This window comes from Streptomyces sp. NBC_00258, assembly GCF_036182465.1.
Lineage (GTDB): Bacteria > Actinomycetota > Actinomycetes > Streptomycetales > Streptomycetaceae > Streptomyces.
Genome location: NZ_CP108081.1, coordinates 2,463,239 through 2,578,581, shown reverse-complemented (window position 1 = coordinate 2,578,581; position 115,343 = coordinate 2,463,239). Strand labels below are relative to the sequence as shown.

The window sequence follows — 115,343 nt, the reverse complement described above, 5'->3', positions numbered from 1 at the left end:
GCTTCGGCCACGGAGGAGGGGTCGGCACCGCCGAAGTACGGGGTGGATCGGGACACCTGGACACGGGTCCCCTTGCGCAGCAGGAGGAAGACCTCCCGGGCGTCGCCGAGGTACGCCCAGGGGAAGGTGCGCGCGTCGGTGCCTATGAGCCGGAAGACCTCCAGGGCCTCGTGGTGGCGCTCGCAGCGGATCAGCGCGAGGGCGAGATGGTTGCGGAACCCCGCGGCCTGCCGGTCGCCCGGCCCGTAGGCGGCGGAGAGTTCGAGACCCGCCTCGACGACGGCCTCGATACGGGACCAGGCGACCGGCCCCCGGCCGATCCCCGCGTCGTGCTCCAGGGCGTACTCGGTGACCGCCTGCAGGGGCAGACCGCGCAGCAACGAACCCTTGGGCGCCGCGGCGGCGGCCGACTCCGCGAAGTCGAACATCTCGGCATGCGAGCCGTACCACTTCTGCGCCAGGTACTGCACCGCACGGGTGTGCAGGCCGAGGTCGTGCGGGTCGCCGTCCCTGCCTCGCGCCAGATACTCGTCGAACACCTCGCGGGGCGCGCCGAGCCCCATGGCATGGCCGATGAGGATCCGCCAGGGAACGGGGTCGCCCGGGTTCAGGTCGGCGGCCGTCCGCAGGACCGGCGTGGCGTCGCTCAGGACGGTGCGGAACGCCTGGAACTGCTCCTGTGAAACATGGCGGGCGCGTGCCGCCGTACGGATCTGCCAGGCGCGGTCGATCTCCAGTTCGGCGAGTACCAGGGCCAGATCGGGGTCGCCGGGCCGTGCCCGGTTCCAGTCGTCCAGCCACCCGTGGTGGTGCAGTGCCAGCTCGGCGAGGCCGGCGCTGAACCGGCCGCGCCGGTACCAGTCCCCGGCGGAGCGAGTCTCTGCCAGAAGGGTCGCGGCCGGCTCCCACATCCCGGACCTGGCGGCGGAGAGCACGGCATGGAGCGCGTCGTCAGGAGCGTCCAACTCCACCGCGCCGTCCTCGGGGAGCCCTTCACCGGTGGTCGCGAAATGACGGAGCATCCGAGGCAGTGCCAGTACGCCCGGCAAGTTGGCCACAGGCGGTCCTTCCCCCCGGCGGCCCGGGGGCCGCGCACATGTGATCGTCGACGATGTGGACGCACCCTACCGACCGCCCGAGCGCCGCATGTGGCCGGACGAACGGTCCGGGCCAGGACGCGGGTTCGGCGACGGCCGGGAGACACGGAGCGGCGCCCGGACTCACGAGCCCGGGCGCCGCTCTCTCGGTGGTGCGTCAGACCTAGCCGAACACGATGCCGTACGCCTTCGTGCCCGTGCGGTTGTCGTAGACGACATCGCCGGTGGACTTCTTCCAGATCCTGATGCGGTACGTGTCGGGGGAGTCGGTGATGGTGATGCGGAAGGTGTATCCGGCGGTGCCGTTGACCGTGCCCGAGCCCTGGTACTGGGCTTCGGAGCGGGTGACGACGAGCCAGTCCGAGCCGGTGGAACGGAACTTCACCTTGCCGGCCGCGTAGTCGAAGGTCGCGTTGCCGCTGGGCACCGTGTCCTTCGCCTTCTTGTACGCGGCACCGAAGGAGAAGCCCGCAAGACCGGTCAGCGAGGGCTTCGCCGGGTACGCGCCCGCCGGGGAGGCAATGACTCCGACGCCGGCGATCGGACCGGCCCCGCGGTCGTAGACGACCAGTTCGGGCAGCTGGGTGCTGTCCTTGCCGCCGTCGTCGTCGGTGACGGTGATCACCGGACGGTGGATGCCCGCCTTCTTGTACGTGTGTGTGGCCGAGCAGCCCGCGCTCGTGACGGTGCCCGTGGACGGCTCGGTGCCGTCCTTCCAGTCGACCTTGCACGTCTGGGTGTCGTCGGACCCCAGGTCGGTGAACAGGGCCTTGACAGCCGCGCTCTTGCCGACGGACACCGCCGAGGCGGGCCCCGTCGCCGACGTGATCACTGGCGCCGCGTTGTCCACGGTCACGGTGAGCGTGTCGCTGCTTCGGCCTCCGGTCAGTGTCACCTCGTACGTGCCGTCGTCGGCGCAGGTGACCGAGGTGAGGACGGCCTCGGGGTCGGCGAAGGTGCAGGGTGCTCCGTCCTCGACCGTCCACCGTGGCTTGCCCGCGCCGGAGATCGTGCCGGTGACCGGGATCGCGCTCCCTTCGGTGCCCATCGCGTCAGGACCCGCCCGGACGATGGTCACCGGGTCGATGCTCGACAGCGTCGGGACGACCTTCTCGATCAGCCCGTCGGCGTCGAACTCCAGCTTGTCGATGGTGGTTTCGCGGTTCGTGCCGTCACCGCCGGGGATGGCGAATCGGTGGTAGGCGATGTACCAGTCGTCGGTGTTCGGCACCTTGACCACCGAGTGGTGGCCGGGGCCCTTGATGCCCAGGGACAGGTCCTTCTCCAGGATCACGCCCCGCTTGGTCCAGGGACCAGTGGGCGAGGAGCCGGTCGCGTAGGCGACGCGGTAGTTCTCGTCCCGGGTGTCGTTCTCCGACCACATGAAGTAGTAGGTGCCCTTGCGCTTGATGACGAAGGTGCCCTCGTTGTAGCCGCTGGGAGTCATGTCGGTGACCTTCGACGCGTCGAAGGAGACCATGTCGTCGTTCAGCGGGACGGCGTACGCCCTGCCGTTGCCCCAGTACAGATACGGCGTGCCGTCGTCGTCGGTGAACACCGCCGGGTCGATCATCTGGCCCGGGTACTGGCCCGCCTTCAGCAGCGGCTTGCCCAGCGCGTCCTTGAACGGGCCCGTGGGCGAGTCGGACACCGCGACACCGATGTTCGCGTCGGCGCAGAAGTAGAAGTAGTACTTGCCGTTCCGCTCCTCGATCGCCGGCGCCCAGGCCCTGCTGTCGGCCCAGCTGACGTCCGGCCCCAGGTCGAGGATGACGCCGTGGTCCTTCCAGTGGACCAGGTCCTTGGAGGAGTACGCCTTGAACTGTGTGCCGCTCCAGCCGGGGAAGCCGTCGGTGGTCGGGTAGATGTAGAAGGTGTCGCCGAACCTCGTGATGTTCGGGTCGGCGTTGAGGCCCGGCAGCACCGGGCTCTTCATCTCCAGCGCCCTGACCGTCCAGGTGCGCTTCTTGCCGTCCGAGCCGGTCACCTCGTACTTCACCGGCTCGGTGAAGTCGTGCAGCGAGCCCGAGGCGGGACTGATGGTCGCGCCGTGGGCGAGGCCGAACTCCGGTGCCAGGGCGGTGACATCACTGCCCTCGGCCAGCGGGAGGGTGACCTTGCTGTCCGCGTCGTCGATGATCGCGTCGACCTTGAGCGCGGGGTGTGACGCCGTGGCGATCCCCGTGGTGTTCCCGCTCAGCTCCAGGACCTCGGTGGGCGACAGCGCCCGGTTGTAGATCCGGAAGTCGTCGACCTCGCCGCCGAAGTACGGGTCGGGGGAGTACATGGACCTGCCGATGTAGCCGGAGTAGCCCTTCGACGCGTCGTACAGCTCGGACGGCTTGATGGTGACGCCGGTCGCCCGGGCGGCTTCGACGCCGTCCACGTAGAGGATCGCCGTCTCGGTCGCGCTGTTCACCGTCACGGTGACGTGCTGCCACTTGCCGGGGGTGAGCTGCGAGCCGCCGGTCATCTGCTTCTCGCCCGACCAAGTGGCCTTGGTGATCGCGGAGAAGAGCTTGCCGCCGCCGTTGGACGGGGTGGCGAAGAGGTACTTGTCGCTGTCCGGTCCCAGACCGAAGAGCCACTGGAAGTTGTCCCCGCCCTTCCACTTGGCGTACGTGGAGACGGTGACGCTGTCGGCGCCCTTCAGTACGCCGTTCGGGATCCTGACGTACGGCGAGGTGGTGGAACTGCTGGAACCGCCGGACATCTTGAACGAGCCGCCGTCCACGCCGGTCCCGAAGTCCGGCGTACGGACGTAGGTGCCGTGGTAGCCGTGGCCGCTGGAGTCACGGGCGATGCTGCCGCCCGTCTCGTCGAAGCCGTAGTGCAGGACCAGGTCGGCGGGCACCTCGGGGCCCTCCGCCGAGACAGTGACCTCGGCCTCGACCCTGAGCGCGGCGCCGTCGGGCAGGCTGCCCTTCACCGTGAAGGTGCCGGCCTGCGCGTACGCCGAGGCGGGGACGTCGTCCCAGGTGACGGAGACGGGCCGCTTGACGCCGTCCGCGTACTCGGCGATGACCGTGCCCGGCAGGACCGGGGCGTCACCGATGCCGGTCGTCACCTTGACGTCCTCGACCGACTCGACGATCTGGTCCGGCTGGTACGCCTTCAGCAGCCGGTCGTACTCGGCCTGCGTGACCGGAAGTACCGTCCCGTGGCGGGGTTCTGACGGAAGCTCATATCCCGTGGACGGGGTCCAGTTGCCGGAGGCGAGGTTCGTCGTCTCGAAGGGGATGTAGCCGCGGCCGCCGAACTCGTCGAGGAACGCGTACCACTTCTCCTCGGTGTTGGACTTGAACACCAGCGGTCCCTCGGCGGCGCTCATCGCGCCCTTGCCGATGCCCTCGGCCACGAAGTCCCAGGACTCGTCGAGGATCGAGTCGCTCTTCTCCTGGAAGATGAACTTGCTGTTGGGGGTCGACGAGGAGTTGTTCCGCTCGTCCTTCGACAGCCGGTAGTAGGTGTCGCCCTGCTTGATCATCGTCGAGTCGATGACCGAGTAGCCGCGGTCGATCCACACCTTGGGCTCGCTGAAGGTGCGGAAGTCACGGGTGGTCGCGTACATCATGCGGTTGTACGTGTCGCCCGAGTGCTCGGGGTTGTCGTACAGCTTCGACGCCCAGAAGACGACGTACGAGCCGAGCTTCTCGTCGTAGAACGCCTCGGGCGCCCAGGTGTTGCCTGCCGAGTCGGGCGAGACCTTGACCAGTCGCTGATCGGTCCAGTGGACCAGGTCGGTGGACTCCCAGACCATGATCGACTTGCTGCCGGTGCGCTGGGATGCGTCCCAGTTGCCGTTGCCGTAGATCCGCAGGTCGGTGGCTATCTGGTAGAACTTGTCGCCCTCGGGGGAGCGGATGATGAACGGGTCGCGCAGGCCCTTCTCGCCGAGCGTGGAGGTCAGCACGGGCTTGCCCTCGTTCAACTCCCGCCATTTCAACGGGTCGTCGCCCTTGCTGAGGGCCGCGTAGAGCTGCTCGCCGTCCGAGGTGCCCTCGCCGGTGAAGTAGCTGAACATATAGCCCTTGAGGGGCGCCTCGGCGGGGAGTTCGGGCACCTTCGCGGTGAGGAGCCGGGTCGCCCGCGCGTCGCCCTTCGTGACGGTCGCGGTCAGCTCGACGGTCGTGCCGCCGTCGCCGTGCGCCGGACGGTGGACGACGCCGTCGGCGGAGACCACGTCCGGCTTCGCCGAGGCCCAGGCGACCTTCGTGCCGTACGAACCGGTCGCCGGCAGGGTGATGTTGCCGCGCACGTCGTCGAGGTTGTCGACCTTCAGCGCCTCGGCGGCCCGCTCGGTTGCCGTGTCGTCGTCGAACGCGGCTGGGACCGTGACGTCGAACGACTTGGTGTCGGTCACCGACCCCTTCTTCAGGGTCGCCGTGAGCGTGGCGTGGCCGTCGGGTTCGCCGGCGGCGGGGCGGGTGACGGCACCGGAGTCCGACACCACCGAGGGGGTGTCACTGTCCCAGCTGATCGAGGAGCCGCCGGCCGTGCCGGTGCCCGGCAGGGTCAGGTCCGCGACGACGGCGCTCGTGTCGCCGAGGGTCAGAGCGGCCTTGTCGTCGGCGACGCCCCGGGTGGCGACGGGGAGGGAGAGCTGCTCGACCTCCGAGCCGGCCAACGCCCGGTCGTAGACCCGGAAGTCGCGGATGCTGCCCTTGAAGAGCTTGTCACCCGGGTACACCGATTTGCCGATGTAATTGGCGGTCGTGGTGCCGGAGCCGATGGAGCCCGGAGTGATGGTGACCGCCGTGTTGCGGGCCACCTCGACGCCGTCCTCGTACAGGACACCGGTGTTGCCGGTCTGGGTGTACGTGACCTGCTTCCACACGGCACGGGTCATGGCGCGCGCCGGAGTGGGCTGGGTGGTCTGTTCCGTCGACCAGTTGCCGGAGGCGATGGAGGTCCGGAAGGTACTGCCGGTGGTGAACAGATAGCCGTTGCCGGCGGAGCCGCTCGTGTTGCCGAAGCCGTAGACGAAGTACGGGGTGTTCTGCGCTGAGTCGACCTTCACGTCCATCGAGACGGAGATCGAGTTCATGCCGCTCATGATGTTGTCCGGCACCTTGACGTAGGTGTCGGAGCCGTTGAACGAGAGCCCCTCGCCGGCGTCGGACCAGGTGGCGGCGCCGTTCACCGTGCCGGTCCGGCCGTTGCCGGAGGCGTCGGCCACCGTGGTCCCGGAGGCGGCGTCCAGCTTGTACCAGAGGGCCAGGCCGTCGGTGATGTCCGCGCTCTCAGCCGCGTGGGCGGGGGCGACGGGCCCGGCGAGTCCGAGGAGCAGGGAGGCCGCGGTGAGTCCCGCGAACCCTCCTGCCCAACGTCTCGTACGGCTACGGGGTCTCGCGAGATACATCGCTTCAACTTCCTCTGCTGAGACATGCCGGAAGGAAAGGACCGCGAGGTCTCAGCAGCGGGCTCGTGCCGTTTCGCGTGTGTGACGTCGCGTTGCGAGAGTGTGAAGCGGTGCGAACGGGGGCGTCAAGAGGTTCCGAACAATGTCCGGCAGGTCGAACGGCTGGGGGCTTCGCGTAACACGCGTAGGCCCGCGTGACGTTCGTGGCTTTACGTCACGGAAAGCCGACCGGAACCAAACGCGTCAGAAGCGTTGACGCGTACCCCGTGCGTACCTATCTTCTGGTCGAAGTTACGCACACTGTACGGGATTTCGAACGTAGCGAACGATGTGCTCATCGGAAGGGGATCCGCCGTGTTCCGTGCCCGTCACTGGTGCACCCTCGTGGCAGCGCTGCTCGTGATGCTCGCCTCGGTCGCCACGCAGCCGGCCACGGCCGCGGAGGGGCGGCCGTACACGAACCCCGTCAAGGCGCAGAAGGGCGCAGACCCCTGGCTGGAGCACTACAACGGCAACTACTACCTGGTCACCACGTCGTTCACGGGTGTGCTGACCATGCGGAAGTCGCCGACCCTGGCCGGTCTGTCCGCGGCCCCCAGCGTCCAGGTGTGGAGTGACACGACCTCCACCCGGAACACCAACTTCTGGGCCCCCGAACTGCACTTCGTCGACGGGCACTGGTACCTGTACTACTCCGCGGGGCAGAGCGGCGTCGCCTGCTGCGACTCCCAGCGCACCTACGTCCTGGAGAGCGCGGGCACCGATCCGATGGGCCCGTACACCTTCAAGAACCAGCTCACGGGCTCCAACCTCACCCCCGGCGGCTGGCTCATCGACGCCAGCGTCCTGAAGCACAACGGGAATCTGTACCTGCTGGGCAGCGGCTTCATCAACGGCAGTACGCAGAGCCTTGTCATCGCGCCGATGAGCAACCCGTACACGCTGAGCAGCTCCACCTTCAGCGTCATCTCCAGCCCCACGCTGAGCTGGGAGACCTCGGGCGGCGCCGTCAACGAGGGGCCCGAGCCGCTGTACCACGACGGCCGCACCTTCCTCACCTTCTCCGCCAGCCACTGCCAGACCGCGGACTACAAGCTCGGCCAGCTCGAACTGACCGGCACCAACCCGCTGTTGGCGTCCGCCTGGACCAAGAAACAGACTCCGGTCTTCCAGCGCAACGACGCGGCGGGTGTCTACGGACCCGGCCACAACGGCTTCTTCACGTCGCCCGACGGCACCGAGAACTGGATCGTCTACCACGGCAACAACACCGCGAACGGCGGCTGCGGCAACGGCCGGACCACCCGCGCCCAGAAGTTCACCTGGAACGCGGACGGCACGCCGAACTTCGGCACCCCGGTCGCCCTCGGCACCACCCGGCCCGGCCCGTCCGGCGAGACCGCGGCGACCCCGACGGCGTACACGCTGGTGAACCGCAACAGCGGCAAGTGCCTGGACGTCGACGGCGGCAGCACCGCGGACGGCGCCAACATCTTCCAGTGGACCTGCACCGGCGGCGCCAACCAGAAATGGCGGATCGAGGACCAGGGCAACGACACCAGCCGACTGGTGAACGTGGCCACCGGCAAGGTCATGGACACCGCCGGCTGTGCCGCCGCCGACGGTACGGACATCGCCCAGTGGTCCTGGCTGAACAACAACTGCCAGAAGTACCGCCTCGTGCACACCGCCACCGGTGACTACGTACGGATCGTCAACGAGAGCACCGGCAAGGTCGCCGACGTCGCCAGCTGCGGTACGGGCGACGGCGTCGACGTGCGCCAGTGGACCTGGCTCGACAACACCTGCCAGCAGTGGCAGTTCAAGCCCACGACGTGACCGGCGCGTCCGGTTCGACCGCGACCGACACGCATTCGACGTGATCGAGAGGAACTCAGTGAGACGCACGATCGCAAGGGTGGTCACGGCGCTGCTCGTCACCCTGGCCGCCCTGACCTCCGGCATCGCCGAGGCCGCCGCCCCCGCCTCGCCCGCCGTCACCTTCACCAACCCCGTCGCCGAACAGCGCGCCGACCCGCACATCTTCAAACACACCGACGGCTACTACTACTTCACCGCCACCGTGCCCGCGTACGACAGGATCGTGATGCGCCGGGCCACCACGCTCCAGGGCCTGTCCACCGCCGCCGAGACGACGATCTGGACGAAGCACGCCAGCGGTGACATGGGCGCGCACATCTGGGCGCCGGAGATCCACTTCATCGACGGCAAGTGGTACGTCTACTTCGCCGCCGGTGCCACCAACGACATCTGGAAGATCCGGCCGTACGTCCTGGAGACCAGCGCCGCCAACCCACTGACCGGGACCTGGACCGAGAAGGGCCGCATCGCCCTGCCGCTGGACACCTTCTCGCTCGACGCGACGACCTTCACCGTCGGCGGCACCCGCTATCTGAGCTGGGCGCAGAACGACCCGGCGGTCGGCACCGGGACCAGCATCTACCTCGCCCCGATGTCCAACCCCTGGACCATCAGCGGCACCCCGGCGCGCATCTCCACCCCGACACTCTCCTGGGAGACCGTCGGCCACCGCGTCAACGAAGGACCGGCCGTCATCCAGCGGAACGGCAAGGTCTTCATGACCTTCTCCGCCAGCGCCACCGACGCCAACTACTGCCTCGGCCTGCTGACCGCCAACAGCACCGCCGACCTGATGAACCCGGCCTCCTGGACGAAGACCCAGACCCCGGTCTTCAAGAGCAACGACGCGACCGGCCAGTACGGCCCCGGCCACAACACCTTCACCACGTCCGAGGACGGAAAGTCCGACATCCTCGTCTACCACGACCGCAACTACAAGGACATCAGCGGCGACCCGCTCAACGACCCCAACCGCCGTACCCGGTACCAGAAGCTGTACTGGAACGCCGACGGCACGCCCAACCTCGGCATCCCGGTGGCCGACGGTGTCACCCCGGTCCGCTTCTCCTCGTACAACTTCCCCGACCGGTTCATCCGGCACTGGGAGTACCGGGCGAAGATCGAGCCGAACGTCACCAACCTCGCGGACTCGCAGTTCCGTGTCGTGACCGGGCTCGCCGGTACCGGGACCGTCTCGCTGGAGTCCGCGAACTTCCCGGGGTACTACCTTCGCCACCGGAGCAACGGTGAGGTGTGGGTGGACAAGAGTGACGGGAGTACGGCCTTCAAGAGCGACGCGAGCTTCTACCGGCGGGCGGGGCTGGCGGACGCGTCGGCGGGCGTTTCGTTCGAGTCGTACAACGTCGCGGGCAGTTACATCCGGCACTACAACTATCTGCTCGTGACGCAGCCGGCCGACACGACGACGGCCAAGGCGGATGCCACGTTCTACGCCGAGTAGGAGGTGGCTTGCCCCGCGGGGGTGCCGGGGTGCGGGCCGACTGTGGCTGGTCGCGCAGTTCCCCGCGCCCCTGACGGGGCGCCCCTTACGGGGCCAGAGGAAGCCTCATCGTGAACGTCGTCTCGCCCGGGCGGCTCGTCAGGGCGATGGTGCCGCCGTGGGCCTGGACCAGGGAGCGGGCGACCGCCAGGCCGAGGCCGCTGCCGCCCCGGTCGCGGCTGCGGGCCTTGTCGACGCGGAAGAAGCGGTCGAAGACGTGCTCCTGGTCGGCGGTCGGAATGCCGGGACCGGAGTCGGTGACCCGGACGACCGCCGCGCCGGACACGACGGACACCTCCACGGACACCTCCGTACCGGCCGGGGTGTGCACGGCGGCGTTGGTGAGGAGGTTGTCCAGGACCTGACGGATGCGCAGGGCGTCCAGGCGCAGCCGCACCGGACCGGGACCGGCCGTCACGGCCAGCGGATGGTCCGGGCGGGCCGCGCGGAAAGCCTCCGCGGCCTGGCGCACCAGCTCCGCCAGATCCGCGTCCTCCAGCCGGACCGGCGCCTCCACTTCGGCGGCGTCCAGCCGGGCGAGCAGCAGCAGGTCGTCCAGGAGCACGCCCATCCTGGCCGCCTCGGCACGCAGCCGGGCCAGGTGCTTCTCCCGCTCCTCGGGCTCGTTGGCCGCCGCGTACTGGAAGAGGTCCGCGTAGCCGCGTACCGACATCAGAGGCGTACGGAGTTCGTGCGAGGCGTCCGCGACGAAGCGGCGCAGCCGCTGCTCGGCCTCCGTGCGGACGGCCAGCGAGTCGTCGATGTGCTCCAGCATGGTGTTGAAGGCGGTCCGCAGCTCCTCGACCTCCGGGCCGCCGTTCCCGCGGTCGGCCCGCACCGGAAGCCGCGCCGAGTCGGTGAAGTCGTGCGAGGTGATGCCGCGGGCCGTGTGCGCCATGTCGCTGAGCGGCTTCAGGCCCCGCCGAAGCACCGCGCGGCCGAACACCACGAGCCCGACCAGCGCGAGGGCGAAGGCGACGACCTGGACCGTGGCCAGCTGGTCCATGGTGTCCTCGATGTCGTCCATGGGTGCCGCGGTGACCAGCACCACCCCGGGTTCGGCCTCGCAGGCACGCAGCCGGTACGTTCCCTTCCCCTTGATGTGCGCGGTGCGGAAGAGCGGGTCGTGGCCCGAGGCCTGGAGCGCCTCGGCGACGGTGGCGAGCTCGTCGGAGTCCGCCGGTACGTCCGCCGGCTTGCGCAGGACGGCCGAGTCGGCCGAGACCTCGTACGAGGCGGTGTACCAGCCGTAGTACGGCTTGCCCTGCACGGTGCCGTACGCCGTGACGTCCTTGGACTGGGTGATCTGGACGAGCTTCATCTGGTCGTTGAGCTGGCGTTCCAGATAGCCCCGCATGTACATCGACAGCGATGCCCCGACGACGGCGAACACGACCAGCGAGAGCACGCCCATGCCCAGGGCCAGCCGGGTGCCGAGGCGCAGCCTGCGGTAGGTCTCCGTGAAGCGCCGGATCACTCGGCGACCTGCCGCACCACGTACCCGACGCCGCGCACGGTGTGGATCAGGGTGGTCTCGCCCTCGTCCGTGCCGTCGAGCTTGCGGCGCAGCCGGCTGATGACCAGCTCCACCACGTTCGACCGGCCGCCGAAGCCGTACTCCCAGACGTGGTCGAGGATCTGCGCCTTGGTCAGCACGGTCGGCGACTTCCGCATCAGATAGCGGAGCACCTCGTACTCGGTCGGGGTGAGCGTCAGCAGCCGGTCGCCGCGGCGCACCTCGCGGGTGTCCTCGTCCATCGTCAGGTCCGCGACACTCAGCACCGAGCGCTGGAAGGCCGGTCCCGCGCTCCGGCGCAGCACGGTGCGCAGCCGGGCCATGAGTTCCTCCACCGCGAACGGCTTCACGAGGTAGTCGTCGCCGCCCCTGGTCAGGCCCGCGACCCGGTCGGCCACGCCGTCCCGCGCGGTCAGGAACACCACGGGCACCATCGTCCCGGACAGCCGCAGCCGGTCCAGCACGGCGAAACCGTCGAGCCCGGGCAGCATCAGGTCGAGCACCACGATGTCCGGATGGAACTCGGCGGCCCGGTGCAGCGCCTCCTCGCCGGAGTTCGCGGTGACCGCCTCCCAGCCCTCGTAGCGGGCGACCGTCGCGACCAGGTCGGCGATGGGCGGGTCGTCGTCCACGACGAGAAGTCGTACTTTTTCCACGTGCCCATAGTGCTTCACGTGCCCTGTGACGCCATAGCCGCGGGCCCCTCGACTCCACATCGATAAAAACTTGAAAGTTGAGCGACAGGAAAACGACAGCTCCCGCCAGGCAGGCTCGGAGTCCCAGGACCCGATCAAGGAGTTGCCGACCCCGTGACTACTGTCCAGACGACCGTTTCACCACCTCCCGCGGCGGTGCGCCCCAAGGTGGTGGCCCGCGCCGGCCTGTACGGCGTGCTGGCCGTGAACGTAGCCGTGGTGACCGTGTTCTTCGTCCAGGCCGGGTTCGCCTCGAACGCCCTCATCGTCATGGGCCGGCTCCTCGGCCTGTACGCCGCGCTCCTGATGGCCTTCCAGCTGCTGCTGGTCGCCCGCCTGCCGTGGCTCGACCGTCGCATCGGCATGGACCGGCTGACCTCCTGGCACCGCTGGGTCGGCTTCGGCCTGCTGTGGACGCTGCTGGGCCACGCCGTGTTCATCACCTTCGGCTACGCCGACTCCTCCGGCATGGACCCGGTGAGCCAGCTGGTGGACCTCGCCGAGACCGTCGAGGGCGTGCTGCGCGCCGTCGTCGCGCTGGTGCTGATCCTCGTGATCGGTGGCGTCTCGGCCCGCTACGCCCGCCGAAGGCTGGCCTACGAGACCTGGCACTTCATCCACCTCTACACGTACGTCGCGGTGGTGCTGGCCTTCACGCACCAGGTCGCGGTGGGCACGACCTTCACCGCTTCCTCGTTCGCGACGGCGTACTGGTACGGCGTGTGGGGTGTGGCGCTCGGCGCGGTCGTCCTGGGCCGTCTTGTGCTGCCGCTGTGGCGGAACATGCGGCACCAGCTGCGGGTCTCGGCCGTGGTGCCCGAGTCCGACAGCGTCGTCTCGGTCTACATCACAGGCCGCGACCTGGACCGGCTGCCGGCGCGCGCGGGCCAGTTCTTCCTGTGGCGGTTCCTGACCAAGGACCGGTGGTGGCAGGCCAACCCGTTCTCGCTGTCGGCGGCCCCTGACGGCCGGACACTGCGGCTCACCGCAAAGGCGGCGGGCGACGGCACCGCGGCCCTGCGGCACCTGAAGGTGGGCACGCGCGTCTTCGCCGAGGGCCCGTACGGCGCCTTCACCGCGATGCACCGCACCCGGTCGGAGGCCGTGCTCATCGCCGGCGGCGTGGGCGTCACCCCCATCCGGGCCCTGCTGGAAGAACTGCACGGGCACGCCGTGGTCATCTACCGGGTGTCCACGGACCGGGACGCGGTCCTCTACGACGAGCTGCGGGAGCTCGCCCTGGCCAAGGGCGCCGAGCTGCACCTGGTGTCCGGGCCGGTCAGCCCCGACAAGCTGGCGCCCGGAGAGCTGGCGCGGCTCGTCCCCGACATCGGCGAACGGGACGTCTTCCTGTGCGGGCCGCCTCCGATGATGAACGCGGTGCTGGGCAGCCTGCGCGAGCTGAACGTGCCCAAGCAGCAGATCCACTTCGAGCGCTTCAGCCTGGCGGGATGAGAGAGACACCGTGAAACGAGCCATTCCTGTCCTGGTCCTGACCGTCGCGGGTCTGATCCCGGTGTGGCGCTACGCGCCCTCGACCGATACGTCGTCCACCACGGAGGTCGCCGAACCCGCCTCGACACCTTCCACGTCCTCTTCGGGGGGTACCTCGAACCAGGTCGTCGCCGGTTCGACCATCGAGACCGAGAAGGGTCCCGTGCAGGTCGAGGTGACCTTCGAGGGCGACAAGATCAGCTCCGTACGGATGCTGCAGCAGCCGAACCACCCGCAGACCAAGGCCGCGGTCCCGAAGCTGATCGCGGAGACGCTCACGGCGCAGAGCGCCGACATCGACGCGGTGTCCGGCGCCACGATCACCAGTGAGGGGTACGTCGAGTCCCTCCAGGCCGCCATCGACGCGAAGCCGGCGTCCTCCTCGTCCTCCTCGGCCTCGCCGTCCGCCTCGGCCGCCGCCTCCCAGGTCGTCGCGGGTTCGGCCGTCGACACGGAGAAGGGCACCGTGCAGGTGGAGGTGACCTTCGAGGGCGACGGGATCGGCGCGGTGCGGATGCTGCAGCAGCCGAACCACCCGCAGACGAAGGCCGCCGTGCCGAAGCTGATAGCGGAGACGCTGTCGGCACAGAGTTCCGACATCGACGCGGTCTCGGGCGCCACGATCACGAGCGAGGGGTACGTCGAGTCCCTCCAGGCCGCCATCGACGCGAAGGGCTGATCGCGATGTCAACGGCTGAGGAAGTGCGCCGCGTCGAGCACATCATGGGGCTGCCGATCTCCTTGCGGATCGACACGGCCGACACGGCCGACACCGGAGACGACGCCGACACCGCCGGGCGCGCCTCCGCGGCCGCGGACCGGGTCTTCGCGTGGCTGCGTGAGGTCGACGCGCGGTTCAGCCCGTTCATCGCCGACAGCGAGGTGTCCCGGCTGGGCCGGGGAGAGCTCGAATCCCACGAGCTCAGCCCGGACCTCGTCGAGGTGCTCGACCTGTGCGAGGAGTACCGGGTCGCGAGCGGGGGCGCGTTCCAGGTGCGGCTGCCCGGCCGCGGCCTCGACCCCTGCGCGATGGTCAAGGGCTGGGCGGTGCAGCGGGCCGCGGAGTTGCTGCAGGCCGAGGGCGTGACGACGTTCTGCCTGAACGCCGGCGGCGATGTGGTCTCGGCGGGCCGTCCGTGGCGGGTGGGAGTGCGCCACCCGGAACAGGCCGACCGGCTGTGCGCGGTCCTGGAGATCACCGACGGCGCGGTGGCGACCTCCGGGCGCTACGAGCGGGGTGACCACATCCTCGACGGCCGCACCGGCCGTCCTGCGACCGGACTGCTCAGTCTCACCGTCGTGGCTCCTTCCCTGACCGAGGCGGACGCGACGGCGACAGCGGCGTTCGCGATGGGCGCGGACGGCATCGACTGGGCCGCCGCGCGCGAAGGCTGCGAGGTGTTCGCGGTGGACGCCGAGCGCCGTGTGTTCCGCACGTCGGGGTTCCCCGTCGCCGCCTGATCGCGGGAAACCGCTCGCACGAACTCCTGAGGGCCCTGATATCCGCAACTGCGGATATCAGGGCCCTCGTTGGTGTGTGTCGGTGTGTGCGCTCATGTCGAGGTGTCGTGCCGGGGGACGTGGGGGTCCGATGGGCGACCGTCATTGCGGCAGCCATATGGAGAACAAAATTGTTGACAATCTTGTTCGTCTAGATTTAGGTTCGACAGGCACTCACTCAGGGAGAGCACACATGCCGAAACAAGCCCGTCCGAGCACCGGAGAGCAGGCCAGGCAGCACGCGCTCGCGCAGCTGCGGCAGGCGATCCTGCGCGGCGAGATGGCACCGGCCCAGCGGCTGGTGGAGAACGAACTCGCCGAGCAGTTCGGTGTGACGCGGGCCAGTGTGCGTGCGGCGCTGATCGAGTTGGAGTCGGAGGGTCTGGTCGAGCGGATCCGCAACCGCGGCTCGCGGGTGCGGGTGGTGACCGTGGAGGAAGCGGTCGCCATCACCGAGTGCCGCATGGCCCTCGAAGGGCTGTGCGCGGCCAAGGCGGCCGTCGCGGTCACGGACGAACAGCTGACCCGGCTGGTCGACGTGGGCGAGGCGATGTCCAAGGCCGTCGCCGACGGCGAGCCGGTGACCTACTCCGACCTCAACCACGAACTGCACGCCCTCATCAGGCAGTTCTCCGGCCAGCAGACGGCCGTGGAACTGCTGGAGCGGCTCAACGGGCAGCTGGTGCGCCACCGTTTCCAGCTCGCGCTGCGGCCGGGGCGGCCCCAGAAGTCCCTGGGTGAGCATCTGGCCATGATCGAGGCGATCAGGGCCCGGGACCCGCAGGCGGCCGAAGCGGCCGTCCGCGCCCACCTTTCGGGTGTGATCGACGCGCTGCGCGAGTGACACCGCGGGGTGGGCCAACCGGCCTGTCCATCAAGGAGATTGCAGCAATGACGCACGGCAACGCGCCCGACACCCCACGATCGACACTTGTCATCACCGCGCATGCCGGGGACTTCGTGTGGCGGGCGGGTGGAGCCATCGCCCTCGCCGCCTCGCGCGGTAAGAAGGTCACCATCGCCTGCCTGACCTACGGCGAGCGCGGGGAGTCCGCGAAGGCCTGGCGCGAGGGAAGGTCGCTGGAGGAGATCAAGGAGATGCGCCGTGCGGAGGCCGAGGCGGCTGCCGCCACCCTCGGCGCCGAGGTCGTCTTCTTCGACGCCGGCGACTACCCCCTGACCATCACCCCCGAGCTGACGGACCGGCTGGTGGCCGTCTACCGCGAGGCGCAGCCGGACGTCGTCCTCACCCACCCGCTCGACGACCCGTACAACGGCGACCATCCGGCGGCCGCGCGGATGGCGTTGGACGCGCGGGTGCTCGCCCAGGCCATCGGCTACCCGGCCGAGGGGGAGATCATCGGCGCCCCGCCGGTGTTCCTCTTCGAGCCGCACCAGCCCGAGATGTGCGGCTTCAGGCCGGAGGTCCTCCTCGACATCTCCGAGGTGTGGGAGACCAAGCGCAAGGCCATGGAGTGCCTGGCCGCCCAGCGGCACCTGTGGGACTACTACACCGACCTGGCCGTCCGCCGCGGCGTACAGCTCAAGCGCAACGCGGGCCCCAACCTCGGCCTGCCGCACACCACTTACGCAGAGGCGTACATGCGCCCGTACCCGCAGGTCACGGGGGAGCTGGCATGAGCGGCCTGATCGTCACCAACCCCCCGAAGACCGCCGGGAAGGACGTCGAGGCGCTCTCCACGTACGGCGTGGCGACCGTCCACGAGGCGCTCGGCCGCACCGGTCTCCTCGGCAGCGACCTGCGTCCGATCCAGCAGGGCGTACGAGTCGCGGGCACCGCGGTCACCGTGCTGAGCTGGCCCGGCGACAACCTCATGATCCACGCGGCGGTGGAGCAGTGCGGCGAGGGCGACATCCTCGTCGTCACCACCACCTCGCCCTCCACGGACGGCATGTTCGGCGAGCTGTTCGCCACCGCCCTGCAACGCCGGGGCGTGCGCGGCCTGGTGACCGGGGCCGGAGTGCGCGACACCGAGGAACTGCGCGAGATGGGCTTCCCCGTCTGGGCGGCGGCCGTGTCCGCGCAGGGCACCGTGAAGGCCACCGGCGGATCGGTCAACGTACCCGTGGTCCTCGGCGGACAGAGCGTCCGGCCGGGAGACGTGATCCTCGCCGACGACGACGGCGTGATGGTCGTCCCGCGCGAGCGGTCCGCGGAGGCTGTCGACGCGTCCGCCGCGCGCACCGCGAAGGAGGAAGCGACACGCGCCGCCTTCACCGAGGGCCAACTCGGCCTGGACCGCTACGGGTTGCGCGAGACCCTCGTACGCCTGGGAGTGCGCTACCAGTCGTACGAGGAGTACCGGCGGGAGCGGCGGGATCCGTTGGACGGGGCCGGAACGTGACCGGGCACAGGAATGCGGCCGGGCCGGCCGTGACCGGGTACCGGGGCGGAGTGGGCTCATGACCGGGGCCGGGGCCGGGGCCGAGTCCGAGGAGGTGCGCTGCATGCTCATGCGCGGCGGCACCTCCAAGGGCGCCTACTTCCTGGCCGGGGACCTGCCCGCCGAACCCGCCCCGCGCGACGACCTGTTGCTGCGCGTCATGGGAAGTCCCGACCCGCGCCAGATCGACGGCCTGGGCGGCGCGCACCCCCTGACCAGCAAAGTTGCGGTGGTATCCGCCTCGACCGGACCCGAGGCGGACGTCGACTACCTGTTCCTCCAAGTAGGCGTCGACACACCTGAAGTGAGTGATCGTCAGAACTGTGGGAACCTCCTCGCCGGGGTCGGCCCGTTCGCCGTCGAGCGCGGACTGGTCGCCGCCGGAGAAGGCCGTACGTCGGTGCGGATCCGCATGCTCAACACCGGGGACCTCGCCGTCGCGTCCTTCCCCACCCCGGAAGGGCGCGTCGACTACACCGGCTCCGCCGAGATCTCCGGGGTGCCGGGGGCCGCGGCGCCGGTGGTCATCGAGTTCCCGCAGGGTGGCAGCCCGTTGCTGCCGACCGGCCGGGTGCGTGACCTCGTGGCCGACGTACCGGTCACCTGCGTGGACAACGGCATGCCGACCGTGCTGATCGCCGCGTCCTCGCTCGGTGTCACCGGATACGAGACCCCCGCCGCCCTGGAGGCGGACCAGGCCCTCGCCGAACGGCTCCGGGAGATCCGGCTGGAGGCCGGAAAGCTGATGGGGCTCGGTGACGTCGAAGGCGCCACCGTGCCCAAACTCAGCCTGCTGGCACCGCCGTTGGACGGTGGCGCGGTCATGACCCGCACCTTCATCCCGGTGCGCTGCCACACCTCGATCGGGGTCCTGGGCGCCGCGAGCGTCGCCGCCGGGCTTCGGATCGAGGGCGGCGTCGGCCAGGCGGTCGCACGTCTGCCGGCTCACGGGGACCGGGTGCGCGTCGAGCATCCCACCGGATTCCTCGACATAGAAACGTCCCTCGCGTACGACGCCCCGGGCGCTGAACCCGGCGTTGAACCGGGCGCCGCAGCGAGTGCTGCTTCGAGCGCCGCCCCGAGCGCCGTCCCGGTGGCCCGGCGCACCGTCGTCGTCCGCACCGCACGCAAGATCTTCGACGGCACGGTCTTCCCCCGGCCGGCCGGAGCCGCACAACACCCCTGAGGAGGCCCCATGGCCCCGCCGCTCGGCGACATCGCCCACCTCGGGCACGTCGAACTGCTCACCCCCGACCTGGACGCCAGCGTCCGGTTCTTCACCGACTACCTCGGCCTGACCGAGAACGGCCGCTCCGGGGACTCCGTATACCTGCGCACCTGGGACGACTACGAGCACCACAGCGTGACCCTGACCGCCCACACGACGTCCGGGATCCGCCGCACCGCCCTGCGAGCCTCCAGCGAGGAGGCCCTCCAGCGCCGCGTCAAGGAGACCGAGAACGCGGGCCGCCCCGGCCGCTGGGTCGAGGACGAGCCGGGCATCGGCCCGCTGTATGTCACCACGGACCCCGACGGACATGAACTCGCCCTCTACTGGGAGAGCGAGTGGTACCGGGCGCCGGACGACCTGAAGCCCGGCCTCAAGAACCAGCCGCAGGCAAAGCCCGGTCACGGCGTGGGCGTACGACGCCTGGACCACGTCAACTTCCTCGCCGCCGATGTCGAGCCCAACGGAGACTTCGTCCACGAGGTGCTCGGCGCCCGGCCCACCGAGCAGATCCGGCTCGACAGCGGGAGGATCGCCGCCCAGTGGCTGACCTTCAGCAGCAAGTCGTACGACATCGTCTACACGGAGGACTGGAGCGGCTCCAACGGACGCCTGCACCACATCGCGTTCGCCACGGACACCCGTGAGGACATCCTGCGGGCGGCCGATCTCGCCCTGGACACCGGCGTGTTCATCGAGACGGGCCCGCACAAGCACGCCATCCAGCAGACGTTCTTCCTGTACGTCTACGAGCCCGGCGGCAACCGCGTCGAGCTGTGCAACCCGCTCACCCGCCTCGTCCTGGCGCCCGACTGGCCGCTGATCACCTGGACCGAGGACGAGCGGAAGAAGGGCCAGGCCTGGGGTCTGAAGACCATCGAGTCCTTCCACACCCACGGCACGCCGCCGGTCGGCTGATACCGGCATCCGCGTTTCCCTTTCGAGGGCGGCACACCCCTGCCGTGTGCCGCCCGGCCGTCCTTCATCGGTGTCTCACAGGTCCCTCACTGTTCCTGGGATTGTTGACGAAAATGTTGACAATCATGGGGTGGATTTCTAGCGTCATGCGCATCACGGGGCCAGCCGCACGAACCGCTCGCGCCGCGCGCTCCCCGCCTCCCCGATCCCCTTCAGGGATACGACTCCTGGACGAGAGGAAACAACGATGTCCTCCTCCTTCGCCCGGTCCGCCCGGTCCGCCCGTGGCGGCAAACTGGCGGCACTGGCCGTCGGTCTGTGCTGGCTGGCCGTGCTCTTCGACGGCCTCGACATGTTCGTCTACGGCTCGGTGCTGCCGCACATGCTGGCGGAGAAGGCCCTCGGCATCACCCCGGACCAGGCCGGTGACCTGGGCAGCTACGCCACCTTCGGCATGCTGGTCGGCGCGCTGGCCGCGGGTACGGTCGCCGACCGCATCGGCCGCAAGAAGCTGATGGTCGCCTGCGTCACGCTCTTCTCGCTCGCGTCCGGCCTGTGCGCGATGTCGGGCAGCGTCGCGGTCTTCGGCCTCGGCCGCACCCTCGCCGGAGTCGGCCTCGGCGGACTGCTGCCCACCGCGATCAGCATGGTCTCCGACTACGCCCCACGCGGCCGCGCCGCCCTCACCATCGGCATGCTGATGACCGCTCACCACGCCGGCGGCATCCTCTCCGCGTACGTGGCCCTGTGGATCGTGGAGCCCCTCGGCTGGCGCGCCGCCTTCTGGGTCTGTGTGGCCCCGCTGCTCTTCGTCCCGGTGCTCGCCAGGTTCATGCCCGAGTCGTTGAGCTTCCTGGTCGCCAAGGGCCGTACCGAGGAGGCCCGCGAGCTGGCCGGCCGCTTCGAGGTCCAACTGCCCGCCGCGGCCGGGAGGAAGGCCCCCGCCGACCGCTGGAACTCCCTGGTCGGCCTGTTCCGCGGCGGCGAGTGGACGCAGACCCTGCTGTACTGGCTGGCCTCCTTCGGCGGGCTCCTGCTCGTCTACGGCGTCGCCACCTGGCTGCCCACCCTGATGCGCAGCGAGGGCTACGAACTGGGCTCCGCGCTCACCTTCGTCGTCCTCTTCAACCTCGGCTGCATCGTGGGCATGCTGGTCGCGGGCCGGGCCGCCGACCGCTTCGGGGCGCCGCGCATCTCGTCGATCTGGTTCGCGCTGACCGCCGCCGGGGTCTTCCTGCTCAGCGTCCACATGCCGCTCGCGGTGACCTTCACCGTGGTCTTCCTCACCGGCGTGTTCCTCAACAGCGCCCAGACCATGATCTACGCGACGGTCTCGATCCGTTCGACCCCCGACAACCGCGCCACCGCCGTCGGCTGGACCTCCGGTATGGGCCGCTTCGGCGCCGTGTTCGGCCCGTGGCTCGGCGGCCGGCTGCTCGCCGAGGGCTATGGCGACTGGGGCTTCACGGCCTTCGCGATCGCGGGCCTGTCGTCGATGGTCTTCATCGGCATCGCCGCGCTGCGCAGCTCCAGGCAGGCGCCGCACAGCGGCACCCCGCAGACACTGCTCACCACCCACTGACCACGGAGGGCCGGGCCCGGGCGCCATGTTCATGAGCGCCCCGCCCCGGCTCCTCGACCGCCCCAGCTGCTCCACCGCCTCGGTCAATCAGGCCCCCTCCGCACTGGTTCCGTACGGAGTATTGACTCGAACGCCCGCGCTGTGAACACTGGCCTGACTACGTAGTCATCCCGATCCCCGCATCATCACGCGCGAGATTGACTACGTAGTCAAAGCCGACGCACACCGGACGAGCACGAGGAGGGTCATGACCACCACCGGCACCGAGCCGTCGTCCCCCCGTGGTCCCGGACGCCGTCGGCGCGGACCCGGGATGATGGAGGTCGCCCGTGCCGCGGGTGTCTCCCAGAAGACCGTGTCCCGCGTCGTCAACGGCGAGCCCCACGTCAGCGCCGACGTCCGCGACCGCGTGCTCGGCGTCATCCGCGAACTGGACTACCGTCCGAACAACGCGGCGCGCGCCCTGCTGATGGGCAGGTACCGGCGGATCGGAGTGGTCTCGCTCGGCAGCGCGCTCTACGGCCCCTCGACCCTGCTCATCGACCTGGAGCGGGCCATGCAGCGCGTGGGCTACTCGTTCGCCGTGGCCAGCACCCTGGAGGGCCAGGGCGGCGCCGGAATCGCGGCGGCCGTGGAATCCCTGCTGGAACAGGGCGTCGACGGGATCGTCCTGTCGGAGCCCATCGACGACGGCACGCCGCTGCGACTGAGCGCGGACGTGCCGATGGTGAGCCTCGGCGAGGGCGTGCACCTGGCCGACGCGCCCAGCACCGTGGTCCGTGCCGACGGAGTCGCCGCGGCACGGATCGCCACACAGCACCTGCTCGCGCTCGGACACCGCACGGTCTGGCACATCCCCGGACCGCAGGACTGGTGGACCGCCCGCGACCGGCTCCGCGGCTGGCGCGAGGCGCTGGCCGCCGCCGGAGCCCCCGAACCTCCGCTGCCCGCGGACGGCGACTGGACCCCGGCCTCGGGCTACGCGACCGCACGGTCGCTGGCCCAACTCCCCGACCTGACCGCCGTGTTCGCCGCCAACGACGACATGGCCCTCGGCGCCTTGCGCGCCTTCGCCGAGGCCGGACGTGCCGTACCCGCCGACGTGAGTGTGGTCGGCTTCGACGACATCCCCGCCGCGCCCTATCTCTCCCCGCCGCTGACCACCGTCCGCCAGGACTTCGCCGCCGTCGCGACCCGCGCCGTCGACGTCCTGGTCGCCATGATCGAGGGCAGGTCCCACCCGGCCGAACCCGTCGATCTCGCGGTCGAGTTGACCGTACGCGCATCCACCGCACCGCCTGCCCGCTGACCGATCTCGTCGCACCACTCGGTCCGCCGACCGGCTGACCGACCTCGTCGCACCGCCCGCCCGCTGATCGACCCCACCCGCCCGAACCGCCGAACCGTCGGCGGGACGGCCGACCTCGCCGTCGGCCGGATCCGCCCTGCCCGCGCATGCCCGGACCGGGACGTCCGTCGCACGCGCACCCCGTAGCCGCACCACGTGAGGAGTCACGTGTGTACACCCCACCGCCCATGCCGCGCCGCACCCTGCTGCGTGGCGCCCTCGGCCTAGGCACGGCCGCCGCGCTCGCCGCCTGCGGCCGTGACAGCACCACCGCTCGCACCTCAGGAGACGTGGACCTCGCCCTGTGGACCCACGACCCGGGATACGAGGCCTTCTTCCGCAAGGGCATCCCGGAGGCCGACCGGCTCGCCGACTTCCGCTACCACCTGACGGTCACCCGCGCCGGACCCGCCGACATAGTCACCAAGCTGCTCGCCCAGGCCGTCGCCGGACGCGGCACACCGGACATGGCGGGCTTCGAGATCGGCAGCTTCCCGCGCATGCTGCGCGGCGACATCTCCGAGCGGCTGCTGCACGACTTCACCCCCGACATCGCCGCCGTGCCAGGTCTGAAGGACGACCTGCTGCCCGCCCGCACCGCCCCCTACCGCAAGGACGGCCGGGTCTACGCCCTCGACTCGGACACCCCCATGGTCGTCTACTACTACCGCGACGACCTGTTCACGAAGTACGGGCTGGCCAAGGACACCCCGACCTGGGAGGAGTTCGCCGAACTCGGCGCCCGCGTCAACAAGGACCACAACGCCTCGCTGTGCGTCGTCAGCACCAACGGCAGCGACACGGCACAGATCGTGCAGTCCTTCCAGATGCTGCTCTATCAGCGCGGCGGCGCCTTCTTCGACGCAGACCAGCAACTGGTGCTCGACTCGGCCGAGGCGGAGGAAGTGCTGGGCTTCCTGTGCGAGGGGCTGCGCAGCGGCTTCGTCATCGACATCTCCGACTACTACGGCGCCGCGATGCAGACCGCTCTGAAACAGGGCAGGGTCATCGGACTGCCCATGGCCATCTGGTACAAGAGCTACGGCCTCGTGCCCAACGTGCCCGAGCAGAAGGGGAAGTGGCGGGTCCGAGCGATGCCGCGGTTCGCCGAGGGCGGCGGGACGACGGCGGCGCTCGGTGGCACCGGCTTCGGAGTCATCAAGGACAAGGCCAACACGCGGGCCGCCACGGACTTCCTTCTCAACACCTGGCTCACGCACGAGGGTCAGGTCCGGCGGTTCATCGAGACGGGTTATCTGCCTACCCGGCGTTCCGTGTTCGAGGATCCGCAACTCAGAGGTCTGAAGGACGACTTCTGTGGCGGGCAGCGGCTGTTCGGTCTCTATCGGGACCTGCTGCCGGATGTGCCTCCGCAGCACACGAGTCCCGACCAGTCGATTCTCTTCGACGTGCTCGCCGGGAATCTGTTGCGGGCCTATCGCGGAGACGTCAGTCCGCGGCAGGCGTTGCGGCGGACCGCGGAGGAGTTCCGAGATCAGGCGGGCCGTTGAGGGTCTCCCGCCCGGTTGGCTGCGGGCCGGCCGTGGCCGGTCGCGCCCACGCGGCGGAGCCGCACATCGGAACAGCCCCGCGCCCCTGGAGAAGGGACGCGCCTCACGCATCCGGAATTCAGCAGTACGGCCAGGAGAGTTGTCCATGACCACCGCCATCGCCGATCCGGCCAGCAGTGCTCGCAAACGCACGGGGGCGCGCCGAACCGCTCCCCGTCTCAAGCAATCCCGCGCCCCCTACCTCTTCATCGCCCCCTTCTACGTCCTCTACGTGCTCTTCATGCTGGTGCCCGTCCTGGTGTCGCTCTGGCTGAGTCTCACCGAGTGGGTGGGCCTCGGTACTCCGCGCTGGGTGGGGCTGCGGAACTACCGTCTCCTCGCCACCGACGTCAGCTTCCACCGGGCCCTGGGCAACACAGGCGTCTTCGTGATGATCGCGGTCTTCGTCGTCGTACCGCTCGCGCTGCTGATCGCTCAGGCCCTCAACACCCGTGGCCTGCGGGTGCGCGACCTGTGGCGCACCGCCTATTTCGTGCCGATCGTCGTCTCGCCGATCATCGTGGCGCTCATCTTCGGGCTGATCTTCGACCGGCAGTTCGGGCTGCTGAACTCAGTCCTGCGTGCCCTGTTCGGCACCGGAGGTGTCGACTGGCTCGGCGATCCGGACCTGGCCAAGGTGAGCATCGGGCTCGTGATGCTGTGGCGCTGGACCGGCTACCTCACCGTCTTCTTCCTCGCCGGACTCCAGGCCGTACCGAAGGAGTTGTACGAGGCGGCCGCCCTCGACGGCGCCGGACGCGTCCGGACCTTCACCACGGTCACGCTCCCGGCGCTGAAACCGGTGACCGCGTTCGTGGTCGTGACCTCCTTCATAGGCGCCGCGCAGATCTTCGAGGAGCCGTATCTGCTGACCGGCGGCGGACCGGCCGAGAGCACCCTGTCGGTGACGATGTTCATCTACCGGGCGGCCTTCCAGCGCCAGCAGTTCGGGTACGCGGCCGCCGCGGCCGTCGTGCTGTTCGTCCTCGTCTTCGGGCTCAGCCAGCTCTTCAACCGTCTGCTCGGCATCGGGAGGGCGACCTCATGAGCGCGACCACTTCCTCCACCTCCATACGCGCTTCCGTACGCTCTTCCGCGGGCGCGAGGAGCCGCCGCGGCCTGCTCTACCTGACGCTGGTCCTGCTGCTGCTCGCCTTCCTCGCCCCGCTGGTGTGGGCGCTGAGCGGGTCGTTCAAGCCGCGCGGCGACATCTTCGCGTATCCGCCGAAGCTGGTTCCGGACCCCTTCACCCTGCACAACTACCGTGCGCTGATCGAGGATCAGCCCTTCGCCCGGTGGTTCGTGATGAGCACGGTGGTCGCCGTCGTCGCCACCGTCGTCTCGGTCTTCGTCTGCGCGCTGGCCGGCTACGGCTTCGCCAAGTTCCGGTTCGCGGGAAAGAGGCTGCTGTTCGGCGTGATGTTCAGCTCGCTGTCCATCCCGTTCGCGGTGATCCTCGTGCCCCTGTTCGTGATCCTGGTCAAGACCGGGCTCGGCAGTCCGTGGTTCGCGCTGATCGTGCCCTGGGTGGCGCCCGCCTTCGGGATCTTCATGATGCAGCAGTACATCGTGCAGTCCGTCCCCGACTCGGTCCTGGAGGCAGCCCGCATCGACGGCGCGAGCGAGTTCGGCATCTTCCGGCGGATCGTGCTGCCCCTGCTGCGCCCCTCGCTCGGCGCCCTCGCCGTGTGGACCTTCCTGCAGAGCTACAACAGCTTCCTGTGGCCGCTGGTCCTGGTCTCCGACAGCTCGCAGTACACGCTGCCGCTGGGCCTGCAGACCCTCTTCGTCTCGGAGCAACGGCAGTACGACCTGGTGATGGCCGGCGCCGTGCTGGCCGTCCTGCCCGCCGTCGCCCTCTTCGTGCTGCTGCGCAAACAGCTCCTCGAAGGCCTTTCCACGGGTGCCGTCAAAGGCTGACGCGCCCTCATGTCCCGTAAAGGAGAAGCATGTTCGAGCTGCCCGGCCGGGTTCTGTTCGGCGCCGCCTACTACCACGAGTACCAGCCGTACGAGCGGCTCAAGGACGACCTCGACCTGATGGCGGAGGCCCGCTTCACGGTGATCCGGGTCGGCGAGTCCGTCTGGTCGACCTGGGAACCGGAGAACGGCCGCTTCGACCTCGACTGGCTCCAGCCGGTTCTGGACGGGGCGGGCGAGCGGGGGATCAGCGTCATCCTCGGGACGCCCACCTACGCCGTGCCGCCGTGGCTGGCCCGGCAGTACCCGGAGATCGCGGCGGAGCGGCGCACCGGCGAGCGCGTTCCCTGGGGCGCCCGCCAGGAGGTCGACTACACCCACCCGGCGTTCCGTTTCCACGCAGAGCGGATCATCCGCAAGGTCGTCGGCCGGTATGCCGCGCACCCGGCGGTGATCGGCTTCCAGGTCGACAACGAACCCGGCCTCGAACTCTTCCACAACCACGGTGTGTTCCAGCGCTTCACCGACCATCTGCGCGAGACCTACGGCGACGTGGAGACCCTCAACCGCGAGTGGGGGCTGGTCTACTGGTCCCACCGGCTGTCGACCTGGGCGGACCTGTGGACTCCGGACGGCAACGCCCAGCCGCAGTACGACCTCGCGTGGCGCCGCTTCCAGGCGAGGCTCACCACCGAGTTCATCGCCTGGCAGGCGGACATCGTGCGCGAGTACGCCCGGCCGGACCAGTTCGTCACGACGTGCATCTCCTACGACCGGCCCACGGTCGAGGACGACGAGCTGACCAGGAAGCTCGACGTCACGGCCGGCAACCCCTACTACACGATGCAGGACGCCCTCGCGCTGCCGGACCGGAACCGCCAGGACCAGGGCTGGACCACCAACGGCACCTGGGCGCTGTACCAGAGTGCCGACCGCATGTACGCCTCCCGCCAGGAACCCTTCCTGGTGACCGAGACCGACGCACAGGCCATCGGCTTCCCCTGGAACAACCGCCCCGCGTACGACGGGCAGTGGCGCCAGGCCGCCTGGGCGCTGATATCGCGGGGCGCCTCGATGATCGAGTACTGGCACTGGCACACCCTGCACTTCGGCACCGAGACCTACTGGGGCGGAGTGCTGCCGCACAACGGGCGACCCGGCCGGGTGTACCGCGAACTGGCCGCGCTGGGAGCCGAGTTGGAGACCGCGGGCGACCTCGTGTCGTCACTCACCCCGGACGCCGACGTGGCGTTCCTCTACTCCAGCCCCAGCAAGTGGGCGCTCCAGGCGCAGCCCCCGCTGGCCGCGCCCGACGGGGGGCCGGACCGGCGCTCGTACCAGACCGTCTTCGACGCCTTCTACCGCGGCGCCTTCGACGCGGGACTGCAGAGCAGGCTCGTACACCCGGGCCAGCTGGACGGCACCGACCTGCCGCCGGTACTCGTCGCCCCCGCCTTCTACGCGGCCGACGACACGACCCTCGACCGCCTCCTCGCCTACGCCGAGGCCGGCGGCCATCTGGTCCTGGGCCCGCGCACGGCGTACGCGGACCACGAGGCGCGGGCCCGTACGGAGGAACAGCCCGCCCGGCTGGCCGAGGCCGCCGGCGTCACGTACGACGAGTTCAGCAATCTGGGCACCGGACTCGTCGTCCACGGCACGGACTCCCTTCCATTGTCCGGGGAGGCCCGTGCCCTCCACTGGGTGGACGGCCTGCGTCCCAGGGGAGCGGACACCCTGGCAACGTACGACCACCCGCACTTCGGCCGCTGGCCCGCGGCCACGACCCATGTGCACGGCGCCGGACGCGTCACCTACGTCGGCACCGTGCCCGACCCGGAATTCGCCAGCACCCTCCTCCGCTGGGCCGCCCCGGCGGACCTCGTGAGTGCGTCCCACCCGAGCGTCACGTCGACGAGGGCGACCGCGCGCGACGGCCGCCGGGTCCGGTTCCTGCACAACTGGTCGTGGGAACCGGTGGAGGTCGCACTGCCGACGCCGGTACGCGACGCGCTCACGGGGACGTCGTACGCGCCGGACGAGGCGGTCCCGCTCGGGGCGTGGGACGTGAAGGTGCTCCAGGAGGAATCATGAGCAACTGAGCAGTCGACGGTGTGGAGTTGCTCGCGGGATCGACGGGTCGCGCGATCGCGGGAGAGGGCCCGGCCAGTTCGGGGTCCGGCCGGGGCGGGCAGCCTCGGCCTAACCCCGTTGCCGCGCGGCCAGTTCATGGGCGATGTCCCGTGTCGCCGGGTAGAGCCGGAGGTACAGCGCGTACAACTCGTCGTAGCCGGAGCGCAGTTGCGGGTCCGGGGCGACGCGTTCGCGCACCGGGTTCCACTCGTCGATGAGCGGGGCGCCGACTGCGCTCGCCGCGAGGAACGCCGCGCCGTAGCTCGCTCCGAGTGTGACGGTCCTGATCTCCTGCTCCAGGCCCGTCACGGCCGAGACGATCCGGGTCCACAGGCCGCCCCGGGTGCCTCCGCCCACGGCGACGACACGGCGGATGTCCGCGCCCGCCGCGCGCATCGCCTCGACGTTGTGCCGTACCCCGAAGGCCGTCGCCTCCAGGGCGGCACGGTAGAGGTCGCCGCGGTTGTGCTCCACCGTCAGCCCGGCGATCACCCCGCGGGCGTGCGGATCGGCCACCGGCGTCCGCTCGCCCGCGAAGTACGGCAGCATCAGCAGCCCCTTCGCACCGGGCCCGGACGCCTCGGCCCCGGCGAGCAGCTCGGTGTGCCCGGGCGTGCCGAACAGCTCCCGCAGCCATTCGGTGATCATGCCGGAGGTGGCCATGCCTCCGGCGAGACTGCGCGTTCCGGGCAACGCCCCGACGGTGCTCCACAGCTGGGGCACCAGCAGGCGCTCGGACAAGGTGTTGATCAGGAACATGGTGCTGCCGTACATCAGCATCAGGTCACCGGTGTGCTGTGCCCCCACGCTCAGGGCCTCGGACCAGGCGTCGATCGTGCCGGCGATCACCGGGATTCCGGCGGGCAGCCCGGTGGCGTCGGCGGCCTCGGCCGTGACCTGTCCGGCGATGTCTCCCGGCCAGAGCAGGCGGGGGAGTTCCAGCCGCGGCGCGATGTGCCGCGTCCACGGCTCGTACCACTCCTGGGCCACGGAGTCGTACAGCGGAACGGCCTGGCTCGCCGAGTGGCGGTCGAGCACATAGGTCCCGGTGAGCCGGACCACCAGATACGAGCTGGGCATGTAGAGCCGCCGGGCCCGGGCGACCACGCCGGGCTCGTGCTCCGCCAGCCAGGCGATCTTGGGGCCCACGGCCTGGGTGGACAGCAGGGACCCGCAGCGCCGCAGTACGGCGTCACGGCCCAACTCGTCGTCCAGGCGCGTGATCTGCTCGGTGGCCCGGGTGTCGACGCCGTACAGGATCGCCGGGCGCAGCGGCGTGTCCGCCGCGTCGGCCAGAGCGACGCACGGGCCCATGCCGCTGACGCCGACCGCGGTGACGGAGGCGCCGTCCGGCACGGACTTCAGCAACTCCCGGGCGATGGAGGCGAACTCGTCCCACCACACCCGTGCGTCCATCTCGACGTGTCCCGGGTGCGGACGGTCGACCGTGTGCGGGCGGACAGCCGTCGCGAGGACGGTTCCGTCCTCGTCCACGAGCACGCCCTTGCTGCTGGACGTACCGATGTCGACCCCGATCACCGTCATACGCTCACGTCTCCCCGCTCACTCGCCAACCGCCCGGGCACAGAGCGGCCTGGCCCGGTATCAGGGCGGCCGTCGCGGACCGCCCCACCCCCGATGTTCTACGGGATCGACAGGGATCCGTCGCGCTGGGGCGGAATCGCCACGCCGTTCTGCTGGAGGGCGACGGTGCGCGCGGGGGAGGGAATGCGGATGCCCTCCACGTGGTACCGCTTGTGCAGCCGCTTCACGAACTCGTGCTTGATCCGGTACTGGTCGCTGAACTCCCCGACACCCAGGATGACGGTGAAGCTGATCCGCGAGTCCCCGAACGTGTGGAAGCGGATGGCGGGTTCGTGTTCCGGAACCGCGCCCTCGATCTCCGTCATGACCTCGGTGACGACCTCGGAGGTGACGCGCTCGACATGGTCGAGGTCGCTGTCGTAGCCGACGCCGACCTGCACGGTGAGGGTCATCTCCTGTTCCGGACGGCTGAAGTTGGTCATGTTGGTGCTGGAGAGCTGCGCGTTCGGGATGATGACGAGGTTGTTGGAGAGGTTGCGAACGACGGTGTTGCGCCAGTTGATGTCGACGACATACCCCTCCTCCCCGCTGGTGAGCCTGATGTAGTCGCCGGGCTGGATCGTCTTCGAGGCGAGGATGTGGATGCCCGCGAAGAGGTTGGCGAGGGTGTCCTGGAGGGCCAGGGCGACCGCGAGACCGCCGACCCCGAGGGCCGTGAGCAGCGGGGCGATGGAGATGCCCAGGGTCTGCAGGACGACCAGGCAGCCCATGGCGAGGACGACGACCCGGGTGATGTTGACGAAGATCGAGGCCGATCCCGCGACCCCGGAGCGGGACTGGGTGAGGGCCCGCACCAGGCCGGCGACCACACGTGCCGCCGTGATGGTGGCGGCGAGGATGAGCAGGACCGTCAGGATCTGGTTGACGGTGTGGTTGACCTTGCCGGTCAGCGGCAGCGCCGCCGCGGCGGCCGCGATACCGCCCGTGAGGGCGGCGACCGGTATCAGCGCGCGCAGCGCGTCGACGAGGACGTCGTCGCCGCTCCACCGGGTACGGGTCGCGTGCTTGCCCAGCCAGCGCAGGAGGAGGCGCAGCAGGACACCCGCCGCGAGGCCGACGGCCAGCCAGATGCCCGCGACGATCCAGTCGTGCACAGTGAGGTCCCGGTTCACCAACTGCCTCCCGTCGTGCCGCGAAGGGCACTCGCGCCCGCTATGTGATGTGTCGTCACCTTGTTGCCACCTGCTGCTCGATTCCTGGATGTACGACCCCGCCGGGAACGACAAGTCGTTGACCGGCGGGTTCGCTCATCTTGCTACATGCGCACAGGTGTTCCGTGCCAGGACCGCTCGGGTCAGGCCATCTCCCACCGGCATCGCCACCAACTTGCCATGCTCGTAGGCATGTTGGTGTCTACTCTGCCTCCGGCGAGCACCGAGGCGCCCTCGTCGTCCGGCTCGGCGGGCATCCCCGGCCCCATGGTGGATCCCGCTCCAACTTGGCCTGGATACGTCGTCGGGGACGCTCAGTTCTCGCCGAACGACCCGTGCCGCCCCGCCCCCGCCGAGAACCGCGCAGCCCCCTCGAGACTCTCCTCCAGCACACCTGTCCCGTGACGGAATTCACCCCGCATGGCGGCGCGCTCGTTCAACCCCTCCTGGTCGAGGACGGAACCGCGGTCGCCCCGGAGACAGGCCTGCGGGAAGCCGGCGATCGACGCGGCCAGCGCCTCCGTCTCCGCACGCGCCCGCCCCGGCGGGACGACCCGGTTCGCGAGGCCCATCTCGTACGCCTCGGGGGCCGCCACCGGGCGGCCGGTCAGAATCATGTCCATCGCGCGGCCGGTGCCGATGAGACGGGGGAGCCGTACCGTGCCGCCGTCGATGAGTGGCACGCCCCAGCGGCGGCAGAAGACCCCGAAGACCGAGTCCTCCTCGGCGACCCGCAGATCGCACCAGAGGGCCAGCTCCAGACCACCCGCCACGGCGTGGCCCGCGACCGCGGCGATCACCGGCTTCGACAGCCGCATCCGCGTGGGGCCCATCGGGCCGTCGCCGTCCTCCGTCACATGGTTGCCGCGTTCCGTGCCGAGCGCCTTGAGGTCCGCGCCGGCGCAGAAGGTGCCGCCCTCGCCCCACAGCACGGCCACCCGGGCCGTCTCGTCGCTCTCGAACGCGCGGAAGGCGTCGGCGAGAGCGGCCGCCGTGGGACCGTCCACCGCGTTGCGGACCTCGGGGCGGGAGAGGACGACGGTGGTGACGTGTTCCTGGCGCTCGATCCGGACCGGCATCGCTCGGACCCCTTCGTGTGGCGACCTGGTGTGGTGACCCCGTGTGGCGACGCCAGCAGGTTACTCCCGGGTCACACCGGTGAGTTCAGGCCGTCCCCGTCAACTTCCGGGCGGAATGAGAAGGGTGACTTCCGGCCCTGCAGCCGAAGCGCTCAGATCATCTTCAGCCGCACGAGCGCGCCGAGCGTCAGCGCCCCTGGCAGCAGCGGCAGCCACACCGTGATGATGCGGTAGGCGAGCACCACCGCCGTCGCCACCGCCACCGGACCGCCCGCCGCCACCAGCGCCAGGATCAGCGCGGCCTCCACCGAGCCGATCCCGCCCGGCGTCGGCACCAGGGCGACCGCCACCGTCGCCGCCAGGTACGCGAGCGCCATGTGCAGCGGCGGCACCGGAAGCCCGAGCGCCTGCCCCACCGCGGCCAGTCCGGCCGCCTGGAACATCGGGAAGGAGAGCGAGCCGCCCCACAGCGCGAGCGCACGGGCCGGCCGTGTGTGCACGGACCTGGCCTCGCCCAGCGCGGTCCGCAGGAAGGTGAACACGACGGTACGCACCCGCCGCAGAAGCAGCAGAACCGTCACCGCGACGCACACCACCGCTGCGACGACGAGCAGCAGCGGGCCGACCGCGCCGTCCGGCAGGAGCGCGCCGACCCGCAGGGCGTCGGGGAAGGCGATCAACAGGGCCAGCAGCAGCCCGACCCGGGCGATGGACTCCGCCAGCATGTAGAGCGCGAGCGCGGCCGACGAACGGGCCAGCGGAACCCCGCACACCGTCATGAACCGCAGATTCACGGCGCTCGCGCCAAGACCCGTCGGCAGCAGGTGGTTGGCGGCGCCGGCGGCGAACTGCGTGGCCAGCAACCGCCGCTTGGGCAGCCGTTCGACCAGCGCGCCCTGCCGGGTGACGGCGGCCGCCACCCAGGTCAGACAGGTCGCGGCGACCGCGGCCAGCAGCCACGGCCACTTCGCCGACGCCAGGTGTCCGAAGCCCTCCGCGAGCACGGACCGGTGCTGCACCGCGACCACGGCCACGAGGGCGAGCGGGAGGAGGCACAGGATCTGCCGGACCGGAAGGCGTCTGGCGAAGCCCTGGGGAAAGCGTTCGACCGTCACATCGGGAGAGGGTTTCCACACCGCACCAACGTGGGGTTGCGGGCACGGGGACGGCGGCTGACACGCCGGGCACGGCATCGGGTCGCCGGGCTCGGTGAGGGCCTTGGTGCCGGTGGGATCCACTGTCTCGGTGGGATCGGTGGGATCCGTCGGCACTGTGAGGGGAGTGGGTTCAGTGAGTGTCATCGATCATCCCTTGACCTCATCCCTTGACCTCAAGATTGCTTGAGGTTCTACGGTCTGTCCCATGAGTATGGAGACCACGGCCTGGACGCAGCTCCACAGCGTCATGAACGCCGAGCAGGAACGCCGCCCCTTCGCCAGAGCGACCCTGCGTCGCATCGCAGGATTCGCCCGCCCGCACCGCCGCCGAATCGCGCAGTTCGTGGTGCTCAGTGTGGTGACGGCGCTGCTCGCCGTGGCCACCCCGGTCCTCGCCGGACGCGTCGTGGACGCGATCGTGTCCGGCGGCGACGAGAGCACGGTCGTACGACTCGCCCTGCTCATCGCCCTGATCGCGTTCGCGGAGGCGGCGATCGGACTGGTGGGCCGCTGGCTCTCGGCGAACCTCGGCGAAGGACTCATCCTGGATCTGCGGACAGCGGTCTTCGATCATGTACAGCGCATGCCGGTCGCGTTCTTCACACGCACTCGTACGGGCGCGCTCGTCAGTCGACTCAACAACGACGTGATCGGCGCCCAGCGGGCCTTCAGCAACACCCTCTCCGGAGTGGTGAGCAATCTCGTGACCCTGCTGCTCACCCTCGCCGTGATGCTCACCCTGTCCTGGCAGATCACCCTGCTCGCGCTCGTACTCCTCCCGGTGTTCGTGGTGCCCGCCCGCCGGATGGGCAGCCGGATGGCGAAGCTCCAGCGCGAGGCCGCCGACCTCAACGCGTCCATGGGCACCCGGATGACCGAGCGCTTCTCCGCACCGGGCGCCACGCTGATCAAACTCTTCGGCCGGCCGGGCCAGGAGTCCGCGGAGTTCGCGGTGCGCGCCCGGCGGGTGCGGGACATCGGGGTGCGCACGGCGATGGCGCAGACCGCGTTCATCACGGCCCTGACCCTCGTCTCCGCCCTCGCGCTCGCCCTGGTCTACGGCCTCGGCGGCTGGTACGCCCTGCGCGGCAGCCTGGAACCGGGTGCCGTCGTCTCGCTGGCCCTGCTCCTGACCCGTCTGTACGCGCCGCTGACCTCCCTCGCCGGTGCCCGCGTCGAGGTCATGAGCGCCCTGGTCAGCTTCGAGCGGGTCTTCGAGGTCCTCGACCTGAAGCCGCTGATCGACGAGAAACCGGACGCCCGCGCGGTCCCCGAGGGCCCGGCCTCCGTCGAGTTCACCGACGTCCGCTTCGCCTACCCGTCCGCCGACAAGGTCTCCCTCGCCTCCCTCGAGGAGGTTGCCGCACTCGACACCCGCGGCGGCGCCGAGGTCCTGCACGGCATCTCCTTCCGCGCCGAACCGGGCCAGACCGTTGCCCTCGTCGGCTCCTCCGGCGCGGGCAAGTCCACCATCGCGTCACTGCTGCCACGGCTGTACGACACCGACGAGGGCTCCGTACGCATCGGCGGTGTCGACGTCCGTGACCTGAGCGCCGAGTCGATGCGGGCCACCCTCGGCATGGTCACGCAGGACGGTCACCTCTTCCACGAGTCGGTCCGCGCCAACCTGCTCCTCGCCCGGCCCGACGCCGACGAGAACGAACTGTGGGACGTCCTGCGCAGGGCCCGCCTCGACGACCTCGTGCGCTCCCTGCCCGACGGCCTCGACACGGTGGTCGGCGAGCGCGGCTACCGCCTCTCCGGCGGCGAACGCCAGCGCATGACCATCGCCCGGCTGCTCCTGGCCCGCCAGCGGGTGGTCGTCCTCGACGAGGCGACGGCCCACCTGGACAACACCTCCGAGGCCGCCGTGCAGGAGGCCCTCGCCGAGGCCCTCCAAGGACGCACCGCACTCGTCATCGCCCACCGGCTCTCGACGGTACGAGCCGCCGACCAGATCCTCGTCGTCGAGGACGGCCTGATCGTGGAACGCGGCACCCACGAGCAACTCCTCACGGCGAACGGACGGTACGCGGAGCTCTACCGGACCCAGTTCGAGAAACCGTCACGGGCGGACGCGACGGAGGACGGCACGACCGAGGACGGCGTGAGCGTGAGGGAGATCGCCGTGGCGGAGGAGGCGGTGGCGTAGACACCGCGCACGACGCCGCCGGGCCGGAGGCGTGACTGCCCGGCAGGGTCGGCAAGCGGTCGGTATCGGCGAGCGCCTGGTAGTTGTCGCGCAGCACGCTCAGCTCATTCCCGGTCCATGCTCGTGCTGCTGCTGAATGCCGTGTCGACGGTGGACCACGACCGAGGGTCCGACCCCCTGACAGGGGGTCGGACCCTCACGTACGCGGCGGCCGCGGAGGGGAAGCGGTGGTCAATGCCGTGTTCAACGACGACGGCCGTTGCTGTTGCCGCTCGGAGCGACCGAGGCGGACGGGGTTCCGGGGGCGGAACCAGTGGACGAATCCCGTCGTGGGGCCGGCGGGTTCGGCTCCGTGGTTTCCGCGGGCGCGGAGGGCTTCGGCACGTCCGGGTTCGAGTCCCGCAGACCGCCGAGCGCCAGGATCGTCATCACCAGCGCGGACCCCGCCGCCACACCGAATCCGCCGTGCGCACCGCCCGCGTCCACCATCCGCCCCGCGACCGCCGCGGCGCCCGCTGACCCTGCCGCGCTTGCGGAGTTGCCCCAGGTGAACGCCTGGGTGAGGACGGCGCGCGGGACCGACGACTCCGTGAGGACGGAGGCGAGGATCAGTAGGACCGGCACGGCGAGTCCCGTCAGGGCGAGGATGACGCCGACCCCGAGAGGCGCGTCGAGGAAGGTCAGCGGGAGGCTCGCCAGGGTGAGGCAGGCGGCGGCTGCGGCCTGGCGGCGCCGGGGTGAGCCGCCGTGGCGCCAAGCTCCGTAGGCCCAACCACCCACCAGATTGGTGCAGTTGAAGGCGACATAGAGCACGGCCGCCGCGTCCGGCGTGCCGCGTCCGACGGCGTACGCGGCGACGGACACCTGCATCGCACCGAAGAACACACCGAGCGCGAGGCCGAGCGCGACCTGCCGCAGGAACGCTGAGCGCAGCAGGGCGCGTCCGGCGTGCCGACGTTCGGCGCGGCCGGTGAGGGGCGGCACGGTGCGGCGCTGGGCGGCGAGGGCGAGCCCACCGCCGACGACGAGCGCGGCGGCGAGCAGCACCCCGGCGCCCGGGCGGCCCGCCGCACCGAGGACGCTCACCAGGGCCGGTCCGGCCATGTACGACACGCCGTTGGCCAGGGCCTCCAGGGCGAAGGCGGTGGGCAGCGCGGCGGCCCGTTCGCCGGACAGCAGGGCGGACCAGCGAGCGGCGGACAGGGCACTGAGCTGGGGCAGCGTCGCCCCGACGAGCACTCCGGCGACGAGGTCCGGAACGGCGCCGGTGAGCAGCAGCGCCACGCCCCCGGCATGTGCGCCCAGTGCGATGGGAAGCACCCGCGCCTGTCCGAACCGGTCGACAAGGCGCCCGATCTGGGGCCCGGCGACGGCGTCCGCGACAGCGAACCCGCCGGTGACGAGACCCGCGGCGGCGTACGACCCGGTGCGTGCGTGCACCAGCCAGACGATGCCGATCCCCGTCATGGCGATGCCCAGACGCCCGACAGCGGCGGGAACGAAGAAGGCCGCGGCACCCGAAGTGCGCAGCACGGTGCGGTAGCTCGCCGAAGCCGAAGGCACGACGCATCCCTTTCGCCGCCCGGCGGGACGCGCCACACAGGGTCGTCGGCGTCCGGATGCGCCGACCCGTGGCTGCGCCTGAAGCCGTCCAGTGGTGACGTGGAGCGGGGACGCGCACCCCACGCCGACTCCGTCACCGGGCAGATGTCATGCGGTAGTTGATGACCTCCTCGAGGATAGAGGAGCGGAGCGCAGATACGAGCTCCCGAACAAAACCCGCCAACCTGTGTGAACAGCAACTGCGCCAGCAGCGAAGCCACCGCGACTCAACCACCAACAACCGCGAACGGTCACAGACGGCTTCCAGAAGATCAAGGACTGCTCCACCTTCACCACCGCGTCGCCGGGCCGGCTCGTGCTCGCGTTGGCCGGCCGTACCGGGGCGCGGATGGCCAATGCCCTGGGGCTGTCAGTGAGGCGGATCGTGAACGGTGCCGTCCCATCGAGGTACTGCCCCGAACCGGCCACGTGGCCACGGCTCGATGCGGGCGCCTGAACGGAGTCTGCGGCAGCTGTGAGACGTGCCGTTGTGCGGGCGGGAGGATGGAGCACGGTTGCCGTCCCCTCCAACACAAAGCTTTTGCGCGTGCCGCCGTCCGGCTGCTCGGATGGCACGGTGAGCAATCACTATGAGGCCGTGGCTGTCCGACCGCTGACCCGGGCTTGGGTGGGTCGGCACCTGGAGGCAGGCGAACAAATCGTCCGAACCGAGGCGCTGCACGGCGGCATCACCTCCGACATGCGGCGGCTGACCGTCGGCACGCGGGACGGTGGCACCCGTGACCTGGTGCTGCGGAGCTTCGTCGACCCGTTCTACGTGGAGCACGCCGGGGACTGGCTGAACAGGGAGGCCGGCGCCCTGACCCTGCTCACGGGGACCGGCGTGCCTGCTCCTGGGCTGGTCGCGGTTGATCCGACCGCCGCGCATTGCGAGTATCCATCGCTCCTGATGACACATCTGGAGGGCCGGACGGTCCTCGACGACGAGGGATTGGAGGCACGCGTCCCTCTGCTGGCCCGGCAACTCGTGGCGATCCACGCGCTTCGGCCCCGACCCGCCGAGCGCCCCCGGGAGTATGTGACGTTGACGACCGCCGACACCGTCGTGACTCCGAAGGGTGCCGACGCGGCGGCATGGGCCGCTGCGATCGACGTGATCCGCAAGCCCGCGCCGCCCTGTGAAGGGCGGTTCCTGCACCGGGACTTCCACCCCGGCAACGTGCTGTTCTATGTGCCGCACCCAAGCCCGGCAGGTGCCCGGATCACCGGCGTCGTCGACTGGGCGGCGACCTCCTGGGGCCCGGCGGATCTCGATGTGGCGCACTGCTCCACCAATCTCGCGCTGCTGCACGGCCCCGCGTGGGGCTTGCGGTTCGCCGAGGCGTACGAGGACGCCGGCGGGGTGCCGGCCGCGGTCGCGAGCGAGCGGCTGTACTGGCGGGTGCGGGACGCGCTGGCGTTCTCGGAAGAAGTGCAGTCGGTGTCGCAGCCATGGCGGGAGACAGGGAGGACAGAGCTGACGACGCGAGCCGTGGAGGAGCGGCTGGACGCCTACGTCACCGCGCTGATGGACGCACTGGCCTGAGTCAAGGCGGTCCGGGGCGTGGACACGACTGCGAACCCCGGAACCACTTTCCACGCCCGGCAGCGGAGCCGACCGCACCCCACACCGGGCACCCCGATTACGAACCGGCTCCCGGCCGACCGCCGCCCGGCAACAGTTCCCGTGCGCCGATATCGTCCGCTGGTCAAGGCCTTTGACGCCGCGCTGACCGGCACTCTCCCAGGCGCGCTGTGGCGAAGGTCATGGCTCTCCGTGAAGGCGGATGCGTAGGCTGACGGCCGTAGTCGGGGCGCAGGTCCGGGGGGAGCGGCAGATCTTCTCGGGATCCGAGCCGGCGATGAGTCGGGGAAGTCGGCAATCGGTCAGCACGAGTTCTGTGAACCTTGCGAACGCCGCCCGGACACGCGCCTCGCCGTAAGGTAAGGAAACAGCCCTTGACCTGCAAAAACGCAGGCAGGGAGCCTAGGTCCGGGAGTGCCTCCATGCTGCGTACCATGTTCAAGTCCAAGATCCACCGTGCCACGGTCACCCAGGCCGACCTGCACTACGTCGGATCCGTGACCATCGACGCCGATCTCCTCGACGCCGCCGATCTGCTGCCGGGCGAGCTGGTGCACATCGTCGACATCGACAACGGTGCACGCCTGGAGACGTACGTCATTGAGGGGGAGCGCGGGTCCGGTGTCATCGGTATCAACGGCGCGGCGGCGCACCTCGTGCACCCCGGAGACCTGGTGATCATCATCAGTTACGCTCAGGTCTCCGACGCCGAGGCCCGGTCGCTGAGGCCGCGGGTCGTGCACGTGGACGCCGGGAACCGGATCGTGGCCCTCGGCGCGGATCCGTCCGAGCCGGTGCCGGGCTCGGACCAGGAGCGCAGCCCGCGGGCTGTCTCGGCCTGACCGCCATCCGCATCCGCGAGGAGAGACCATGAGCGAGACCGCGATCCGCGACGACCGGGCGGCCGGCCGTCTTGAGGCGTACGCCGGTGACGAAGTCGTCGGCCACATCGAGTACTTCGTCCTCGAAAGCCCGGGCCGCGCGCTCGTCCCGGTCCACACGATCGTGGAGCCCGCCCATGAGGGCAAGGGCATCGCGGGCTCCCTCGCCCGTGAGCTGTACGCCGTCTCGGCCCGCGAGGGAGTCCCGGTCGCCCCGCTCTGCCCGTACGTCGTCAAGTGGGCCGAACGCCACCCCGACGAGGCCCCGGCTGCCGACCCCGAGCTGCTGAGCGCGGCGAAGGCGTGGCTGGCCGCCCACCCGGGCCGGTTCTGATGGGACCGCTCGCCCTGCTGCACACCTCGCCCGTCCACATCCCCGTCTTCGACACGCTCCGCGAAGAGGACCATCCGTCCCTGGAACTACGGCACTTCGTGTCCGAGGAACTCCTGGAACGGGCCCGGGAGGAAGGACCGGAGGCGGTGACCGGCCAGGTGCGCGCAATGCTGGACCGGGCCGTCGCCGACGGAGCGGTGGCGGTGCTCTGCACCTGCTCCACCATCGGTGCGGTCGCCGAGGCCGCCCGCCCCGGTGTGCCCGTGCTCCGGGTGGACCGTCCGATGGCGGCCGCCGCCGTGGCGGCCGGCCCGCGCGTCGTCGTGCTCGCCACGGTGGAGAGCACCCTCGGCCCGACGGTGGCCCTCGTCGAGGAGGAGGCCGCCCGCGCGGGATCCCCGGTCGACGTCCGCACCCTGCTGGCGGCCGACGCCTGGGACCACTTCGCGGCGGGCGATTTCGACGCCTACGCCCGTGCCGTCGCGTCCGCCGCCGACAGCGTCACGGACGCCGACGCGATCGTCCTCGCCCAGGCTTCGATGACTCCGGCCCAGCAGCTGACCACGACCGCCGTGCCGGTGCTGTCCAGCCCGCGTCCGGGCCTCGCGGCGGGGGCGGCCGCGGCAGGCGGGGCGTAGGCCCACCTGGTCCCCGTTCGTCCCGCGACGGGGTGAGTGGGCGCGCGGCGCACGGGTACGCGTGGGAGAAGTCCAGGGCCGAGACACCGACTGGCTGGAGGACGCCATGACGCACCCGTACCCCGACCCCGTGAAGCCGGACCCCACACCCGGTCCGGGCCCCGACCACCCCCAACCCTTCCCGGAACCGGACCCGGTCCCGTCCCCCAAACCCCACCCGGTCCCGGAACCGTCCCCGTCCCCGCTCCCTCAGCCCCCGGATCCGGCCCCGGCCCCGCCCCCGGAGCCCCAGCCGGGCCCTCTGGGCTGAGAACGCACAAAAGCCGGCGGGCCGGCGTGGACATGGTCCACGCCGGCCCGCCGGCTTTTGTGGGTGCGGGGAACTGCGCGACAAGCCCCCACGACCCGCACTCCGAGAACCGACCCCCTGCGCGGAGCGCCTAGCCCGCAACCTCGGACCGGTCCCCGCCCCACAGCGTGTGGAACGACCCCTCCCGGTCGGTCCGCCGGTAGGTGTGCGCACCGAAGAAGTCCCGCTGCCCCTGAGTGAGCGCCGCAGGCAACCGCTCCGCACGCAATGCGTCGTAGTACGCCAGCGCCGCGGCGAACCCGGGCGTGGGCACCCCCTGCTGCACGGCGGAGACGAGCACGGCCCGCCAGTCGTCCTGCGCCGCCGCGATCTCCTGCGCGAACGTCTCGTCGGCCAGCAGGCTCGGGAGGTCGGCCCGCGTGTCGTACGCGGCCCGGATCCGGTCGAGGAAGGCCGCCCGGATGATGCACCCGCCGCGCCAGATCGCGGAGACCGCACCCAGGTCGACATTCCAGTCGTACTCGGCGCTGCCGGCCGCGATCTCGTGGAAGCCCTGCGTGTAGGACACGATCTTCGACGCGTACAGCGCCTGCTCCACCCGGTCGGCGAAGGCCGCGGCCTCGGCCTCGCTCAGCGCCGTGGCCTTGGGCCCGGCCAGCCCCCGCGAGGCCTCACGCAGCTCGGTGTGACCCGACAGGGACCGCGCGAACACGGCCTCGGCGATGCCCGACACGGGAACGCCCAGGTCGAGCGCGATCTGCACGGTCCACCGCCCCGTGCCCTTCTGCTCCGCCTGGTCCTGCACCACGTCCACGAAGGCCTTGCCCGTCGCCGCGTCCACGTGCGACAGGACCTCGGCGGTGATCTCGATCAGGTAGGAGTCGAGCCGCCCGGTGTTCCAGGTGCGGAAGATGTCGGCGATCTGCGCGGGGGAGTAGCCCGCCACGTCACGCAGCAGCTGGTACGCCTCGCCGATCAGCTGCATGTCGGCGTACTCGATGCCGTTGTGCACCATCTTCACGAAGTGTCCGGCGCCGTCGGGACCGACATGCGTGACACACGGCGCGCCGTCGGCGGCCTTCGCGGAGATCTTCTCCAGCATCGGACCGAGCGACTCGTACGACTCGACCGGACCGCCGGGCATGATGCTCGGGCCGTGCAGCGCGCCCTCCTCGCCACCGGAGATACCCGCGCCGACGAAGTGGATGCCCTGCTCGCGCAGTTCACGCTCCCGGCGCCGGGTGTCCGCGAAGTGGGCGTTGCCACCATCGATGATCATGTCGCCGGGCTCCAGGAGCGGGGCGAACTCCTGGATCACCGCGTCGGTCGGCTCGCCGGCCTTCACCATGATCACAAGGCGGCGCGGGCGTTCCAGCGCGGCGACGAACTCCTTGGCGGTCTCCGTCGCGACAAAGGTGCCCTCGCTGCCGAACTCCTCCACCAACGCGTGCGTACGCGCCGCCGTCCGGTTGTGCAGGGCGACCGCGTATCCGTTGCGCGCGAAGTTACGGGCGAGATTGCGCCCCATGACCGCGAGTCCCGTGACGCCGATCTGGGCTGAAGTGCTCATACGGTTGGCTCCTAGAGGTGCTGAAATCGGTAGTGCCGGTCTTGCCTGCCAGTTTGCCCCACCGACCATCCTGACTTGCAGGTTCGCCGACCGCACATCCTGACTTTCCGACGGTGTGTACGCAGCGGAGCCGCCCCCGCCTCAGTGCCCGGACGAACTTCGCCGTCACATCTGCCCCGGGCAGACACGTCGACAGCCGTGAACGAAGGTCGATTCCTGGTCACTTGGCGGGATAGGGCGGCCGATTGCCCCCTTGTCATGGCCTGTTAGGAGCGCTTACTTTTGCCGCTCCTGACGCTTGTCGAGGGGGCACCTTCATGGCCGTACGCGGCCGGCACCGCCGGTATCAGCCGAACAGGATCAACCGCGCCTCACTCACCGTCACGGTGGGCGGCGCCGGGATGGCGATACCGCTCATCGGTACCGGCGTCGCGAACGCGGCAGACGTGGACACCTGGAACAAGGTGGCCGCCTGCGAGTCCACCAACAACTGGAAGATCAACACCGGCAACGGCTACTACGGCGGGCTGCAGTTCACCCAGTCCACGTGGGAGGCGTACGGCGGCAGGGCCTACGCGGCACGGGCCGACCTCGCCTCCAAGGACCAGCAGATCGCCGTGGCCGAGAAGGTCCTCAAGGGCCAGGGCCCCGGCGCCTGGCCGACCTGCTCGGTGCGGGCGGGGCTCACCCGCGGCGGCGACACCCCCGACATCAACCCCTCGGGGACGTCCGCCCAGAAGTCCAAGCGCACCGTCCGCGACGTACAGCCGCAGACCACGCCCCAGTCACAGGCCGGCACCGCCGAGATGTACACCGTCGTCCGCGGCGACACGCTCTCGGGCATTGCGGGCGCCCGCGAGGTTCCGGGCGGCTGGCGGCAGTTGTACGACGCCAACCGCAGGACGGTCGGCGCCGACCCGGACATGATCGTTCCCGGTCAGCGGCTGAGCCTGAAGCCGAAGGCGTCGCCGGGCGCGGGAGCCGCCTCCGACACGTCGGAGAAGACGGCGAGGAAGCCGAAGGAAAAGGCCAAGGCAAAGGTCGAGGAGAAGTCGGAGAAGAAGACCCAGTCGACCACGCGCGGCCTCACCGCCCCGGTGAGCGCCGGTACGGGAACGCCGTACCACGCCGCCGGTTCCTCCTGGTCGAAGGGCTACCACACGGGCGTCGACTTCCCGGTGCCCACCGGTACGTCCGTCAAGTCGGTCGGCGCGGGCAGCATCGTGACCGCGGGCTGGGGCGGTTCCTTCGGCTACCAGGTGGTGATCCGGCACGGCGACGGCCGCTACACCCAGTACGCCCATCTGTCGGCGATCTCGGTGAAGGCCGGGCAGAGCGTGGTGAGCGGCCAGCGCATCGGCCGCTCCGGTTCCACGGGCAACAGCTCGGGCCCGCATCTGCACTTCGAGGTGCGGACGGGGCCCGGTTTCGGCAGCGACGTCGATCCGGTCGCCTATCTTCGCGCCGGTGGCGTCACGATTTGACGCTGGAGCGGATCACCACCGGGGCGGGGAGCAACGGCAGGAAGGGAAGGCCGTAGTAGCCGCCGTTCGGCCAGGACGGTTCGCCGATGCCCTCGATGTCGTCCGGCGTGTCGCCGGGCGGCGGGGGTCCGTTGGACCCGGGCGGCGGCAACAGGGCGTCCTGCCGTGACGCGGCGGAGGCGAACAGTCCGGCGGCGTGCGCGAGAGCGTCCTCCCGCGCACGCTCCTGGTCCCGTGCTTCCGCGTCCCGTACTCCCGTGGAGACCACCAGCCGCTCCGCCGGGACGAGTTGCTCAGGCAGGGCACGGCGGGGCGGAACGGCGGGCTCCTCGGCGCGGCTCGGCTCGACGGCCGGGCCCGGCTCGGTCCTGACGGCCGCGTCCGCCATCGCTCCGGCCGTTGCCGGCACAGGAGCGGATGCAGGCACGGACACCGGCGCCGTACGCTCCGAACCGCTGATGCGCTCCGTGGTGAGCAGGATCAGGCCGCCCGCGGCGACGACCCCGCAGCCCAGCGCGAGGGCGGTGCCCGTCTCGCCGTAGCGGAACGTCTCGCCGAACATCGTGATGCCGACAGCGGCGGCCACTATGGGGTTGATGACCGTCAGCGTGGCCAGTGGCGCGGCGAGTCCGGCGCCGCGGTAGGAGGCCTGCGACAGGAGCATTCCGGCGGTCGCCAGGACGCCGATCACGGCGAGGCTCGGCACATCGGCGAGCGAGACGCCGCCCGTCCAGTCCACCGCGACCGTCTTCGTGAACACCGACGACATACCGAAGGCGACACCCGCCGCGGTCGCGAGCAGCACGCTGCGCACGGCCGGGTGCCGGTGCACCGCACGGGCGGCCATCATCAGGGCCACCACGGCGCCGCCGGTGACCAGGGCCACCACCACGCGCTGGGTGCTGTTCAGGGACTGCGAGTCTGCCGTGCCGACCAGGGCGAGCAGACCGGCCAGACCGACCGTCGCCATGATCGCGCCGCGCCAGGCGGTCGCCCCGGCCTTGCGGCGAACGAAGAGGGCGGCCATGGGAAGTGCGAAGACGATGGTCAGCGCGCCCAGCGGCTGGACCAGGCTGAGCGGGCCGTAGGCGAGCGCCACGACGTGCAGCAGCCCGCCGAGGGCGTTGAGGCCGACCGCGATCCACCAGGCGAGCTGGTGCATGGGCGCGTAGGTGGTGCCGGGCGTGTTCGCCGCGACCCGTTCCTGCACGATCGCCCCGCCGGCGTACGCGACGGCGGAGACGAGAGAGAGCAGCACAGACAGCACGAGTGCGTTCATGTGTCGCTCCTCCTCTGCATGTGACGGACGTTCTCCCGAAGGCGGGGAGTCCGGTGCGGCGATCGGTCGGCTTCCATGGTTAATACGATCCCTTTTGAAAGCGCCCGTGTCGTCGTACCTGAGCAGTCATTGGGTCCTACTGCCGATGGAGTACGTCTTGGGCCTAGTCCTCCCCAGGTCGGGTGACACCGGCTACAACCCCCCTAGTGGCTCCGTTATGCCCCCTTGGTGTACTTGGTCTCCGTGAACCTCGATCCCGATCTCAATCGACTGGCCTCTCTCGAAGGTTTCTTCGCCCTGCGCACGGGACGGCCGTCGTTGCCGACGCTCGCGGAGGTCTACGAGACACGGAGCGTCACCGTCGAGTCCGATCCGCTCACTTTCCGTGTCCGTAAGGTCGTGCGACTGCTGGACGCGCCCGAGACGCGTATCGGGGTCTCGGTGGCGCAGCAGGGACTCGCCGCCCGGCTGTGGTCGGTGGCCCTGGGCGCGGCCGCGCTCTATGGACGGATTCCCGACCTCGACCCCCGGCTGCTGCACTGGGACGCGGACGGCAGCGCGCCCGACGACCTCTGGCTGGCCGAGACGCGCGCCCTGCCCGGCGACGCGGCCACCGTCCGGCGGGTCGTACAGGACGGCCATCTCGAACCGCTCGCGAGGGCGCTGCGGGCCCGGCAGCCCGTGTCCGCGGGACTGCTGCGGGGCAACGCGGCCTCCGCGCTCGCGGGAGCCGCACGCGAACTCGACCGCTGGGCGCGCACCAACGGCCGACCGGAGGTGGGCGACCGGGCCCGCTCACTCGCCGCCGAACTCTTCGACCACCCGGACCTGCGGGACACCGGCACGCTGAACGGCACGGCGTTCCGCCGGCGCAGCTGCTGCCTCTACTACCGGGTACCCGGTGGCGGAGTGTGCGGGGACTGCTGTTTCGTACGTCCTCCGCGCCGCCTGTGAGCACCGTGGTGCCGAGCTGTGAGGTGTGCCTTCCCTCGCGGTCTTCCCCAAGAGCCACTTCTGGGTGACCATGTGGGAACCAGCCGCTGAGACAGGGGGTTCCGGGTGCGTGTGGGACTGCTTTCCCGGGAGTACCCGCCGGACGTGTACGGCGGTGCGGGGGTCCATGTCGAGTTCCTCGCCCGGGAGTTGAGGCCCCTCACCGACCTGGACGTGCACTGCTGGGGCGAGGGCGCCGCGGGCGGGGTCGTACGACACCGGCCCTGGCCCACGCTCGACGGCGCGAACGACGCGCTGCGCACCTTCTCCGTGGACCTCTCCATCGCCGCCGCCCTCGAAGGCCGCGAACTCGTCCACTCGCACACCTGGTACGCCAACCTCGCCGGCCACATGGCGAAGCTGCTCTACGGCATCCCGCACATCATGACCGCCCACTCCCTGGAGCCGCTGCGCCCCTGGAAGGCCGAGCAGCTCGGCGGCGGCTACGCCCTCTCCAGCTGGGCCGAGCGCAGCGCCATAGAAGCCGCGGACGCCGTGATCGCCGTCTCCACGGCCATGCGCGAGGACATCCTCGGCTGCTACCCGTCCCTGGACCCGGCGAAGGTGCGCGTCGTGCACAACGGCATCGACACCTCCCTCTACACGCCGGACCATGGCACGGACGTGATCGACCGCATCGGCCTCGACCTCGCCCGCCCGTACGTTCTGTTCGTCGGCCGCATCACCCGCCAGAAGGGCGTGCCCCAGCTGCTGCGCGCGGTACGGGACATCGACCCGGCCGCACAGGTCGTGCTGTGCGCGGGAGCCCCGGACACACCGGAGATCGATCAGGAGTTCCGCGAGCTGTTCCAGGAGCTCAGCGGCGTCCGCGAGGGTGTGCACTGGATCCCGCAGATGCTGCCGCGTCCGGACGTGATCCAACTCCTCACCCATGCGGCCGTGTTCGTCTGCCCCTCGGTGTACGAGCCCCTGGGCATCGTCAACCTGGAGGCGATGGCCTGCGGCACGGCCGTCGTGGCCTCGCGGGTGGGCGGGATTCCCGAGGTCGTCGCGGACGGCGAGACCGGGCTGCTGGTGTCCGTCGAGGAGTCCGCCGAGGAGAACGTCGCGCAGCTGGCACGTGCCCTCGACTCTCTGCTCGCCGATCCGCAGGCCGCCCGGCGCATGGGCGAGGCGGGGCGGGAGCGGGCGGTGCGGGAGTTCGGATGGGACGCGGTGGCCCGGCGGACCGTCCAGCTGTACGAGGAAATCCTCAAACAGGAGTAGTCAGCGGGTGCGGATCGCCCGTCCACGGGGGTAGTCCTCCGGCAGGTGTAGTTCAAGAACGTGGCCCGAACCGGGCGGTAGAGGGGCGGCGGCATGCGACGCGGTGGACCTTCGGTGCTGGGAATCGTACTGGCGGGTGGTGAGGGCAAGCGGTTGATGCCCCTGACCGCCGACCGTGCGAAACCCGCGGTTACTTTTGGCGGAACGTATCGCCTGGTGGATTTCGTACTCTCCAATCTCGTCAACGCCGACATCCTGCGCATCTGTGTCCTGACGCAGTACAAGTCGCACTCGCTCGACCGGCACATCACCACGACCTGGCGGATGTCCAGCCTTCTGGGCAACTACGTGACGCCGGTCCCGGCCCAGCAGCGGCTCGGCCCGCGCTGGTACCTGGGCAGTGCCGACGCGCTCCTGCAGTCGCTGAACCTCGTGCACGACGAACAGCCCGACTACATCGCGGTGTTCGGCGCCGACCACGTCTACCGCATGGACCCGCGGCAGATGCTGACCCAGCACATCGAGAGCGGTGCGGGAGTGACCGTCGCGGGCATCCGCGTGCCCCGGGCCGAATCGTCGGCCTTCGGAGTCATCTCTCCCGGGACGGACGGCCAGAGCGTCCGGGGCTTCCTGGAGAAGCCGGCCGACCCGCCGGGTCTCCCGGACGACCCGGAGTGCGTCTTCGCCTCCATGGGCAACTACATCTTCACCACCAAGACGCTGGTGGAGGCGCTGCACCGGGACGCCGAGGACGAGAACTCCGTGCACGACATGGGCGGTTCGATCCTGCCGACGCTCACCGACCGGGGCGAGGCCCAGCTGTACGACTTCAGCCAGAACCACGTGCCCGGCGAGACGGTCCGCGACCAGGGCTACTGGCGTGACGTCGGGACCCTCGACGCGTACTACGACGCCCACATGGACCTGATCGCCGAGCGGCCCGCCTTCAACCTCTACAACCGCAGCTGGCCCATCTACACCCATTCGGGCCAGCTGTCGCCGGCCCGCTTCAACGCCGGCGGTATCGCGAGCGAGTCCATCATCAGCGCGGGCTGCCTGATCCGCGGCCAGGTCACCCGTTCGGTCCTCTCGCCGGGCGTCGTCGTCGACCCGGGCGCGGTCGTCCAGGGCTCGGTGCTGCACGACAACGTGCACATCGGGCGGGGCGCTGTCGTGCGCGGCGCGGTCCTCGACAAGAACGTACAGGTGCCCCCGGGAGCGACGATCGGCGTCAACCCGGAGCGGGACCAGGAGCTCTACACGGTCTCCAAGGGCGGTGTGATCGGGCTGGGGAAGGGCCAGCACGTGTCGTAGCGGCCGGGCACGTTGGGCTGCCGGGGTGGCAATGGCGCGGCCCACCCCGGCAGGTCCGAGGTGACGGGCGGGCCGAGCGGTCTCATAAGTACGACCGCACGGTGATCAAGCCCGACACGGAGGACCTGCGTATGAGATGGACCGGACGCCCGCGCCCGCGTACGGCAGCGGTGATCGCTGCCGCCCTGCTCGGGCTGGGCGGCGGGCTCACCGCTCCCGCCGTACGGGCCGCCGAGCCGGGGGAGGACCGGCTCACCGAGCTGGTCAACCCGTTCATCGGCACCCAGAACGAGGGCAACACCTTCCCGGGCGCCGCCGTGCCCTTCGGCATGGTGCAGCTGTCCCCGGACACCGGGCACAACACCGGCTACGACTACTCGCAGCGTCACATTCGCGGCTTCTCCCTCGTGCACCTGTCCGGTGTCGGCTGCCGCCTCGGCGGGGATCTGCCGGTCCTGCCGACGACGGGTGACGTCGCACAGACCGACTACGCGAAGTACGCCGCAGAGTTCGGCCACGACTCCGAGAAGGCGAGCCCCGGCCACTACGAGGTAGGCCTGAAGAGCGGCATCGACGCAGAACTGACCGCCACCGCGCGCACCGGTGTGCAGCGCTACACCTTTCCGGCCACGGACAAGGCGAACGTCCTCCTGAACGCCGGCCAGTCGCTGCACAAGACGGTCTCCACGACGATCGAGATCCTGGACGACCGCACCGTACGCAGCACGATCACCGGCAGCGGCTTCTGCCGGGCCACAGGGCCCTACACCGTCCACACCCTCACCCGCTTCGACCGGCCGTTCACCACCTCCGGCACCTGGCAGGGCGACACGGTCACCGAGGGCTCGACCCGCTCGACCGGCACGGGCCGCACCGGCGCGTACCTCCGCTTCGACACGACCAAGGACCGCACGGTCGAGGCGACCACCGCGCTGTCGTACGTGGACGCACGCGGAGCGGCCGTGAACCTCCGCTCCGAAGGAGGCCGCTCCTTCGACAGCGTCCGGGACTCGGCGCGGCGGGCCTGGGAGGACCGGCTCGACGACGTACGGGTGCGAGGCGGCGAGGACACGCTCCGGCGGACCTTCTACTCCTCTCTCTACCGCTCCTTCCTCGCCCCGAACATCGGCAGCGACGCGGACGGCCGCTACACCGGCTGGGACAGGAAGATCCACCGTGAGAAGGGGTTCACCTACTACCAGAACTGGTCGCTCTGGGACACGTACCGCACCCAGGCACAGCTCCTGGCCCTGCTCGCGCCGCGTGAGTCGCGTGACATGGCGCTGTCCGTCCTGAAGATCGACGAGGAGGGCGGCTGGCTGCCCAAGTGGGGCTACGGGACGGTCGAGACGAACATCATGACCGGTGACCCGGTCACCCCGTTCCTCACCAACGCCTACCAGCAGGGTCTGCTGGAGGGGCACGAGGAGCGGACCTACCGGGCGCTCAGGAAGAACGCCGACGGGGTGCCGCCCGCCGACTCGCCCGCGCTCGGCCGGGAGGGCAACAAGGAGTACATCGCCGACGGATTCGTGCCCCGCCTCAAGGGCCGCCCGCACGCCAAGCCCGGTGACTCGGACTACGACCACGGGGCGTCCGCGACGCTGGAGTACGCCCTGTCCGACGCGATGCTCGCCCAGATGGCACGGGATCTCGGGCACGAGGCGGACGCCGAGCGGTACGCCGCCCGCGCACAGAACTACCGGCGGATCTTCGACCCCTCGACCGGCTTCTTCCGGGCGCGGGACGCCTCGGGCGCCTTCACGGGGGCGACCGATCCGGCCCGGACCGAGGGATTCCACGAGGGCACGTCCTGGCAGTACCAGTGGCTGGTTCCGCAGGACCTGTCCGGGATGATCGACCTGATCGGCGGCAGACAGGCCGCGAACGACCGGCTCGACGCGTTCTTCGCGTACGACCGGCTGATGAAGGACCCCGCGAGGACGGCACGCGAGGTGTGGGTCAACGGGCCGTACGCCTACTACAACGCCGACAAGTACAACCCCCAGAACGAGCCCGACCTGATCGCCCCCTACACCTATCTGTCGACCGGCACGCCCTGGAAGACCACCGACGTGGTGCACGCCGCACTGACGCTCTTCACGGACGCGCCGACCGGCATGACCGGCAACGACGACCTGGGGACCATGTCCGCCTGGCACGTCCTGTCGTCGATCGGCATCTTCCCGGTACAGCCCGGATTCGACACCTGGGGCCTGTCCACACCGGTCTTCGAACGGGTCGACCTGGCCCTCGACCGCCGCTACCACCCGCTCGGCGCGCTGACCGTGACGGCAGGGCCGGACGTCTCCGACGGGCGCCGGTACATCCGGTCGGTACATGGTGACGGGGCCGCACACGACCGTACGTACCTGACGACCGGTGAGCTGCGCGGCATCCGTGAGCTCGCCTTCACCGTGGGCGGGAAGCCGTCCGACTGGGGTACGGCCCCGGACGCCGCGCCGCCCGTCCTGAAGTGACTTCGCCCACTGACCTGACCTCATAGGCCACACGAGTCCCGCCACCGCCATTGGTGGCGGGACTTAATCTGCTGTTAACTGAGCGTAGCTTGATCGTACTTGACCGTAATCGCCTGCGCGGGATTGACTGCTGGCTCACCCGTCGTCGACGCGAGAGCCAAGCCATTGACCTCTGACCTTCTCGCACCTCTCGACCTGGCGTTCTGGAACATCGAGTCCGCGGAGCACCCGATGCACCTCGGGGCCCTCGGGATCTTCGCGGCCAACTCACCCGCCGCGGCCCCGCACGCGGCCGACCTCCTCGCGGCCCGCGCCGCCGGCGTCCCCGGGCTGCGGATGCGGATCCGCGACATCTGGCAGCCGCTCGACCTGCGGCAGCCGCTGGCCTTCGCCTTCGGCGGAGCGACCCGCGAACCCGCGCCCGACTTCGAGCCCTTCGACCACATCCGGCTGCACGCACCCGTCGCGGACTTCCACGCCGCCGCGGGCGCGATCATGCAACGCCCCCTGGAGCGCGGAAAGCCCCCGTGGGAGGCCCACGTCGTGCCCGGTGTGGACGGCACCTCGTTCGCCGTGCTCTTCAAGTTCCACCACGCGCTGGCCGACGGACTGCGGGCACTGACCCTTGCCGCGGCACTCATGGACCCCATGGACATGCCGACGCCCCGCCCCCGCCCCAAGGAGGCCTCGCGCGGCTTACTCCCCGACGTGCGCAAGCTGCCCGGACTCGTCCGCGGCACGCTCTCCGACGTGGGCCGGGCCCTCGACATCGGCGCCTCCGTGGCCCGCGCCACCTGGGGCGTACGGTCCTCCTCCGCCCTCGTCTCCGAGCCGACCGGCACCCGCCGTGTCGCGGGCGTGAACGTGGACCTCGACGAGATCCACACGATCCGCAAGAGCGCGGGCGGCACCGTCAACGACGTGCTGATCGCCGTCGTCGCCGGAGCCCTGCGCCGCTGGCTCGACGAGCGCGGCGACGGCAGCGAGGGCGTTGCGCCCCGGGCCCTGATCCCCGTCTCGCGGCGCCGCCCCCGCACCGCCCACCCGCAGGGCAACCGGCTCTCCGGCTACTTGATACGGCTTCCCGTCGACGACCCGGACCCGCTCGGACGGCTCGACACGGTCCGTACGGCCATGAACCGCAACAAGGACGCGGGCCCCAACCGGGGCGCGGGCGCCGTCGCACTGCTCGCCGACCACGTACCGGCGCTCGGCCACCGGCTCGGCGGGCCCGTCGTCGGCCAGGCCGCCCGGCTGCTCTTCGACATCCTGGTCACCAGCGTCCCGCTGCCCAGCCTCGGCATGAAGCTCGGCGGCTGCCCGCTCACCGAGGTCTATCCCCTCGCGCCGCTGGCCCGCGGACAGTCCCTCGCGGTCGCGGTCTCCACCTTCCGCGGGAGGGTCCACTACGGTCTCGTCGCCGACGCGGAGGCCGTGCCGGACCTCGACCGGTTCGCCAAGGCGCTGACCGCCGAGGTGGAGGAACTGCTCGCCGCCTGCATGCCCTGAGACGCCGCTTCCGGGGCCCGTGGACCGCCCGCCACGGGCCCCGGAAGAGACCGGTGATCATCTCGGGTTTGGTGCCTTTGCCCTGGACTCCGTAAAATTCCGCCTTCGAAAGCGAGCGCGGTTCGAGCGCGGCGCGGAACCCCAGAAACGGCAACGGCGATGACGGTGACAGAGGACAGCCCGGCGGCCCCCGCCGTGGACACGGCTATGGCTCCGGAGGGCTCGTACGGTCCCGGTATCGACCCGGAGCGGCTGGCCGTCTGCCTCAGCGTGCTCGACGAACTCGAGAAGATCGAGGTCGACCACCCCGACGCCGTCGCCGTGCGCCGCGCCACCGCGGGCGTCTACCGCACGGTCAAGCAGCGCCGCCGCCAGGAGCGCCGGGCCGCCAAGACCGCCCACGACAAGGCGGTCACCGAGTCCACGGCCACCGGCTCCGCCCAGCGCATCGACGACGAGACCGAGGGCATCCTGCCGTCGTCGGTGACGGACGAGGGCCAGATCGCGGGGATACTCCAGCGCCCCCGCTCCTGCTACATCTGCAAGGCGCGGTACGTCGAGGTCGACTACTTCTACCACCAGCTCTGCCAGAACTGCGCCGCCGAGAACCGCACCCGCCGCGACGCCCGCGCCGACCTCACCGGCAAGCGCGCTCTGCTCACCGGCGGCCGCGCCAAGATCGGCATGTACATCGCCCTCCGGCTGCTCCGGGACGGCGCGCACACCACGATCACCACGCGCTTCCCGAACGACGCCATCCGCCGCTTCAAGGCCATGCCCGACAGCGACGAGTGGATCGGCCGCCTGAAGATCGTCGGCATCGACCTGCGCGACCCCGCCCAGGTCGTCGCGCTCGCCGACTCGGTCACCGCCGAGGGCCCGCTCGACATCCTGATCAACAACGCCGCCCAGACCGTACGCCGCTCCCCGGGGGCCTACAGCGAACTGCTCGCCGCCGAGTCGGGGCCGCTGCCCGCCGGTGAACTGCCGCCCGCCGAGGTGATCGGCACCTTCGGCTCCGGAGCGGTGTCCGCGCTTCCGGTCGCCGGGGGTGGCGCGCTGACCGCCGAGGACGTCACCGGCCTCGCGCTCATCTCCGGCTCGGCCTCCCTGGAGCGGATCGCGGCCGGTACGGCCATCGACGCGGGCGGCCTCGTGCCCGACCTGCACGACACCAACAGCTGGATCCAGGCCGTCGAGGAGGTCACGCCGGTCGAGCTGCTGGAGGTCCAGCTCTGCAACTCCACCGCGCCGTTCATCCTCATCAGCCGGCTGCGTGCGGCCATGGCGGCCGCAGGGGCCGACCGGACGTACATCGTGAACGTCTCCGCCATGGAGGGCGTCTTCAACCGCGGCTACAAGGGTGCGGGGCACCCGCACACCAACATGGCCAAGGCCGCGCTCAACATGCTCACGCGCACCAGTGCCCAGGAGATGTTCGAGAAGGACCGCATCCTGATGACCGCCGTCGACACCGGGTGGATCACCGATGAGCGGCCGCATCCGGACAAGATGCGGCTCGCGGACGCGGGCTTTCACGCGCCGCTCGATCTGATCGACGGGGCGGCTCGGGTGTACGACCCGATCGTGCGGGGGGAACAGGGCGAGGACCTGTTCGGGGTCTTCTTGAAGGATTACGCCCCGGGCAAGTGGTAGTCGCCGGGGGCCGCTGCGCGGGGCCCAGGTGGTGCGCTCTGAGGGTGTGAGGGGGCTGCGGGTCGGCTGTGGCTTGTCGCGCAGTTCCCCGCGCCCCCTAAGGGGCGTTCCGGTCGCCCGGGGTCTGTGAGCGTAGGCGGTCGTGCACGGCGTACGGCGTCGCCGTGTGTGCTGCGCGCACTCTCGTTCCGCCGTCCACCAGCAGGTCCGTCCCTGTGATCCACTCCGCCGCGTCCGAGGCCAGCCAGACCACGGCGCGGGCGATGTCCTCCGGTTCGCCGATGCGGCCCAGTGGGAGGCCGGCCGCGAGTTCGTCCTCGGCCTGTTCCCATACGAAGCGGGCCATCTCGGTGCGGACGAGGCCGGGGGAGACCGAGTTGACCCGGACCCCGGGGGCCAGTTCGCCCGCGAGTTGCTGAGTGAGGTGGAGCAGAGCCGCCTTGCTCGTGCCGTACGCGCCCACGTTCGGACCGACATGCGTCGCGCCCTCGGTGCAGATGTTGACCACCGAGCCACCGTGGTCGGCCATCCAGGCCCGCCACGCGTACTGGACCAGCCGCAGCGGTGCCTCGACGTTGACCGTGAACGCCTCGCGCCAGAGGTCCGGGTCGGCGTCCATGAGCGGGCCGTAGGGCTGGTTGGTCGCCGCGTTGTTCACCACGATGTCGATGCGGCCGAACGCGTCCATCGCCAGCTCGGTCAGCTCGCGCAGGTGCGCCGGATCGGCGACGGTGCCCGCGATCCCCACGGCACCCAGCTCCGCGGCGGCCCGGCGCACGCCCTCGGCGTCCCGACCCGTGACACACACCCGTGCCCCCGCGGCCACGAGCCCCTCGGCGACGGCCAGCCCGATCCCACGCGAGGCCCCGGTGACGACGGCGACCCTGCCCTGAAGTCCGTACGACGGCGTCATCCGCGTACGGTCTCATGACGGACCGTCAGTCAACAGGCCCACGTCAGGCCCTCGTCGGACCGTGCTCCCGCGGTGGGCGTGTGGTCGTCAGCCGACGGTCCTGGGACGTGCGTGACGTGCCGAGACCAGCTCCAGGACCGTGCGCCAGTCCTCCAGGACCCCGGCGTCGAGGCCGGACGCCCACGAGGCTTCGTCCGCCTGCCGCAGGATCTGGACGTCCTCCATGACCGGGTCGTCCTCCCACCCGTCCCTGTGGAGCCGTACGAGGCGGGCGACGCGTTCGCCGAGCAGCGGGCGGACCGTGTCGGCCGCGTGCTCCGCGTGCCCCGCGACATCACCGGGCCGCAACAGCTGCCCGATGACATGCACCAGGCCCGCCACCTGGAGTTCCTTGTCGGCGGGGCGACTTCGACGCAGCAGCGCCGCGGTCTGCAGCGCGTGGTCGTGGAGATCGACCGGGGCGCCGCCGTGGCCGGCGGTGTTCCGGGACCCTCGGCAGGCGTGCAGCAGATCCATCAGCTCTTCGACACTGCGCAGCTCCATGCGCCAGTCCTCCCTGCGGGCGAGAAAGGCCGTTGCCACGCGTCAGCAGATCATGGCCAGCTTTCGACCGAACCAACGGGAACTGAACTGCGAGCCGTGGAATGCGCTGGGATGCCCCGCCCCGCTCCTCCCGCCCCGGGCCACGGTTCCCGGGGCGGGCAGCGCCTTCCCGGCGGCCTCGGCTCAGTGCCCTCGGTCGATCCACTCCTGAAGGTGCGGGGTCTCGGCGCCGACCGTCGTCGAGTCGCCGTGGCCCGTACGGACCATCGTCTCCGGGGGCAGGGCGAGGAGCCGGGTCCGGATCGACTCGACGATCGTCGGGAAGTGGGAGAACGACCGGCCCGTCGCGCCCGGGCCGCCCTGGAACAGGGTGTCCCCGGTGAAGACCGTGCCCAGCTCCGGGGCGTACAGGCACACGGCCCCCGGCGCGTGCCCCGGTGTGTGCAGGACGGTCAGCTCCACGCCCGCGACGGAGAGCTGCTGCCCGTCGGCGAGTTCCCCGTCCGGCAGGCGGTCCGGGTGGGTCTGCTTCCACAGGGGGAGGTCGTCCGGGTGGAGCAGGATCGGAGCGCCGGTGCGGGCCGCGAGGGCGGGGGCCGCGTCGATGTGGTCGTTGTGGGCGTGGGTGCAGACGATGGCCCGCAGTGTGCGGTCGCCGAGCGCCTCGGCGATGGCGTCGGCGTCGTGCGCCGCGTCGACGACCACCGCCTCCGAGTCGTCACCCACGATCCAGACGTTGTTGTCGACGTCCCAGGTGCCGCCGTCCAGGCTGAACGTGCCCGACGTAACCAGGTGCTCGATACGGGCGGCCATCACAGCATCACCACCGAGCGCAGGACGTCGCCCTGGTGCATGCGGTCGAAGGCCTGCTCCACCGCGTCCAGTTCGATGGTCTCCGTCACGAAGGCCGCCAGGTCGAGGCGCCCCTGCTGGTGGAGGTCGATCAGCATCGGGAAGTCGCGCGAGGGAAGGCAGTCGCCGTACCACGACGACTTGAGGGCGCCGCCGCGGCCGAAGACGTCCAGCAGGGGCAGCTCCAGCTTCATCTCCGGTGTCGGCACACCGACCAGGACCACCGTGCCCGCGAGATCCCGGGCGTAGAACGCCTGCTTGTACGTCTCGGGGCGGCCGACCGCCTCGATGACGACATCGGCGCCGAAGCCGCCGGTCAGCTCGCGGATCGCCTCGACGGGGTCCGTCTCCTTGGAGTTGACCGTGTGGGTGGCGCCCATGGTGCGGGCCTTCTCCAGCTTCCGGTCGTCGATGTCGACGGCGATGATCCGCGCGGCACCGGCGAGGTTCGCACCGGCGATCGCCGCGTCCCCGACGCCGCCGCAGCCGATGACGGCCACCGAATCGCCACGGCCCACGTTGCCGGTGTTGATGGCGGCGCCGATGCCGGCCATCACGCCGCAGCCGAGGAGGCCCGCGACCGCGGGGGACACGGACGGGTCGACCTTGGTGCACTGGCCGGCCGCGACCAGGGTCTTCTCTGCGAAGGCGCCGATGCCCAGGGCGGGGGACAGCTCCGTGCCGTCCTCCAGGGTCATCTTCTGCTTGGCGTTGTGCGTGTTGAAGCAGTACCAGGGGCGGCCGCGCAGACAGGCGCGGCACTGGCCGCACACCGCACGCCAGTTGAGGACGACGAAGTCACCGGGCGCCACGTCGGTGACGCCCTCGCCGACCGCCTCCACCACACCGGCCGCCTCGTGGCCGAGAAGGAAGGGGTAGTCGTCGCTGATACCGCCCTGCTTGTAGTGCAGGTCGGTGTGACAGACCCCGCAGGCCTGCACCTTCACGACAGCCTCGCCGGGACCCGGGTCCGGGATGAGAATCGTCCGGATCTCCACCGGTTCGTTCTTACCGGGGGCGATGACACCGCGTACCTGCTGGGCGGCCATGTCTGGCTCCTTCGCGTGGACAATGAGGCGTTGATCATGTTGGCACAGGGCCGGACGAGTGGATCCGTGCCTGTGGACAACCGAGTGAAACACGCCCAACCGGGGCCCGAACGGACCCTGAAAGACTTCAGACGGTTACACCTTGTTTTCAGCCCCATCGAGCGGGCGCCCGCTCATTTGGTTACCCTGTACGGGACGGACAGCTTATTTGGGTCCCACCCACACCCACGGTCCGTCCCGGGACAAGCCAGCCACCACGGCCTGCTCTCAGTCGAGTTGACAGGCGCCACCGCGTCGGAACGGCCTCTACTCAAACCCGAGCGGGCGTCAGGCGACCGGTAGCAGATTGGTCCTGCACGCCCCGAGGGTGACCCGACACATAAGGAGTGCGCGGTGACACCGGAGAAGACAAATCTCGATCAGGGCCCCAAGGACCGTACGGAGCACGCAGGCCGGGCCGAGAAGCTCGGCAGTCTGGACGTGTGGGCCAGGTCCGCACCCATCCGCCTGGCGGGCTACGAGGACGACCTCGCCGAGCCCCACATCCTGCCGAGCGTGGACTGACCGCCCAGGTCCACCGAGGGACCCGCACGATCGCTGATCGGCATGGGCGTGCCAGACTCACGTCCATGCTGATCAGAGAAGCCGCGGCCGGTGACTGGCCGCGGATCTGGCCTTTCTGGCACCGCATCGTCGCCGCCGCCGAGACCTACGCCTGGGACCCGGACACGTCCGAAGAGGACGCCCGTGCCCTGTGGATGGCCCCGGGCAAGCGCGTGTACGTCGCCGAGGACGCCACCGGAGCGGTGGTCGGCTCCGCCTACGTCACTCCCAACTACGGCGGCCCCGCCTCCCACATCGCCAACGCCGGCTTCATGGTCGACCCGGCCCACTCGGGCCGGGGCATCGGCCGAGCCCTGGCCAACCACGTCCTGGAGACGGCCAAGGCCGACGGCTACGGAGCGATGGTCTTCAACGCGGTCGTCGAAACCAACCCCGCCGTCAAGCTCTGGCTCTCCCTGGGCTTCACCATCCTGGGCACAGTCCCGGACGCCTACACCCACCCGACCCACGGCAGAGTGGGCTTGCACGTCATGCACCGGGCCCTCTGACCGGTCAGGGCCATGGGCTGCCGCCCGTCTTCAGGGCCGAGGGCGGCCACCGACTTTGAGAGCTGAGGGCGGCACCCTTCTCGCGCCGCGCAAGGGCAGCACCCTTCTCATGCGGGACGCGGGCTACCGCCGTCTTTATAGGGGCGCGGGCCATACGTTTCTCATGCGGGCCACGGGCAACTGCCGTCATTAGGGGCGCGGGGAACTGCGCGACCAGCCCCCACGCACCCGCAGCCGACCTACAGCCCTTCCCCCGAACCCCCCAGCGGAGCCGTCCGCGTCCACGGCCGCAACTCCTCCAACTGCCCCGCCAACTCCAACAGCACCGCCTCGCTCCCAGGCCGCCCCACCAGTTGGACAGCACCCGGCACCCCCGACGCCAGCGTCCCGAAGGGCACAGCCATCGCAGGCCACCCCGTCAGATTCCACGGCGGCGTCAACGGCGAATAGTTCGTGTTGACCAGCACATTCCGCAGCCACCCCCGTCGGTGCCACTCCGCCGCGGCGGGCCCCCGCCGAGCAAGGGCGGGCGTGAGCAGCACCTCGTGTTCCGCGAAGAACGGCTCGAACCGCTCCCGCAACTGCTCCCGCCGCACCCCACCCCGCACCGATCCCACAAAACGCCGCCCCAGGGCCGCGTGCACCCGAGTCCGCCGAGCCAGCCGCCGCGGATCGAGCCCCTCCGCATCCACCGCCGTCCCCGCGGTCCAGTGAGCGAGCGAGGTCGTCCCCAGCCACACGGGATACGGCGGATCCGCCCGCCGGACCCGATGCCCCGCTCCCGCCAGCAACTCGCCCGCCTCACGCGCCGCGTCGGCGTAGGGGCGGCTGACGGTAACCCCCACCAGAGGACTCCGCACGGAGACGGCGACCGTCCGGGTGACGGGCCCCTCGGCCCGTACGCCATCCGTCGCGCCACCCGCCCCGGCCTCCGCACCGGCTTCCGTTCCGGCCAGGACGGAGAACATCAGCCGCGCGTCCTCGACCGTCGTCGCCAGCGGCCCGTTCTCGGACATCCCGAACCAGTCACCGTGGCCGATCCCCGCAGGGACGACGCCATGCCCCGGCTTCAGCCCGATCAGCCCACAGTTGGCGGCGGGTATGCGCAGCGACCCCATGCCGTCGTTGCCGAGCGCGATGGGCACCATGCCGGCGGCGACCGCGGCCGCGCTGCCACCGGACGAGCCGCCCGCCGTGCGCGTGGTGTCCCACGGGTTACGGGCCGTGCCGTGCACGCCCTCCGTGGTGCCGAAGACGCAGAGTTCCGGGCAGTTCGTCAGCCCCACCACTACCGCGCCCGCCGCCCGCAGCCGCGCCACGGTGACATGATCCTCGTCGGCCGGAGTGTCCGGGCTCGCGGCGGTGCCGTTGCGGGTGGACTCGCCGCGTACGGCCAGATTGTCCTTGACGGCCACCGGCACGCCCGCGAGGGGAAGTTCGGCCAGGTCGGCGCGGGCCGCCACCTCGTCCGCCTCGGCGAGCGCCGCAGTCGCGCGCAGCGTGCGGAAGGCACCCACGCGGGCGTCGAGCAGCTCGATCCGGGCGAGGTGCTCGGCCACCACCTCACGGGGCGTGACCCGCTTCTCGCGTACGGCGGCGGCGATCTCGGCGGCGGTCCGGCCGGCCCAGCTGGTCACGATGGCTCCTCGGGGGCGTGTGATTACCGGTGAGTACAAGCGAGTACGAGGAGCACTGTGCCCCGGCGTGGGGCATCCCGTCGAGAGCCGCCGCGCTTGGACATTCGCTCCGCTCCTCTTGGACTTTTCGCGCCGAGCTTGTCCCGCTGTTCGTGCGGAGTGGCAGGTCATCCGACCACTGGGTCAACTTGGCTGACTTCAGACCCCATTGACAGGCCCTGAAGCCGGCTCAATCATCACACCTCCGATGATTGGGAGGTGCCCGTGCGTACGGATGCCAGGAGTACGTATCCAAGACAGTCCCGGCTGGTCGGCGTCGTGGCGGCGCTGTTGCTGCTCGCGGCCCCGGTCCCGGCGGCGCAGGCGGCGGGCGGGGCCGGGAAGGCCGGCCCCGCGACCCCTGTCACCGTCCCCGCGCTGTCCGACTGGGCGCCGGAATCAGGACAGTACGTCTACGGGCGCGGCACACGCCTGGTCGCGGACGGCAGGGCCGAGCGCCGAGTCGCCGACACCCTCGCCGACGACCTGCGCGCGGCAGGGCACGGCAGCGTCCCCGTCGTCAGCGGGGGAGCGCGTACGGGAGACATCGTTGTCGATGTCGTGCCGAAGCGGGCCGCGCTCGGCAAGGAAGGGTACGAACTCCGCGCGGGCAAACGCCTGTCGGTGACGGGGGCCACCGAGACCGGCGCCTTCTACGGCACCCGGACCATCCTCCAACTCCTGGCCCAGGGAGACCGGTTGCCCGCCGGACGCACCGTCGACGTGCCGCAGTACGAGGAGCGCGGCGTCGGCGTCTGCGCCTGCTACATCCACATCACGACGGCCTGGCTGGAGAACCTCGTACGCGACATGGCGTACAACAAGCTCAACCAGCTGCTGCTCGAACTGAAGGTGAAGAGCGACGCGCACCCCGAGGCCAACACCTGGGGCTACTACACCAAGGACGAGATACGACGCCTCGTCGCCCTCGGCGAGAAGTACCACGTCACGATCATTCCGGAGATCAACTCCCCGGGGCACATGGACCCGTGGATCGAGAACCGCCCGGATCTCCAGCTCACCGACTCCGACGGCAACAAGCAGCCGTCCCGGCTCGACATCACGCGCCCCGAGGCCTTCGCCTACTACACGAGCCTGATGGACGAGTACGCGGAGGTCTTCAAGGCCGACTCGTGGCACATGGGCGCCGACGAGTACATGCTCGGCTCGGACTTCGCGAAGTACCCGCAGGTCCTGGAGTACGCCCGGGCGAAGTACGGCGCGAACGCCACGCCCCAGGACGCCTTCATCGACTTCGTCAACCGTGTCCACGCCTACGCGGCGGACAGGGGCAAGAAGCTGCGCATCTGGAACGACGGGCTCACCGGCGACAACACCGTGCCCGTCACGGCCGGGACGACGGTCGAGCACTGGCTGAACGTGGCCACGAAGCCCAGCCAACTCCGGGCCCAGGGCTACCCGTTGATGAACGCGGCCTACGCCCTCTATCTCGTGCGCGGCGGGTTCCACTCGGACACCAAGGGTCTGTACGACCAGAGTTGGGACCCGCGCAGCTTCGAGGGCGAGAAGCTCGCCTCGCGCGAGGGCATCACCGGGGCGAAGATCAGCCTCTGGCCCGACAACGGGCGCGGCGAGACCGAGAACGAGGTCGCGGAAGACACCGATCCGGCACTGCGGCACGTCGCACAGGCCACCTGGGGCAGCCCCCACCCGGACGCCACGTACGCGCAGTTCACCGCTCGCGCGGCGGCCGTGGGCCACGCCCCGGGATGGCGGGACCTCACCCGGGTGCCGGTCGCGGACGGGACGTACACCTTCCACGCGGGGACCGCGACCGTGACGGCCGAGGTGAAGCGCACCCCGGACGGTTACGTGACCTTGAGGACCGCGAACGGCTGTCTCGAAGTACGCGGCGGCAAGCTCACCCTCAACGTGCCGCTCCAGCCCGGCGTCGAGGTGTCCCGGCAGACCTGCGACCCCGCGAACACCCTGCAGCGCTGGCAGTTGGCGCCCGCGCAGGACGGCTACCGGCTCGTCAACGCGATCACGCAGATGGCCGTGCACGTGACGGACGACGGTCGCCTCGTGCAGTACCCGCCGGACCAACAGCGTCCAGCCGTCTGGCAGTTGACCGCCGGATGACCCACGGAGCCGTGGCCCGTATCCCCCGTTGACCCTCCGACCTGAGGAGTCCGACCCGCATGGCAGTCTCCAGACGTCTCTTCGTCACGGCCGCCGCCTCGCTCGTGGCGTCGAGCGGTACGTCCCTGGCCCTCGCGTCCTCCGCATCCGCCTCGGCATCCACGGCCGCTGCCTCGGCCTCCTCCGCCTCGGCCGAAGAACCGTGGTACCGGATCCCCGTCAGCCCCGACGACACCCCGGAGGAACTGGTCCGCAAGGCTTCCCAAGTGCGGCCCACGGAACGGCAGATCGCCTGGCAGGCCCTCGAACGCACCGCCTTCCTGCACTTCGGCGTGAACACCTTCACGGGCCTTGAATGGGGCACGGGGGACGAGGACCCGGACGTCTTCCAGCCGGTCGGCCTCGACACCGACCAGTGGGCCCGCGCCCTGCGCGACGGCGGCTTCAAGCTCGCCATCCTCACCGTCAAGCACCACGACGGCTTCGTGCTCTACCAGTCCCGCTACACCAACCACTCGGTGGCATCGAGCAGTTGGCAGGACGGACAGGGCGACGTCCTGCGCTCGTTCGCCGACTCGATGCGGCGCCACGGCCTCAAGGTCGGGGTCTACATCTCACCGGCCGACGAGAACCAGTACCTGCACGGCGTGTACGCCAACGGCAGTGCCCGCTCGGAGCGCACGATCCCCACCCGGGTCCCGGGGGACGACCGCCCGGACGGGCCCACCTTCACGCTCCCGGCCACCGACTACGGCGCCCATATGCTCGACCAGCTCTACGAGGTCCTCACCGAGTACGGGCCCGTCGACGAGGTCTGGTTCGACGGTGCCCAGGGCCGTATCCCACCGGACAAGGTCGAGAAGTACGACTGGGACAGCTGGTACACGCTGATCCGGACCCTCGTGCCGGACGCCACGGTCGCCGTGTCCGGACCCGACGTGCGCTGGGTCGGCAACGAGGGCGGATTCGCCCGCGAGAACGAGTGGAGCGTCGTACCCGTCCAGGAGAAGGACAACGGGCGCATGGACTTCGCGCTCTCGTACGACGCACCCGACATGGGCGGCCGGGACGCCCTGGCCGCCGCCCAGCCGGTGGCCGACCACCTGCAGTGGTGGCCGGCCGAGGCCGACGTCTCCATCCGGGACGGCTGGTTCTACCACGCCGACCAACACCCCAAGTCCGTCCAGCAGTTGACGGACATCTACTTCGGCTCGGTGGGCCGCAACGCGGTACTCCTGCTCAACATCCCCCCGGACCAGCAGGGTCTCCTCCCGGCCGCCGACGTCACCCGCCTACGGGAGTTCCGCGAACGAATCGACCGCGAACTGCCGGAGGACCTGGCTCGCGGGGCCCGGGCAACCACCTCCCCGGGCACGATCACGGTCGACCTCGGCCGGGCCCGAGAGGTGAACCGGATCCGCCTCGCGGAGGACATCCGGCACGGGCAACAGGTGGAGGGCTTCGTGGTCGAGGCCCAGTCCGGCGGTACCTGGACGCGGGTGGCCGAAGCGGGCACGCTCGGCGCGAGCCGCATCCTGCTTCTGCCGGCCCCCGTACGAGCAAGGCGCTGGCGAGTACGAGTGACGCAGTCCCGCCGACCGGCACACCTCGCCCGATTCGAGCTGCACCGCTCGCGCCTCTGAGGGCACGGGACCACACCGGCGCCCCTTCAGGGGCGCGGGGAACTGCGCGACCAGCCACAAAACCCGCAGACGCAACACCACGCTCACCACCCCGCCCCGGCCCGCCCCAACAAACAGGGGGTGGCCGCCGCACAGCGACGACCACCCCCAACACCATCCCGCTCAAGCCCCGCGGGGCCCCGCCCCGCAGGGGCCCGTACTCTCCCGAGAGATCAACCGCGGCACAGGCACCCGCACAGTCCGCGCAGGCCCCCCGTCCAGCAGCGAGGTCAGCTCCTTCGCCGCGGTGCGCCCGAACTCCACCGTGTCCCGGGACAGCGCCGACAGCCACGGCTTGACCATGCGGCACAGCGCCGAGTCCTCCCAGGCGACCACCGACACGTCGCCCGGCACCGAGAAGCCCAGCTCTGTCGCGGCGGCGACCCCGGCGACAGCCATCACGTCGTTGTCATAGATCAGCGCGGTCGGCGGCGAACCGCCCTCCACAACGCCGCCCTCCAGAGCCCCGCTTTCCAGAACCCCGCCCTGCAGGACCCGGCGCGTGACCGCGGCACCCTCCGCGTCCGAGTAGTCCGTGGTCACCGAGCGCACCTCGCCGAGCCCGCGCCGCTCGGCCTCGGCGCGCAGCGTACGGATCCGGCGCTCGGTGTGTGCGAGGCCGGGCAGGCCCGCGATGTGCACGATCCGGCGGTGCCCCAGCGCGGACAGCTGGTCCACGACGGCGGCCATCGCGCCCGCGTCGTCCGCCCAGACGGTGGACAGACCCGGGTGCCGCGCGTCCGGCGCCCCGCCGATGACGACGGCGGGCAGCCCCAGTTCGTCCAGCAGGTCCGGGCGTGCGTCGTCCGTCCGGGGGTCGACGACCAGCACCCCGTCCACGCGGTGCTCCGCCCACCAGCGCCGGTACACCGCGCACTCGTCGTCGACGTCCTCGACCACCTGGAAGAGCAGGCCGAGATGACGCTCCGCCAGGACCTCCTGGATGCCCGAGATGAGCTGCAGGAAGAACGAGTCCACGCCCAGGGTGTCCGCGGGCCGGGCCAGGACGAGGCCGACCGTCGCCGCGCCCTCGCCGGACAGCTGGCGCGCGGCCGTGCTGGGCCGCCAGCCCAGTTGCTCTGCGACCCGGCGCACCCGGTCACGGGTGATCTCGGAGACCCCCGGCCGGTCGTTGAGCGCGAAGGAGACCGCGCTCTCGGAGACCCCGGCGCGCTGCGCGATGTCCTTCATCGTCGGCCGGCGCGCGGGCGACCGCTTGGCTGGCAACCTTGCTCCCCATTTCAATGAAGCCCCGCTCAATGGGGCTCCGCACTAATGCGCTTGAGTCAGACCACTCTAAAGCGCATTAGTGATCGGCTGCAAGAGGCGATCTGAAAGCTCGTGACCTGGGATGATGTCAAACTAATGAATTTAGCGGGGCGGAATCCATTGACTTCCCCACCGGGATGGATGCAAGGTCTGCCCGTCACCTCTGACCCACACCGTCGCAAAGGAGCCCGGTCACCGTGCGCATGCCTCGCAGAGCACTCGCCGCCGCTGTCGTCGCCCTGGTCCTGCCGCTCAGCGCCTGCGGCTCCGGAGGTGACGAGGGCGGTTCCACGGACGCCTCCGGCAAGGTCGAGGGCGACATCACCTTCCAGACCTGGAACCTGAGGGCCAACTTCAAGCCGTACTTCGAGGGCCTGATCGCCGACTTCGAGAAGAAGTACCCGGGCACGAAGGTGAAGTGGGTCGACCAGCCCGCCGAGGGCTACGCCGACAAGATCAGCGCGGACGCGGCCGGCGGCACCCTGCCCGACGTCGTGAACGTCTCGCCGGACCTCGTCGCACCGCTCGCCAAGGCGGGCCTCGCGCTCGACCTCGACAAGTCCGCCGCGAAGTACAAGAAGGAGTACCTGCCGGGCGCCTGGGCCAGCCACGAGATACCGGGCATGGAGGGCACGTACGCCTTCCCCTGGTATCTGAACACCGGCCCGCTCTTCTACAACAAGTCGCTGTTCAAGGAGGCCGGCCTGGACGCCTCGAAGCCTCCGAAGACGTACGACGAACTGTTCGACGACGCACTGGAGCTGGCGGACAGGAGCGACGGCAAGGTCGCCACCCTCGCGAACGTGCCCACGATCGAGGACTTCGGCCGATACGGCGTCGAGCTGATGAACAAGGAGGGCACCGCCTTCGCGTTCAACGACGCCAAGGGGGTCGAACTCCTCACCAAGTACAAGGAGTTGTACGACGCCAGGGCGCTCGACTCGCAGGCGCTGACCGCGACCCCGGAGTCGTCCGGCAAGAAGTTCCTGACCGAGGCCGTCGCCATGAACCCGGGCAGCGCCCTGGACCTCGGCAACTTCAAGAAGCAGGCGCCGAACCTCTACAAGAACATCGGCATCACCGACCAGATCACCAGCACCGGCAAGGTCAACATGTACGTGATGGGTGTGATGGTCAACGCCCAGACCAAGCGGACGCCCGCCGCGGTCGCCTTCGCGCACTACGTCACCGACGCGCAGAACCAGATGTCGTTCGCCAAGAAGGTCGCGATCTTCCCGAGCACCGCCGGTTCGCTGGACGACCCGTACTTCACCGAGGAGGACGGCACGGACGAGACCCGCGTCCGGATCGCCGCCGCCAAGTCCCTGAAGAACGCGGTCAATTACACGCCGGTCCTGTTCAGCGAGCAGATGAAGACCGAGCTGCGGAATTCCGTCGCCAAGGCGCTGCAGGGCAAGGTGAGCCCCGAGGAAGCGCTCGACAACGCTGTCAAGGCGTGCGACCGGCTGCTCCAGCAGCAGGGCTGACCGACATGGCGAGTTCCTCCAGCACCGCTTCCTCGGGCACTGCCCCTCACCGTGCCGCTTCCTCAGGGGCTGTACGGGTGCGGCGCCAACTGCCCACCAGTCCCTGGCTGTTCGCCGCCCCGGGGCTGCTGGTCGTCGGCATCTTCATCCTGTACCCCTTCGTCTCGACGCTGGTCAACGCCTTCACCGACCGCCGGACCCTGATCCCCGGCGAGTTCGTGGGCCTGGCCAACTTCCGGGAGCTGCTGCACGACGAGATGTTCTGGATCGGCCTGCGCAACAGCACGTTGTACGTCCTCGGGGTGGTCCCCGCGCTCGTCCTGCTACCTCTGCTGCTCGCGCTCCTGGTCCAGAAGAACATCCCCGGCATCGCCTTCTTCCGGTCGGCCTTCTACACCCCGGTCGTCGCGTCCATCGTCGTGGTGGGCCTCATCTGGGTGTGGCTGCTCGACGAACGCGGCCTGGTGAACTCGCTGTTGGAGACGATCGGCGTCGGCAGGGTCGGCTTCCTCAGCGACCAGTGGCTGCTCCTGCTCAGCGCCATGGCCGTCACGGTCTGGAAGGGCCTCGGCTACTACATGATCATTTATCTGGCCGCCCTCGCCAACGTGCCGCGCGAGCTGCACGAGGCCGCCTCGGTGGACGGCGCGGGCGCGATCCGCCGTTTCCTCACGGTCACCGTGCCCGCCGTCCGCTCCACCATGGTGCTGGTCGGCGCGCTCTCCTCGGTCGCCGCCTTCAAGGTGTTCTCCGAGGTCTACCTGATGGCCGGCCCGGACGGCGGACCCGCGGGCGAGGACACCACGCTCGTGATGCTCGTGCAGCGCACCGGTACCGGCCTGACCGGCCGCGTCGGCTATGCCTCCGCCATCTCGGTCGTCGTGTTCGTCGTCACCGTCGCGCTGATGCTGCTCGTGCTGCGCGCCGACCGGAAGGAGGACGCGTGAGCGTCGCCGAGAAGGTGCGCGAGGCACCGGCCGCCGTGGAGGCGGCGCCCCGCCGCAAGCGCGTCACCGACGAGCACGGCCGAAGCGTCCGGGTGTGGGAACTCGCCCTGCGCTACCTGCTGTTGATCGCCGTCCTCGCGCTCACCGTCGGGCCGTTCGTGTGGCAGCTGTCCACCTCGCTGAAGGGCCCGACCGAGGACATCTTCAGCTCGCCGCCCAAGTTCCTGCCGAGCGAACCGACCCTGCACAACTACGAACGGGTCGCCGAGACCATCCCCGTATGGGACTACGCGTTCAACTCGCTGAAGGTCGCCACCGCCAACGTCGTGACGAACTGCGTCGGTTCGGCGCTCGCGGGCTACGCGCTCGCCCGGCTGCGCTACCGCGGCCGCAAGGTGACCACGCTCGTGTTCATCCTGGCGATGCTCGTGCCCGTGGAGGGCATCATCATCGCCCAGTTCACGACGATGCGTGAGCTCGGTCTGAACAACACCCTCATCGGGGTCGTCCTGCCCGGCTGCATCGGCGCGATGAACGTCCTGCTGATGCGCAACGCGTTCCTCAACCTCCCCTACGAGATCGAGGAGGCGGCCTTCGTCGACGGCGCGAACACCTGGCAGCGGTTCCTGCGGATCGCCCTGCCGTCGGTGAAGGGCACCCTCGCAGTCGTCGCGATCTTCGCCTTCATGGGCGCCTGGGACGACTTCCTGTGGCCGCTCATCGTGCTCAGCGACCCGGACAAGTTCACCCTGACCATCGGCCTCAACTACCTGCACGGCACCTTCGCCAACGACGAACGGCTCGTCGCCGCGGGCACGATCATCGCCGTGGCACCGCTGATCGCCCTCTTCGCCTGCCTCCAGCGGTACTTCTTCCGCGGTGTCGGCGAGGGCGCGGTGAAGGGCTGAGCCCGGCGACCACGGGCGCTCACCCGCCCCACCACCACGGGCTCACAGGCTCGAAAAGGCCCCACACCCCCACGTACGCACCCCAGAACCAGGACTCCTGCATGCCTTCTGTCGTGCGCTTCGGCGTCAACTACACCCCGAGTGAAGGGTGGTTCCACCACTGGCTGGACTTCGACCTCGACTCCGTACGGGCCGACCTCGACTCCATCGCCGCACTCGGCCTGGACCACATCCGGGTCTTCCCGATCTGGCCCTACTTCCAGCCGAACCGTTCGCTGATCCGCCCGCGGGCCGTCGAGCAGCTCGTCGACCTCGCGGACGCGGCCGCCGAGCGCGGCCTCGACGTCAACGTCGACGGTCTGCAAGGGCACTTGTCCAGCTTCGACTTCCTGCCGGCGTGGACCCAGACCTGGCACCGGCGCAGTCTGTTCACCGACCCCGAGGTGGTCGAGGGGCAGGCGGAGTACCTGCGGACCCTCGCGGCGGCGCTCGCGGACCGGCCCAACTTCATCGGCATGACCGTCGGCAACGAGGTCAACCAGTTCTCGGCGGGCCCCCATCCGGACCCCGACCGGGCGGACCCGGCGCAGATCGACGCCTGGCTGGAGCGGATGCTCACCGCCTGCGAGAAGGGCGCGCCGGGCAAACTGCATCTGCACGCGGAGTACGACGCGGCCTGGTACCAGGACGACATGCCGTTCACCCCGGCCCAGGCCGCCCGGCAGGGCGCGGTGACCGCCGTGCACTCGTGGGTGTTCAACGGCACGGCCCAGCGGCACGGACGTACCGGAGTCGCGACCGAACACCACGCCGCCTATCTGATCGAGCTGTCCAAGGCCTGGGCCGACGACCCCTCCCGTCCGGTCTGGCTCCAGGAGGTCGGCGCCCCGGCGCCGCTGGTCCCCGCCGAACACGCCGCCGCCTTCACCGAGGCGACCGTCGCGAACGCGCTCGACTGCACCGACCTGTGGGGCATCACCTGGTGGTGCTCCCACGACGTGTCCCGCGACCTGGCCGACTTCCCCGAACTCGAATACGGGCTGGGCCTGTTGACCAACGACCGCCACCCCAAGGACAGCGCACGCGCGCTCGCCCGCACGGCCCGCGAGCACACCTACGCCCCCAAGACCCGCACCACCGCGCTCGTCGTCCCCGACAGCCCCGCCGGCCGCTCGCTCTGCGCGCCCGGCGGACCCGTCTTCGAGGCGTTCTTCCGGCTCACCGCCGACGGCGCCCGCCCGGCCACCGTGCTCGCCTCACGCGCGGACGACGGGGAACACCTCGCCGCCCGCGGCATCACCGAAGTCGTCACTCCCGATCAGGTTCCGTAGACCCCCACAAGAACTCCCACAAGGAGGCACTTGCTCGTGAACCCCACCAGACGCACCGTCCTGCTCGCCGCCGGCACCGGGGCGGCCGCCGCTCTGCTCCCGGCCTCGTCCGCGACCGCCGAGCCGAAGGCCGCCGCGGCACTCCAGCCGTACGCGTCGTACTGGTACCCGGACTCGTTCCCCTCGGGCTCCCCGGGCGCGGGCATCACCTGGCGCAGCCTGAAGGCCTGGAGCGCCGGTACCGACACCGACCTGGCGTTCAACGCGGCGTCCGTGCCGCTCGCCGCCCGCTTCACCCCGACACCGGCGAACACGACGGCCCGCTCGGGCCAGGCCCGTATCCAGTCCCTGGTCTCCTTCGGCCCGACCGCGAGCAACCCCTCGCAGGGCGCGGCCGACGCCGACTACTACGCCCTCACCCACTGGTCGTACGTCGACGAGCTGATCTTCTGGGGCGGTTCCTCCGGCGAGGGCCTGATCCTCGCCCCGAACGCGCCGATCGTGGACGCCGCCCACCGGCACGGCGTGCCCGTCCTCGGCAACGTCTTCCTGCCGCCCGTCGCGTACGGCGGACAGCTGCAGTGGACCCGGGACCTGGTGCAGAAGGACGCGGCCGGGCACTATCCGCTGGCCGCGCAGCTCGTCGCGGTCGCGGAGGCGTACGGTTTCGACGGCTGGTTCATCAACGCCGAGACCGGTGGCGGAAACGCCGCCCTCGCCACCGACATGCTCGGCTTCCTCACCGAGCTCAAGAGGCTCGGCACGGCGAAGGGCCAGCGCGTCACCTGGTACGACTCCATGACCGTGAACGGCTCGGTGAGCTGGCAGGGCGCGCTCAACAACCAGAACAGGGTGTTCTTCCAGGCCGCCGACTCCATGTTCGTCGACTTCCGCTGGTCGTCGGGCAGCCTGGCCTCCTCGGGCACTACGGCCCAGCAACTCGGCCGCAGCCGCTACGAGTTGTGGGCGGGCGTCGACGTGGAGGCCAACGGCTGGAACCGCTCCGTGAACTGGGACGCCATGGTGCCCAACAGCTCGGCGCACGTCGTCTCGGTGGGCTTCTACCGGCCCGAGTGGACCCGCAACCATCTGCCCGCCGGGCGCACCCCGGGAGACTTCCACGCCGCCGACGACCGCTTCTGGACCGGCCGCTCGCTCGATCCGGCGAAGCCCGACGCCACCGACACCTGGCGGGCTCCCGCCGTGTCCGTCGCCGACCGCTCTACGGTCACCGCCGCCCCGTTCGCGAGCACCTTCAACACCGGCCACGGACTGCGCTGGTACGAGGAGGGCAAGGTCACGTCGACCGCCGCCTGGAACCACCTCGGCCTCCAGGACCGGCTGCCCTCCCGGCGCTGGGTCGTGCGCACGACGGGCGCGCGCCCCGCTGTCACCTTCGACTTCGCGGACGCGTGGCGCGGCGGCAGCAGCGTCCTGGTCGCGGGCGCCCTCGACGCGCCCGCCACGCTGGACCTGTACGCGACCAGGCTGCCGATCGGCCAGGACACGGTCGTCGAACTGACCCACCGCGTCGACTCGGGGAGTGCGACGGTCGAGCTGGCCGTGGCCACCGCCGAGCCGTCGGGCCCCGGCCAGCCGTACGCGTACACGTACTTCCCGGTCACCGTCGGCAGCGGCTGGGGGACCTCGACCGTACGGCTGACAGGTCTGCCGGCGGGCGGCACGGTGCACGGCCTCGGCGTCCGGCTCACCGGGTCCGGCGCCGCGGTGAAGTGGCGGCTCGGCGGAATCGCCGTACGGAACCAGGCCGCCCAGAGTCCGTCCGTCCCGGCCGACCTGAGCATCACCGGCGCCTCGGGAGGCGACCTGCGCTTCGCGTGGCGGGCCGTCCCCGGTGACGTACGCCACTACACGCTGCACCGGGTCCTGCCCGACGGCACCCGGCGCTTCCTCGGCGGCACCGCCCAGCAGGCCTTCTTCGTCGGCGGATTGACAGCCGAGGGCGGTGAGTCCACGGCAAGGTTCGAACTGCGGGCCGTGGGGGAGCTTTACACCGCGTCGGCCCCAGCTACCGTCACCCACACCTGGTGACCGCCGACCAGGTGGTCACCACCGAAAGCCGGTGTTGACCACCGACACCGAGCAGCAACCCGCACAACGGAGTTACGGAGCACCTCACATGCATGACGACCGCAACCTGGTCGAAGCCCGCCTCAAGCGTGTGCTCGACGAGCGCATACGACCCGCCGTGTACCCCGAGTCGGTACCACTGGAAGTGGCGGTGTGGCACGCGCCCGGCGAGCCCGTGCCGGTCGACGAAGGGCTGTCCGCCCCGGTCGAACCGATCGAGGCGGGCGCGCGGTGGGGTGCTCCGTGGGGCACCAGCTGGTTCCGGGTGACCGGGACCGTGCCCCAGGAGTGGGCCGGGAAGACCGTCGAGGCGATCCTCGACCTCGGCTTCGACGAGAACATGCCCGGCTTCCAGTGCGAGGGCCTTGTCTACCGTCCCGACGGAACCCCGGTGAAGGGCCTGAACCCGCGCAACCAGTGGGTGCGGATCGGCGCCCCCGTCGAGGGCGGCGAGGAGGTGCGGCTGCACGTCGAGGCCGCGTCCAACCCCGTCATCCTCGACTACCACCCGTTCCGGCCCACGCAGTTGGGCGACAAGGAGACCGCGGGCAGCGAACCGCAGTACAAGCTGGAGCGGATGGACCTCGCCGTCCTCGACGAGGCGGTGTGGCAGCTGGTCATCGATCTGGAGGTCCTCGGCGAGCTGATGGCGGAGCTGCCGGTGGAGTCCGCGCGCCGCTGGGACGTCCTGCGGGCGGTGGAGAAGGCCCTCGACGCCGTCGACCTGCAGAACGTGGGCGGCACGGCGGCCGCGGCCCGCTCGCACCTCGAAGGGGTGCTGTCGGCACCGGCCGTCCCCTCCGCCCACCACATCAGCGCGGTCGGCCACGCCCACATCGACTCGGCGTGGCTGTGGCCGCTGCGCGAGACCGTACGCAAGGTCGCCCGGACAACCTCCAACATGACGGCCCTGCTGGAGGACGAGCCGGACTTCGTCTTCGCCATGTCGCAGGCCCAGCAGTGGGCCTGGGTGAAGGAGCACCGGCCCGAGGTGTGGGCCAAGGTGAAGAAGGCGGTGGCCGACGGGCGGTTCGTGCCGGCCGGCGGCATGTGGGTCGAGTCGGACACCAACATGCCCGGCTCGGAGGCGATGGCCCGGCAGTTCGTGCACGGCAAGCGGTTCTTCCTCGACGAGTTCGGCGTCGAGAACGAGGAGGCCTGGCTGCCCGACACCTTCGGCTTCGCCGCCGGACTGCCGCAGATCATCAAGGCGGCCGGTTCCAAGTGGCTGCTGACACAGAAGATCTCGTGGTCCCAGACCAACAAGTTCCCGCACCACACCTTCCAGTGGGAGGGCATCGACGGCACGCGGATCTTCACGCACTTCCCGCCCGTGGACACGTACAACTGCTCCATGAAGGGCAGCGAGATCGCCCACGCGGCCAACAACTTCAAGGACAAGGGCGTCGCCCGGCACTCCCTCGCGCCGACCGGCTGGGGCGACGGCGGTGGTGGCACGACCCGGGAGATGATCGCCAAGGCGGCCCGGCTCCGGGACCTCGAAGGCTCGGCGACCGTGGTCTGGGAGACCCCGGAGAAGTTCTTCGAGAAGGCGGAGGCCGAGTACCCCAACGCCCCCGTGTGGGTCGGTGAGTTGTACCTGGAGCTGCACCGCGCCACACTCACCAGCCAGGCAAAGACCAAGCAGGGGAACCGGCGCAGCGAACACCTCCTGCGCGAGGCCGAACTGTGGGCGGCGACCGCGGCCGTCCGGACCGAATTCACCTACCCGTACGAGGAGTTGGACCGTCTCTGGAAGACGGTCCTGCTCCACCAGTTCCACGACATCCTGCCCGGCTCGTCCATCGCCTGGGTGCACCGCGAGGCCCGTAGGACGTACGAGGCCGTCGCCGAGGAGCTGAACGGCATCATCGACTCCGCCCAGCGCGCGCTGGCCGGTGAGGGCACGACCGCCCTCGCCTTCAACTCGGCGCCGCACACCCGCGACGGGGTGCCCGCCGGCGGAGCGCGGACCCCGGCCGTCGGCGGCGAGTGCACGCTGGTGCCGCGCACGGACGGCGGTTATGTGATCGAGAACGGACGGCTGCGGATCGAGATCGACGAGCGCGGACTCGTGGTCTCCGCGTTCGACCTCGCGGCGGACCGTGAGACCCTCGCGCCCGGCGAGGCGGCCAACCTGCTCCAGATCCACCCCGACTTCCCGAACATGTGGGACGCCTGGGACGTCGACGAGTTCTACCGGAACACGGTCACCGACCTGGTCGAAGCCGACGAGGTCGCCCCCGGTGACGACGGCGTCTCGGTCCGGATCGTACGGACCTTCGGGGCGTCGAAGGTCACGCAGGTGCTGTCGCTCGCGCCGGGGGAGTGGCGGCTCGACATCGACACCGAGGTCGACTGGCACGAGACGGAGAAGTTCCTGAAGATGGCGTTCCCGCTCGATGTGCACGCCGAGCGGTACGCGTCCGAGACGCAGTTCGGGCACTTCTTCCGGCCGACGCACACCAACACGTCATGGGAGGCGGCCAAGTTCGAGGCCTGCAACCACCGGTTCGTCCACATGGAGGAGCCCGGCTGGGGCGTCGCGGTCGTCAACGACTCGACGTACGGCCACGACGTGACGCGGGCGGTGCGCGACGACGGTGGTACGACCACCACGGTCCGTGTCTCGCTGCTGCGCGCCCCGCGGTTCCCCGACCCCGAGACCGACCAGGGCGTCCACCGCTTCCGGCACGCGCTGGTGCCCGGTGCCGCGATCGGCGACGCGGTGCGCGAAGGCTGGCGGATCAACCTGCCCGAGCGGAAGGTCGTCGGCGGGGCCTCGGAGGTCGCGCCTCTGGTGGCCGTCGCCCAGGACGCGGTCGTGGTCACCGCGGTGAAGCTCGCCGACGACGGCAGCGGTGACGTGATCGTCCGCTTCCACGAGTCACGCGGCGGCCGCAGCCGCGCCACGCTCACGGCAGGCTTCGAGGTCGAGTCCGCCACGGTGACGGACCTCCTGGAACGCCCGCTCCCCGACGCGGTCGCCCCGGAGCAGGACGGCAGCAGGCTCACCCTGAAACTCCGCCCGTTCGAGCTGGTGACGCTGAGGCTGAAGAGGGCCTGAGGCTTCTTTTAGGCTGCGGGTGCGCTGTGGTTGCTCGCGCGGTTCCCCGCGCCCCTAAAGGCGAAAGACCGGGGCGCAGCCCCGTCTTTCAGGGGCGCGGGGCTGTGACATATGCGGCTCCGCCGCGTGGGCGCGACAAGCCCCCACCGGCCCGCAGACGCCCCTCGACCCGACTTCGGACCCGGTTCCAGCCCTCAAGGCTGGAGCTGGGTCCGCAGCCACTGCTCCACCTCACCCACATGCGCAGCCGCAGCCGCCCGTGCGGTCTCAGGGTCGCGAGCTACCAGCGCACGATGGATAGCCGCATGCTCCCGCCGGGTGCGCTCGAACGCCCCCTCCTCCTGGTAGCCGCGCCAGACCCGGGCGCGGAACGTGCGCGAGGAGAGCCCCTCCAGGATGGCCGCCATCGTGTCGTTGCCCGCGGCGACCCCGATGGCGCGGTGGAACGCCAGGTCGTGGGAGAGGATCTCCTCCGGGTCGTCCGTCGCGTTCATCGCCGTCAAGTGCTTCTCGACCTCGGCCAGTTGGTCGGAGGTGATCCGTGCGGCGGCGAGCGCGGTCGCCGTCGACTCCAGGATGCGCCGCACTTCGAGGAGCTCGACCAGCCCCGGTCCCCGGGAGAGGTCCGCGACCACACCGAAGGTCTCCAGCAGGTCCCCGGCCTCCAGCTGGGTGACGTAGATCCCGGACCCGTGCCGGGCCTCCAGGACGCCCAGGACCGTGAGCGCCCGGATCGCCTCGCGCATCGAGCTGCGCGAGATGCCCAGCTGTGACGCCAGATCCCGCTCGGTCGGCAGCCGCGCGCCCGGCTCCAGACGGCCCTCGCCGATCATCGCCTTGATCTGGTCTATCGCGCGCTGCGTCACGGTCCCCTTCTGCGGGGCCGCCGTCGTCCCCTGGGGCAGGCTCTCGTCCACGCCATGTCCTCCTGTTGCCGGGTGCGCCGCAGTCTAACCACTCAGGTGGTCGGACCACTACGTATGAAAACCAGGGAAAATTGCGGTCCAGGGGTGTTGTCAGGGGGAAGTGGTCTGATAAATATGCGTGGCACCTGCTCGATCACGCTCAACGAGGAGCCGATAGATGGCCGGCAGAACAGTGCGGTACCGGAACGGTCGAAACACCTCACGGGCGATACGTGCGGCGGCCGTGGCCGCCTGCGCCACGCTCGTACTCGCGGCATGCGGCAGCACCAAGGACAACGTCGCCTCCAAGGGCGACGGCGGAGGCGACGGCAGCGGCAAGGTCGGCGTCATCCTGCCCCTGCTGACCTCGCCGTTCTGGCAGTCGTACAACGACTACGTACCCAAGATGGCGAAGACCGAGGACGTCGACGCCCTCAAGACCGTGAACTCCAACAGCGACCCGTCGCAGCAGATCACGGACATCAACAACCAGCTCAACCAGGGCGTGAAGGGCCTCGTCGTGGCCCCCCTGGACAGCGCCGCGATCTCCGCCGGGCTCGACCAGGCCGAGCGCAAGGGCGTGCCCGTGGTCGCCGTGGACGTGGCGCCCGAGAAGGGCAAGGTCGCGATGGTCGTACGCGCCAACAACGTCGCGTACGGGGAGAAGGCCTGCGAGTACCTCGGCGAGCAGATCCCCTCCGGCAAGGTCGTGCAGATCATGGGCGACCTGGCCTCGGTCAACGGCCGGGACCGCTCCGAGGCCTTCCGGGCCTGCGTCAAGGAGAAGTTCCCGAAGCTGAAGGTCCTGGAGATCCCCGCCAAGTGGGAGTCGGACACGGCGGCCTCCAAGCTGGACACGCTCCTCAACGCCAACCCGGACATCAAGGGCATCTACATGCAGGCGGGCGGCGTCTACCTCGCGCCCACGCTGCAGACCCTGAAGTCCAAGGGGCTGCTGAAGAAGACCGGCGAGAAGGGCCACATCACGATCGTCTCGAACGACGGCATCCCGCAGGAGTTCGACGCCATCCGCAAGGGCCAGATCGACGCCACCGTCTCGCAGCCGGCCGACCTCTACGCCAAGTACGGCATGTACTACATCAAGGCGGCGATGGAGGGGAAGACCTTCAAGCCGGGTCCGACCGACCACGACTCCGAGATCGTCAAGCTGCCCAGCGGCATCCTTGAGGACCAGCTGCCCGCGCCGCTGGTGACCAAGGAGAACGTCGACGACCCCGAGCTGTGGGGCAACACGGTCAAATGAGCACACCACTCGTTGAGGCGCGGGGCATAGCCAAGCGGTACGGCCCCACGGTCGCCCTCGCCGACGGACAGCTGACCGTGCACGCGGGCGAGTCCCATGCCCTCGTCGGCCGCAACGGCGCGGGCAAGTCCACCCTCGTCACCGTACTCACCGGCCTCCAGGCCCCCGACGAGGGCACGGTCAGCTTCGACGGCGAGCCCGCGCCCGCGCTCACCGACCGGGACGCCTGGCGGCGTAAGGTGGCCTGCGTCTACCAGAAGCCCACCGTGGTCCCCGAGCTGACGGTCGCCGAGAACCTCTTCATCAACCGGCAGCCGCAGGGCCGCGGCGGCTTCATCAGCTGGCGACGGCTGAAGACGGAGGCCGCCGAGGTCCTCGACACCTGGGACGTCCACGTCGACCCGGAGGCACGGACCGCCGACCTCAAGGTCGAGGACCGCCAAATGGTGGAGATCGCCCGGGCGTTGAGCTTCGGCGCCCGGTTCATCGTCCTCGACGAACCGACCGCCCAGCTCGACAACCGGGAGATCGAGCGCCTCTTCACCCGCATGCGCGCGCTCCAGGAGTCCGGCGTCACGTTCCTGTTCATCTCGCACCACCTCCAGGAGGTGTACGAGGTCTGCCAGACCGTGACGGTCCTGCGCGACGCCCGCTGGATCACCACGGCCCCGGTGGCCGAGCTGCCGCGGGCGGCCCTCGTCGAGGCCATGGCGGGGGAGTCGATCGCCGCCGTGGAGGAGAAGGCCTCCCGTGGCGACGTGGACGCCGGCGCGCCCGTCGTCCTCGAAGCACACGGGCTCACGTCGGAGTCGTACGAGGGCATCGACCTCACCGTGCGCGGTGGTGAGGTCGTCGGCCTCGCCGGATCCAGCGGCAGCGGCAAGATCGAGCTTGCCGAGTCCTTCGCGGGACTGCACACGCCGACCGGCGGGACCGCTCAACTGGAGGGCAGGCAGCTGCCGTTCGGCGATGTGACGGCCGCTCTGCGCGCCGGTGTCGGCTGCGTGCCGCGCGACCGGCACGGGCAGGGTCTCGTCTTCGGCATGACCGTCGGCGACAACGCCACCATGACCGTCCTGGACCGCCTCGGCCGGTACGGCTTCGTCGGCACCGACCGCAAGCGGGGCTTCGCCGACGAGCTGATCGACCGCCTCGACATCCACACCGAGGGGCCCGACCAGCCCGTGTCCGACCTCTCCGGCGGCAACGCGCAGAAGGTCGTCATGGCCCGGGCCCTCGCCTCCGACCCCCGGCTGCTGGTCCTGATCAACCCCACCGCGGGCGTCGACGTGAAGTCCAAGGAGTCCCTGCTCTCCCGCATGGACTCGGCCCGCGACGACGGCACCGCCGTCCTCGTCGTCTCCGACGAACTCGACGACCTGCGCCGCTGCGACCGCGTCCTCGTCCTCTTCCACGGCCGTGTCGTCGCCGAGCACCCGGCGGGCTGGCGCGACCACGAGCTGATCGCCTCCATCGAAGGAGTGGACCACCATGGCTGACACGAAGGCCCCGTCGGCCTCGGCCTCCACCCCCCTGCGGCCATTGAAGAGCAAGGCCGACGCCAAGGCCGTACTCCTGCGCAGGGCACGCGAACTCGCCCTGGTTCCGGCCCTGTTGCTGCTGCTCGTCCTCGGCGCGTTCGTCAACGACGCCTTCCTCACCGAGCAGAACATCATCTCCATCCTGGGTGCCTCGGCGGCCCTGGCGATGGTGGTCCTCGCCGAGTCGCTGGTGCTCATCACCGGCAAGTTCGACCTGTCGCTGGAGTCGGTCGTCGGTATCGCGCCCGCCGTCGGAGCGCTGTTGCTGCTGCCCGCCGCGCAGTCGGGCTGGGGCACGGAACTGCCCGCCGGGGTCGCCCTGCTCGCGATCCTCGTGGTGGGCGCGATCATCGGCGGCTTCAACGGCATCCTCGTGGTGAAGCTCAAGCTCAACGCGTTCATCGTGACGCTGGCGATGCTGATCATCCTGCGTGGTCTGCTGGTCGGCGCGACCGAGGGCAAGACGCTGTTCGGGATGCCCGACGCCTTCTACACGCTCGCCACCACGACGTTCCTGAGCGTGCCGATCTCGGTGTGGCTGGCGGCGGCGTCCTTCGGCGTCGCCGGGTTCTTCCTCAAGTACCACCGACTGGGGCGTGCCCTGTACGCGATCGGCGGCAACGCGGACGCGGCACGCGCGGCCGGCATCCGTGTCGAGCGCGTGATGCTCGGCGTGTTCGTCGTCGCCGGAACGCTCGCCGCGGTCGGCGGTCTGATGCAGACCGGCTACGTCGGCGCGATCAACGCCAACCAGGGCCAGAACATGATCTTCACGGTGTTCGCGGCCGCGGTTATCGGCGGCATCAGCCTCGACGGCGGCAAAGGCACGATGTTCGGCGCCCTGACGGGCGTCCTCCTTCTTGGGGTTGTTCAGAACTTGCTCACTCTTGCCCAGGTTCCGTCTTTCTGGATCCAGGCCATTTATGGGGGAATCATCCTGGTTGCCCTGATGATCGCCCGCGTGACCACCGGCCGGGCTCAGGACTGAGCCAACGCCTCGCGACCGTCCCAAGTACCGGACCGAAAGGCCCTTCTGTGTCCTCATCTGCCGCCCGCATCATCGCGGTTGACACCTACGACATCCGCTTCCCCACCTCGCGCGAGCTCGACGGCTCCGACGCGATGAACCCGGACCCCGACTACTCGGCCGCGTACGTCGTGCTGCGCACAGGCAGCGACGACACGGCCGACGGCCTGGAGGGACACGGGTTCACCTTCACCATCGGGCGGGGCAACGATGTCCAGGTCGCCGCGATCGAGGCGCTGCGCCCGCACATCCTGGGCCGGCCGGTGGACGAGTTGTGCGCGGATCCCGGCGCGTTGAGCCGGGACCTGATCGGGGACAGCCAACTGCGGTGGCTCGGGCCCGAGAAGGGCGTGATGCACATGGCGATCGGCGCCGTCGTCAACGCCGTCTGGGACCTGGCCGCCAAGCGCGCCGAGAAGCCGCTGTGGCAGCTGCTCGCCGACGCCACGCCCGAATGGCTCGTGTCCCAGGTGGACTTCCGCTACATCGCGGACGTCCTCACCCCCGAGGACGCCCTCCGCCTGCTGCGCGAGGGCAGGGAGGGCGCGACGGAACGCGCCGTGCTGCTCAAGGAGCGCGGCTTCCCCGGCTACACCACCTCGCCCGGCTGGCTCGGCTACTCCGACGAGAAGCTCACCCGGCTGGCCCGCCAGGCCGTCGCCGACGGCTTCACACAGATCAAGCTGAAGGTCGGCGCGGACCTCGCCGACGACGTACGCCGCTGCCGGGTGGCCCGTTCCGTCGTCGGACCGGACATCCGCGTCGCCATCGACGCCAACCAGCGCTGGAACGTCGACGAGGCCATCGAGTGGACCAAGGCGCTCGCCGAGTTCGACCCGTACTGGATCGAGGAGCCCACCAGCCCCGACGACGTCCTCGGCCACGCCGCGATCCGCAAGGCGATCGCGCCGGTCAAGGTCGCGACCGGCGAGCACGTACAGAACCGGATCATCTTCAAGCAGCTGCTCCAGGCGGGTGCCATCGACATCCTGCAGATCGACGCGGCCCGCGTCGGCGGCGTCAACGAGAACCTCGCGATCCTGCTCCTCGCGGCCAAGTTCGGCATCCCGGTCTGCCCGCACGCCGGTGGCGTCGGCCTGTGCGAACTGGTCCAGCATCTCTCGATGTTCGACTACGTGGCACTGTCCGGAACGACCGAGGACCGCGTGATCGAGTACGTGGACCATCTGCACGCCCACTTCCTCGACCCGGTGGTGATCAGAGAGGGTCACTACATGGCACCCACCTCACCGGGCTTCTCGGCGACCATGCGGCCGGAGTCCATCGCGGAGTTCACGTTCCCCGGCGGCACGTTCTGGGCCGCCGACCTCGACCGGCAGAAGGGGCAGGCGGCATGAGCGACTTCGAGGGCCTCAAGGCCCTGGTGACGGGTGGCGCCTCCGGCATCGGCCGGGCCACCGCGGAACTCCTCGCCTCCCGCGGGGCCCAGGTCGCCGTTCTGGACCTGGACCCCGCGAGCGTGGAGAAGCCCCTGCTCGGCTACCAGGCGGACGTCACCGACGACGAGTCCGTACGCCGGGCCGTCGCGGCCGCGATCGCCGACCTGGGCGGCCTCGACGTGCTCGTCAACAACGCGGGCATCGGTGCCCAGGGCACGGTCGAGGACAACGACGACGAGGTCTGGCACCGCGTGCTGGACGTCAACGTCGTCGGCATGGTCCGTACGGCCCGGGCGGCCCTGCCACACCTGCGGAAGTCCTCGCACGCGGCCATCGTGAACACCTGCTCCATCGCGGCCACCGCGGGCCTCCCGCAGCGCGCCCTGTACTCCGCGTCCAAGGGCGCCGTCCTGTCGCTGACCCTCGCCATGGCCGCCGACCACGTCCGCGAGGGCATCCGCGTCAACTGCGTGAACCCCGGCACCGTCGACACCCCCTGGGTCGGCCGCCTCCTCGACGCCGCGACGGATCCCGCCGCCGAACGGGCCGCCCTGGAGGCCCGCCAGCCCACCGGCCGCCTCGTCTCCGCGTCCGAAGTCGCGGGCGCCGTCGCCTACTTGGCGAGCCCGCTGTCCGGCGCCACCACCGGCACCGCGCTCGCCGTGGACGGCGGTATGCAGGGGCTGCGACTGCGTCCGGCGGGCCAGTGAGCGGGTCGGTGAACGAGCCGGTGAACAGGCTCGGCCGCAGCGGCGTCGAGATCACCGCCCTCGCCCTCGGCGCCGCCGGCATCGGCAACCTCTTCACCGAGGTCGGCGACGAGCAGGCGTACGACACCGTGGGCGCCGCCTGGGACGCGGGCGTCCGGTACTTCGACACCGCGCCCCATTACGGCATCGGCCTATCCGAACGCCGCCTGGGCGCGGCCCTGCGTGGGCGCCCCCGGTCGGCGTACACCGTCTCGACCAAGGTGGGCCGCCGCCTGGAGCCCAGCGACGCGGGCGGTGACGACCTCGCCAACGGTTTCGCCGTGCCCGCCACCCACCGCCGCGTGTGGGACTTCAGCGCGGACGGCGTACGCCGCAGCCTGGACGCCAGTCTGGAACGGCTCGGCCTCGACCGGGTGGACGTCGTCTATCTCCACGACCCGGACGACCACGCCGAACAGGCCTTCCGGGAGGGCTACCCGGCGCTGGAGAAGCTCCGCGCGGAGGGCGTGGTGGGCGCGATCGGCGCGGGCATGAACCAGGCCGAGATGCTCACCCGCTTCATCCGCGACACCGACGTCGACGTGGTGCTGTGCGCCGGGCGCTACACCCTCCTCGACCAGGGCGCACTGACCGAACTGCTGCCGGCCGCGCAGGAGCGCGGGACCTCCATCGTGATCGGCGGTGCCTTCAACTCCGGTCTGCTGGCCGACCCGAGGCCGGGAGCGACGTACAACTACACGGCCGCACCGCCCGAGATGCTGGACCGCGCCCTCGCTCTCAACGCCATGGCCGACCGGCACGGCACCACCCTGCGCGCCGCCGCCCTGGCCTTCTGCGCCGCCCATCCGTCCGTCGCCGGCGTCCTCGTGGGAGCCAAGTCGCCGCACGAAGTCCGCGACTGCGCCGAGCAGTTCGCGACGCCCGTGCCCGCGGCCTTCTGGCAGGAGGCGCGGGACGCGGACCTCCTGCCCGCCGCCGCCCCCGTACCCGGCGAGCACGCGCCGAAGCCGGAGGAGTCGTCATGAGAGTGGCCCTGCACACCAAGGTCCGCGCCGACCGCGTCGCCGAGTACGACGCCGCCCACCGCGAGGTCCCCGGAGAACTCACGGACGCGATCCGCGCCGCCGGAGCCACCTCCTGGACGATCTGGCGCAGCGGCACCGACCTCTTCCACGTCCTGGAGTGCGAGGACTACCCGCGACTCCTCGCCGAACTGGAGAAACTGCCGGTCAACATCGCCTGGCAGGCCCGGATGGCGGAACTCCTCGACGTGGTGCACGACTACTCGGCCGAGGGCTCGCAGGCGGGGCTGCCGGTCGTATGGGAGCTGCCGTGACCGTACGCACGGGCGTCGTCGACGCCCACCATCACGTCTGGGACCTCTCCGTACGGGACCAGGACTGGATCACCGGCCCCGAACTGGCGCCCCTCAGAAGAAACTTCACCGTCGAGGACCTGGAACCGCAGGCGCGTGCCGTCGGAGTCTCCCGGACCGTCCTCGTGCAGACGGTCACGGTGGCGGACGAGACCCCGGAGTTCCTGGCACTCGCGGAGACACACGACCTGATCGCCGGAGTGGTCGGCTGGACCGACCTCACCGGCCCCCACGCGGCCGACGAACTGGCCCGTCTGCGCGAGTTGCCGGGCGGCCGGTACCTGAAGGGCATCCGCCACCAGGTCCAGGGCGAGCCGGACCCCGAATGGCTGCTGCGCCCGGATGTTCAGCGAGGGCTGGGCGCGGTGGCGGCGGCCGGGCTCGTGTACGACCTGGTGGTACTTCCCCACCAGCTTCCGGCCTGCACCAAGGCCGCCGCCGCCCTGCCCGGTCTGACCTTCGTCCTGGACCACTTGGGGAAGCCGCCCATCGCCTCGGGCGAACTGGAGCCGTGGGCCTCCGACGTCAGGGCGCTCGCCGCCCTGCCGAACACGGTGTGCAAGCTGTCGGGGATGGTGACGGAGACGGACCTGACGCAGCAGCGGTCGGCGCAGGCGCGGCGGCGGGAGATGTTGCCCTACGCGGACACCGTGCTGGACGCCTTCGGCCCGGGGCGCCTCATGTTCGGCTCCGACTGGCCGGTGTGCACGCTGGCGACGACGTACGGCGGGGTCTCGTTCATGGCCGACGGTCTGACGCTGGGCCTGGACAGCGTCGAACGCGCACAGGTCTTCGAGGGCACCGCCGAGCGCGTCTACCGCCTCTGAAGCACACAGCGGATCCGCATCTACGACCTCTGAACCACCACGTCCAGCCGTGTCGGCGGTAGGAATTCCCGTACATACGTCCGCTCCCAGCAGGCGCCCGTCTCCCGCAGTTCCTGCCAGGTCGTGTACCGGTAGCGGAAGAGACGGGCCCGGACGTACCGGGGCGGTGCGTCCGGCGGGAACGGGGAGCGGCGCAGGAGGCGCAGTGTGTCCCGGTCGTTCTCCAGGAGCCGCTCCACCAGGGCGCCGAACCACGATCCGGCGTAGGCGGGGGAGAGCGCGGCGAACCACATCATCCAGTCGAGCCGCAGATGGTACGGGGCGAACTGACGCGGCCAGCGCCCCGGATCGCCGGGCTTGCCCCTGAACTCGTACTCCCGCCAGTCGGAGTCCTCGTGGGGCACGGCATCGGCCGTCCCCTCGACCACCACCTCGTACCGGATGCGGCTGACGCTGCCGAACGCCCCGTAGGTGTTCACCAGATGGAGGGGGTCGAAGGAGCGGTTCATGACCTGGCGACGGGAGATCATGTTGCGGACCGGGTGGTAGCTCAGTGTCACGAGCAGCGCGGCGACGGCGAGGACCACGACCTCGTACCAGAGAGGGGCGCCGGGGACGTCCGGGGCCGTGCCGGGCAGCTCCAGTGCCGACAGCGCCAGCACGATCGTGATCCAGTTCAGCCAGGAGAAGTTGCCGGACAGGATCAGCCACAGCTGGGTGACGATCATCAGGGCCGCGGCTGCCGTGGCGACGGGCTGAGGGGCGAACAGCAGGACGGGCACGACGAGTTGGGTGAAGTGGTTGGCGGCCACCTCGACCCGGTGCAGCGGCTTCGGCAGATGGTGGAAGAACCAGCTCAGCGGGCCCGGCATCGGCTGGGTCTCGTGGTGGTGGTCGAGGCAGGTCAGCTTGCGCCAGCACGCGTCGCCGCGCATCTTGATCAGCCCTGCCCCGAACTCGACGCGGAACAGGATCCAGCGCAGCAGGAAGAGCACCACCACCGGCGGGGCGACCTCGTCGTTGCCCAGGAAGACCGCGAGGAAGCCGGTCTCCAGGAGCAGGGACTCCCAGCCGAACGAGTACCAGGTCTGGCCGACGTTCACGATCGACAGATACATGACCCAGGGCACCAGCCAGAGCAGCATGGCACCCCAGAGCGGCAGTCGACCGTCCAGCCCGGCGACGAGCGCCACCGACACCGCGCAGCCGGTCCATGCCCAGACCGCGAAGAAGCGGTCGGAGTAGTGGAGATGGAACACACTCGGTGCCTGCCGGAACGGCACCCGCGCAACGAACCGGGGCACCGGCAGCATCCCGCGCTCGCCGATCAGCGCTCGGAACTGCAGCGCCGCGCCCAGGAACGCGACGAGATAGATCACGGCCAGAGCCTTCTGGAGGACCAGTCGGCTCATCCAGTACTCGGGGGCTGTGAACCACTCCACGGAGTCCGCTCCCTTCGCTTCCATTGTGACGCTGTGTGACTCTCTCCGGCTTGCGGGGTTCCCTGGACCGGCGCAGACAATGGTGGACATATTGCCCGGGACGGACCGGGACGGACGGGAGAACGTGGTGCGCATACCCACCAGAACCCTCGTCACGGCCTGCGCGCTGTCCGCGGCGCTCCTCACAGGGGGCTGCGGCGGCGACGGGGACAAGGCGTCCGACTCCGCCACCTCCGGCGGAGAGGTCTTCCTCCAGCCGGTCGCGGCCCAGGGCCCGGACCCCTTCACCGACTCCACGGCCACCACGACCGCGACTCCGCCCCCCGTCACCCGTACGCCCCAGTCCACGGCCCCCACGGGCAGCGCCACGGCGGAGGGCGTCCGGTCCGTCTCGGGCGGTACGCCGGGCCTCTACGGCGGCACCCGGCGCGTCGGCAGCTGTGACGTCGACCGGCAGATCCGCTTCCTCACCGCCGACCAGGTCAAGGCGCGCGCCTTCGCGCAGTCCGCCGGCATCGCCCAGACAGGCATCCCCGACCATCTGCGCGGACTGACCCCGGTCGTGCTGCGCGCCGACACCAGGGTCACGAACCACGGTTTCCGGGACGGGCGTGCGACCGAGTACCAGGCCGTCCTCCAGGCGGGCACCGCCGTCCTGGTCGACAACCGGGGCGTACCGCGCGTGCGCTGCGCCTGTGGCAACCCCCTCAAGCCGCCGGTCGCCCTCCAGGGAACCCCCGGGCACAACGGCCGCCCCTGGTCCGGCTACCAGCCCACCAAGGTCATCGTGGTCACTCCGGCCCCACGGGTGATCGTCAACATCACGATCATCAACATCCAGAACAACACCTGGATCGAGCGGAGGATCGGCGACCACGACGGCGACGAGGACCGCATCGTGCCCGCGCCCGTCGTCGACCCGCACAGCCCGCGCCCGGACGGATCCTCGCTGTCGCCGGACGAGTCGTCGCCCGACAGGTCGTCGCCCGACAGGTCGTCGCCCGACAGGTCGTCGTCGGAGAGTTCCTCGGAAGGCGCCGACGAGTCCGCGAGCGACTGCGTGACACCGACCGTGACCGTCACCCCAGGCACCACCGAGGGCACTCCGACGGACGACTCCACGGACACCACGTCCCCGGACCCCACGGACTGCCCCACGGTCACCGAGACGGCCACTCCGGACCCCTCCGACGACCTGGTGTCACCCCCGGACGGTACGGACACGGGTACGCCGCCCGACGCGGACGTCCCCGACGAGCCCACCGTCGAGCAGCCCGAACCGCCGCTGGACTCCCCGGCCGACTCCCCGGAGAGCGAGGCCGGCCCCGACACCGTCCCGGAAGGCCCCGACCTGCCCGACGGCGGCGGCCTGATCCCCGACTAGGCCGGGCCGTGCGCGACCTGCCGTACATCCGTCGGCCGAGCGGTCCCGGGGGCGTCCCACGGGTCGAAGAATCGCCCAAATCCTGGCAAGGTGGGCCCATGGTTGATCGGGGAGCGAGCGCCCTGTCACTCCCGGACGACTGGCCCGCCCACCCGGACCCGATCCTGGCGCTCAACCGCATGGGCAGCTTCGACTGGGACCTGGACACCGGAACGTTCCAGATGGATGCCCTGGCCCACGAGATCTTCGACGTGCGCCCCGACGAGTTCGACGGCCGTCCCGAATCGCTGAGCATCCGGGTGCCACCGACCGAGGGCCGCCGCCTCGACGCCCACGTCTCCCAGGCCATCAAGGACGGCAGCGAGAACTACGGGGCGTACTTCCGGGTCCGCCGCCGTGACGGCACCCTGCGCTGGACCCACACCCAGGGCTACATCCGGCGCGACGAGACCGGCCGTCCGCGCCGCATCATCGGCATCGTCCGCGACGCCACGCAGGAACTCGGTGAGGCCGAGGCCCGCCGCGAGCAGGCCGCCCTTGACGAGGCCCGCCGCCAGCAGACCAACATCGTGCAGATCACCACCGCGGCCCTCGCGCACGCCCACACCGTCCAGGACGTCATCGACGTCCTCAAGGACACCCACGGAGTCACCCACCTGGGCGCCAAGAGCCTCGTCATGGGCCTGGTCGAGGCCGGCCGCATCCGGCTCGTCGCCGAGGGCCCCGCAGGCAGCTTCGTACCGGGCACGCTGGTCACCCGTATCGACGAGCAGTACCCGATGAGCGAGGCCGTGCGCACGCTCGCCCCGCGCTTCATCGAGTCGCCGGAGGAGTTCGCCGAGCGGTACCCGCTGCTCTGGCCGCACATCACCGGTCTGGAGATCACCTCGGCCGCCTATCTGCCGCTCATCGCCCAGGCCAGACCCATCGGCGCCATCGGACTGCTCTACAACGACCGGCACGGCTTCTCTTCGGAGGACCGCAACGTCCTGGTCGCGCTCGGCAGCAGCATCGCGCAGAGCCTCCAGCGGGCCATGTTCTACGAGCAGGAGAAGGACCTCGCCCAGGGACTCCAGCAGGCCATGCTGCCGCGCTCCATTCCCAGCGTCCCCGGCGCCGACATCGCGGTCCGCTACCGCTCCGGCTCCCTCGGCCGGGACATCGGCGGCGACTGGTACGACGTGATCCCGCTGCCCGGCGGCCGCGTCGGTGCCGTCATCGGCGACGTCCAGGGCCACGACACGCACGCGGCCGCCGTCATGGGCCAGCTGCGCATCGTCCTGCGCGCCTACGCGGCCGAGGGCCACACCCCCGCCACCGTCATGGCCCGTGCCTCCGTCTTCCTGCACGAACTCGACACCGAGCGCTTCGCCACCTGCCTGTACGCGGAGGTCGACCTGTCCACCGGTGTGATGCAGGTGGTCCGGGCGGGCCACATCGACCCGCTCGTCCGTGACACCGACGGCAGCTGCCGCAGACTGCCCCTCGAAGGGGGCCTGCCCCTCGGGCTCTCCGCCCTGTTCGGGAGCCTCGAGTACCCGGTCAACACCCTCGAACTCGACCCCGGCCAGACCCTGCTGCTGTGCACCGACGGCCTCGTCGAACAGCCCGGGATCGACCTCGACGACGGCATGCAGACCCTGCGCGCGCTCATCTCCACCGGCCCCGACGACGTACGCGACCTCGCGGACCGGCTCATCGACGTGGCCGAGGAACGCGGCGGCGAGGACGACGTGGCGCTGCTCCTGATGCGGCGCCTGGGCCTCGACGCGCAGCGCCCCGGAGGCCGGCTGCAGCAGCATGTCGGGCCCGGCGACCCCGAGGCGCTCGCTGAGGCGCGGCACATGATCCGTGCGGCCGTACGCGCCTGGGGTGCGGGTGAGAGGGCCGACGAGATCGAACTGATCGCGGACGAGCTGATCACCAACGCCCTGATGCACACGGAGGGCTCGGCCATCGTGACGTTGCGTGTCCTCGTCGGGCTCGACCGGCGGCTTCGTGTGGAGGTCGAGGACGCTTCCAGTGCTTTGCCGCGGCGGCGGGAGGCGGGGGAGTCCGGGGTGTCCGGGAGGGGGCTGCTGCTGGTGGACCGGCTCGCGGATGTGTGGGGGGTGGAGGCTCGGGGCGGCGGCAAGTGCGTGTGGTGCGAGTTCTCGGTGCCCGACCGGGAGTGAGTGGGGTCGGGGGGCTTGCGGGTGCGTTGTGACGTGCGGGGTGTGGTGCCTGCCGCGCAGTTCCGCGCGCCCCTGACGGGGCGCTGGTGGCACCCTGGGTCCTATGCCGGAGCTTCCCGAGGTCGAAGCGTTGAAAGACTTTTTGGCCGACCATCTGGTCGGTCACGAGATCGTGCGGGTGCTGCCCGTCGCGATCAGTGTGCTGAAGACGTACGAGCCGCCGCTGAGCGCCCTCGAAGGGCGGGAGGTCGTGGCCGTGCACCGGCACGGGAAGTTTCTGGATCTGGAGACGGACGGCGGGCCGCGCTTCGTGACGCATCTGGCGCGTGCGGGGTGGCTGCACTGGAAGGACCGGCTTCCGGACGGGCCGCCGCGGCCCGGCAAGGGCCCTCTGGCGATGCGCGTCGCCCTGGAGACCGGCGAGGGCTTCGACCTCACCGAGGCGGGCACCCAGAAGCGGCTGGCCGTGTACGTCGTACGGGATCCGGGTGAGGTCCCCGGTGTCGCCCGGCTCGGCCCGGACCCGCTGGCCGACGACTTCGACGAGGCCCGTTTCGCGAAGCTCCTGCATGGCGAGCGGCGGCAGCTGAAGGGTGCCCTGCGCGACCAGAGCCTGATCGCGGGAGTGGGGAACGCCTACAGCGACGAGATCCTGCACGCCGCGAAGATGTCGCCCTTCAAGCTCGCCTCGGCCCTCACGGCGGAGGAGACGGGGCGGCTGTACGAGGCCCTGCGGACGACCCTCGCCGACGCCGTCGAGCGCTCCCACGGACTCGCCGCGGGCCGGCTGAAGGCCGAGAAGAAGAGCGGACTGCGGATCCACGGCCGCACCGGAGAGCCCTGCCCGGTCTGTGGCGACACCATCCGCGAGGTCTCCTTCAGCGACTCGTCCCTCCAGTACTGCCCGACCTGCCAGACGGGCGGCAAGCCCCTCGCGGACCGCAGGATGTCCAAGTTCCTGAAGTAGCCACGGCGAGCCGTGACCGGCCGTCAGGCACCCGCGCAGGAGCCTTCGGGGCCCGTGTACGGGCCGTCAGGCACCTCCGCCTCAGGGGGCCTTGAGCGTCACCAGGGCCTGTCCCTCCGGGTTGCGCACCTCGTACCGGACGACCTCGCCGGGATGCATCGCCGCCGCGCCGTGCATGGGCTCGGAGGGTTTGCTCTGGGCGGGCTCGCCGGCTTTCTCGGGCACGGTCCAGCTGAGTACGACCTGCTCCGAGTCGTCGCGGCCGATGGCGACGAGCTGGCAGCGCAGGAGACTCGGCGCGTTCTTGACCTTCAGGTCGACTTCGCTGCCCCAGGCACGGTTCAGGGTGGTGACCTCGGCCCATACGCCCGACGACGGGTCGGTCGCCGCGACCGTCTCGCCGCCGGAGGACTCGTCCCCGGTGAAGACCGCGACCGCGGGACCGCCCACGGCGAAGGCCACGGCCGCGGCGACCGCGTACAGCCAGCGCCTGCGTCCGCTGCGGCGTGTCGACGCGACATCTTCCAGGAGCCGGTCCAGCAGGGCCGGCCCGGCCTGCGTCATGGGATGCACCGCACGTGGTGTCGCCTGGGCGTATGCCCGCAACGACCGTGTGGTGGCTGCCAGTTCATGTATCTGAACCGCACACTGGGGACACTCCGTGAGGTGGTCCTCGAAGCGGAAGGCATCCGCCTCGTCCAGCACGCCGAGCGCATATGCGCCGACGTCGCGGTGGCGTTCCAGCGACCTCATACCAAATCCTCGGTGCCGATGGGGTGTGTGTGCGGGGAGTAGTTGCTTGCCCACCGGTACGCAGGAGACCGCCGAATCACTCAAGTCCCGCAGGAAACGAACCAAGAGATTCGGAGCGGACGGGCCCGCGGATTGGTCGAGGTTCAGAAAAAACTGGCCAGGGTAGATGGAGGGGGAAGTGTGTCGGAAAACTGCTCAGAAAAGATGGATCGCCAGGTGCCCCAGCGGCAGCCCCAGCTGCCAGGCGGGTGTCCAGACCTTCGGCCCGTCGTCCTCCCCGATGACCGGACCACCGCCCGGCACCGCGTCCAGGTCGGGCGCGAGCAGCTCGGTCTCCTCCAGCCAGCGCCAGGCCGCCGTCGCCAGATCCAGGTCCGGCGCCGGGCCTCCCGCTTCGATCGCCTCGGCGGCGAGTCCGGACATGCGTTCCCGCACCCAGTCCTGCCACGGCTGGTCGTACGCCGTCAGCGACAGCCACGTCTCCAGCTGTGTGACGACCCGGATGCCGGAGAGTTCGCCGCTCGTGTCCGACAGGTAGATGGTGAGCGCCAGGGCGTCGCGCCCGGCGCGGAACTCGAAGGACGTCGGCGGCATCAGGTCGCCCGTCCGCAGCAGTTCGTCGGCGATGTACTCGGCGTACAACCACGCCATGGGGACGGTGAGTTCACCACCACCCGCGCCGTCCGTGCTCTCTTGACCTCTGTGCAGCATCCCTTCCTGCCTTCCTCCGGTGCGTGCGCGTCGCCCGAACCCGGGCCCCCAGTCCGGAACACGGATGAAGACAGCTGATTGCTCAACCATGGTCCTCGGCAAGGCGCTTTACGGAGGCTTGACCTAGCCTCCGGTTTCACCGCAGGTCGGCCGCGTATCCCGGAAGAACCCGGCGCAGGGCGCGCAGCGCGTAGTACGCGCGAGATTTCACGGTACCGGGCGGAATCCCCAGGGCCTCCGCGGCCTCCGCCACACTCGCCCCCCGGAAATACACCTGCACCAGGACTTCACGGTGCTCGGGAGTGAGTGTCTTCACAGCCTCGCGCACATCGAGGGTCGCCACCGAGCGTTCCGCGTGATCGGCCGCGACCCGCGCGCTCTCCAGTACGGCGTCCCCGACCTCGGCGGGCCGTGCCTGACGGGCCCGCCGCGCGTCTATGGCCAGCCGCCGGCCGACCGTCAGCAGCCAGGGCCGTACGGACTCGAAGTCGTCGGCGCGCAGCGCCTCGGGATGCTGCCAGGCGCGTACGAATGTCTCCTGCACCAGATCCTCGGCACGTTGGCGGTCTCCGTCGGAGAGCCTCAGCATCAGGGCGAAGAGCGGTGCGCCGTGCTCCCGCTGCAATTCGGCCAGCTCGTGCTCGGCGGTCGTCCTGCTGGTCATGGTCGTGGCGGCCGTCATGGCCGTATGCCAGCGCAGGGCGACCCGCCGGGACAGGCCACGGACACGGCTCGTCGGCAGACGGTCGAACCCGTCGACGAACGGTACGACGAACGGTCAACCGGGACGGAAGGCTCCGCCTCCGCATCTCGGTTCGCCCCAATGGCCCCGTCCTGGAACCCCGTACGGGGCAGTGACCGTGGCGCCTTCTTGACTCCCACAGGCACCGATATGTGGATACATATCAGTTCGTACGTAAATACGACCGCATTGATCAGTATTGAGACGCATTGGAGCGAGGCCGAGAATGTCGAGGACACCGCGCACCCGACAGGCGACAACGGCACTCGCGGTCCTGTGCTGCGCCGCTGTTGTCGCGAGCTGTCAAGGGCAGGACGGGCCGAATCGCCGGGGGAGCCCGGTCGGGGGCGGAGCGTCGGCGCAGAGCTTCACACTCGTCGCCTCCGGTGACGTCCTCCCGCACAGCTCGATCATCGACCGGGCGAAGGCCGACGCGGGCGGGTACGGCTACGACTTCCGCCCCATGCTGTCGGGGGTCAAACCCGTCGTGGCCCGCGCCGATCTGGCGATCTGTCACATGGAGACGGTGTACGGAGCGGACGGCCACTACACCGGCTACCCCACCTTCAAGTCCCCGCCGCAGGTGGCGGAGGGCCTCGCCGCGACCGGCTACGACGCCTGCTCGACCGCCTCCAACCACTCCCTGGACGACGGCGCCGCCGGTATCCGGCGCACCCTCGACGCGCTCGACCGGGCCGGGGTGCGGCACGCCGGGTCCGCCCGCAGCGCCGCCGAGGCGAGCGCTCCAACGATCATGCAGGCGGGCGCCGCCAAGGTCGCCCACCTCGCGTACACCTACGGCACGAACGGCTTTCCGCTCCCGGCCGGCGAACCCTGGGCCGTCAACCTCATCGATCCCGACCGGATCGTCACGGACGCCCGCGCCGCCCGGAAGGCGGGCGCCGACGTCGTGGTCGTGTCCCTGCACTGGGGCACCGAATGGCAGGACGAGCCGGACGCCCAGCAGCTGAGACTGAGCAAGCAGCTGACCGGGTCCCGCACGGACAACCGCCCCGACATCGACCTGGTCCTCGGCACCCACGCCCACGTCCCCCAGGCGTACGAGAAGCTCAACGGCACCTGGGTGATCTACGGGATGGGCGACCAGATCGCCGGCAGGATGACCAACCACAGCGGCGCCCAGGACCCCCGCGGCAACGAGAGCACGATCGGCCGCTTCACCTTCGCCCCGCCGGAGAGGTCCGGCGACCGCTGGCGGGTCGAGAAGGCCGAATTCGTCCCCCAGTGGTTCGACCTGGGCCCGGGCCGTGTGGTCGACCTCAACAGCGCGCTCGGACAGGGAGCCGACGTGAAGGCCGTACGCGACCGGATCCGCCGCGTCGTCCTCAGCCGGGGCGCGGCCGAGGACGGCCTCGTCATGGCGAAGTAGGAGAAGCAGGCGGGGTAGGAGAAGCAGGCGGGGTAGCAGGGTGCGTCGAGGTGCCTCGCGGGCGCTCGACGGGCCGCGCGGCCTCTACGGGACCACCGTCACCGGCCACCGCCCCGCCTTCACCAGGCGGATCGCGACGGAACCGACGATCCGGTGGCCCGCCTGCTCGGAGGCGCCCACGACGACGGCGTCGGCCTTCAGTTGGTCCGCCGCCGAGACGAGGCCGTTGTACGGGTCGCCGCGGAAGGTGTGGAACTCCCAGCGCACGTCGAATATGCCCTTCACCTGCTCGGTCGCGTCCCGGATCTCCCGGACCAGCTCCTCGGCGATCTGGTCGGTCGTCTCGGCGACCGGAACCCCGAGCGCGGCGCCCGCCGCCATCACCGGCTGGATATAGACCAGAGCGAGGAGCGCCCGCTGGCGCCGGGCCAGCCCCGCGGCGTAGGCGGCGGCGCGCAGGGACGAGGCGGAGCCGTCCACGCCGACCACGATGACCTTGGGCCCGTCGGTGCCCCGTTCGAACTGGTGGGAGTGCTGTTCCGTCACGGCGCAGAGGCTATCGGAACAGCCGGGCCCCGCAGCCGCCCGGGACCGCGCACGGCCGCGCTCGACAGGCGGCCGGGTCCCGATCTTCCTACAGTCGAGAGCATGAGTGCCGGCGTCCGGGCGGAAGCCCCGAGGGACCCGAAGGACACGACAGGGCCGATACGCCCGTCGCGGGACGGTCTCCTCAGCAAGGTGCCCGAGGGATTCGCGGTCTTCTTCGCCGCCCTCGGGCTGCTCTGTCTGGTGCTGGCCTTCATCCCGCCGCTGCGCCGGCTGCTGCGCCCGGTCGTCCACGTGCTGAACCTGGTCGTGGTCCCGGTCAGCGCGAACCTCGCGTACGCCGTCTTCCTGTTCCTCCTCGCCGCCGCCATCGCGGCCCGCAAGAAGATCGCCTGGTGGCTGGTGGTCGTCTATCTCGGACTGCTGGTCCTCGTCGACGTGCTGGGCACCGCGATGGGCCAGTACGCCGACTCCGTCCCCTCGCTCGTGGTCTGCGCCCTGGCCCTGGGCCTGCTGATCGTGGCCCGCCGGGAGTTCTACGCGGACTCGCGCAGGGCCGCGGTGCGCCGGGCCATGGGCGTGCTGTTCGCCGGGCTGGCCGTCGCGATCCTCGTCGGCTGGGGACTCGTCGAGCTCTTCCCCGGCACACTGCCGCGCGGCCAGCGGCTGCTGTGGGCCGCCGACCGGGTCTGCGGCGGACTGATCTCGGGCGGCGCCTTCGACGGGCGGCCACCCCGCCCACTGTTCTTCTTCCTCGGCCTGTTCGGTGCGCTCGCCCTGCTGAACGCGGCCGCGACCCTCTTCCGCTCCCAGCGCATGGAGGCGGCACTGCACGGCGACGAGGAGCGCCGTATCCGCGCCCTGCTGAAGGCGTACGGGGCGGACGACTCGCTCGGTTACTTCGCCACCCGCCGCGACAAGGCCGTCGTCTTCTCGCCCAGTGGCAAGGCCGCCGTCACCTACCGCGTCGAGGCCGGGGTGTGTCTCGCCAGCGGCGACCCCGTCGGTGACCGCGAGGCCTGGCAGCACGCCATCGGCGCCTGGCTCGACGTGGCCCGCCGCTACGCCTGGGCCCCCGCCGTCATGGGCGCCTCCGAGGAGGGCGCGAAGGCGTACGCGCGCTCCGGGCTCGGCGCTCTCCAGCTCGGCGACGAGGCGATCCTGCACGTCGCGGGCTTCGACCTCGACGGCCGCGACATGCGGGTGGCCCGACAGGCGGTGGGCCGCGTCCGCCGCACCGGCGCCACCTGCCGCGTACGCAGACACTCCACCCTCACCGACGAGGAGATGGAGGAGATCGTCGACCGGGCGGACGCCTGGCGGGACACCGAGACCGAGCGCGGCTTCTCCATGGCCCTGGACCGGCTCGGCGATCCCGAGGACGGCGACTGCCTCCTCGTCGAGGCGCTCGACTCCGACGGCAGGCTGCTGGCGCTGCTGTCCCTCGTGCCCTGGGGCCGCGACGGCGTCTCGCTCGACCTGATGCGCCGGGACCGCAGCGCACCCAACGGCGTCATGGAGTTCATGGTCGCCGAGCTGTGCGCGGTCGCCGGAAAGCTCGGTGTGCGCAGGATCTCGCTCAACTTCGCCGTGTTCCGCTCGGTCTTCGAGGAGGGCGCCCGTATCGGTGCCGGACCGGTCCTCAGACTCTGGCGCCGCCTCCTGCTGTTCTTCTCCAAGTGGTGGCAGCTGGAGGCCCTCTACCGGTCCAACGCCAAGTACCACCCCGAGTGGTATCCGCGCTTCATCTGTTACGGGGACACCGCCGCCCTCGCCCGGATCGGACTGGCCTCCGGCATCGCGGAGGGCTTCGTCTCCGTACCCTCGCTGCGCACACTCCGGGGCAGGGGGCACGCGAAGGGCGGGCCCAAACCGGCGAGCACCGAGGGCCTGCCGTCGCTGGCGGCGCTCGGCCTCGACGGAGGGGCCGAGGCCGAGGCCGCCGATCCGACCGCGGGACTGCCCGAACAGGTCCGTATCCGGCACCGCAAACTCGACCGGCTCCGCGCCGACGGCACCGACCCCTACCCGGTCGGCATCCCGCCGCGCACCCACGTCCTCGCCGAGGTCCGCGAGGAGCAGCAGGTGACGGTCGCGGGCCGCGTCATGCTCGTACGCGACTTCGGCGGCATCCTCTTCGCCGTTCTGCGCGACTGGTCCGGCGACTTCCAGCTCGCCCTCACCCGGAAGGACGCCGGCCCCGCGCTCGGCCGGTTCCGAAAGGACGTCGACATCGGCGACCACGTCAGCGTCACCGGCCTGACCGGTGTCAGCGACAAGGGGCAGCCCACGGTCTTCGTCACCTCCTGGCAGCTCATCGGCAAGTGCCTGCGCCCCCTGCCGGACAAGCGGCGCGGCCTCGCCGACCCCGAGGCCAAGGTCCGCCGCCGCTATCTGGACCTGGTCGCGAGCCCGGACACCCGGGACGTCGTACGCGCCAGGTCCACCGCCGTCCAGGCCCTGCGCCAGGGCCTTCTGGAGCGCGGCTATCTGGAGGTCGAGACGCCGATGCTCCAGCAGATCCACGGCGGCGCCAACGCCCGGCCCTTCCACACCCACATCAACGCCTACGACCTCGACCTCTATCTGCGGATCGCCCCCGAGCTGTATCTGAAGCGGCTGTGCGTGGGCGGCATGGAGAAGGTCTTCGAGATGGGCCGCACCTTCCGCAACGAGGGCGTCTCCTACAAGCACAACCCCGAGTTCACGATGCTGGAGGCCTACCAGGCCTTCGCCGACTACGACGTGATGCTCGACCTCACCCGGGAACTGATCCAGGGCGCGGCGACCGCCGCCTTCGGTTCGCCGGTCGCCCGCAAGGACGGCACCGAGTACGACATCTCGGGACCCTGGCCCGTCAGAACGGTCTACGGGGCGATCTCCGAGGCGCTGGGGGAGGAGATCGACTCCGACACGCCCCTGGAGTCCCTGCACCGGCTGTGCGACCGGGCGGGCGTCCCGTACACCGCAGAGCACGGCCGCGGCGATGTCGTCCTCGAAATGTACGAACGCCTGGTCGAGGAGAAGACCGAGCTGCCGACCTTCTACAAGGACTTCCCGACCGACGTCTCCCCGCTCACCCGGCAGCACCGCGTGGACCCGCGGCTCGCCGAGCGCTGGGACCTCGTCGCCTTCGGCACCGAGCTGGGCACCGCCTACTCCGAGTTGACCGACCCCGTCGAGCAGCGCCGGCGTCTCACCGCGCAGTCGCTGCTCGCCGCCGGGGGAGACCCGGAGGCGATGGAGCTGGACGAGGACTTCCTCGACGCCCTGGAGTACGCCATGCCGCCCACCGGAGGGCTCGGTATCGGCGTCGACCGGCTCGTCATGTTCCTCACCGGGCTCACCATCCGCGAGACCCTGCCCTTCCCGCTCGTACGCCGCCGCTGAGCCGCTCCCGACGCCCGGTAGCTGCTCTCAACGGGTGCTTTCGTGCGTCCGCACCGGTGGACATGTGCTGCGGCACACGTCGGCCGGGCGACTGATTACTCATGAATAAGGATCAGTTCCTCTCGCGGCGCCGGGCGTTGCTCGCCGGCGCCGCCGTGCTGGGAGCGGCGGGCGCGGCCGGCACGGTACAGGTGCTCACCGCCGACCCCGGCTCCCCGGTCCGGTCCTCCGCCGCTCCCGCCGCGGGCGCCCAGGCGAAACGGGCGGCCCTGAGACCCTCCGCCTACCGTCTTCAGCCCATCGCCGGATACGGGCCGGTCCGCGGCACGGCCGCGCGGACCCTCGTACGGCACGAGCCGTTCCTGCGTATGTCGGGGCGCGGCAAGAGCATGGTGCTGACCTTCGACGACGGGCCCGATCCCCGCTACACCCCGCAGATACTGCGCACGCTCAAGGCCCACAACGTGCGCGCCATGTTCTTCGTGTGCGGCGAGATGGCCGCCGAACACAAGGACCTGCTGCGCCGGATGACAGACGAGGGACACGTGGTCGGCAACCACACCTGGTCCCACCCGTTGCTGACCCGGCTGACCCGCTCCGAGATCCGCTCCCAGATGGAGCGCACCTGCGATGTCATCGAGGAGGGAACCGGAGAGCGGCCCGGCTGGTTCCGCGCGCCGTACGGGGCCTGGAACCGGGCCGCCTTCCAGATCGGCGCCGAACTCGGCATGGAGCCGCTCGCCTGGACCGTCGACACCCTCGACTGGACCTCGCCGGGCGCCGGCGCGATCGAGAACCGGGTCATCAAGGGCGCGGCCCCGGGCGTCGTGGTCCTCGGGCACGACGCGGGCGGGGACCGTACGCAGAGTGTGACGGCGCTGCGCGACTATCTGCCCCGGCTGCTGGACTCGGGATATCACATCATGGTGCCCCGGCGGCAGTTGACATAGATCGGCGGAGTTCCACGGAAGCCGTAAGGATTCCGTGGAACTCCGCGGGGTTTCGCCCGCCGGGCCGAGAAACGCTCAGCGAACCTCGATCAGGCGGGCGAACACGACGACGTTCCCGTCGTAGCCGTTCTGCTTGGAGAAACCGCCCCCGCAGGTGATGACGCGAATTTCGGGGGTTCCGGTGTTCCCGTAGACACGGTCTCCGGGGAAGTTGTTCTTCTCGAAGACCTCGATGCCGTAGATCTCGAAAACGGCGGTCCTTCCGTCCTTGCGCAGGACCTCCACGCGATGTCCCTTTTTCAGTGCCCCGAGTCCGTAGAAGACGGCGGGGCCCTGTCGGTTGTCGACGTGGCCGACCATGACGGCCGTGCCCTTCTCGCCGGGCGAGACCGCGCCCGAGAACCAGCCCGCGAGGTTCGGGTCCTCCGGCGGCGGCGCGTCCACCCAGCCCTCCATGTCGAGGCCCACGGGTGTGGCGGGGGCGTCGACCTGGATCGCCGGAATTTTGATGCGGTCGACCACGGAGAACGGCAGGGGGGCCGGAGTGCCCGTGCGGGTCGTGTCGCCGGTGACGTGGTTGTCCGCGGCGGCGGCCGTCGCGGGTTGCGGGGGCCCGACGTCGAACTCTCCAGAACCGTTTCGAATGAGAGCGAGGCCGGTCAGCAGGACAAGCGCTATCACGCCCCAAGGAGCGCGCTTCTTGGGGCGCTCCTCCTCTTCCGCCAGCTCGGACACGGACATTCGCAATCCCCTCTCGACGTGGCCGTCGCCACGTCCGTCGCGCATACGAGAACGCTAAGCGCAGCGCGCGCGCAGGGCGACGGGAGAAGCGCGAACGGGTGGCGGAGTGTGTCGCCGTGCGCCATCCGAGTTGCCGTGGCCAGGAAATTTCTGACGGTCCGTGACCTGCGGCAATATCCGATTGTGTTCCTTTCTGTCGGCGTGTCCTCTCACCGGTACGGAGCATTCTCGAAATGCGGCCCTGTGCACGGCAACTGAGGGTCTGTCTGGGAGGCGTTTTCTCGCCGATCGACTCGGGGACGGTTCCCGGGGCGCCTTCCGCGGAGGATCACATGCGTACCAATCGTGCCCTGGCGGTCTCTGCGGTGGCGTTCGCCGCCGTCGGACTCGCCGCTCCCACGGCCGCGGCCTGGGACAACCCGAGCAACATCACCGTCACGCCCAGCGTCATCGCCCGGGGAGGCCAGCTGTCGGTCAGCGTGGACGGCTGCCCGAACGGCGGCTCCGCGACGTCGACGGCGTTCCCGCAGGCCAGACTCTCGCCGACCGGTGGCAACAACGAGACCGCGAAGGGGACCGCCACCATCAACAGCTCGGCCAACCCGGGCTCGTACGACATCACGGTCCACTGCAGCGGCAAGACCCTCACCAAGCCGCAGGCCTTCACCGTCATCGGTGGTGTCCGAGGCGGTCTCGGCGGCAGCAGCTCCACCGGTGCCACACCGACCGACATCGCGATCGGCGGCGGCCTCGTCGGCCTCGCCCTCATCGGCGGCGGGGTGTTCTGGATGCGCCGCCGCTCCGAGAACAAGATCTGAGCCCGGACAGCCCTTCGCCCCGGACCCTCAAGGGTTCCGGGGCGAAGGGCTGTCCGGTGCGTCCGGTGCGTCAGCCGCCGTGCTCGCCGGCGCGCCGCCGCGACCAGTAGTACGCCGCGCCGACCGAGCCCGCGATGAGCGCGGCGCCGAGACCGATCTCACCCGCGTCGAAGCCGCCCGCGCTGCCGCCGACGCCGGCCTTGACGCCCCGGTGGACGGGGGCGGGCGTCGGGTCGTTCGGGCGTCCGGTGGCGATGGTGAGGTCCGTGTGGCCGGACTCGTTCCCGCACTGGAACGTCACCTCGTACACCGCGCCGGGCTTGGCGTCCCAGTCGACGGTGGCCGTGGCGGAGCCCTGTCCCTTGGGGATCGTCACCGTGTCGAAGACGCCCGAGGAGACCTTGGTGTCCGACTTGCAGCCGTTGACGGACAGCGAGACGCGCCCGCCCGCGGCGATGGTCGTGGGCGAGACGTTGAAGCCGAACGAGGTGATGTTGCGCTCGCCGTCGTCGCGGGCGGCGGCGACGGGTGCGGTGAGGGTCAGGGCGGTCATGCCCAGCAGTGCGGCCGAAGCGACGCGTATCGCGCGCATGGTGAGTCCTCCGGGTCCCCGAGGCGCAGCCGCGGATCTTTTCCGCTGCGCCGTACATGCACCTCGATGATCGAAACGCTAGGAAGGTGCGGGCGCGGGCGCGATCGCAGTCGCGCGAATGGGGCAACGGTGTGGGCCGAACCGGGTATCGGATGCCTGCGGTTGGGGGACGGGCGCGGCGTGGCGTCCGCCCCCCGGTGGAGCGGGCTCGTAGGGGTCCGTCACTCACCGGCCTTCGGGAAGAGCGTCAGGAACGGATCGGCCGTCGCCGTGATCCCGCGGCTGTAGGGAGCGTCGAAGTCCCAGATCAGGAAGAGCAGGAAGGCGATCAGGGCGGCGAACAGTCCCGCCAGGATCACCTCGCGCAGGGTGCGGCGGATCTGCAGCGCGAAGATCAGCCCGACGGTGACCACGGCTCCGGTGATCAGACCGAACCACACGACGCCCGGCATGGTCGGTGCCGTCGACTCCGAGCGCGCCGTGCGCGCGTTGTCCGCCGCGGTGACCTGGTCGAGGAGCGGCTGGTAGGCCTGGGCCTCGAAGTCCGTCCGCGGCTCGTAGTCGGTGACGTCGTGGCGGATCTTGGCCAGCAGCTTCGTCCCCTGGTCGGTGACCCGGCCGTCGTCGGCCATGGCCTTCCACTCGGTGGTGACGACGTGGCCGACATAGTCGTTGACGTCGTCCCGGATGCGGTCGCGCACGTCGGGCGGGTACACCCGTACGCGCTCGGAGATCTCGTGCAGTGCGTACGCCTCGTTCTGGACGTGATCCTGGGCGACGCCACGCGCCTCCCAGACACCGGCGATGGCCAGGCCGAGCACGATGGCGTACACCACGCCGATCATCATCGTCATGTACTCGATCACGTCCGGAGTCTCGGACGGATCGTCGTCCTCGGCGGCGGTGTGGTGCCGCACGACGGTGACGATGAGGACGACGACACTGGCCGCCGCCATCGCGAGGGCGAGAACAAGCCATTCCGACAAAGGATTCCTCCAGGGGTCAGCGCGGGCGCAGCGCGGCGACGGCGAACACCGCGGGCGCTGTGATGAGCAGGGTGAGCGAGACCAGGGACGGGCCGCCGCGGGGCGGAGCCTTGCGCGCCCTGGTGCGGTACGGCGGGTAACTCACCGGAGTCGGCGAGGGGCTGGGACGCACCGTGGGGGTCGGCGTCGCTGTCGGAGTGGGTTTCGGGGCCGGCACGGGAGCCGGCGGGCGCGGCGCGACGGGAGCCGGCCGTGGTGGGGCCGGCGCGGGCGGTGGCACGGTCGGCGGGTCAGGGGCAGGCCGCGGTGGGGGAGGCGGCGGGTCGGGCGTGGGCGTCGGAGTCGGAGTCGGTTTGGGCGGGGGCTTCGGCGGAGGGGCCGGTTCCGGAGTCGGGCAGGGCGGGGGCGGCGTCGGTGTCGGCGTGGGGCAGGTCCCCGCGACGGCCACCGCCACCGTGCCGTTGCCGCCGGGCCCCGTGGCCGCGTACGCGCAGGAGTCGGCCGCCGCCGGAGCGGGCGCGCCACCGGCGATCCAGGTCAGCGCGAGCAGCATCAGCAGGCGTATGACGAGGGCGCGTCGGGTCCGTGGCTGAGTTCGTAGTGGTCCAGGCACGACGGCGATCATCGGTCCCCACGCGCTCGCGCGCGCGAGAGTGCGCGCAGGTTGCACCCGAAGGAGGGACAAGGGGCTCGCGCGCTTGCCGTCACGCGCCGGAACCGGCCTCCCGCGCCCCACCAAAAGCAGGGTTCCCGGGCGTTACCAGAAAGAAATTTGTGCGCGCTTTGAACACTCACCGCACTCCCACCCGTACCTAGGGCCATACGCGGTGTGGATCAGCGCCGCAACACCTAAGCAGACAGCGGGAGTTACCAATGAAGACCTCCTGGCGGAGCGCCTCACTCGTAGCGTCAGCTGCGGCAGTGCTGGTGCTGACGACGGCGTGCGGTCAGGACAAGGCGGACACTTCGACCGGCAGCCAGAACGTGGGCGCGGCGCCCGCGGCCAATGGTTACGGTTCGGCGGGGGCCGCGGCCAGCCCGAGCACCGGAGCCGGTGCCGCTGGTGCGGGCGCCCAGACGCAGAGCGCCGGACAGCTTGCCGTGGCGGACACCGACAAGCTCGGTGAGGTTGTCACGGACAGCGCGGGCATGACGCTCTACCGCTTCGACAAGGACACGGCCGAGCCGCCGAAGTCGAACTGTGACGGCGACTGCGCCACTGCCTGGCCTCCGGTTCCGGCTTCGGGCGCCACCGCGCCGATCGGCGTTGACAAGACCCTGCTCGGTGAGGTCACCCGTACCGACGGCTCCAAGCAGCTGACCTATGAGGGCTGGCCGCTGTACCGGTTCGCGAAGGACACCAAGGCCGGTGAGACCAAGGGCCAGGGTGTGGGCGGCACTTGGTACGCCACGGCCCCCGATGGCAAGAAGGCCTCCGGTGGCGGAGAGGCCGCGGCCGGCGGCAGCGCGGAAGCCGCCGACCTGCCGGGTCTGTCGACCCGTAACGACCCCGAGCTCGGTGAGGTCGTCGTCGACAAGAACGGCATGACGGTCTACCGGTTCGAGAAGGACGTCCCCTGGCCGATGAAGTCGAACTGCGTCGGCGAGTGCCTGGAGAAGTGGCCGGTCGTCGCGCCGGTCGACGCCGCCGACACCAAGGGCATCGACAACAAGAACGACGGACGGCGCGGCTACGTCGTCAACAACCGCCCGGACGGCCTCAAGCAGCAGAGCATCGACTGCTGGCCGCTCTACACCTTCGCGGGCGACAAGAAGCCCGGTGACACCAACGGCCAGGGCGTCGGCGGCACGTGGTACGCCATCTCCCCGGAGGGCAAGCCGCTCGGCAAGCCGAAGTAGCCCGGCCGAAGCAGCCGGTCCGAAGCAGCCAAGCAGACGACCACTTCCCCAGGTTGGTCACCGAGACGCACCGATCACGAAGCGCGGAGGGGAGGCGACGTTCGAAGCGCGGAAGGTTGTGAACGCACAGAGAACGTGAACGCACAGAGAAGGAGAGTGCCGAAAGTTCGGAAAACGTGTGCACAACCACCGGTTCGCCCCCTCCGCACCGCACGGAGGGGGCGAAGCGGCTTTTTCACATCCGGCCGGACCCGGTCGCGTGAACGGTTTTCCGCACGCTACTTCGTAACGCTGCGCAGTTTTCCCGGAACTCTTTGGAATGCTTCGGTGCGATTTCGTAAGGCGGCCAATTCGGCACGTGCCGGAGGCAGTGACGTGGAACGGACGGTCAATTTCCGTTTCCACTCGCTCCATTGGCGGGCGATCAGTAGCCTCAGCTCGAACACCGGATCGTCTACGCCTTGGAGAGATAGATGGAGCGTCCCGCCTGGGCCCCACGTGGCATCGACATCTCGGTGCCCAGTGTGAGCCGCGTCTACGACTACTACCTGGGCGGATCGCACAATTTCGAGGTCGACCGGGAAGCCGCGCGCCGGGCCATGGAGTTCATGCCGGGACTTCCCAAGATCATGCAGGCGAACCGCGCGTTCCTGCGCCGCGCCGTGCGCTTCGCGGCCGACGAGGGCATCTCCCAGTTCCTCGACATCGGTTCGGGCATCCCCACCTTCGGCAACGTCCACGAGGTGGCTCAGAGTGCCCGCCCCGGCGCACGCGTCATGTACGTCGACCACGACCCGGTGGCCGTCGCGCACAGCACGGCCGTCCTGGCCGGAAACGAGGACGCGGACGTGGTCACCGCCGACCTCCGCAAGCCCCAGGAGATCCTGGCGAGCCCTCAGGTTCAGCGCCTGATAGACCTGAATCAGCCAGTCGCACTCCTTCTCGTTGCCATACTTCACTTCGTGGAGGACGCGGACGACCCGTACGGGGCGGTGGCAGAGCTGAGGGACGCGCTTGCGCCCGGCAGCCTGTTCGTCGTCTCGCACGCCTCGTACGAGGGACTCCCGCTCTCCCAGGAGCGGGCCGAGGGCGCCGTCGACGTCTACAAGGACATCCGCAACCCGCTGATCATGCGCTCGCGCGAGGACGTCGCGCGGTTCTTCGAGGGGTACGACATGGTGGAACCCGGACTGGTGCCGATGGCGAAATGGCGGCCCGACTCGGCGTCCGAGGACGAGGATCCTTATTCCTACTCGGGTTTCGCGGGCGTGGGGCGCAAGGCGTGACCGCCGAGCCGGACGGGCCGGAGGACAGACTGCGCAGGTTCGCGACGATCTGGAGCCGGGCCGTGTTCCCGGCGACCGCGACGTCGCTGACCCGGCCGGAGTTCGAGCAGCGCCTGGTGCCGCTCGCCCGGCGGCTCAGCGAGGCGCTGCGGGCCAGGACGTTCGACGCCGCCGAGGGCCAGGCCGTCGGTGCCGCGCTCATCGACGCGCACTGCACCGAACCCGAGGCACTCAGCCGCACACTCGACTGCGTCGACGCCTATCTGGTGCTCTACTGCGGCGGCGACGGGTCCCAGGAGGCCCTGCGCACCCGCTCGGCGCGTCTGCAGCACGCCATGGCCGCCGGGTTCGCGCACGCGCTGCGGGAACGGACGCTGGCCGAGCAGGAGTCCATCGCGCGCGCCGCCCTCCAGGCCCAGGGCGTGGTGGCGGACGCCCTGCACGCCACCGAGGCACGCTTCCGAGCGGTCTTCGAGGGTGCCGCCATAGGCATCGGCGTGGCCGACCTCGACGGCAACATCCTGCAGGTGAACAACGCCCTGCTGCGCATGTTCGGCGGCACCGAGCAGCTGATGCGCGGCCGCAACGTCACCGAGTGGACCCACCCCGAGGACGCCCCCCAGGTGTGGCGGCTCTACGAGGAGTTGGTGCGCGGCGACCGCGAGCACTACCACGTGGAGAAGGCCTTCTACCGCCCCGACGGAACGGTTCTGTGGACCAACCTCACCGTCTCCCTGCTGCGTGACGCGGACGGCCGGCCCCAGTACCAGCTCGCCCTCATGGAGGACACCACCGAGCGCCGGCTGCTCAACCTGCGTCTGCGGTACGAGGCCACGCACGACGCGCTCACCGGACTGCCCAACCGGACGCTGTTCTTCGAGCGGCTCGACAAGGCGCTCGCGGCGGGCGACGGAATGCGCTTCGGTCTCTGCTACCTCGACCTCGACGGCTTCAAGACCATCAACGACAGCCTCGGGCACGCGGCCGGCGACCGGCTGCTCGTCGAGGTCGCCGACCGGCTGCAGTCCTGTGCGACAGCGCCCGGCGAGATGGTCGCCCGGCTCGGCGGTGACGAGTTCGTCGCCCTGACGACCGGGCCCGACACCGAGAGCGAGGTCGACGCGCTCGCCGACCGCATCATGAACGCCCTGATCACACCGGTGCGTATCGACGGCAGGGAACTGACCGTCCGCGGCAGCATCGGCATCGTCGAGGGCCCGGCGGGCGAGCGCGGCCCGGCCGAGGTGCTGCGCAGCGCCGACATCACGATGTACCGCGCCAAGTCGGCGGGCGGCAACCGCTACGAGCTCGCCGACCCCGAGGCCGACGCCCGTGCCATCACCCGGCACGGGCTCACCACGGCGCTGCCCGCGGCCCTGGACCGCAACGAGTTCTTCATCGAGTACCAGCCGCTCGTCCACCTCGGCGACGGCAGCGTGCGCGGCGCCGAGGCGCTCGTGCGCTGGCTGCATCCGCAGCACGGCGTGCTCGGACCCGACCGTTTCATTCCGCTCGCCGAGCACACCGGCCTGATCGTGCCGCTCGGCCGCTGGGTCCTGGAGCAGTCGGTCCGCCAGGCCCGCGAGTGGCAGGAACGTCACGCCGACGCGGGTCCGCTGCGGATCAACGTGAATCTCTCGCCCTGCCAGCTGACCCACCCCGGCCTGGTCGCCGACACGGTCGACATCCTGGAGCGCATCGGACTCGAACCCTCCTCGCTCTGCCTGGAGGTCACCGAGTCCGCCCTGATCGGCGCCGACGACGACCTGCTCAAGCCGCTGCGCCGGCTCGCCGAGATGGGCGTCGACATCGCCCTCGACGACTTCGGCACGGGCTATTCGAACCTCGCCAACCTGCGTCGCCTCCCGGTGAGCATCCTCAAGCTGGACCGTTCCTTCACCCAGGGCATGCAGCAGTTCCCCGCCGATCCCGTCGACCTCAAGATCGTCGAAGGGATCGTTTCCCTGGCCCACAGCCTGGACCTCGCGGTCACGGTCGAGGGCGTGGAAACGGCGGCCCAGGCCGAGCAGCTCCGCATACTGGGCTGCGACACGGCTCAGGGCTGGTACTACGCCCGCCCGGGTCCCCCGGACCGCCTCCACGAGCTGGCGTTGGTGGACGCGACGGGTTGAGCGTGGCCGCTCCTTGGGAGTGCTGTGCCGGGGAGCGCCGTTTTGGGGTGCGGGTGCGCTGTGGCTGGTCGCACAGTTCCCCGCGCCCCTGAAAAGCGGGGCTGCGCCCCTGGCTTTTCGCCTCTGGGGGCGCGGGGAACTGCGCGCTCAGTCACGATGCACCCGCACCCAACACACCACGCCAACCCTCACCTGCCCAGGGGCGCGGTGAACTGCGCGACCAGCCCCCACGCACCCGCACCCCCGGCGGAGCCTCACCGCTCCAACAACATCCGCTGAAGCTCCCGCGCAGCCCGAGGCGGAGCCACATCACTGCGGTGCGCCAGCGCGATGGTCCGAGCCAGCCCGGGCCGGGCAAGCGGGGTGACCCGCAACCCCCGCCCGGTCCGCGCAGCGACCATCCGCGGCACCACAGCCACCCCCAGCCCCGCCCGGACAAACCCCAGCACCGCGTCCATCTCCCCGCCCTCCACCGCGAAATCCGGCTCGAACCCCGCGGAGCGACACGCGGCGACGGTCAGCTCCCGCAGGTCGTACCCGTGCCGGAACATCACCAGCCGCTCACCCTCCAGGTCGGAAACCCGCACGGTCCGCCGCCCACCCCCGGGGGCCGACGCCTCCGGCGACGACACCACCACCAGGTCCTCCCGCAGGACCTCGACCGTGGTCAGCGCGGGCGACGGCGTCGGTAGAGGCAGTACGACGAGAGCGAGGTCGAGCGCCCCACGGGCGAGCTCCCGTACGAGATCGTGCGAGCCCCCCTCCTCGATCAGCAGCCGGATGCCGGGATACCGGTCGTGGAAGGCGCGCAGCACGTCCGGCAGCAGCCCCGTGCACAGGCTCGGTGTCGCGCCCAGCCGGACCCGCCCGCTGCGCAGCTGGGCCAGCTCCTGGACCTCGTGCCGTGCCGTGTCCGCGTCGGCCAGGATGCGGCGGGCCAGCGGCAGCAGTGCCTCGCCCGCGTCGGTGAGCGTGATGTTCCCGCGCGCCCGGAGAAAGAGATCGGCGCCCAACTCCCGCTCCAGCGCCTTGATCTGCTGGGAGAGCGACGGCTGGGCGACGTGGACCAGATCGGCGGCCCGGGTGAAGTGCCGGGTCTCGGCGACGGCCACGAAGTACTGGAGCTGCTGGAACTGCATGACCCAAGATTACGCCCCACGATAGGCATGGCCTATGGAATCGAGCCGGACCATGTCTTGGACCGATCGGCCCTCCCGGCCCTAGCGTGCGTTCCATGGCTCTGGCAACGCGGACGGACCGAAAACCGTCCATGACGCGCACCATGTGGGACTCGTCCGTCGGCAAGAAGACCGTGATGGCCGTCAGCGGCCTGATCATGCTGGCGTACCTGGTCGTCCACATGCTGGGCAACCTCAAGATCTTCTTCGGGTCGGACGAGTTCAACCACTACGCGCACTGGCTGCGCACCATCGGCGAGCCCTTCCTGCACTACGAGTGGGCGCTGTGGATCATCCGCGTGGTCCTGGTCGCCGCCGTCGTCGCACACGCCACCTCCGCGTACCAGCTGAGCCGCCGCGACATCAGGGCGCGCCCCACCAAGTACGTGCACAAGAAGCCCCGGGCGAGCTACGCCACGCGCACCATGCGATGGGGCGGGATCATCCTCGGCCTCTTCATCGTCTGGCACATCCTCGACCTGACGACCGGCACCGCGCACCCGGGCGGCTTCCAGTCCGGACACCCGTACCAGAACGTGATCGACACCTTCTCCACCTGGTACGGCAACGTCGTCTACATCCTCGCCGTGCTCGCGCTCGGCCTGCACGTACGGCACGGCTTCTGGAGCGCCGCACAGACTCTCGGCGTGGGCAGCCGCACCCGCGACCGAGCCTTCAAGACCATCGCCAACGTGCTCGCGCTGGTGCTGACGGTGGGCTTCATCTCCGTACCCGTGGGCGTGATGACCGGAGTGGTGAGCTGACATGACCGCTGAATTCGCCGAGTACACGACCGGAGAGCCGGTCGTCGACACCAAGGCCCCCGAGGGGCCGGTCAGCGAGCGCTGGGACACCCGCCGCTTCGAGGCCAAGCTGGTCAACCCGGCCAACCGGCGCAAGCACACCGTGATCGTCGTCGGTACGGGTCTCGCGGGCGGCTCCGCCGGCGCCACGCTCGCCGAACAGGGCTACCACGTCGTCCAGTTCTGCTACCAGGACTCTCCGCGCCGGGCCCACTCGATCGCCGCGCAGGGCGGCATCAACGCCGCCAAGAACTACCGCAACGACGGCGACTCGATCCACCGGCTGTTCTACGACACCGTCAAGGGCGGCGACTTCAGGGCACGCGAGTCGAACGTCCACCGGCTCGCTCAGATCTCCGTCGAGATCATCGACCAGTGCGTAGCGCAGGGCGTGCCCTTCGCCCGCGAGTACGGCGGCCTCCTCGACACCCGTTCCTTCGGTGGCGTCCAGGTGTCCCGGACCTTCTACGCCCGTGGCCAGACCGGCCAGCAGCTTCTGCTGGGCGCCTACCAGGCGCTGTCCCGCCAGATCGCCGCCGGGAACATCGAGATGCATCCGCGCACCGAGATGCTCGACCTGATCGTGGTCGACGGACGGGCGCGCGGCATCGTCGCCCGCGACCTGATCACCGGGAAGACCGACACGTACTACGCGGACGCCGTCGTCCTCGCCTCCGGCGGCTACGGCAACGTCTTCTACCTCTCCACGAACGCCATGAACTCCAACGCCACCGCGATCTGGCGGGCCCACCGGCGCGGCGCCTACTTCGCCAACCCGTGCTTCACCCAGATCCACCCCACCTGCATTCCGCGTACCGGCGAGCACCAGTCCAAGCTCACGCTGATGAGCGAGTCGCTGCGCAACGACGGCCGGATCTGGGTCCCGAAGGCGAAGGGCGACGACCGCCCCGCGAACGAGATCCCCGAGGACGAGCGCGACTACTACCTGGAACGCATCTACCCCTCCTTCGGCAACCTCGTCCCGCGCGACATCGCCTCCCGCGCCGCGAAGAACGTCTGCGACGAGGGCAGGGGAGTGGGCCCCGGCGGCCAGGGCGTGTACCTCGACTTCGCCGACGCCATCCGGCGCATGGGCCGCGAGGCGGTCGAGGCCAAGTACGGCAACCTCTTCGACATGTACCAGCGGATCACCGACGAGGATCCGTACGAGGTGCCGATGAGGATCTACCCCGCCGTGCATTACACGATGGGCGGCCTCTGGGTCGACTACGACCTCCAGACCACCGTCCCGGGCCTGTTCGCGATCGGCGAGGCCAACTTCTCGGACCACGGCGCCAACCGGCTCGGCGCGTCCGCGCTGATGCAGGGGCTCGCCGACGGCTACTTCGTCCTCCCGTCGACGATCAACGACTACCTCGCCCGCAACCCGCACCACGAGGAGGTCACCGACGAACACCCCGTCGTCCAGGAGGTGTTGGCCGACACCGAGGACCGGCTGCGGCTGCTCCTCGCCGTCGACGGCGACCGAACCCCCGACTCCTTCCACCGCGAACTCGGCGAACTGATGTGGGAGTTCTGCGGAATGGCGCGTACGGACTCGGGGCTGCGCAAGGCACTTGAGCGCATCCCGCAGATCCGCGAGGAGTTCTGGCGGCGCATCAAGGTCCCCGGCACCGGCGAGGAGTTCAACCAGTCGCTGGAGAAGGCCAACCGCATCGTCGACTACCTGGAGCTCGCCGAGCTGATGTGCCTCGACGCGCTGCACCGCGACGAGTCCTGCGGCGGCCACTTCCGCGAGGAGTCCCAGACCCCGGACGGTGAGGCGGAGCGCCGTGACGAGCAGTTCTCGTACGCGGCCGCCTGGGAGTTCACCGACACCGGCGAAGCCCCTGTCCTGCACAAGGAAGACCTCGTCTTCGAGTACGTCCACCCCACCCAGCGGAGCTACGCATGAAGCTCACCCTGCGCGTCTGGCGGCAGCGGAACGCCGACGCCGACGGAGCGATGTCCACGTACGAAGTGGACGACATCTCGGCCGACATGTCCTTCCTGGAGATGCTGGACACCCTCAACGAGGAGCTCATCCTCAAGGGCGAGGACCCGGTCGCCTTCGACCACGACTGCCGCGAGGGCATCTGCGGCGCGTGCTCACTCGTCATCAACGGCGACGCGCACGGGCCGGAGCGCACGACCTCCTGCCAACTGCACATGCGGTCCTTCGAGGACGGCGACACGATCGACATCGAACCGTGGCGGGCCTCCGCCTTCCCGGTCGTCAAGGACCTGGTCGTCGACCGGTCGGCCTTCGACCGGATCATCCAGGCCGGCGGCTACGTCACCGCGCCGACCGGCGCCGCGCCCGAGGCCCACGCGACGCCCGTGCCCAAGCCGGACGCGGACTTCGCCTTCGAGCACGCCGAGTGCATCGGCTGCGGGGCGTGTGTGGCGGCCTGCCCGAACGGGGCCGCGATGCTCTTCACCTCGGCGAAGATCAACCATCTGAATGTGCTGCCGCAGGGTGCGCCGGAGCGGGAGACCCGGGTGCTGGACATGGTCGCGCAGATGGACGAGGAGGGGTTCGGCGGGTGCACGCTCGCCGGGGAGTGCGCCACCGCGTGCCCGAAGGGGATCCCGTTGGTCTCCATCACGGGCATGAACAAGGAGTGGCTGCGGGCCACTCGTAAGGCCGGTAAGCGGTAGCGCTCCGCTGGTGGGGCGTTGTTTGGCTGCGGGTGGGTGGGGGCTGGTCGCGCAGTTCCCCGCGCCCCTTACGGGGCTCGGTCACCCGCGGCCTTACGGGGGCTTTAGCGGGCGTTCGCCTAAGGTGCGGGCGAGTGGGCCGTCGTGGTGTTCAACCCCGGCCCTACCAGGCACCCCTGGCATTCAACAAGCTCACACCCGGTTTCTCTCCGCGGGTTACTCGCCGGTCAGCCGGCGTCGGAAGAACAGGAGCGCACGGACCGTTCGCTTCGGTCCGCCGCGCCGCTCCGCCGAACCGGCCCGTGACCAGGAGAGTGCCATGACCGGCGTTTCCACGCTCGACAGCCCCCCACTGTCGACGGCCCCCACCCGCTACACCGTCACCCTCGCCCGCGACGAGGCAGACGTCCGCGCGGCCCAGCGGCTGCGTCACGACGTCTTCGCCGGGGAGATGGGCGCCCTGCTCTCCTCCCCGCAGCCGGGCCTCGACGTCGACGCCTTCGACGCGTACTGCGACCACCTGCTCGTACGCGACACCACGACCGGGCAGGTGGTCGGCACCTACCGGCTGCTGCCGCCCGACCGTGCCGCGGTCGCCGGACGGCTCTACTCGGAGGGCGAGTTCGACCTCGGACCGCTGGCCGGGATCCGCTCCGGGCTCGTCGAGGTCGGCCGCTCCTGCGTCCACCCCGACCACCGGGACGGCGCGGTCATCGGACTCATATGGGCCGGGATCGCCCGCTACATGGTCGACGGCGGCCACGAGTGGCTGGCGGGCTGCTGCTCCATCCCGCTCGCCGACGGCGGCATGCTCGCCGCGGGCACCTGGGACCGGGTACGGGACAAGCACCTGGCGCCCGAGGAGTACCGCGTACGGCCGCTGCTGCCATGGAGCGCCGAGGGCGTCACCCGCCCCGCCCGCACCGAGCTGCCCCCGCTCCTGCGCGGCTACCTCCGCCTCGGCGCCTGGGTCTGCGCCGAACCGGCCCACGACCCCGACTTCGGCGTCGCCGACCTGTACGTGCTGCTGTCGATGCGCCGGGTCAACCCGCGCTACCTGCGGCACTTCCTGTCGCTCGTGCCGGCGTGATCACCATGTCTCGCATGGGTGCGGTGGGTGCGATGGGTGTGTCTCGCGTGGCCGTGAAACTCCGCCCGCGCCGGGGCGGCACGACGGCGTTCGTGGGCCCGAGCGTGAGCACTCCGGTGTTCCCGGGCCCGGGTCCGGGCCTCGGGAAGGTGCCGCGTCCACGGCGCGGCGGTGTGCACGGCGGGGCCGGGGCACGTCCGGGCGCGGTGCCCTCGGCGCCCGCCCCGGTGAGCGCGTGGCTGCCCAGTGCCCCGTGCTCCCCGCGGGTCTGTGTGGAGTCCGTGGGGTCGCCGGCCGCCGTGCCGCGCGCCCTGCTGCGGCTGGCCGCACTCCTGGCCGTTCTCCTCTTCGGGATCGTGCTGATCCCGGTCGTGGGGCGGCTCGCCGCCGTGTGGCGCGACCGGCTCACCAGGGCGTGGTGCCGGACGATCGTGCGCGCCACGGGCGTCCGGCTGCGGATCACCGGGGCGGCCCCGCCCGGCGGCGGACTGCTCCTGGTGGCCAACCACATCTCCTGGCTGGACATCCCCCTGCTCGCCGCCGTCCGCCCCGCCCGGATGCTCGCCAAGGCGGAGATCAGGCAGTGGCCCGTGGCCGGCGTGCTCACCGCGAGCAGCGGCGCGCTGTTCATCGAGCGCGACCGCCTGCGCGCACTGCCGAGGACCGTCGAACGGATCGCGGACTCCCTGCGCGGCGGATCGGCTGTGGTGGTCTTCCCGGAAGGGAGCACCTGGTGCGGCCGAGCCCAGGGCCGCTTTCGCAGAGCCGCCTTCCAGGCCGCCCTGGACGCCGCCGTGCCCGTCCAGCCGGTCCACCTCCGCTACCGGTTCGACGGGGGAGCGGCGACCACCGCGCCCGCGTTCGTCGGGAGCGACTCGCTGCTCACCTCGCTCTGGCGGGTCGTGTCCGCCCGCGCCCTCGTGGCCGAGGTACGCGTGGAGCCGGTGCTCCCGGCGGGCAGCGCACCCGACCGGCGAACACTCGCCCTCGCCGCCGAGACGGCCACCACCGAGGCGGCCGACACCGGGACGTCCGTCGTCGAGACCGCCGACGCCCACCGAAGGAGCGCGAACTCCAAGGCGTATGCACACCTCTGACGCACCGTCACCACCGCGGGGTACCGTCCCCGCATGTACCCCGGAGCGTACGACCCCGCCAGGCCGGCCGTCGTCACCGCGGACGGCGGCCGGACCCTCACCTACGGCCAGCTCGAAGAGCGTTCCCTGCGCCTCGCGGACCACCTGCGGACCGCGGGACTGCGCGCGGGCGACCATCTGGCGCTCCTCTCCGACAACGACCCACGCGTCCTGGAGGTCTACTGGGCGGCCCTCCGCTCCGGCCTCTACCTCACCGTCGTCAACCACCACCTGACCGCCGACGAGGCCGCGTACATCGTCCGAGACTGCGGTGCGAGCACGCTCATCGTCTCCGGACCGCTCACCGAACTCGGGGAGCGGATACGGGAATTGGTGCCCGGTCCGACCTCGTACCTGGGCTTCGACGACGGGTCGTACGAGCGGGCGCTGGCCGCCGCCTCACCCGAAGCCCCGGCCCACCAGCCCCGCGGCGCCGACATGCTCTACTCCTCCGGCACCACCGGCCGCCCCAAGGGCATCGCACCGACGCTCCCCGAGGGTGACGTCCGCGAGGTGATGAGCACGTACCAGTTGCTCTTCCAGCCCATGTACGGCTTCGGCGAGGACACCGTCTACCTCTGCCCGGCCCCGCTCTACCACGCAGCGCCCCTCCGCTTCGGCTACGTCGTCACGGCGACCGGCGGCACGGTCGTCCTCATGAACTCCTTCGATCCGCAAGGGGCGTTGGAAGCGATCGAACGGCACCGGGTGACGCACAGCCAGTGGGTGCCCACCATGTTCGTACGGATGCTGAAGCTGCCGCGCGAGGTGCGGGACGCGTACGACGTGTCGTCGCTGAAGGTCGCCATCCACGCCGCAGCGCCCTGCCCCGTCGAGGTCAAATGGCGGATGATGGCCTGGTGGGGTTCCGTCCTGTACGAGTACTACGCGGCGACGGAGGCCAACGGGATCACCTTCATCGGCCCCGACGAGTGGCTGCGCAAGCCGGGCTCCGTGGGCCGCGGCGGCCTCCTCGGCGAGCTGCGCATCTGCGGTGAGGACGGCAAGGTGCTGCCCGTCGGGGAGACGGGAACCGTGTACTTCGAGCGCGAGGAACTCCCGTTCCGCTACCACAACGACGACGCGCGCACCCGTGAGGCGCAGCACCCCGAGCACCCCAACTGGACGACTACCGGGGACATCGGCCATGTCGACGAGGACGGCTACCTCTTCCTCACCGACCGCAGGGCCTTCACGATCATCTCCGGCGGCGTGAACATCTACCCCCAGGAGATCGAGGACTGCCTGACCCTGCATCCCAAGGTGACCGACGTCGCGGTGGTCGGCGTCCCGGACGCGGAGATGGGCGAGGCGGTCAAGGCGGTCGTCCAGCCCGCCCCCGGCGTGGCCCCCGGTCCCGAACTCGAACACGAACTCCTCGAATTCGTCCGCGACCG

Annotated in this window: 91 protein-coding genes (2 of these 91 running past the window's edge); 63 read left to right on the top strand and 28 right to left on the bottom strand. The window is 70.4% G+C overall.

Translation table 11 applies throughout. From position 1 onward, the window contains the following. Together OG718_RS11805 and OG718_RS11800 are read right to left on the bottom strand one after the other, a co-directional pair. Positions 1–1,058, bottom strand: partial view of a hypothetical protein gene (locus OG718_RS11805; RefSeq protein WP_328844093.1) — the 5' portion only. 679 nt of this gene lie to the left of the window's left edge; 1,058 of the gene's 1,737 nt are visible here — the first part of the coding sequence; it begins with the start codon at positions 1,056–1,058; its stop codon lies beyond the left edge, outside the window. Between the two features lie 202 nt (positions 1,059–1,260). Then, on the bottom strand, positions 1,261–6,459 hold the full coding sequence (locus OG718_RS11800; RefSeq protein ID WP_328844092.1) for a family 43 glycosylhydrolase: 5,199 nt from the start codon (positions 6,457–6,459) through the stop codon (positions 1,261–1,263). A 402-nt stretch (positions 6,460–6,861) separates the two neighbouring features. Here OG718_RS11800 and OG718_RS11795 point away from each other — a divergent pair, with 402 nt between their 5' ends. Then, entirely contained in the window at positions 6,862–8,298 is a 1,437-nt protein-coding gene (locus tag OG718_RS11795; protein WP_328847741.1) for a family 43 glycosylhydrolase, read from the top strand. Positions 8,299–8,377: 79 nt separating this feature from the next. Then, positions 8,378–9,802: a family 43 glycosylhydrolase gene (locus OG718_RS11790; RefSeq protein ID WP_398936488.1), complete on the top strand. Its 1,425-nt coding sequence runs from the start codon at positions 8,378–8,380 to the stop codon at positions 9,800–9,802. 85 nt (positions 9,803–9,887) lie between these two features. On the opposite strand, the gene OG718_RS11785 is transcribed toward OG718_RS11790, so the two are convergent. After that, positions 9,888–11,318 carry a sensor histidine kinase gene (locus OG718_RS11785; RefSeq protein WP_143634559.1) on the bottom strand — a complete coding sequence of 477 codons (1,431 nt, stop codon included), beginning with the start codon at positions 11,316–11,318 and terminating at the stop codon, positions 9,888–9,890. Continuing rightward, positions 11,315–12,013: a response regulator transcription factor gene (locus OG718_RS11780; protein ID WP_143634561.1), complete on the bottom strand. Its 699-nt coding sequence runs from the start codon at positions 12,011–12,013 to the stop codon at positions 11,315–11,317. The genes OG718_RS11785 and OG718_RS11780 overlap by 4 nt, the downstream gene beginning before the upstream one ends. 153 nt (positions 12,014–12,166) lie before the next feature. Here OG718_RS11780 and OG718_RS11775 point away from each other — a divergent pair, with 153 nt between their 5' ends. From OG718_RS11775 to OG718_RS11710, 14 genes are all read left to right on the top strand, one after another. Further along, entirely contained in the window at positions 12,167–13,507 is a 1,341-nt protein-coding gene (locus OG718_RS11775) for a ferredoxin reductase family protein (protein WP_143634563.1), read from the top strand. Between the two features lie 10 nt (positions 13,508–13,517). Further along, the gene (locus OG718_RS11770; protein WP_143634565.1) at positions 13,518–14,225 is read left to right on the top strand and encodes an FMN-binding protein; all 708 of its coding nucleotides are present in this window, start codon (positions 13,518–13,520) and stop codon (positions 14,223–14,225) included. A gap of 23 nt (positions 14,226–14,248) precedes the next feature. Beyond that, on the top strand, positions 14,249–15,007 hold the full coding sequence (locus OG718_RS11765; protein ID WP_143635090.1) for an FAD:protein FMN transferase: 759 nt from the start codon (positions 14,249–14,251) through the stop codon (positions 15,005–15,007). 232 nt (positions 15,008–15,239) lie between these two features. Beyond that, a complete protein-coding gene (locus tag OG718_RS11760) occupies positions 15,240–15,890 on the top strand; it encodes a GntR family transcriptional regulator (RefSeq protein ID WP_143634567.1) in 651 nt (216 codons plus the stop codon). A gap of 47 nt (positions 15,891–15,937) precedes the next feature. Next, positions 15,938–16,687: a PIG-L deacetylase family protein gene (locus OG718_RS11755; RefSeq protein WP_328844091.1), complete on the top strand. Its 750-nt coding sequence runs from the start codon at positions 15,938–15,940 to the stop codon at positions 16,685–16,687. After that, a complete protein-coding gene (locus OG718_RS11750; protein WP_143634571.1) occupies positions 16,684–17,412 on the top strand; it encodes a 4-carboxy-4-hydroxy-2-oxoadipate aldolase/oxaloacetate decarboxylase in 729 nt (242 codons plus the stop codon). The genes OG718_RS11755 and OG718_RS11750 overlap by 4 nt, the downstream gene beginning before the upstream one ends. A gap of 58 nt (positions 17,413–17,470) precedes the next feature. Next, complete coding sequence (locus tag OG718_RS11745) at positions 17,471–18,637, top strand: 4-oxalomesaconate tautomerase (protein ID WP_328844090.1); 1,167 nt, start codon at positions 17,471–17,473, stop codon at positions 18,635–18,637. Positions 18,638–18,646: 9 nt separating this feature from the next. After that, on the top strand, positions 18,647–19,597 hold the full coding sequence (locus OG718_RS11740; protein ID WP_143634575.1) for a catechol 2,3-dioxygenase: 951 nt from the start codon (positions 18,647–18,649) through the stop codon (positions 19,595–19,597). 247 nt (positions 19,598–19,844) lie between these two features. Continuing rightward, positions 19,845–21,179 (top strand): MFS transporter, encoded by a 1,335-nt coding sequence (locus OG718_RS11735; RefSeq protein WP_143634577.1) that lies wholly within the window; start codon positions 19,845–19,847, stop codon positions 21,177–21,179. Positions 21,180–21,492: 313 nt separating this feature from the next. After that, on the top strand, positions 21,493–22,488 hold the full coding sequence (locus OG718_RS11730) for a LacI family DNA-binding transcriptional regulator (RefSeq protein ID WP_143635092.1): 996 nt from the start codon (positions 21,493–21,495) through the stop codon (positions 22,486–22,488). A 209-nt stretch (positions 22,489–22,697) separates the two neighbouring features. After that, the gene (locus OG718_RS11725; protein WP_143634579.1) at positions 22,698–24,038 is read left to right on the top strand and encodes an ABC transporter substrate-binding protein; all 1,341 of its coding nucleotides are present in this window, start codon (positions 22,698–22,700) and stop codon (positions 24,036–24,038) included. A 145-nt stretch (positions 24,039–24,183) separates the two neighbouring features. Continuing rightward, positions 24,184–25,125, top strand: coding sequence for a carbohydrate ABC transporter permease (locus tag OG718_RS11720; RefSeq protein ID WP_328844089.1), 942 nt, complete (start codon positions 24,184–24,186; stop codon positions 25,123–25,125). Then, a complete protein-coding gene (locus tag OG718_RS11715) occupies positions 25,122–25,997 on the top strand; it encodes a carbohydrate ABC transporter permease (RefSeq protein ID WP_328844088.1) in 876 nt (291 codons plus the stop codon). Before OG718_RS11720 ends, OG718_RS11715 begins: the two co-directional genes overlap by 4 nt. Before the next feature lie 29 nt (positions 25,998–26,026). Continuing rightward, positions 26,027–28,090: a beta-galactosidase gene (locus OG718_RS11710; protein ID WP_328844087.1), complete on the top strand. Its 2,064-nt coding sequence runs from the start codon at positions 26,027–26,029 to the stop codon at positions 28,088–28,090. Between the two features lie 108 nt (positions 28,091–28,198). Here the strand turns inward: OG718_RS11710 and OG718_RS11705 are convergent, their stop codons facing one another. The 4 genes from OG718_RS11705 to OG718_RS11690 all read right to left on the bottom strand — a co-directional run bounded on the left by OG718_RS11705 (position 28,199) and on the right by OG718_RS11690 (position 33,157). Beyond that, entirely contained in the window at positions 28,199–29,674 is a 1,476-nt protein-coding gene (locus OG718_RS11705; RefSeq protein ID WP_328844086.1) for an FGGY-family carbohydrate kinase, read from the bottom strand. Positions 29,675–29,772: 98 nt separating this feature from the next. Further along, positions 29,773–30,846, bottom strand: coding sequence for a mechanosensitive ion channel family protein (locus OG718_RS11700; RefSeq protein ID WP_143634587.1), 1,074 nt, complete (start codon positions 30,844–30,846; stop codon positions 29,773–29,775). A 353-nt stretch (positions 30,847–31,199) separates the two neighbouring features. Then, positions 31,200–31,964, bottom strand: coding sequence for a crotonase/enoyl-CoA hydratase family protein (locus tag OG718_RS11695; protein ID WP_328844085.1), 765 nt, complete (start codon positions 31,962–31,964; stop codon positions 31,200–31,202). Between the two features lie 152 nt (positions 31,965–32,116). Beyond that, a complete protein-coding gene (locus OG718_RS11690) occupies positions 32,117–33,157 on the bottom strand; it encodes a lysylphosphatidylglycerol synthase transmembrane domain-containing protein (protein ID WP_143635096.1) in 1,041 nt (346 codons plus the stop codon). 169 nt (positions 33,158–33,326) lie between these two features. On the opposite strand from OG718_RS11690, the gene OG718_RS11685 reads away from it, so the two are divergent. Beyond that, on the top strand, positions 33,327–35,273 hold the full coding sequence (locus tag OG718_RS11685) for an ABC transporter ATP-binding protein (RefSeq protein WP_260694961.1): 1,947 nt from the start codon (positions 33,327–33,329) through the stop codon (positions 35,271–35,273). Between the two features lie 243 nt (positions 35,274–35,516). Here the strand turns inward: OG718_RS11685 and OG718_RS11680 are convergent, their stop codons facing one another. Continuing rightward, positions 35,517–36,836, bottom strand: coding sequence for an MFS transporter (locus OG718_RS11680; RefSeq protein ID WP_328844084.1), 1,320 nt, complete (start codon positions 36,834–36,836; stop codon positions 35,517–35,519). Positions 36,837–37,452: 616 nt separating this feature from the next. Between OG718_RS11680 and OG718_RS11675 the strand changes: the two genes are divergently transcribed. From OG718_RS11675 to OG718_RS11660, 4 genes are all read left to right on the top strand, one after another. Further along, positions 37,453–38,421: a phosphotransferase family protein gene (locus tag OG718_RS11675; RefSeq protein WP_143634593.1), complete on the top strand. Its 969-nt coding sequence runs from the start codon at positions 37,453–37,455 to the stop codon at positions 38,419–38,421. Positions 38,422–38,882: 461 nt separating this feature from the next. Beyond that, on the top strand, positions 38,883–39,302 hold the full coding sequence (gene panD / locus OG718_RS11670) for an aspartate 1-decarboxylase (protein WP_143634595.1): 420 nt from the start codon (positions 38,883–38,885) through the stop codon (positions 39,300–39,302). Between the two features lie 28 nt (positions 39,303–39,330). Beyond that, the gene (locus OG718_RS11665; protein ID WP_143634596.1) at positions 39,331–39,675 is read left to right on the top strand and encodes a GNAT family N-acetyltransferase; all 345 of its coding nucleotides are present in this window, start codon (positions 39,331–39,333) and stop codon (positions 39,673–39,675) included. After that, on the top strand, positions 39,675–40,313 hold the full coding sequence (locus OG718_RS11660) for an aspartate/glutamate racemase family protein (RefSeq protein ID WP_143634598.1): 639 nt from the start codon (positions 39,675–39,677) through the stop codon (positions 40,311–40,313). Before OG718_RS11665 ends, OG718_RS11660 begins: the two co-directional genes overlap by 1 nt. A gap of 440 nt (positions 40,314–40,753) precedes the next feature. Here the strand turns inward: OG718_RS11660 and gndA are convergent, their stop codons facing one another. Further along, entirely contained in the window at positions 40,754–42,193 is a 1,440-nt protein-coding gene (gene gndA, locus OG718_RS11655) for an NADP-dependent phosphogluconate dehydrogenase (protein ID WP_143634603.1), read from the bottom strand. 317 nt (positions 42,194–42,510) lie between these two features. On the opposite strand from gndA, the gene OG718_RS11650 reads away from it, so the two are divergent. Continuing rightward, positions 42,511–43,677: a transglycosylase family protein gene (locus OG718_RS11650; RefSeq protein WP_143634605.1), complete on the top strand. Its 1,167-nt coding sequence runs from the start codon at positions 42,511–42,513 to the stop codon at positions 43,675–43,677. Here OG718_RS11650 and OG718_RS11645 read toward each other — a convergent pair. Then, a complete protein-coding gene (locus OG718_RS11645) occupies positions 43,667–44,956 on the bottom strand; it encodes a DMT family transporter (RefSeq protein ID WP_328844083.1) in 1,290 nt (429 codons plus the stop codon). The two genes, OG718_RS11650 and OG718_RS11645, sit on opposite strands and share 11 nt — an antisense overlap. Positions 44,957–45,199: 243 nt before the next feature. On the opposite strand from OG718_RS11645, the gene OG718_RS11640 reads away from it, so the two are divergent. The 6 genes from OG718_RS11640 (at position 45,200) to OG718_RS11615 (ending at position 54,135) form a co-directional block, all read left to right on the top strand. Beyond that, a complete protein-coding gene (locus OG718_RS11640) occupies positions 45,200–45,910 on the top strand; it encodes a (2Fe-2S)-binding protein (protein WP_328844082.1) in 711 nt (236 codons plus the stop codon). Between the two features lie 105 nt (positions 45,911–46,015). Continuing rightward, complete coding sequence (gene glgA, locus OG718_RS11635) at positions 46,016–47,176, top strand: glycogen synthase (RefSeq protein WP_143634608.1); 1,161 nt, start codon at positions 46,016–46,018, stop codon at positions 47,174–47,176. Between the two features lie 93 nt (positions 47,177–47,269). Beyond that, positions 47,270–48,490 carry a glucose-1-phosphate adenylyltransferase gene (gene glgC, locus OG718_RS11630; RefSeq protein ID WP_143634610.1) on the top strand — a complete coding sequence of 407 codons (1,221 nt, stop codon included), beginning with the start codon at positions 47,270–47,272 and terminating at the stop codon, positions 48,488–48,490. 131 nt (positions 48,491–48,621) lie between these two features. Then, positions 48,622–50,970 (top strand): GH92 family glycosyl hydrolase, encoded by a 2,349-nt coding sequence (locus OG718_RS11625; protein WP_328844081.1) that lies wholly within the window; start codon positions 48,622–48,624, stop codon positions 50,968–50,970. A 165-nt stretch (positions 50,971–51,135) separates the two neighbouring features. After that, positions 51,136–52,479: a wax ester/triacylglycerol synthase family O-acyltransferase gene (locus OG718_RS11620; RefSeq protein WP_143634614.1), complete on the top strand. Its 1,344-nt coding sequence runs from the start codon at positions 51,136–51,138 to the stop codon at positions 52,477–52,479. 159 nt (positions 52,480–52,638) lie between these two features. After that, positions 52,639–54,135, top strand: coding sequence for an SDR family NAD(P)-dependent oxidoreductase (locus tag OG718_RS11615; RefSeq protein WP_328844080.1), 1,497 nt, complete (start codon positions 52,639–52,641; stop codon positions 54,133–54,135). A gap of 97 nt (positions 54,136–54,232) precedes the next feature. Here OG718_RS11615 and OG718_RS11610 read toward each other — a convergent pair whose 3' ends face one another. The 4 genes from OG718_RS11610 to OG718_RS11595 form a co-directional block, all read right to left on the bottom strand. After that, complete coding sequence (locus OG718_RS11610) at positions 54,233–55,048, bottom strand: SDR family oxidoreductase (protein ID WP_143634618.1); 816 nt, start codon at positions 55,046–55,048, stop codon at positions 54,233–54,235. 87 nt (positions 55,049–55,135) lie between these two features. Then, complete coding sequence (locus OG718_RS11605; RefSeq protein ID WP_328847740.1) at positions 55,136–55,591, bottom strand: HD domain-containing protein; 456 nt, start codon at positions 55,589–55,591, stop codon at positions 55,136–55,138. Positions 55,592–55,774: 183 nt separating this feature from the next. Continuing rightward, positions 55,775–56,404, bottom strand: coding sequence for an MBL fold metallo-hydrolase (locus tag OG718_RS11600; RefSeq protein WP_328844079.1), 630 nt, complete (start codon positions 56,402–56,404; stop codon positions 55,775–55,777). Next, complete coding sequence (locus OG718_RS11595) at positions 56,404–57,492, bottom strand: S-(hydroxymethyl)mycothiol dehydrogenase (protein ID WP_143634622.1); 1,089 nt, start codon at positions 57,490–57,492, stop codon at positions 56,404–56,406. The genes OG718_RS11600 and OG718_RS11595 overlap by 1 nt, the downstream gene beginning before the upstream one ends. 393 nt (positions 57,493–57,885) lie before the next feature. Here OG718_RS11595 and OG718_RS11590 point away from each other — a divergent pair, with 393 nt between their 5' ends. Together OG718_RS11590 and OG718_RS11585 are read left to right on the top strand one after the other, a co-directional pair. Beyond that, positions 57,886–58,056, top strand: coding sequence for a hypothetical protein (locus tag OG718_RS11590; RefSeq protein ID WP_186001079.1), 171 nt, complete (start codon positions 57,886–57,888; stop codon positions 58,054–58,056). 65 nt (positions 58,057–58,121) lie between these two features. After that, positions 58,122–58,604, top strand: coding sequence for a GNAT family N-acetyltransferase (locus OG718_RS11585; protein ID WP_328844078.1), 483 nt, complete (start codon positions 58,122–58,124; stop codon positions 58,602–58,604). Between the two features lie 239 nt (positions 58,605–58,843). Here the strand turns inward: OG718_RS11585 and OG718_RS11580 are convergent, their stop codons facing one another. Then, positions 58,844–60,241, bottom strand: coding sequence for an amidase (locus tag OG718_RS11580; protein WP_328844077.1), 1,398 nt, complete (start codon positions 60,239–60,241; stop codon positions 58,844–58,846). A gap of 264 nt (positions 60,242–60,505) precedes the next feature. Between OG718_RS11580 and OG718_RS11575 the strand changes: the two genes are divergently transcribed. Together OG718_RS11575 and OG718_RS11570 are read left to right on the top strand one after the other, a co-directional pair. Continuing rightward, positions 60,506–62,383, top strand: coding sequence for a family 20 glycosylhydrolase (locus OG718_RS11575; protein ID WP_186001080.1), 1,878 nt, complete (start codon positions 60,506–60,508; stop codon positions 62,381–62,383). 59 nt (positions 62,384–62,442) lie between these two features. After that, complete coding sequence (locus OG718_RS11570) at positions 62,443–64,026, top strand: alpha-L-fucosidase (RefSeq protein ID WP_328844076.1); 1,584 nt, start codon at positions 62,443–62,445, stop codon at positions 64,024–64,026. A gap of 162 nt (positions 64,027–64,188) precedes the next feature. Here the strand turns inward: OG718_RS11570 and OG718_RS11565 are convergent, their stop codons facing one another. Further along, on the bottom strand, positions 64,189–65,292 hold the full coding sequence (locus OG718_RS11565; RefSeq protein WP_143634630.1) for a LacI family DNA-binding transcriptional regulator: 1,104 nt from the start codon (positions 65,290–65,292) through the stop codon (positions 64,189–64,191). 245 nt (positions 65,293–65,537) lie between these two features. Between OG718_RS11565 and OG718_RS11560 the strand changes: the two genes are divergently transcribed. The 6 genes from OG718_RS11560 to OG718_RS11535 all read left to right on the top strand — a co-directional run bounded on the left by OG718_RS11560 (position 65,538) and on the right by OG718_RS11535 (position 75,165). Beyond that, positions 65,538–66,821, top strand: coding sequence for an ABC transporter substrate-binding protein (locus tag OG718_RS11560; RefSeq protein ID WP_328847739.1), 1,284 nt, complete (start codon positions 65,538–65,540; stop codon positions 66,819–66,821). 5 nt (positions 66,822–66,826) lie between these two features. Continuing rightward, positions 66,827–67,768: a carbohydrate ABC transporter permease gene (locus OG718_RS11555; RefSeq protein ID WP_143634632.1), complete on the top strand. Its 942-nt coding sequence runs from the start codon at positions 66,827–66,829 to the stop codon at positions 67,766–67,768. Next, entirely contained in the window at positions 67,765–68,676 is a 912-nt protein-coding gene (locus tag OG718_RS11550; RefSeq protein WP_186001081.1) for a carbohydrate ABC transporter permease, read from the top strand. The genes OG718_RS11555 and OG718_RS11550 overlap by 4 nt, the downstream gene beginning before the upstream one ends. A 101-nt stretch (positions 68,677–68,777) precedes the next feature. Further along, positions 68,778–70,007: a glycoside hydrolase 5 family protein gene (locus tag OG718_RS11545; RefSeq protein ID WP_143634634.1), complete on the top strand. Its 1,230-nt coding sequence runs from the start codon at positions 68,778–68,780 to the stop codon at positions 70,005–70,007. A gap of 36 nt (positions 70,008–70,043) precedes the next feature. After that, the gene (locus OG718_RS11540) at positions 70,044–72,059 is read left to right on the top strand and encodes an endo-beta-N-acetylglucosaminidase (protein WP_328844075.1); all 2,016 of its coding nucleotides are present in this window, start codon (positions 70,044–70,046) and stop codon (positions 72,057–72,059) included. Positions 72,060–72,147: 88 nt separating this feature from the next. Beyond that, the gene (locus OG718_RS11535; RefSeq protein ID WP_328844074.1) at positions 72,148–75,165 is read left to right on the top strand and encodes an alpha-mannosidase; all 3,018 of its coding nucleotides are present in this window, start codon (positions 72,148–72,150) and stop codon (positions 75,163–75,165) included. A 194-nt stretch (positions 75,166–75,359) separates the two neighbouring features. On the opposite strand, the gene OG718_RS11530 is transcribed toward OG718_RS11535, so the two are convergent. Beyond that, positions 75,360–76,082, bottom strand: coding sequence for a FadR/GntR family transcriptional regulator (locus OG718_RS11530; RefSeq protein WP_186001082.1), 723 nt, complete (start codon positions 76,080–76,082; stop codon positions 75,360–75,362). A gap of 166 nt (positions 76,083–76,248) precedes the next feature. Here OG718_RS11530 and OG718_RS11525 point away from each other — a divergent pair, with 166 nt between their 5' ends. Genes OG718_RS11525 through OG718_RS11490 form a run of 8 tightly spaced genes read left to right on the top strand, consistent with a single transcriptional unit; the run spans position 76,249 to position 84,214 of the window. Then, complete coding sequence (locus OG718_RS11525) at positions 76,249–77,334, top strand: sugar ABC transporter substrate-binding protein (RefSeq protein WP_143634639.1); 1,086 nt, start codon at positions 76,249–76,251, stop codon at positions 77,332–77,334. Next, complete coding sequence (locus tag OG718_RS11520) at positions 77,331–78,833, top strand: sugar ABC transporter ATP-binding protein (RefSeq protein WP_143634641.1); 1,503 nt, start codon at positions 77,331–77,333, stop codon at positions 78,831–78,833. The genes OG718_RS11525 and OG718_RS11520 overlap by 4 nt, the downstream gene beginning before the upstream one ends. Further along, on the top strand, positions 78,826–79,863 hold the full coding sequence (locus OG718_RS11515; RefSeq protein WP_143634643.1) for an ABC transporter permease: 1,038 nt from the start codon (positions 78,826–78,828) through the stop codon (positions 79,861–79,863). The genes OG718_RS11520 and OG718_RS11515 overlap by 8 nt, the downstream gene beginning before the upstream one ends. A 47-nt stretch (positions 79,864–79,910) precedes the next feature. After that, positions 79,911–81,260 carry an L-fuconate dehydratase gene (locus OG718_RS11510; RefSeq protein WP_328844073.1) on the top strand — a complete coding sequence of 450 codons (1,350 nt, stop codon included), beginning with the start codon at positions 79,911–79,913 and terminating at the stop codon, positions 81,258–81,260. Next, positions 81,257–82,012, top strand: a complete 756-nt coding sequence (locus tag OG718_RS11505; RefSeq protein WP_143634647.1) for an SDR family NAD(P)-dependent oxidoreductase — start codon at positions 81,257–81,259, stop codon at positions 82,010–82,012. The genes OG718_RS11510 and OG718_RS11505 overlap by 4 nt, the downstream gene beginning before the upstream one ends. Positions 82,013–82,032: 20 nt before the next feature. After that, positions 82,033–83,037 carry an aldo/keto reductase gene (locus OG718_RS11500; protein WP_328847738.1) on the top strand — a complete coding sequence of 335 codons (1,005 nt, stop codon included), beginning with the start codon at positions 82,033–82,035 and terminating at the stop codon, positions 83,035–83,037. Continuing rightward, positions 83,034–83,348, top strand: a complete 315-nt coding sequence (locus OG718_RS11495; RefSeq protein WP_143634649.1) for an L-rhamnose mutarotase — start codon at positions 83,034–83,036, stop codon at positions 83,346–83,348. The genes OG718_RS11500 and OG718_RS11495 overlap by 4 nt, the downstream gene beginning before the upstream one ends. Beyond that, the gene (locus OG718_RS11490; RefSeq protein WP_328844072.1) at positions 83,333–84,214 is read left to right on the top strand and encodes an amidohydrolase family protein; all 882 of its coding nucleotides are present in this window, start codon (positions 83,333–83,335) and stop codon (positions 84,212–84,214) included. The genes OG718_RS11495 and OG718_RS11490 overlap by 16 nt, the downstream gene beginning before the upstream one ends. 20 nt (positions 84,215–84,234) lie before the next feature. Here OG718_RS11490 and OG718_RS11485 read toward each other — a convergent pair whose 3' ends face one another. Beyond that, entirely contained in the window at positions 84,235–85,656 is a 1,422-nt protein-coding gene (locus OG718_RS11485; protein WP_328844071.1) for a lipase maturation factor family protein, read from the bottom strand. Between the two features lie 79 nt (positions 85,657–85,735). On the opposite strand from OG718_RS11485, the gene OG718_RS11480 reads away from it, so the two are divergent. The 3 genes from OG718_RS11480 to OG718_RS11470 all read left to right on the top strand — a co-directional run bounded on the left by OG718_RS11480 (position 85,736) and on the right by OG718_RS11470 (position 90,181). After that, positions 85,736–87,040 carry a DUF6777 domain-containing protein gene (locus OG718_RS11480; protein ID WP_443054996.1) on the top strand — a complete coding sequence of 435 codons (1,305 nt, stop codon included), beginning with the start codon at positions 85,736–85,738 and terminating at the stop codon, positions 87,038–87,040. A gap of 98 nt (positions 87,041–87,138) precedes the next feature. Further along, on the top strand, positions 87,139–89,214 hold the full coding sequence (locus OG718_RS11475; RefSeq protein ID WP_328844070.1) for a SpoIIE family protein phosphatase: 2,076 nt from the start codon (positions 87,139–87,141) through the stop codon (positions 89,212–89,214). 103 nt (positions 89,215–89,317) lie between these two features. Further along, positions 89,318–90,181, top strand: a complete 864-nt coding sequence (locus tag OG718_RS11470; RefSeq protein ID WP_143634656.1) for an Fpg/Nei family DNA glycosylase — start codon at positions 89,318–89,320, stop codon at positions 90,179–90,181. Positions 90,182–90,262: 81 nt separating this feature from the next. On the opposite strand, the gene OG718_RS11465 is transcribed toward OG718_RS11470, so the two are convergent. From OG718_RS11465 to OG718_RS11455, 3 genes are all read right to left on the bottom strand, one after another. After that, positions 90,263–90,934: an anti-sigma factor family protein gene (locus tag OG718_RS11465; protein WP_143634658.1), complete on the bottom strand. Its 672-nt coding sequence runs from the start codon at positions 90,932–90,934 to the stop codon at positions 90,263–90,265. A gap of 195 nt (positions 90,935–91,129) precedes the next feature. Next, a complete protein-coding gene (locus OG718_RS11460; RefSeq protein ID WP_143634660.1) occupies positions 91,130–91,645 on the bottom strand; it encodes a hypothetical protein in 516 nt (171 codons plus the stop codon). A 136-nt stretch (positions 91,646–91,781) separates the two neighbouring features. Next, a complete protein-coding gene (locus OG718_RS11455) occupies positions 91,782–92,327 on the bottom strand; it encodes a sigma-70 family RNA polymerase sigma factor (protein WP_055617217.1) in 546 nt (181 codons plus the stop codon). A 286-nt stretch (positions 92,328–92,613) separates the two neighbouring features. On the opposite strand from OG718_RS11455, the gene OG718_RS11450 reads away from it, so the two are divergent. After that, positions 92,614–93,777, top strand: coding sequence for a CapA family protein (locus OG718_RS11450; protein WP_143634662.1), 1,164 nt, complete (start codon positions 92,614–92,616; stop codon positions 93,775–93,777). Positions 93,778–93,861: 84 nt separating this feature from the next. On the opposite strand, the gene OG718_RS11445 is transcribed toward OG718_RS11450, so the two are convergent. Next, positions 93,862–94,323 carry a universal stress protein gene (locus OG718_RS11445; protein ID WP_143634664.1) on the bottom strand — a complete coding sequence of 154 codons (462 nt, stop codon included), beginning with the start codon at positions 94,321–94,323 and terminating at the stop codon, positions 93,862–93,864. Between the two features lie 102 nt (positions 94,324–94,425). On the opposite strand from OG718_RS11445, the gene lysX reads away from it, so the two are divergent. Beyond that, positions 94,426–97,713, top strand: coding sequence for a bifunctional lysylphosphatidylglycerol synthetase/lysine--tRNA ligase LysX (lysX, locus tag OG718_RS11440; protein ID WP_328844069.1), 3,288 nt, complete (start codon positions 94,426–94,428; stop codon positions 97,711–97,713). A gap of 101 nt (positions 97,714–97,814) precedes the next feature. Next, complete coding sequence (locus tag OG718_RS11435) at positions 97,815–98,663, top strand: polysaccharide deacetylase family protein (protein ID WP_143634668.1); 849 nt, start codon at positions 97,815–97,817, stop codon at positions 98,661–98,663. A gap of 75 nt (positions 98,664–98,738) precedes the next feature. On the opposite strand, the gene OG718_RS11430 is transcribed toward OG718_RS11435, so the two are convergent. Continuing rightward, a complete protein-coding gene (locus OG718_RS11430) occupies positions 98,739–99,404 on the bottom strand; it encodes a class F sortase (RefSeq protein WP_328847736.1) in 666 nt (221 codons plus the stop codon). Between the two features lie 332 nt (positions 99,405–99,736). On the opposite strand from OG718_RS11430, the gene OG718_RS11425 reads away from it, so the two are divergent. Continuing rightward, positions 99,737–100,222 carry a hypothetical protein gene (locus OG718_RS11425; protein WP_143634670.1) on the top strand — a complete coding sequence of 162 codons (486 nt, stop codon included), beginning with the start codon at positions 99,737–99,739 and terminating at the stop codon, positions 100,220–100,222. A gap of 70 nt (positions 100,223–100,292) precedes the next feature. On the opposite strand, the gene OG718_RS11420 is transcribed toward OG718_RS11425, so the two are convergent. From OG718_RS11420 to OG718_RS11410, 3 genes are all read right to left on the bottom strand, one after another. Then, the gene (locus OG718_RS11420) at positions 100,293–100,814 is read right to left on the bottom strand and encodes a hypothetical protein (RefSeq protein WP_143634672.1); all 522 of its coding nucleotides are present in this window, start codon (positions 100,812–100,814) and stop codon (positions 100,293–100,295) included. 221 nt (positions 100,815–101,035) lie between these two features. After that, the gene (locus tag OG718_RS11415) at positions 101,036–101,800 is read right to left on the bottom strand and encodes a bestrophin-like domain (RefSeq protein WP_143634674.1); all 765 of its coding nucleotides are present in this window, start codon (positions 101,798–101,800) and stop codon (positions 101,036–101,038) included. Positions 101,801–101,816: 16 nt separating this feature from the next. After that, positions 101,817–101,945 (bottom strand): hypothetical protein, encoded by a 129-nt coding sequence (locus OG718_RS11410; RefSeq protein ID WP_260694962.1) that lies wholly within the window; start codon positions 101,943–101,945, stop codon positions 101,817–101,819. Between the two features lie 184 nt (positions 101,946–102,129). Here OG718_RS11410 and OG718_RS11405 point away from each other — a divergent pair, with 184 nt between their 5' ends. The 4 genes from OG718_RS11405 to OG718_RS11390 all read left to right on the top strand — a co-directional run bounded on the left by OG718_RS11405 (position 102,130) and on the right by OG718_RS11390 (position 107,078). Beyond that, positions 102,130–102,393, top strand: a complete 264-nt coding sequence (locus OG718_RS11405) for a hypothetical protein (protein ID WP_186001083.1) — start codon at positions 102,130–102,132, stop codon at positions 102,391–102,393. A gap of 280 nt (positions 102,394–102,673) precedes the next feature. After that, positions 102,674–103,660 (top strand): SCO0930 family lipoprotein, encoded by a 987-nt coding sequence (locus OG718_RS11400; protein WP_143634678.1) that lies wholly within the window; start codon positions 102,674–102,676, stop codon positions 103,658–103,660. Between the two features lie 473 nt (positions 103,661–104,133). Continuing rightward, a complete protein-coding gene (locus tag OG718_RS11395; protein WP_143634680.1) occupies positions 104,134–104,946 on the top strand; it encodes an SAM-dependent methyltransferase in 813 nt (270 codons plus the stop codon). Further along, positions 104,943–107,078: a putative bifunctional diguanylate cyclase/phosphodiesterase gene (locus OG718_RS11390; protein ID WP_143634682.1), complete on the top strand. Its 2,136-nt coding sequence runs from the start codon at positions 104,943–104,945 to the stop codon at positions 107,076–107,078. Before OG718_RS11395 ends, OG718_RS11390 begins: the two co-directional genes overlap by 4 nt. A gap of 254 nt (positions 107,079–107,332) precedes the next feature. Here the strand turns inward: OG718_RS11390 and OG718_RS11385 are convergent, their stop codons facing one another. Next, entirely contained in the window at positions 107,333–108,217 is an 885-nt protein-coding gene (locus OG718_RS11385) for a LysR family transcriptional regulator (protein WP_143634684.1), read from the bottom strand. Between the two features lie 131 nt (positions 108,218–108,348). On the opposite strand from OG718_RS11385, the gene OG718_RS11380 reads away from it, so the two are divergent. The 6 genes from OG718_RS11380 to OG718_RS11355 all read left to right on the top strand — a co-directional run. Then, positions 108,349–109,020 carry a succinate dehydrogenase gene (locus OG718_RS11380; protein ID WP_328847735.1) on the top strand — a complete coding sequence of 224 codons (672 nt, stop codon included), beginning with the start codon at positions 108,349–108,351 and terminating at the stop codon, positions 109,018–109,020. Position 109,021: 1 nt separating this feature from the next. Further along, positions 109,022–110,974, top strand: a complete 1,953-nt coding sequence (locus OG718_RS11375) for a fumarate reductase/succinate dehydrogenase flavoprotein subunit (protein WP_328844068.1) — start codon at positions 109,022–109,024, stop codon at positions 110,972–110,974. After that, positions 110,971–111,720 (top strand): succinate dehydrogenase/fumarate reductase iron-sulfur subunit, encoded by a 750-nt coding sequence (locus tag OG718_RS11370; protein WP_055611311.1) that lies wholly within the window; start codon positions 110,971–110,973, stop codon positions 111,718–111,720. The genes OG718_RS11375 and OG718_RS11370 overlap by 4 nt, the downstream gene beginning before the upstream one ends. A 319-nt stretch (positions 111,721–112,039) precedes the next feature. Further along, the gene (locus OG718_RS11365) at positions 112,040–112,810 is read left to right on the top strand and encodes a GNAT family N-acetyltransferase (RefSeq protein ID WP_143634688.1); all 771 of its coding nucleotides are present in this window, start codon (positions 112,040–112,042) and stop codon (positions 112,808–112,810) included. A 227-nt stretch (positions 112,811–113,037) separates the two neighbouring features. Beyond that, on the top strand, positions 113,038–113,907 hold the full coding sequence (locus tag OG718_RS11360; protein WP_143635118.1) for a lysophospholipid acyltransferase family protein: 870 nt from the start codon (positions 113,038–113,040) through the stop codon (positions 113,905–113,907). A gap of 33 nt (positions 113,908–113,940) precedes the next feature. Further along, a protein-coding gene (locus OG718_RS11355) for an acyl-CoA synthetase (protein ID WP_328844067.1) crosses the window boundary here: on the top strand, positions 113,941–115,343 show its 5' portion. The gene runs 109 nt beyond the window's last position; 1,403 of the gene's 1,512 nt are visible here — the first part of the coding sequence; its start codon is at positions 113,941–113,943; the stop codon falls past the right edge of the window.

Excerpts from the sequence above, each read along its gene's own strand:
- OG718_RS11370 (WP_055611311.1), top strand. The coding sequence starts at position 110,971 with ATGAAGCTCACCCTGCGCGTCTGGCGGCAGCGGAACGCCGACGCCGAC.
- OG718_RS11555 (WP_143634632.1), top strand. The coding sequence starts at position 66,827 with ATGGCGAGTTCCTCCAGCACCGCTTCCTCGGGCACTGCCCCTCACCGT.
- OG718_RS11660 (WP_143634598.1), top strand. The coding sequence starts at position 39,675 with ATGGGACCGCTCGCCCTGCTGCACACCTCGCCCGTCCACATCCCCGTC.
- OG718_RS11720 (WP_328844089.1), top strand. The coding sequence starts at position 24,184 with ATGACCACCGCCATCGCCGATCCGGCCAGCAGTGCTCGCAAACGCACG.
- OG718_RS11365 (WP_143634688.1), top strand. The coding sequence starts at position 112,040 with ATGACCGGCGTTTCCACGCTCGACAGCCCCCCACTGTCGACGGCCCCC.
- OG718_RS11605 (WP_328847740.1), bottom strand. The coding sequence starts at position 55,591 with ATGGAGCTGCGCAGTGTCGAAGAGCTGATGGATCTGCTGCACGCCTGC.
- OG718_RS11730 (WP_143635092.1), top strand. The coding sequence starts at position 21,493 with ATGATGGAGGTCGCCCGTGCCGCGGGTGTCTCCCAGAAGACCGTGTCC.
- OG718_RS11425 (WP_143634670.1), top strand. The coding sequence starts at position 99,737 with ATGCGTACCAATCGTGCCCTGGCGGTCTCTGCGGTGGCGTTCGCCGCC.
- OG718_RS11615 (WP_328844080.1), top strand. The coding sequence starts at position 52,639 with ATGACGGTGACAGAGGACAGCCCGGCGGCCCCCGCCGTGGACACGGCT.
- OG718_RS11455 (WP_055617217.1), bottom strand. The coding sequence starts at position 92,327 with ATGACGGCCGCCACGACCATGACCAGCAGGACGACCGCCGAGCACGAG.
- OG718_RS11795 (WP_328847741.1), top strand. The coding sequence starts at position 6,862 with ATGCTCGCCTCGGTCGCCACGCAGCCGGCCACGGCCGCGGAGGGGCGG.
- OG718_RS11380 (WP_328847735.1), top strand. The coding sequence starts at position 108,349 with ATGACGCGCACCATGTGGGACTCGTCCGTCGGCAAGAAGACCGTGATG.
- OG718_RS11710 (WP_328844087.1), top strand. The coding sequence starts at position 26,027 with ATGTTCGAGCTGCCCGGCCGGGTTCTGTTCGGCGCCGCCTACTACCAC.
- OG718_RS11525 (WP_143634639.1), top strand. The coding sequence starts at position 76,249 with ATGGCCGGCAGAACAGTGCGGTACCGGAACGGTCGAAACACCTCACGG.
- OG718_RS11435 (WP_143634668.1), top strand. The coding sequence starts at position 97,815 with ATGAATAAGGATCAGTTCCTCTCGCGGCGCCGGGCGTTGCTCGCCGGC.
- OG718_RS11430 (WP_328847736.1), bottom strand. The coding sequence starts at position 99,404 with ATGTCCGTGTCCGAGCTGGCGGAAGAGGAGGAGCGCCCCAAGAAGCGC.
- OG718_RS11560 (WP_328847739.1), top strand. The coding sequence starts at position 65,538 with ATGCCTCGCAGAGCACTCGCCGCCGCTGTCGTCGCCCTGGTCCTGCCG.
- OG718_RS11650 (WP_143634605.1), top strand. The coding sequence starts at position 42,511 with ATGGCCGTACGCGGCCGGCACCGCCGGTATCAGCCGAACAGGATCAAC.
- OG718_RS11600 (WP_328844079.1), bottom strand. The coding sequence starts at position 56,404 with ATGGCCGCCCGTATCGAGCACCTGGTTACGTCGGGCACGTTCAGCCTG.
- OG718_RS11625 (WP_328844081.1), top strand. The coding sequence starts at position 48,622 with ATGAGATGGACCGGACGCCCGCGCCCGCGTACGGCAGCGGTGATCGCT.
- OG718_RS11515 (WP_143634643.1), top strand. The coding sequence starts at position 78,826 with ATGGCTGACACGAAGGCCCCGTCGGCCTCGGCCTCCACCCCCCTGCGG.
- OG718_RS11395 (WP_143634680.1), top strand. The coding sequence starts at position 104,134 with ATGGAGCGTCCCGCCTGGGCCCCACGTGGCATCGACATCTCGGTGCCC.
- OG718_RS11385 (WP_143634684.1), bottom strand. The coding sequence starts at position 108,217 with ATGCAGTTCCAGCAGCTCCAGTACTTCGTGGCCGTCGCCGAGACCCGG.
- OG718_RS11685 (WP_260694961.1), top strand. The coding sequence starts at position 33,327 with ATGAGTATGGAGACCACGGCCTGGACGCAGCTCCACAGCGTCATGAAC.
- OG718_RS11735 (WP_143634577.1), top strand. The coding sequence starts at position 19,845 with ATGTCCTCCTCCTTCGCCCGGTCCGCCCGGTCCGCCCGTGGCGGCAAA.
- OG718_RS11715 (WP_328844088.1), top strand. The coding sequence starts at position 25,122 with ATGAGCGCGACCACTTCCTCCACCTCCATACGCGCTTCCGTACGCTCT.
- OG718_RS11495 (WP_143634649.1), top strand. The coding sequence starts at position 83,034 with ATGAGAGTGGCCCTGCACACCAAGGTCCGCGCCGACCGCGTCGCCGAG.
- OG718_RS11470 (WP_143634656.1), top strand. The coding sequence starts at position 89,318 with ATGCCGGAGCTTCCCGAGGTCGAAGCGTTGAAAGACTTTTTGGCCGAC.
- OG718_RS11400 (WP_143634678.1), top strand. The coding sequence starts at position 102,674 with ATGAAGACCTCCTGGCGGAGCGCCTCACTCGTAGCGTCAGCTGCGGCA.
- OG718_RS11585 (WP_328844078.1), top strand. The coding sequence starts at position 58,122 with ATGCTGATCAGAGAAGCCGCGGCCGGTGACTGGCCGCGGATCTGGCCT.
- OG718_RS11740 (WP_143634575.1), top strand. The coding sequence starts at position 18,647 with ATGGCCCCGCCGCTCGGCGACATCGCCCACCTCGGGCACGTCGAACTG.
- OG718_RS11610 (WP_143634618.1), bottom strand. The coding sequence starts at position 55,048 with ATGACGCCGTCGTACGGACTTCAGGGCAGGGTCGCCGTCGTCACCGGG.
- OG718_RS11375 (WP_328844068.1), top strand. The coding sequence starts at position 109,022 with ATGACCGCTGAATTCGCCGAGTACACGACCGGAGAGCCGGTCGTCGAC.
- OG718_RS11695 (WP_328844085.1), bottom strand. The coding sequence starts at position 31,964 with ATGCCGGTCCGGATCGAGCGCCAGGAACACGTCACCACCGTCGTCCTC.
- OG718_RS11545 (WP_143634634.1), top strand. The coding sequence starts at position 68,778 with ATGCCTTCTGTCGTGCGCTTCGGCGTCAACTACACCCCGAGTGAAGGG.
- OG718_RS11520 (WP_143634641.1), top strand. The coding sequence starts at position 77,331 with ATGAGCACACCACTCGTTGAGGCGCGGGGCATAGCCAAGCGGTACGGC.
- OG718_RS11460 (WP_143634660.1), bottom strand. The coding sequence starts at position 91,645 with ATGCTGCACAGAGGTCAAGAGAGCACGGACGGCGCGGGTGGTGGTGAA.
- OG718_RS11760 (WP_143634567.1), top strand. The coding sequence starts at position 15,240 with ATGCCGAAACAAGCCCGTCCGAGCACCGGAGAGCAGGCCAGGCAGCAC.
- OG718_RS11535 (WP_328844074.1), top strand. The coding sequence starts at position 72,148 with ATGCATGACGACCGCAACCTGGTCGAAGCCCGCCTCAAGCGTGTGCTC.
- OG718_RS11645 (WP_328844083.1), bottom strand. The coding sequence starts at position 44,956 with ATGAACGCACTCGTGCTGTCTGTGCTGCTCTCTCTCGTCTCCGCCGTC.
- OG718_RS11505 (WP_143634647.1), top strand. The coding sequence starts at position 81,257 with ATGAGCGACTTCGAGGGCCTCAAGGCCCTGGTGACGGGTGGCGCCTCC.
- panD (WP_143634595.1), top strand. The coding sequence starts at position 38,883 with ATGCTGCGTACCATGTTCAAGTCCAAGATCCACCGTGCCACGGTCACC.
- OG718_RS11755 (WP_328844091.1), top strand. The coding sequence starts at position 15,938 with ATGACGCACGGCAACGCGCCCGACACCCCACGATCGACACTTGTCATC.
- OG718_RS11465 (WP_143634658.1), bottom strand. The coding sequence starts at position 90,934 with ATGAGGTCGCTGGAACGCCACCGCGACGTCGGCGCATATGCGCTCGGC.
- OG718_RS11690 (WP_143635096.1), bottom strand. The coding sequence starts at position 33,157 with ATGCCGTGCCCGGCGTGTCAGCCGCCGTCCCCGTGCCCGCAACCCCAC.
- OG718_RS11705 (WP_328844086.1), bottom strand. The coding sequence starts at position 29,674 with ATGACGGTGATCGGGGTCGACATCGGTACGTCCAGCAGCAAGGGCGTG.
- OG718_RS11475 (WP_328844070.1), top strand. The coding sequence starts at position 87,139 with ATGGTTGATCGGGGAGCGAGCGCCCTGTCACTCCCGGACGACTGGCCC.
- glgC (WP_143634610.1), top strand. The coding sequence starts at position 47,270 with ATGCGACGCGGTGGACCTTCGGTGCTGGGAATCGTACTGGCGGGTGGT.
- OG718_RS11480 (WP_443054996.1), top strand. The coding sequence starts at position 85,736 with ATGGTGGACATATTGCCCGGGACGGACCGGGACGGACGGGAGAACGTG.
- OG718_RS11450 (WP_143634662.1), top strand. The coding sequence starts at position 92,614 with ATGTCGAGGACACCGCGCACCCGACAGGCGACAACGGCACTCGCGGTC.
- OG718_RS11420 (WP_143634672.1), bottom strand. The coding sequence starts at position 100,814 with ATGCGCGCGATACGCGTCGCTTCGGCCGCACTGCTGGGCATGACCGCC.
- OG718_RS11595 (WP_143634622.1), bottom strand. The coding sequence starts at position 57,492 with ATGGCCGCCCAGCAGGTACGCGGTGTCATCGCCCCCGGTAAGAACGAA.
- OG718_RS11570 (WP_328844076.1), top strand. The coding sequence starts at position 62,443 with ATGGCAGTCTCCAGACGTCTCTTCGTCACGGCCGCCGCCTCGCTCGTG.
- OG718_RS11750 (WP_143634571.1), top strand. The coding sequence starts at position 16,684 with ATGAGCGGCCTGATCGTCACCAACCCCCCGAAGACCGCCGGGAAGGAC.
- OG718_RS11745 (WP_328844090.1), top strand. The coding sequence starts at position 17,471 with ATGACCGGGGCCGGGGCCGGGGCCGAGTCCGAGGAGGTGCGCTGCATG.
- lysX (WP_328844069.1), top strand. The coding sequence starts at position 94,426 with ATGAGTGCCGGCGTCCGGGCGGAAGCCCCGAGGGACCCGAAGGACACG.
- gndA (WP_143634603.1), bottom strand. The coding sequence starts at position 42,193 with ATGAGCACTTCAGCCCAGATCGGCGTCACGGGACTCGCGGTCATGGGG.
- OG718_RS11665 (WP_143634596.1), top strand. The coding sequence starts at position 39,331 with ATGAGCGAGACCGCGATCCGCGACGACCGGGCGGCCGGCCGTCTTGAG.
- OG718_RS11800 (WP_328844092.1), bottom strand. The coding sequence starts at position 6,459 with ATGTATCTCGCGAGACCCCGTAGCCGTACGAGACGTTGGGCAGGAGGG.
- OG718_RS11490 (WP_328844072.1), top strand. The coding sequence starts at position 83,333 with ATGGGAGCTGCCGTGACCGTACGCACGGGCGTCGTCGACGCCCACCAT.